Origin of the sequence: Pseudomonas sp. CBS (genome assembly GCF_024734645.1) — a bacterium.
GTDB lineage: Bacteria > Pseudomonadota > Gammaproteobacteria > Pseudomonadales > Pseudomonadaceae > Aquipseudomonas.
Map to the genome: position 1 here is coordinate 6,163,560 of NZ_CP102929.1, position 115,343 is coordinate 6,278,902.

The 115,343-nt window shown below is 61.0% G+C and carries 91 protein-coding genes, 1 other RNA gene and 4 pseudogenes (2 of these 96 cut by a window edge); 45 read left to right on the forward strand and 51 right to left on the reverse strand.

Translation table 11 applies throughout. The annotated features are described in order from the left end of the window. From NVB75_RS28160 to NVB75_RS28190, 7 genes are all read right to left on the reverse strand, one after another. On the reverse strand, window positions 1-599 hold the 5' portion of the coding sequence (locus tag NVB75_RS28160; protein ID WP_087695197.1) for an AAA-associated domain-containing protein. 724 nt of this gene lie to the left of the window's left edge; the window shows 599 of its 1,323 coding nt (coding positions 1-599); the start codon lies at window positions 597-599; its stop codon lies off the left edge, out of view. Window positions 600-613: 14 nt separating this feature from the next. Continuing rightward, complete coding sequence (locus NVB75_RS28165; RefSeq protein WP_258344313.1) at window positions 614-2,359, reverse strand: ABC transporter permease subunit; 1,746 nt, start codon at window positions 2,357-2,359, stop codon at window positions 614-616. Window positions 2,360-2,585: 226 nt separating this feature from the next. Continuing rightward, the gene (locus tag NVB75_RS28170; protein ID WP_076017166.1) at window positions 2,586-3,314 is read right to left on the reverse strand and encodes an alanyl-tRNA editing protein; all 729 of its coding nucleotides are present in this window, start codon (window positions 3,312-3,314) and stop codon (window positions 2,586-2,588) included. Between the two features lie 2 nt (window positions 3,315-3,316). Next, complete coding sequence (locus NVB75_RS28175; protein ID WP_258344314.1) at window positions 3,317-4,309, reverse strand: serine O-acetyltransferase; 993 nt, start codon at window positions 4,307-4,309, stop codon at window positions 3,317-3,319. 22 nt (window positions 4,310-4,331) lie between these two features. Continuing rightward, window positions 4,332-5,246 carry a PLP-dependent cysteine synthase family protein gene (locus NVB75_RS28180; protein ID WP_063034033.1) on the reverse strand — a complete coding sequence of 305 codons (915 nt, stop codon included), beginning with the start codon at window positions 5,244-5,246 and terminating at the stop codon, window positions 4,332-4,334. Between the two features lie 24 nt (window positions 5,247-5,270). Further along, on the reverse strand, window positions 5,271-7,133 hold the full coding sequence (moeB, locus tag NVB75_RS28185) for a molybdopterin-synthase adenylyltransferase MoeB (protein WP_258344315.1): 1,863 nt from the start codon (window positions 7,131-7,133) through the stop codon (window positions 5,271-5,273). A 1-nt stretch (window position 7,134) separates the two neighbouring features. Further along, window positions 7,135-8,028, reverse strand: a complete 894-nt coding sequence (locus NVB75_RS28190) for a DMT family transporter (RefSeq protein WP_177071781.1) — start codon at window positions 8,026-8,028, stop codon at window positions 7,135-7,137. A 150-nt stretch (window positions 8,029-8,178) separates the two neighbouring features. Between NVB75_RS28190 and NVB75_RS28195 the strand changes: the two genes are divergently transcribed. Next, window positions 8,179-9,603, forward strand: a complete 1,425-nt coding sequence (locus NVB75_RS28195) for a PLP-dependent aminotransferase family protein (protein WP_017479080.1) — start codon at window positions 8,179-8,181, stop codon at window positions 9,601-9,603. Between the two features lie 190 nt (window positions 9,604-9,793). Here the strand turns inward: NVB75_RS28195 and NVB75_RS28200 are convergent, their stop codons facing one another. After that, window positions 9,794-10,612, reverse strand: coding sequence for a pyruvate, water dikinase regulatory protein (locus tag NVB75_RS28200; protein WP_003215001.1), 819 nt, complete (start codon window positions 10,610-10,612; stop codon window positions 9,794-9,796). Between the two features lie 178 nt (window positions 10,613-10,790). On the opposite strand from NVB75_RS28200, the gene ppsA reads away from it, so the two are divergent. The 8 genes from ppsA (at window position 10,791) to NVB75_RS28240 (ending at window position 18,926) form a co-directional block, all read left to right on the forward strand. Further along, complete coding sequence (gene ppsA / locus NVB75_RS28205; RefSeq protein ID WP_063032371.1) at window positions 10,791-13,166, forward strand: phosphoenolpyruvate synthase; 2,376 nt, start codon at window positions 10,791-10,793, stop codon at window positions 13,164-13,166. A gap of 107 nt (window positions 13,167-13,273) precedes the next feature. Then, window positions 13,274-14,263, forward strand: a complete 990-nt coding sequence (locus NVB75_RS28210; RefSeq protein ID WP_258344316.1) for an alpha/beta hydrolase — start codon at window positions 13,274-13,276, stop codon at window positions 14,261-14,263. A gap of 222 nt (window positions 14,264-14,485) precedes the next feature. After that, window positions 14,486-14,977, forward strand: coding sequence for a ribonuclease E activity regulator RraA (gene rraA, locus NVB75_RS28215; protein WP_258344318.1), 492 nt, complete (start codon window positions 14,486-14,488; stop codon window positions 14,975-14,977). A gap of 25 nt (window positions 14,978-15,002) precedes the next feature. After that, window positions 15,003-15,998 carry a zinc transporter ZntB gene (locus NVB75_RS28220; RefSeq protein ID WP_258344319.1) on the forward strand — a complete coding sequence of 332 codons (996 nt, stop codon included), beginning with the start codon at window positions 15,003-15,005 and terminating at the stop codon, window positions 15,996-15,998. Window positions 15,999-16,084: 86 nt separating this feature from the next. Then, on the forward strand, window positions 16,085-16,330 hold the full coding sequence (locus NVB75_RS28225) for a hypothetical protein (RefSeq protein WP_003215011.1): 246 nt from the start codon (window positions 16,085-16,087) through the stop codon (window positions 16,328-16,330). A 2-nt stretch (window positions 16,331-16,332) separates the two neighbouring features. Next, on the forward strand, window positions 16,333-17,157 hold the full coding sequence (locus NVB75_RS28230; RefSeq protein WP_008432650.1) for a mechanosensitive ion channel domain-containing protein: 825 nt from the start codon (window positions 16,333-16,335) through the stop codon (window positions 17,155-17,157). 87 nt (window positions 17,158-17,244) lie between these two features. Then, window positions 17,245-17,835, forward strand: a complete 591-nt coding sequence (gene sigX / locus NVB75_RS28235) for an RNA polymerase sigma factor SigX (protein WP_258344320.1) — start codon at window positions 17,245-17,247, stop codon at window positions 17,833-17,835. 107 nt (window positions 17,836-17,942) lie between these two features. Continuing rightward, window positions 17,943-18,926 (forward strand): OmpA family protein, encoded by a 984-nt coding sequence (locus tag NVB75_RS28240; protein WP_258344321.1) that lies wholly within the window; start codon window positions 17,943-17,945, stop codon window positions 18,924-18,926. Between the two features lie 60 nt (window positions 18,927-18,986). On the opposite strand, the gene cobA is transcribed toward NVB75_RS28240, so the two are convergent. From cobA to NVB75_RS28280, 8 genes are all read right to left on the reverse strand, one after another. Further along, window positions 18,987-19,730, reverse strand: a complete 744-nt coding sequence (cobA, locus tag NVB75_RS28245) for a uroporphyrinogen-III C-methyltransferase (protein ID WP_258344322.1) — start codon at window positions 19,728-19,730, stop codon at window positions 18,987-18,989. A 9-nt stretch (window positions 19,731-19,739) separates the two neighbouring features. Then, window positions 19,740-22,448 (reverse strand): nitrate reductase, encoded by a 2,709-nt coding sequence (locus NVB75_RS28250; protein WP_258344323.1) that lies wholly within the window; start codon window positions 22,446-22,448, stop codon window positions 19,740-19,742. Next, a complete protein-coding gene (gene nirD / locus NVB75_RS28255) occupies window positions 22,448-22,765 on the reverse strand; it encodes a nitrite reductase small subunit NirD (protein WP_063032355.1) in 318 nt (105 codons plus the stop codon). The genes NVB75_RS28250 and nirD overlap by 1 nt, the downstream gene beginning before the upstream one ends. Beyond that, complete coding sequence (gene nirB / locus NVB75_RS28260; protein ID WP_258344324.1) at window positions 22,762-25,215, reverse strand: nitrite reductase large subunit NirB; 2,454 nt, start codon at window positions 25,213-25,215, stop codon at window positions 22,762-22,764. The genes nirD and nirB overlap by 4 nt, the downstream gene beginning before the upstream one ends. Before the next feature lie 232 nt (window positions 25,216-25,447). Next, window positions 25,448-27,118, reverse strand: a complete 1,671-nt coding sequence (locus tag NVB75_RS28265; protein WP_258344326.1) for a bifunctional protein-serine/threonine kinase/phosphatase — start codon at window positions 27,116-27,118, stop codon at window positions 25,448-25,450. Continuing rightward, window positions 27,118-28,329 (reverse strand): NarK/NasA family nitrate transporter, encoded by a 1,212-nt coding sequence (locus tag NVB75_RS28270; RefSeq protein WP_258344328.1) that lies wholly within the window; start codon window positions 28,327-28,329, stop codon window positions 27,118-27,120. The genes NVB75_RS28265 and NVB75_RS28270 overlap by 1 nt, the downstream gene beginning before the upstream one ends. A gap of 1,055 nt (window positions 28,330-29,384) precedes the next feature. Further along, entirely contained in the window at window positions 29,385-29,960 is a 576-nt protein-coding gene (locus tag NVB75_RS28275; RefSeq protein WP_258348771.1) for an ANTAR domain-containing response regulator, read from the reverse strand. 12 nt (window positions 29,961-29,972) lie between these two features. Then, window positions 29,973-31,172, reverse strand: coding sequence for a CmpA/NrtA family ABC transporter substrate-binding protein (locus tag NVB75_RS28280; protein ID WP_258344329.1), 1,200 nt, complete (start codon window positions 31,170-31,172; stop codon window positions 29,973-29,975). Between the two features lie 237 nt (window positions 31,173-31,409). Between NVB75_RS28280 and sctC the strand changes: the two genes are divergently transcribed. The 4 genes from sctC (at window position 31,410) to NVB75_RS28300 (ending at window position 34,983) form a co-directional block, all read left to right on the forward strand. Beyond that, window positions 31,410-32,873, forward strand: coding sequence for a type III secretion system outer membrane ring subunit SctC (sctC, locus tag NVB75_RS28285; protein WP_258344330.1), 1,464 nt, complete (start codon window positions 31,410-31,412; stop codon window positions 32,871-32,873). Window positions 32,874-33,047: 174 nt separating this feature from the next. Beyond that, a complete protein-coding gene (locus NVB75_RS28290) occupies window positions 33,048-33,413 on the forward strand; it encodes a winged helix-turn-helix domain-containing protein (protein WP_258344332.1) in 366 nt (121 codons plus the stop codon). After that, the gene (locus NVB75_RS28295; RefSeq protein WP_258344334.1) at window positions 33,410-33,871 is read left to right on the forward strand and encodes a transglycosylase SLT domain-containing protein; all 462 of its coding nucleotides are present in this window, start codon (window positions 33,410-33,412) and stop codon (window positions 33,869-33,871) included. Before NVB75_RS28290 ends, NVB75_RS28295 begins: the two co-directional genes overlap by 4 nt. Before the next feature lie 86 nt (window positions 33,872-33,957). Further along, window positions 33,958-34,983 (forward strand): quinone-dependent dihydroorotate dehydrogenase, encoded by a 1,026-nt coding sequence (locus tag NVB75_RS28300; RefSeq protein WP_258344336.1) that lies wholly within the window; start codon window positions 33,958-33,960, stop codon window positions 34,981-34,983. Between the two features lie 121 nt (window positions 34,984-35,104). On the opposite strand, the gene rmf is transcribed toward NVB75_RS28300, so the two are convergent. Then, window positions 35,105-35,320: a ribosome modulation factor gene (gene rmf / locus NVB75_RS28305; protein ID WP_002553055.1), complete on the reverse strand. Its 216-nt coding sequence runs from the start codon at window positions 35,318-35,320 to the stop codon at window positions 35,105-35,107. Window positions 35,321-35,852: 532 nt separating this feature from the next. On the opposite strand from rmf, the gene rlmKL reads away from it, so the two are divergent. From rlmKL to NVB75_RS28325, 4 genes and pseudogenes are all read left to right on the forward strand, one after another. Next, window positions 35,853-38,117, forward strand: a complete 2,265-nt coding sequence (gene rlmKL, locus NVB75_RS28310) for a bifunctional 23S rRNA (guanine(2069)-N(7))-methyltransferase RlmK/23S rRNA (guanine(2445)-N(2))-methyltransferase RlmL (protein ID WP_063032336.1) — start codon at window positions 35,853-35,855, stop codon at window positions 38,115-38,117. A gap of 140 nt (window positions 38,118-38,257) precedes the next feature. Continuing rightward, a complete protein-coding gene (locus NVB75_RS28315) occupies window positions 38,258-40,657 on the forward strand; it encodes a diguanylate cyclase (protein WP_258344338.1) in 2,400 nt (799 codons plus the stop codon). A gap of 328 nt (window positions 40,658-40,985) precedes the next feature. Then, a pseudogene (locus NVB75_RS28320) lies at window positions 40,986-41,198 on the forward strand (hypothetical protein); the annotation flags it as partial. 287 nt (window positions 41,199-41,485) lie between these two features. Then, window positions 41,486-41,698: pseudogene (locus tag NVB75_RS28325) on the forward strand (hypothetical protein); the annotation flags it as partial. A gap of 177 nt (window positions 41,699-41,875) precedes the next feature. Here NVB75_RS28325 and dacB read toward each other — a convergent pair. Next, entirely contained in the window at window positions 41,876-43,336 is a 1,461-nt protein-coding gene (dacB, locus tag NVB75_RS28330) for a D-alanyl-D-alanine carboxypeptidase/D-alanyl-D-alanine-endopeptidase (protein WP_258344341.1), read from the reverse strand. Between the two features lie 236 nt (window positions 43,337-43,572). Between dacB and NVB75_RS28335 the strand changes: the two genes are divergently transcribed. Beyond that, complete coding sequence (locus tag NVB75_RS28335) at window positions 43,573-43,917, forward strand: YggL family protein (RefSeq protein ID WP_003219101.1); 345 nt, start codon at window positions 43,573-43,575, stop codon at window positions 43,915-43,917. 54 nt (window positions 43,918-43,971) lie between these two features. Here the strand turns inward: NVB75_RS28335 and NVB75_RS28340 are convergent, their stop codons facing one another. Next, window positions 43,972-45,162 carry a benzoate/H(+) symporter BenE family transporter gene (locus NVB75_RS28340; protein ID WP_201142804.1) on the reverse strand — a complete coding sequence of 397 codons (1,191 nt, stop codon included), beginning with the start codon at window positions 45,160-45,162 and terminating at the stop codon, window positions 43,972-43,974. Window positions 45,163-45,491: 329 nt separating this feature from the next. Here NVB75_RS28340 and NVB75_RS28345 point away from each other — a divergent pair, with 329 nt between their 5' ends. Continuing rightward, complete coding sequence (locus tag NVB75_RS28345) at window positions 45,492-46,256, forward strand: GntR family transcriptional regulator (protein ID WP_017477154.1); 765 nt, start codon at window positions 45,492-45,494, stop codon at window positions 46,254-46,256. 138 nt (window positions 46,257-46,394) lie between these two features. On the opposite strand, the gene guaD is transcribed toward NVB75_RS28345, so the two are convergent. The 4 genes and pseudogenes from guaD to xdhA all read right to left on the reverse strand — a co-directional run bounded on the left by guaD (window position 46,395) and on the right by xdhA (window position 52,513). Continuing rightward, window positions 46,395-47,699, reverse strand: a complete 1,305-nt coding sequence (guaD, locus tag NVB75_RS28350) for a guanine deaminase (RefSeq protein WP_258344343.1) — start codon at window positions 47,697-47,699, stop codon at window positions 46,395-46,397. Window positions 47,700-47,706: 7 nt separating this feature from the next. Beyond that, on the reverse strand, window positions 47,707-48,549 hold the full coding sequence (gene xdhC, locus NVB75_RS28355; protein WP_258344344.1) for a xanthine dehydrogenase accessory protein XdhC: 843 nt from the start codon (window positions 48,547-48,549) through the stop codon (window positions 47,707-47,709). Between the two features lie 122 nt (window positions 48,550-48,671). Next, window positions 48,672-51,072: pseudogene (gene xdhB / locus NVB75_RS28360) on the reverse strand (xanthine dehydrogenase molybdopterin binding subunit). Beyond that, window positions 51,065-52,513, reverse strand: coding sequence for a xanthine dehydrogenase small subunit (xdhA, locus tag NVB75_RS28365; RefSeq protein WP_258344346.1), 1,449 nt, complete (start codon window positions 52,511-52,513; stop codon window positions 51,065-51,067). The pseudogene xdhB and the gene xdhA overlap by 8 nt, the downstream one beginning before the upstream one ends. Window positions 52,514-52,793: 280 nt before the next feature. Here xdhA and NVB75_RS28370 point away from each other — a divergent pair, with 280 nt between their 5' ends. The 8 genes from NVB75_RS28370 (at window position 52,794) to NVB75_RS28405 (ending at window position 64,238) form a co-directional block, all read left to right on the forward strand. After that, window positions 52,794-53,453 carry a GntR family transcriptional regulator gene (locus NVB75_RS28370; RefSeq protein WP_258344347.1) on the forward strand — a complete coding sequence of 220 codons (660 nt, stop codon included), beginning with the start codon at window positions 52,794-52,796 and terminating at the stop codon, window positions 53,451-53,453. Between the two features lie 2 nt (window positions 53,454-53,455). Then, window positions 53,456-56,944, forward strand: coding sequence for a chromosome segregation protein SMC (smc, locus tag NVB75_RS28375; RefSeq protein ID WP_258344349.1), 3,489 nt, complete (start codon window positions 53,456-53,458; stop codon window positions 56,942-56,944). Window positions 56,945-57,203: 259 nt separating this feature from the next. Then, window positions 57,204-58,055 carry a cell division protein ZipA gene (gene zipA, locus NVB75_RS28380; protein ID WP_076017196.1) on the forward strand — a complete coding sequence of 284 codons (852 nt, stop codon included), beginning with the start codon at window positions 57,204-57,206 and terminating at the stop codon, window positions 58,053-58,055. Between the two features lie 87 nt (window positions 58,056-58,142). Beyond that, complete coding sequence (ligA, locus tag NVB75_RS28385; RefSeq protein ID WP_258344351.1) at window positions 58,143-60,500, forward strand: NAD-dependent DNA ligase LigA; 2,358 nt, start codon at window positions 58,143-58,145, stop codon at window positions 60,498-60,500. 298 nt (window positions 60,501-60,798) lie between these two features. Then, window positions 60,799-61,962 carry a putative zinc-binding metallopeptidase gene (locus NVB75_RS28390; RefSeq protein ID WP_258344353.1) on the forward strand — a complete coding sequence of 388 codons (1,164 nt, stop codon included), beginning with the start codon at window positions 60,799-60,801 and terminating at the stop codon, window positions 61,960-61,962. A 208-nt stretch (window positions 61,963-62,170) separates the two neighbouring features. Further along, window positions 62,171-62,267: signal recognition particle sRNA small type (gene ffs, locus NVB75_RS28395), an RNA gene on the forward strand. Window positions 62,268-62,578: 311 nt separating this feature from the next. Next, window positions 62,579-63,625 carry an N-acetylmuramidase family protein gene (locus tag NVB75_RS28400; RefSeq protein WP_258344355.1) on the forward strand — a complete coding sequence of 349 codons (1,047 nt, stop codon included), beginning with the start codon at window positions 62,579-62,581 and terminating at the stop codon, window positions 63,623-63,625. A gap of 1 nt (window position 63,626) precedes the next feature. Next, entirely contained in the window at window positions 63,627-64,238 is a 612-nt protein-coding gene (locus NVB75_RS28405) for a hypothetical protein (RefSeq protein ID WP_258344357.1), read from the forward strand. 116 nt (window positions 64,239-64,354) lie between these two features. Here the strand turns inward: NVB75_RS28405 and NVB75_RS28410 are convergent, their stop codons facing one another. Together NVB75_RS28410 and NVB75_RS28415 are read right to left on the reverse strand one after the other, a co-directional pair. Continuing rightward, complete coding sequence (locus NVB75_RS28410; protein ID WP_258344359.1) at window positions 64,355-65,266, reverse strand: DUF2167 domain-containing protein; 912 nt, start codon at window positions 65,264-65,266, stop codon at window positions 64,355-64,357. A gap of 61 nt (window positions 65,267-65,327) precedes the next feature. After that, window positions 65,328-66,191, reverse strand: a complete 864-nt coding sequence (locus tag NVB75_RS28415) for a LysR family transcriptional regulator (RefSeq protein WP_167662639.1) — start codon at window positions 66,189-66,191, stop codon at window positions 65,328-65,330. A 97-nt stretch (window positions 66,192-66,288) separates the two neighbouring features. On the opposite strand from NVB75_RS28415, the gene NVB75_RS28420 reads away from it, so the two are divergent. Continuing rightward, window positions 66,289-67,257 carry a DMT family transporter gene (locus NVB75_RS28420; RefSeq protein ID WP_258344361.1) on the forward strand — a complete coding sequence of 323 codons (969 nt, stop codon included), beginning with the start codon at window positions 66,289-66,291 and terminating at the stop codon, window positions 67,255-67,257. On the opposite strand, the gene NVB75_RS28425 is transcribed toward NVB75_RS28420, so the two are convergent. Further along, a complete protein-coding gene (locus NVB75_RS28425; protein WP_258344362.1) occupies window positions 67,171-67,542 on the reverse strand; it encodes a VOC family protein in 372 nt (123 codons plus the stop codon). The genes NVB75_RS28420 and NVB75_RS28425 overlap by 87 nt on opposite strands. Before the next feature lie 147 nt (window positions 67,543-67,689). After that, window positions 67,690-68,004 carry a helix-turn-helix domain-containing protein gene (locus NVB75_RS28430; protein ID WP_003219061.1) on the reverse strand — a complete coding sequence of 105 codons (315 nt, stop codon included), beginning with the start codon at window positions 68,002-68,004 and terminating at the stop codon, window positions 67,690-67,692. 460 nt (window positions 68,005-68,464) lie between these two features. Here NVB75_RS28430 and NVB75_RS28435 point away from each other — a divergent pair, with 460 nt between their 5' ends. Together NVB75_RS28435 and NVB75_RS28440 are read left to right on the forward strand one after the other, a co-directional pair. Then, window positions 68,465-70,030 carry a PAS domain-containing methyl-accepting chemotaxis protein gene (locus NVB75_RS28435; RefSeq protein WP_258344363.1) on the forward strand — a complete coding sequence of 522 codons (1,566 nt, stop codon included), beginning with the start codon at window positions 68,465-68,467 and terminating at the stop codon, window positions 70,028-70,030. Window positions 70,031-70,048: 18 nt separating this feature from the next. After that, complete coding sequence (locus NVB75_RS28440; RefSeq protein ID WP_258344364.1) at window positions 70,049-71,740, forward strand: bifunctional diguanylate cyclase/phosphodiesterase; 1,692 nt, start codon at window positions 70,049-70,051, stop codon at window positions 71,738-71,740. A 173-nt stretch (window positions 71,741-71,913) separates the two neighbouring features. On the opposite strand, the gene NVB75_RS28445 is transcribed toward NVB75_RS28440, so the two are convergent. Continuing rightward, window positions 71,914-72,663 (reverse strand): ABC transporter substrate-binding protein, encoded by a 750-nt coding sequence (locus NVB75_RS28445; RefSeq protein ID WP_258344365.1) that lies wholly within the window; start codon window positions 72,661-72,663, stop codon window positions 71,914-71,916. Window positions 72,664-72,796: 133 nt separating this feature from the next. On the opposite strand from NVB75_RS28445, the gene dnaX reads away from it, so the two are divergent. The 5 genes from dnaX to NVB75_RS28470 all read left to right on the forward strand — a co-directional run bounded on the left by dnaX (window position 72,797) and on the right by NVB75_RS28470 (window position 78,557). Beyond that, window positions 72,797-74,851, forward strand: coding sequence for a DNA polymerase III subunit gamma/tau (gene dnaX / locus NVB75_RS28450; RefSeq protein WP_258344366.1), 2,055 nt, complete (start codon window positions 72,797-72,799; stop codon window positions 74,849-74,851). Between the two features lie 43 nt (window positions 74,852-74,894). Continuing rightward, window positions 74,895-75,233: a YbaB/EbfC family nucleoid-associated protein gene (locus NVB75_RS28455; RefSeq protein WP_003193199.1), complete on the forward strand. Its 339-nt coding sequence runs from the start codon at window positions 74,895-74,897 to the stop codon at window positions 75,231-75,233. A gap of 272 nt (window positions 75,234-75,505) precedes the next feature. Beyond that, complete coding sequence (locus tag NVB75_RS28460; protein ID WP_258344367.1) at window positions 75,506-76,540, forward strand: NADP-dependent oxidoreductase; 1,035 nt, start codon at window positions 75,506-75,508, stop codon at window positions 76,538-76,540. 65 nt (window positions 76,541-76,605) lie between these two features. Next, the gene (gene recR / locus NVB75_RS28465; protein WP_003219049.1) at window positions 76,606-77,208 is read left to right on the forward strand and encodes a recombination mediator RecR; all 603 of its coding nucleotides are present in this window, start codon (window positions 76,606-76,608) and stop codon (window positions 77,206-77,208) included. Window positions 77,209-77,408: 200 nt separating this feature from the next. Next, complete coding sequence (locus NVB75_RS28470; protein WP_003219047.1) at window positions 77,409-78,557, forward strand: acyl-CoA dehydrogenase family protein; 1,149 nt, start codon at window positions 77,409-77,411, stop codon at window positions 78,555-78,557. Window positions 78,558-78,720: 163 nt separating this feature from the next. Here NVB75_RS28470 and NVB75_RS28475 read toward each other — a convergent pair whose 3' ends face one another. Continuing rightward, window positions 78,721-79,269, reverse strand: coding sequence for an adenine phosphoribosyltransferase (locus NVB75_RS28475; protein ID WP_258344369.1), 549 nt, complete (start codon window positions 79,267-79,269; stop codon window positions 78,721-78,723). Between the two features lie 80 nt (window positions 79,270-79,349). After that, window positions 79,350-80,084, reverse strand: a complete 735-nt coding sequence (gene fnr / locus NVB75_RS28480; protein ID WP_003219044.1) for a fumarate/nitrate reduction transcriptional regulator Fnr — start codon at window positions 80,082-80,084, stop codon at window positions 79,350-79,352. Between the two features lie 153 nt (window positions 80,085-80,237). Between fnr and NVB75_RS28485 the strand changes: the two genes are divergently transcribed. Further along, on the forward strand, window positions 80,238-80,726 hold the full coding sequence (locus NVB75_RS28485; protein WP_258344370.1) for a hypothetical protein: 489 nt from the start codon (window positions 80,238-80,240) through the stop codon (window positions 80,724-80,726). A gap of 7 nt (window positions 80,727-80,733) precedes the next feature. On the opposite strand, the gene hemN is transcribed toward NVB75_RS28485, so the two are convergent. The 14 genes from hemN to ccoN (NVB75_RS28555) all read right to left on the reverse strand — a co-directional run bounded on the left by hemN (window position 80,734) and on the right by ccoN (NVB75_RS28555) (window position 95,013). Continuing rightward, window positions 80,734-82,116 carry an oxygen-independent coproporphyrinogen III oxidase gene (gene hemN / locus NVB75_RS28490; protein WP_258344371.1) on the reverse strand — a complete coding sequence of 461 codons (1,383 nt, stop codon included), beginning with the start codon at window positions 82,114-82,116 and terminating at the stop codon, window positions 80,734-80,736. 103 nt (window positions 82,117-82,219) lie between these two features. Further along, the gene (locus NVB75_RS28495; RefSeq protein WP_258344372.1) at window positions 82,220-82,903 is read right to left on the reverse strand and encodes a sulfite exporter TauE/SafE family protein; all 684 of its coding nucleotides are present in this window, start codon (window positions 82,901-82,903) and stop codon (window positions 82,220-82,222) included. Further along, on the reverse strand, window positions 82,896-83,114 hold the full coding sequence (gene ccoS, locus NVB75_RS28500; protein ID WP_201142793.1) for a cbb3-type cytochrome oxidase assembly protein CcoS: 219 nt from the start codon (window positions 83,112-83,114) through the stop codon (window positions 82,896-82,898). Before ccoS ends, NVB75_RS28495 begins: the two co-directional genes overlap by 8 nt. Before the next feature lie 22 nt (window positions 83,115-83,136). Next, a complete protein-coding gene (locus tag NVB75_RS28505; RefSeq protein ID WP_258344373.1) occupies window positions 83,137-85,587 on the reverse strand; it encodes a heavy metal translocating P-type ATPase in 2,451 nt (816 codons plus the stop codon). Window positions 85,588-85,706: 119 nt separating this feature from the next. Continuing rightward, complete coding sequence (locus tag NVB75_RS28510) at window positions 85,707-86,264, reverse strand: FixH family protein (protein ID WP_258344374.1); 558 nt, start codon at window positions 86,262-86,264, stop codon at window positions 85,707-85,709. A gap of 16 nt (window positions 86,265-86,280) precedes the next feature. Next, on the reverse strand, window positions 86,281-87,696 hold the full coding sequence (gene ccoG, locus NVB75_RS28515) for a cytochrome c oxidase accessory protein CcoG (protein WP_258344375.1): 1,416 nt from the start codon (window positions 87,694-87,696) through the stop codon (window positions 86,281-86,283). A 431-nt stretch (window positions 87,697-88,127) separates the two neighbouring features. Continuing rightward, on the reverse strand, window positions 88,128-89,105 hold the full coding sequence (gene ccoP / locus NVB75_RS28520) for a cytochrome-c oxidase, cbb3-type subunit III (protein ID WP_076017217.1): 978 nt from the start codon (window positions 89,103-89,105) through the stop codon (window positions 88,128-88,130). Next, a complete protein-coding gene (locus NVB75_RS28525) occupies window positions 89,102-89,287 on the reverse strand; it encodes a CcoQ/FixQ family Cbb3-type cytochrome c oxidase assembly chaperone (protein ID WP_008437575.1) in 186 nt (61 codons plus the stop codon). Before NVB75_RS28525 ends, ccoP (NVB75_RS28520) begins: the two co-directional genes overlap by 4 nt. A gap of 5 nt (window positions 89,288-89,292) precedes the next feature. Beyond that, the gene (gene ccoO, locus NVB75_RS28530; protein WP_003193167.1) at window positions 89,293-89,901 is read right to left on the reverse strand and encodes a cytochrome-c oxidase, cbb3-type subunit II; all 609 of its coding nucleotides are present in this window, start codon (window positions 89,899-89,901) and stop codon (window positions 89,293-89,295) included. Beyond that, window positions 89,901-91,343 carry a cytochrome-c oxidase, cbb3-type subunit I gene (ccoN, locus tag NVB75_RS28535; protein ID WP_177026881.1) on the reverse strand — a complete coding sequence of 481 codons (1,443 nt, stop codon included), beginning with the start codon at window positions 91,341-91,343 and terminating at the stop codon, window positions 89,901-89,903. The genes ccoO (NVB75_RS28530) and ccoN (NVB75_RS28535) overlap by 1 nt, the downstream gene beginning before the upstream one ends. A 472-nt stretch (window positions 91,344-91,815) precedes the next feature. Next, window positions 91,816-92,763 (reverse strand): cytochrome-c oxidase, cbb3-type subunit III, encoded by a 948-nt coding sequence (gene ccoP, locus NVB75_RS28540; RefSeq protein ID WP_258344379.1) that lies wholly within the window; start codon window positions 92,761-92,763, stop codon window positions 91,816-91,818. Next, window positions 92,760-92,966: a cbb3-type cytochrome c oxidase subunit 3 gene (locus NVB75_RS28545; RefSeq protein WP_008437576.1), complete on the reverse strand. Its 207-nt coding sequence runs from the start codon at window positions 92,964-92,966 to the stop codon at window positions 92,760-92,762. Before NVB75_RS28545 ends, ccoP (NVB75_RS28540) begins: the two co-directional genes overlap by 4 nt. A gap of 3 nt (window positions 92,967-92,969) precedes the next feature. Then, complete coding sequence (ccoO, locus tag NVB75_RS28550) at window positions 92,970-93,578, reverse strand: cytochrome-c oxidase, cbb3-type subunit II (protein ID WP_076017220.1); 609 nt, start codon at window positions 93,576-93,578, stop codon at window positions 92,970-92,972. Between the two features lie 10 nt (window positions 93,579-93,588). After that, window positions 93,589-95,013, reverse strand: a complete 1,425-nt coding sequence (gene ccoN, locus NVB75_RS28555) for a cytochrome-c oxidase, cbb3-type subunit I (RefSeq protein WP_258344382.1) — start codon at window positions 95,011-95,013, stop codon at window positions 93,589-93,591. 79 nt (window positions 95,014-95,092) lie between these two features. Here ccoN (NVB75_RS28555) and NVB75_RS28560 point away from each other — a divergent pair, with 79 nt between their 5' ends. Beyond that, on the forward strand, window positions 95,093-95,788 hold the full coding sequence (locus NVB75_RS28560; protein ID WP_258344384.1) for an alpha/beta family hydrolase: 696 nt from the start codon (window positions 95,093-95,095) through the stop codon (window positions 95,786-95,788). A 107-nt stretch (window positions 95,789-95,895) separates the two neighbouring features. Here the strand turns inward: NVB75_RS28560 and NVB75_RS28565 are convergent, their stop codons facing one another. From NVB75_RS28565 to acnA, 3 genes are all read right to left on the reverse strand, one after another. Next, window positions 95,896-97,461: a PAS domain-containing methyl-accepting chemotaxis protein gene (locus NVB75_RS28565; RefSeq protein ID WP_258344386.1), complete on the reverse strand. Its 1,566-nt coding sequence runs from the start codon at window positions 97,459-97,461 to the stop codon at window positions 95,896-95,898. 84 nt (window positions 97,462-97,545) lie between these two features. After that, window positions 97,546-98,337 (reverse strand): CPBP family intramembrane glutamic endopeptidase, encoded by a 792-nt coding sequence (locus NVB75_RS28570; protein ID WP_258344388.1) that lies wholly within the window; start codon window positions 98,335-98,337, stop codon window positions 97,546-97,548. 111 nt (window positions 98,338-98,448) lie between these two features. Further along, the gene (gene acnA, locus NVB75_RS28575; protein ID WP_258344390.1) at window positions 98,449-101,190 is read right to left on the reverse strand and encodes an aconitate hydratase AcnA; all 2,742 of its coding nucleotides are present in this window, start codon (window positions 101,188-101,190) and stop codon (window positions 98,449-98,451) included. 191 nt (window positions 101,191-101,381) lie between these two features. Here acnA and rlmM point away from each other — a divergent pair, with 191 nt between their 5' ends. Both rlmM and tusA read left to right on the forward strand, forming a co-directional pair. Further along, complete coding sequence (gene rlmM / locus NVB75_RS28580) at window positions 101,382-102,455, forward strand: 23S rRNA (cytidine(2498)-2'-O)-methyltransferase RlmM (RefSeq protein WP_076017226.1); 1,074 nt, start codon at window positions 101,382-101,384, stop codon at window positions 102,453-102,455. Window positions 102,456-102,561: 106 nt separating this feature from the next. Further along, window positions 102,562-102,813, forward strand: a complete 252-nt coding sequence (gene tusA / locus NVB75_RS28585; protein WP_258344393.1) for a sulfurtransferase TusA — start codon at window positions 102,562-102,564, stop codon at window positions 102,811-102,813. 90 nt (window positions 102,814-102,903) lie between these two features. Here tusA and NVB75_RS28590 read toward each other — a convergent pair whose 3' ends face one another. Then, a complete protein-coding gene (locus NVB75_RS28590) occupies window positions 102,904-104,295 on the reverse strand; it encodes an MATE family efflux transporter (protein ID WP_258344394.1) in 1,392 nt (463 codons plus the stop codon). A gap of 310 nt (window positions 104,296-104,605) precedes the next feature. On the opposite strand from NVB75_RS28590, the gene pdxB reads away from it, so the two are divergent. Next, window positions 104,606-105,748, forward strand: coding sequence for a 4-phosphoerythronate dehydrogenase PdxB (gene pdxB / locus NVB75_RS28595; RefSeq protein ID WP_258344396.1), 1,143 nt, complete (start codon window positions 104,606-104,608; stop codon window positions 105,746-105,748). A 51-nt stretch (window positions 105,749-105,799) separates the two neighbouring features. On the opposite strand, the gene NVB75_RS28600 is transcribed toward pdxB, so the two are convergent. Beyond that, on the reverse strand, window positions 105,800-105,973 hold the full coding sequence (locus NVB75_RS28600; RefSeq protein WP_010176367.1) for a PA1571 family protein: 174 nt from the start codon (window positions 105,971-105,973) through the stop codon (window positions 105,800-105,802). 255 nt (window positions 105,974-106,228) lie between these two features. Here NVB75_RS28600 and NVB75_RS28605 point away from each other — a divergent pair, with 255 nt between their 5' ends. Next, a complete protein-coding gene (locus NVB75_RS28605) occupies window positions 106,229-107,995 on the forward strand; it encodes an ABC transporter transmembrane domain-containing protein (RefSeq protein ID WP_258344397.1) in 1,767 nt (588 codons plus the stop codon). Between the two features lie 71 nt (window positions 107,996-108,066). Beyond that, a pseudogene (locus NVB75_RS28610) lies at window positions 108,067-108,831 on the forward strand (Fic family protein); the annotation flags it as partial. Between the two features lie 88 nt (window positions 108,832-108,919). Here the strand turns inward: NVB75_RS28610 and NVB75_RS28615 are convergent. After that, on the reverse strand, window positions 108,920-110,848 hold the full coding sequence (locus NVB75_RS28615) for a transglycosylase SLT domain-containing protein (RefSeq protein ID WP_258344399.1): 1,929 nt from the start codon (window positions 110,846-110,848) through the stop codon (window positions 108,920-108,922). A 212-nt stretch (window positions 110,849-111,060) separates the two neighbouring features. Between NVB75_RS28615 and NVB75_RS28620 the strand changes: the two genes are divergently transcribed. Further along, on the forward strand, window positions 111,061-112,980 hold the full coding sequence (locus NVB75_RS28620) for an ATP-binding cassette domain-containing protein (protein WP_258344401.1): 1,920 nt from the start codon (window positions 111,061-111,063) through the stop codon (window positions 112,978-112,980). A gap of 198 nt (window positions 112,981-113,178) precedes the next feature. On the opposite strand, the gene NVB75_RS28625 is transcribed toward NVB75_RS28620, so the two are convergent. Beyond that, window positions 113,179-113,616 carry a universal stress protein gene (locus NVB75_RS28625; protein WP_003218985.1) on the reverse strand — a complete coding sequence of 146 codons (438 nt, stop codon included), beginning with the start codon at window positions 113,614-113,616 and terminating at the stop codon, window positions 113,179-113,181. Between the two features lie 104 nt (window positions 113,617-113,720). Between NVB75_RS28625 and NVB75_RS28630 the strand changes: the two genes are divergently transcribed. Both NVB75_RS28630 and fadB read left to right on the forward strand, forming a co-directional pair. Then, on the forward strand, window positions 113,721-114,158 hold the full coding sequence (locus NVB75_RS28630) for a hypothetical protein (RefSeq protein ID WP_258344402.1): 438 nt from the start codon (window positions 113,721-113,723) through the stop codon (window positions 114,156-114,158). Between the two features lie 452 nt (window positions 114,159-114,610). Next, window positions 114,611-115,343, forward strand: the start of a protein-coding gene (gene fadB / locus NVB75_RS28635) for a fatty acid oxidation complex subunit alpha FadB (RefSeq protein ID WP_258344403.1). It continues 1,415 nt past the right edge of the window; only the first 733 of its 2,148 coding nucleotides appear in the window; the start codon lies at window positions 114,611-114,613; its stop codon lies beyond the right edge, outside the window.

Consider the following 115,343-nt stretch of genomic DNA (forward strand, 5'->3'; position numbering starts at 1 on the left):
TTGATCGGCAGTTGCTTGCCGCTCCACAGATCCAGCAGGTCGGTGCGCAGGGTTTCAGCGGTGAGCACGTCCAGCGCCGAGAACGGTTCGTCCATCAGCAGCAGGGTCGGGTTCACCACCAGCCCGCGGGCGAAACCCACGCGTTGGCGCATGCCACCGGACAGTTCGCGCGGGTAGGCGTTTTCAAAACCGTCCAGGCCGATCAGGTCGATGGCCGCCAGGGCGCGCCTGCGGGACTCCTTGCGCTCGACCTGCAAGGCTTGCAGGCCGGCCTCGACGTTTTCCAGCACGGTCAGCCACGGGAACAGGGCAAAGGTCTGGAACACCATGGCCACGCCTTCGGCCGGGCCGTTGAGCGGCGCGCCGTTGTAGCGTACTTCGCCCGACGACGGCTGGATCAGCCCCGCGATGATGCGCAGCAAGGTCGACTTGCCCGAGCCGGAACGGCCGAGCATGCCGACAATCTCGCCTTCGTGCAGGCTCAGGTCCACGCCGCTGAGGACTTGCAGCTCGTCTTTACCTTTGCCGAACACCCGGTTCACGTTTTTCAACGAGTAGATTTCCGGAGTGTCGGCGGCATGCTCGGTATAGGTAGTCATCACTGCGAATCCCATCAATTCAGACGAAGTTTGTTTTCAGCCATGGCGTACATCGGCCGCCATACAGCTCGGTTGAACGCCACCACGAAGATCGACATCACCACCACGCCCAGGGCAATTTTCGGGAAGTCGCCGGCCGCAGTGGTCTGTGCGATGTAGGCGCCGAGCCCGTGGGCGACTACGTTGTCCTGGCCCCAGGACACGTACTCGGACACGATACTGGCGTTCCAGGCACCGCCCGAGGCGGTAATGGCGCCGGTGACGTAGTACGGGAAAATCCCCGGCAGCATCACTTTGCGCCACCACAACCAGCCGCGAATGCGGAAGTTGGCCGCGGCTTCCTTGAAGTCATTCGGGAACGCGCTGGCGCCGGCGATCACGTTGAACAGGATGTACCACTGGGTGCCCAGCACAATCAGCGGGCTCAGCCAGATATCCGGGTTGAGGTTGTAGTGCAGGATCACGATGACGAACACCGGGAACAGCAGGTTCGCCGGGAAGGCCGCGAGGAACTGCGCCAAGGGCTGGATTTTTTCCGCAAGCGCAGGGCGCAAGCCGATCATCACGCCCAACGGCACCCAGATCAGCGAGGCGATCAGGATCAGGCCGACCACCCGCAACAACGTGATCAGCCCCAGCACGAAGACATGGCCGACTTCGGCGAGGGTCACTTCGGTGCCGACGTACTGCACGATGTGGTACAGCGCATAAGCGGCCAGCAGCGCGATGAGCGTGCCCCACACCCAGTCGATCACTTTTGACGCCTTCGGGGTTTCTGCCGGCAACGCTTTGAGTGCGCCGCCCGCCAGGCTGAAGCGCTTGTTGCCAATGCGGCTGATGGTGCGGGTGAGCGGCCGCAGGCTGCGCTGGACGATGCGCGTGCGCTGGATCAGGTTCAGCAGCCAGGATTGCGGCGCGGCGCCCTGGGAGGCGGTGGTTTCCATGCGGAACTTGTCGGCCCAGGCCACCAGCGGGCGGAACAGGAACTGGTCGTACATCAGGATGACCACAATCATCGCCAGGATCACGTAGCCCACGGCGTGCAGGTCTTTCTGGGCAATCGCCAGGGCCAGGTAGGAACCTACGCCCGGCAAGGTGATGGTCTTGTCGCCGACGGTAATGGCCTCGGAGGCGACCACGAAAAACCAGCCGCCGGACATGCTCATCATCATGTTCCACACCAGCCCGGGCATGGCGAAGGGTACGTCGAGCTTCCAGAACCGCTGCCAACCGGAAAGCCGCAGGTTGGTCGACACTTCCACCAGGTCATTGGGCAGCATGCGCAGCGACTGGTAGAAGCTGAACGTCATGTTCCAGGCCTGGCTGGTGAAGATCGCAAAGATGGCCGCGAACTCCGCGCCGAGCACGCGCCCGGGGAACAGCAGCAAAAAGAACGTCACGGTAAACGAGATGTAGCCCAGTACCGGTACCGATTGCAGGATATCCAGCACCGGCACCAGCAGTTTCTCGGCGCGCCGGCTTTTGGCGGCCAGGGTGCCGTACAACAGGGTGAACACCAGCGCTGCAACCATCGCCGCCAGCATGCGCAGGGTGGTGCGCATCGCGTATTCCGGCAGGTTGGCCGGGTCGAGGGAGATGACTTCACTTTGCAAGGTGGCGATGGGCGCCCAGGTTTCTCGCGCCGTGATGGAGAAAAACAGTAAAAAGCCGATCACCAGGGGCAGGGCGACCAAGTCCCAGCGGTTGGGCAACAAACGCAATGTGGACGCAGGGATGTAGTGACGGAGCACTCTTTTCATAGGCAGTCAGTCCTGCAGCGTTCAGGTTCAGGGGCGTGATGGGAGTGAGCTTAGCTGCTGCACGAATGACCCTCCGAGAAGGAAAGCGCTGTTTTCGCGAGTCAGGGGCAACGAGGCGTTGCAGGCGGGATTGTACGTTTCTAAATGTTACAAGCACATAAATTTGCTGTCAGTTTCCTGTACGAACTGCAGCTAGGGCGTAGGCACCCCAGCCGCTTCTTGGCCGCTATTCAAACCGCAGGATCACCCGACGGTTGTGCTTGCTCTTCTTCTCGATTTTTTCGCAGAACACCCGGCCGATTTCCTCGGTATTGGTCACATGGGTGCCGCCACAGGGCTGGATGTCGATACCGGCAATTTCGATCACCCTTACTGAGCCCTGGATCACCGGTGGCGCCACCGCCTGGGTGCGGGTGATCTGTAGCAGGGTCGAATACTCCGAGGCGGGCATCGACAGGGTTTTCACCGCGTGCGCCTGCTCGATCAGGGCATTGAGGTCGCGGGTGATGGTGTCTTTGTCGAGGGTCATTTCCGGCAGGTCGAAATCCAGGCGGCCTTTGTCGGCACCGATGCTGCAACCGGTCACCGGTGCATCGATGATCGAGCACAGCAGGTGCAGGCAGGTGTGCATTTTCATGTGCTGGTAGCGCCGCTCCCAGTCCAGGCTGGCGTCCACCTGCATTCCGGCGGCCAGTTGTTCAGGGCACTGTTCGACTTGGTGCCAGATGATCGAGCGCAGCACCGGATCACGCACGGTGCCGGTGATGTCCACGCGGCTGCCGTCGGGCAGGATGAAGTGCCCGGTGTCGCCCGGCTGCCCGCCGCCAGTGGGGTAGAACAGCGTGTGCTCCAGGGCGATCCCCTGTTCGCTGACGGCAATCACCCGCGCACTGAACGCATTCTGGTAAGGCGCGCTGTCGAACAGCGCGAGGGTTTCCATGGTGTGCACGGACATGTTCAACCTCCGACGATCAGTGGGCTGGCTTGCAGCAGGCGACGAACCATCGCGCTCAAGCCAGGGGGAGATAGCAGGGTGATTTCAAATTCGGGCCCGGTCACTTTCAGGTTCAGCGGCAGGCGCGGCGGGTAGGCTGTTGTCTCGATATAGCGCAGGCGAAACTGCAAATGGTGGCGTTCCTTGACCGTTGGCTCCAGCAGCAGGCCGGGCAAGGGATGGAAGTCGGCGTCGAGGACCATCACCTTATGGCTGGCGTTGACCTCGCCCACCACGTGCAGGCGCTCATCGAGGGCAAACGCACCGAGGTAGTTGCTGTGGTCCGACTCATCGTTTTTCTGCAACTGGATCTGGTTGACCACCTTGACCTTGGTGCCGGCCGGCACGTCCTGGGTGATCACGCAGGAAGGGCTGATAAACACGTTGTCGCCGATCAGCACATAACCCAGCACCCGCGCGCCGGAACCGACTTCCACGTTGTTGCCCAACCGTGGGTGACGCTTGCCGTCCGGGTTGTTGGCGATGCCCCGGGCGCCAAGGGTTACGCCGCAGAGGATGTAGCAGTCGTTGCCGATCTCGCAGGTTTCACCGATGACCGTACCGTAACCGTGGTCCAGCACAAAACGTCGGCCGATCCGCGCGGCGGGGTGAATTTCGGCGCCGGACAGAATCTTGCCCTGGTTGCTCAGCTTCAGGGCGATGGTGGAAAACACACCGTTGTTCGTGTCCGGGAAATTCCACACCAGGTGCGCCAGGCGGTAGTACAGCACGGCCTTGAACGAGGCGTAGGACTCCAGGATCAGCTCACCGCGCCCACGGGATGCCGGGTCGCGCCAGGCATAGGCGATCAGGTCTTCGGCCACCGCTTGGGCCGCCGCCTGGATCAGCGGCGCAAGATGCGCCTCCAGCTGCTTCAACTGCGCAGGCGTAAGCGTGGTGATGAGGTGGGTGAGCAACTCATCGTGCAGCTGTTGCATGTCGATAAAGCCCCCCATGGAGGCACCCCCGCAATAGTTGTTATTCAAAACAGGGCAAATAACTGTCGGCACTGTCGTAGACCATGGTCAGCACAACGGTATCGGTGGGCAGCTCCGGCGCCAGTTTGGCGATAGCCACCATGTTGGCGGCCGACGACAGCCCGAGGCTGATGGCATCGGTGCGCATGATGCGTTTGATCATGTCGAGGCATTCCTGGCGCGACACCTTGAGCATCCCGTCAATGATTGCGACGTTGAGAATGCTCGGGATCAACCCGATGGACAGGCCCTGGATATGGTGCGGCGCGTGGCGGTCGCTGAGCAGGTCGCATTCTTCCGGCTCCACCCCCATCACGCGGATTGCTGGCCAGGTGCTCTTGAGGGTTTCGCCGATGCCGGTGATATGGCCGCCGGTGCCGATGCCGCTGACGAAGTAATCGACCCGCAGCTCGCCGAAGGCCCGGATGATTTCCCGGGCGGTGGTGTCACGGTGGGTCTGCGGGTTGGCGCCGTTGCGCTGCTGGTTGAGCATCACGTAGCTGGGGTTTTCCAGCTGTAGCTCCATGCACTTTTCGCCGTGGGAATTGTTGCCCTGGCGGCTGTCCGACAGCACCACTTTGGCGCCGTACAGGCGCAGCAGTTTCTGCTTTTCCGGGCTGTAGTTGTCGGGGATCACCAGCACCACTTTGTAGCCCAGCACGTTGCCGGCCATCACCAGGCCGATGCCGGTGTTGCCGCCACTGGGTTCGATGATGGTTTGCCCGGAGCCGCGAATCAGAATGCCCCGGCGCTCGGCGTCGAGGATCATGCCCAGGGCGATGCGCGCCTTGTGGCTGCCGCCGGGGTTGAGGGATTCCAGCTTGGCGTAGACCTCGATGCCAAGGTCTTCGGAAAACTGTTCCAGACGCACGATGGGCGTTTGGCCAATGGCGTCGAGTATCGAGTTATGCAACATCAAGTAAGAGCCCATGGCCGCTGATCAGTACAAAGGCATGTCGGGTTCGACGTCGCGAACCCAGTGTTTCATGCCACCTTGCAGTACTTTGGTGTTGGAGAATCCGGCGGCCAGCAACGTGCTGGCGGCTTGCTCCGCGCGGGTTCCGGCGTAGCAGATGAGGTAGTGAGTGTTGTCGCGGCTGAGGTTGGCGAGTTGCCCGTCGAGCTCGGCCAGCGGGATGTGCACCACCCCCGGCAATTTGCATACTTCCAGCTCACTGGCGTCGCGCACGTCCAGCAACACGTCGGCCTTGCTGTGGCGTTCAAGCAGTTGCTTGAGTACCCGCGGCTTGATGTAGCGTTCTTCGGCCAGTGACGGTTGGCTTGGCATCGCATCGGCGCAGACGGCGGGTGCAAGGGTTTGGGTGTGGCGCAGCTCGGAACAGCAGGGGCAGTCGGCGCGGCGCTTGAAGCGGATCTCGCTGAACTTCATCGCCAGCGCATCAAAGCGCATCAGCCGGCCCGAGAGTGGTTCGCCAATGCCGATCAGCAGCTTGATCGCCTCGGTGGCCTGGATCATCCCGACCACCCCGGGCAATACGCCGATCACGCCGCCGGCGCTGCAGTTGGGCGCCAGTTCCGCCGGCGGTGCCTGGGGAAACAGGCAGCGATAGCACGGCCCGCCTTTATAGTTGAGCACGCTGATCTGCCCGTCGAAGCGGTAGATGGCGCCGTACACCAACGGCTTGCCCAACTGCACGCAGGCGTCGTTGACCAGGTAGCGGGTTTCGAAATTGTCGGTGCCGTCGATCACCAGGTCATAGGCGCCCACCAGTTCCAGGGCGTTGTCGGTGTTGAAGGCGGTGTCGTAGGTGTTGATCTGGATGTGGCTGTTGAGGTCCTGCAAGCGCTGCTTGGCGGACTCGACCTTGGGCAGGCCCAAGGTGCTGTTGCCGTGGACGATCTGGCGTTGCAGGTTGCTGCTTTCCACCACGTCGAAATCCACCAGCCCCAGGGTGCCGATGCCGGCCGCCGCCAGGTACAGGCTGATGGGCGAACCGAGGCCGCCGGTGCCGATGATCAGCACCTTGGCTTTCTTCAGGTTCAGTTGGCCTTCGCGGCCGACGCCGGGCAGGGTGATGTGGCGCACGTAGCGCTGCACTTCTTCGTTGCTCAGTTGGTCGACGTCCATGCCGCCGGAGGTGGCCAGCAGCACTTCGATTTTGGCTTCTTCCGGTAACCTGTCATCGGCGTTGATCAGCTCTTCTTCAGCGATAAAGAGGAAGTGTTCCTTGATCTGGTTGTTATTTTCGTGAAACAGGTGCGCACGTAAATTCGGATGGTTATCGCACAGGTTTTCAATGACTTCGCGCAATGTCGATCCGGCACCCTCGAGGGTCGATGCTGGCAGCTTGGCCACGCGGACCAGGATGTCGGGGAAAGAGACAGCGTTCATGCACAACTCCGTTTGCAGGTCGTTGAAGGGTTTTTGGGCGAAGTGTTTGCCATCCCAGGCAAACAGCTTGGAACCTTGGGTCTTGCCCTGGCGAACATCCACCACCAGGTAGCTTACGGGGTAGATCGGCTCGCCCATGAAAAGGGCCTTGTCCTGGTCTTCGTCGCTGAAATACGCGCCGACGTCAGGGTGGGAGTGGTAGATCACCACCACCGGGTTATCACTGCGAAACGCCTTGTTCATCTTCAGCGTGTCGGCCACCGAAAAGGTGTAGCCGTTGGCGGCGCTGCGTGAATACATCTGCGGGTTCTTGCTGTGCAGCTCGTTCTGGATGTTGCTGCCCAGGTACACGCTGCCATCGGCGAAAACGAAACCGCAGCATTCCTCGGGGTAGCTGCGGTCGGCGTGGGCGTAAATCTGCTCCAGGGCGGTTGGGCTCAGGACCTTCATCTCAGTTTTTCTTCGCCAGGAGCTTTTCGATGGGCAGCTTGGTGATGGCAAAACCGGCCAGCAGGATCGCCGAGTACATCATCAGGTCCTTGGAAATCTGCACGCCTTCGTACCAGGCGCCGATGATCACCGCGAACACCGGGAAGATGATGAACACGAAGGACAGAATGATCGGGCTCAGGCGCTTGAGCAGCATGAAATACACGATAAAACCGCCCACCGACGCCACCAGCCCGAGGTAGAACAGCGCACTCCAGGACCGCAGGGTGATGTCTTCAAAGGTCGGGGTTTCAAAGAAAAGCCCGGCGACAAACAGCATCAGCCCGGCAATGCCGATGGGCAGGGTGTTGTAGGTGATTACGCTGATGGCGCTGCCTTGTTTCTTGGTAATCACGTAGCACAAGGCATGCATGATCGCGGCGGCGAGGATCGCCAGCACTCCGAAGAACTCGGCGTGGTCCAGGTGCAGGCCCTGGCTCTTGATGATCATGTACAGGCTGCCGAAACCGATGGCGATACCGACCACTTGTGAGAAGTAGATGCGCTCGCGCAAAAACAACGCAGAGAAAATCAGGATAAACACCGGCATGCAGCTGAACAGCAGCGCGGTGAGGCCGGACGAGACATGCATCTCGCCGTAATTGAGCAGGTAATACGGAACGCTGAAGTAGGACAGCGTCACAAACACGAAGAACCAACGGCTCTCACGGGGAAACAGGATCGGCTCGCGGCGCACCCACGCGAAACACAGGAACAACGGAAACGCGATCAAAAACCGCAGCCCGGCAGAGGTCAGCGGCGGCACGCTTTCCACAGCGATTTTGATGCCCAACCAGGTGGTACCCCAGCTCAGGCATACGATCAGAAACATGACGCTGGTAATCAGCCCAGCCAACCACTGCTTGTGAGTTTTTGTTTTTTCAGCATTTTCGAGAACGGCGGACATTGGCATCGTGACATTGCTTCCATGAGACCGAATTGACCTCTATATTGAGTGCCTTGATTCGGTGATTGAACCCGTAAAAGCACACTATTAGGGCGAAAGATGGCTGTCAAAACAAATATTGACATGGTGTCAATTATGCGAGAAGGACTCTCCAACGGGCAGGGCGTGAAGTACAAACGCCTGTCCGATGTCATGGAGCGGGGCATTCTTGAAGGCTTGATTGAACCGGGAAGAAAGCTGCCGCCCCATCGGGTGCTTTCCGACAATCTGGGGGTTACCATTGGCACCATCAGCCGCGCCTACGGTGAGCTGGAACGCCTGGGGTTGGTGGTGGCGCGGGTCGGTGACGGCACCTTCGTGCGCAAGCGTGGGATGGAACGCCAGCGGGATGAAGGCTTTCGCAACTTCAGCGACGAGCCGCGGCAATACTTTGATATGAGCCGCAATATGCATATCCCGGGGCAGGAGACCACGTTCCTGGCCCAGAGCTTCCAGACGCTGGCCACCAACGCCAAGTTTTTGCAGGACATCAGTGCCTACACCCCGGATGCCGGCCTGCCGCGCTACCGGGCGGCGGGTGCCCAGTGGCTGGTGCAGCGGGATTTCCATCCGATTCCCGAGCAGGTGATCTGCGTGAATGGCGGCCAGCATGGACTGCTGTGTGCACTGATGGCGCTGTTACGGGCCGGCGACACGGTGGTCACCGAACAGTTGACCTACCCGGGGCTGATCACCGCCGCGCGCATGCTGGGGATACGCCTGATCGGCCTGGAAATGGATGAAGAAGGGCTGCTGCCGGGGGCGCTGGATGAAGTCTGCCGCAATCACCGGGTGTCGGCGTTGTACTGCACGCCGACCATCCAGAATCCCACGACAGCGGTGCTGTCGGTCGCGCGCCGTGAGGCGCTGGTCAAGGTGTGCCGTGAACACAACCTGCTGATTCTTGAGGACGAGGCCCACGGGGTGTTGGTGGAAGACCGCCCGCCGCCCCTGAGCCATTTCGCCCCGGAGCGTACGATTCTGATCAGCAGCCTGAGCAAGGCGGTGTCGGCGGGGTTGCGCGTTGGGTACGTGCATGCGCCGCCGGCGCTGGTCAGCCGGATTTCTGCGGCCTTGCGTTCCACCTGCTGGATGGCCACGCCGGTCACCCTGGAACTGGCCACGCAATGGATCGAAAACGGCACGGCAGAACACCTGTTGCACCAGCAGATCCAGGAAATCAGCCGGCGCAAGGCTCTGGTTGAAGGGTTGTTGATCGGGTTGGAGTACCGCACTCACCTGAACAGCCCGCACTTCTGGATCGAAGTCCCGGAACCGTGGCGGGCGTCGGAAATCGAGGCGGAGTTAAAGCAGAACAATTACCTGATCGCGACAGCCGAAGCGTTTGCGGTGGGGCAGACGGCGGTGCCGCAGTTTATTCGGGCGAGTATCTGCAATACGTCGGGGGATGATCAGTTGCTGCTGGATGGGTTTGATGCGCTGGCGACGGCGTTGGGGCAGGGTGGGGGGCGGTTTCACCTCTGAACCCAACAACTGGTTGTGAACATGGCCCCTGTGGCGAGGGAGCTTGCTCCCGCTGGGCTGCGAAGCAGCCCCAAGGCCATTCACTACATACCAGTCGTCTGGTTTGCGACTGCTGCGCAGTCGAGCGGGAGCAAGCTCCCTCGCCACAGAAACTCCCTCGCCACACAAGCACCTTGGCCAGAGAGCGGAGTTATTTAAACCGCCGCTCCACCCCTTTCTCCACCAGAATCTTCGCCGAAATCTCTTCCACCGAAAAATGCGTGGAATTGATGTGCGCAATATTCTCCCGGCGGAACAGATTTTCCACTTCCCGCACTTCAAACTCGCACTGCGCATAGCTGGAGTAACGGCTATTGGGCTTGCGCTCGTTACGGATCGCCGTCAGTCGGTCCGGGTCAATGGTCAGCCCGAACAGCTTGTGCTGGTGCGCGCGCAGGGCGCTCGGCAGCGTCAGGTGCTCCATGTCGTCTTCGGTCAGCGGGTAGTTGGCCGCGCGAATCCCGAATTGCATGGCCATATAAAGGCAGGTCGGCGTCTTGCCGCAGCGGGACACGCCCACCAGGATCAAATCAGCCTTGTCGTAGTAGTGGGTGCGGGCGCCGTCGTCGTTGTCGAGGGCGAAGTTCACCGCCTCGATCCGCTCCATATAGTTGGAGTTGTGGCCAATGGAGTGAGATTTTCCGACGGAGTATGACGAATGTTCACTTAACTCTTGTTCCAGCGGCGCCAGGAAGGTAGAGAAGATGTCGATCATGAAACCATTGGAGGTGGCGAGGATCTCACGAATGTCCTGATTGACGATGGTGTCGAAAATGATCGGACGAAATCCGTCTTTTTCGGCCGCCAGATTGATTTGTTGTACCATGGCTCGCGCTTTATCCACGCTATCGATATAGGGTCGCGTGAATTTGCTGAAGGTAATGTTTTCGAACTGCGCCAGCAGGCTTTGACCCAGGGTTTCGGCTGTAATGCCGGTGCCGTCGGAGATAAAGAAAGCAGATCGTTTCATTTGAGCCTTGGGCCTTAAGCTGATGACGAATCTTGGATATGATAGGCGCGATTTTGCCGTCCCGCAGTGGGCCGCATTCTCACTTATTTTCCAGGTCCAGGCCACAAACGCCGGTAACTGCTCCTACTGAGCCGCCGGCGTCCTGAGCTTTTCCAACACAGAAAGTGGAGAGATCACCTTGGTAGAGTACGTAGTTTCCCTCGATAAGCTCGGCGTCCATGATGTAGAGCACGTAGGGGGCAAGAACGCATCCCTGGGCGAGATGATCAGTAATCTTGCGGGTGCCGGTGTATCGGTGCCAGGTGGTTTTGCCACCACTGCCCAGGCTTACCGTGATTTCCTCGAGCTGAGCGGCCTCAACGATCAGATCCATGCCGCCCTCGATGCGTTGGACGTCGATGACGTCAACGCCCTGGCCAAGACCGGCGCCCAGATCCGTCAATGGATCATGGAAGCTGAATTCCCCGAGAAGCTCAACGCCGAGATCCGCACCGCGTTTGCCACGCTGTCGGCCGGTAACCCGGACATGGCTGTCGCCGTGCGCTCCTCGGCCACCGCCGAAGACCTGCCAGACGCATCCTTCGCCGGCCAGCAGGAAACCTTCCTGAACATCCGCGGCGTGGAAAACGTGATCCGCGCGGCCAAGGAAGTATTTGCCTCCCTCTTTAACGATCGCGCCATTTCCTACCGCGTACACCAGGGTTTCGACCACAAGCTGGTGGCCCTGTCTGCCGGTGTGCAGCGCATGGTGCGTTCGGAAACCGGCACCGCCGGCGTGATGTTCACCCTGGACACTGAATCGGGCTTCCGCGACGTGGTGTTCATCACCGGCGCCTACGGCCTCGGCGAAACCGTGGTACAAGGCGCGGTGAACCCGGACGAATTCTACGTCCACAAACACACCCTTGAAGCCGGCCGCCCGGCCATCCTGCGCCGCAACCTGGGCAGCAAGGCGATCAAGATGATCTACGGCGACGAGGCCAAGGCCGGTCGCTCGGTGAAAACCGTTGATGTCGACAAGGCCGAACGCGCGCGTTTCTGCCTGACCGACGCCGAAGTCAGCGAATTGGCCAAACAAGCGATGATCATCGAGAAGCACTACAAGTGCCCGATGGACATCGAATGGGCCAAAGACGGCGACGACGGCAAGCTGTACATCGTCCAGGCCCGCCCTGAAACCGTGAAGAGCCGCACTTCGGCCAACGTCATGGAACGCTACCTGTTGAAAGAAACCGGCACCGTGCTGGTGGAAGGCCGTGCCATCGGCCAGCGCATCGGCGCCGGCAAAGTGCGGATCATCAAGGACGTGTCCGAGATGGACAAGGTCCAGCCAGGTGACGTGCTGGTCTCCGACATGACCGACCCGGACTGGGAACCGGTGATGAAACGCGCCAGCGCCATCGTCACTAACCGTGGCGGGCGTACCTGCCACGCGGCGATCATCGCCCGTGAGCTGGGGATTCCGGCAGTGGTGGGCTGCGGCAACGCGACCCAACTGTTGAAAGACGGCCAGGGCGTGACCGTATCCTGCGCGGAAGGCGACACCGGCTTTATCTTCGAAGGTGAGCTGGGCTTCGACATCAAGCAAAACTCCATCGACGCCATGCCGGACCTGCCGTTCAAGATCATGATGAACGTTGGCAACCCGGACCGCGCCTTTGATTTCGCGCAGTTGCCGAACGCCGGTGTGGGCCTGGCCCGCCTCGAGTTCATCATCAACCGCATGATCGGCGTGCACCCCAAGGCGCTGTTGAACTACGACGGCCTGCCGCCGGACATCAAGGAAAGCGTCGACAAGCGCATCGCCGGCTACAACGACCCGGTGGGCTTCTACGTCGAGAAGCTGGTGGAAGGCATCAGCACCCTGGCGGCGGCGTTCTATCCGAAAAAGGTCATCGTGCGGCTGTCGGACTTCAAGTCCAACGAATACGCGAACCTGATCGGCGGCAAGCTCTACGAGCCGGAAGAAGAAAACCCGATGCTGGGCTTCCGTGGTGCTTCGCGTTATATCAGCGAAGCCTTCCGCGACTGCTTCGAGCTGGAATGCCGTGCCCTCAAGCGCGTGCGCAACGAGATGGGCCTGACCAACGTCGAAATCATGGTGCCGTTCGTGCGCACCCTGGGTGAGGCGAGCCAGGTGGTGGACCTGCTGGCAGAAAACGGCCTGTCCCGTGGTGAGAACGGCCTGCGCGTCATCATGATGTGCGAGCTGCCGTCCAACGCCATCCTGGCCGAAGAGTTCCTGGAGTTCTTCGACGGCTTCTCCATCGGCTCCAACGACCTGACCCAGCTGACCCTGGGCCTGGACCGCGACTCGGGGATCATCGCTCACCTGTTCGACGAGCGTAACCCTGCGGTCAAGAAGCTGCTGGCCAACGCTATCCAGGCCTGCAACAAGGCTGGTAAGTACATCGGCATCTGCGGCCAAGGCCCCTCCGATCACCCGGACCTGGCCAAGTGGCTGATGGAGCAGGGCATCGAAAGCGTCTCGCTGAACCCCGATTCCGTACTGGAAACCTGGTTCTTCCTGGCTGAAGGTCAAACGCCGGCGTAAAACGCAGCACCCCAAAGTGCCGGTCACCCTTGCGGTTGGCCGGCATTTCTCATTCTGTACAGGGCGGAACTCCTTCCGGACGCCGCCCTTTTTTGTGCAAGAGCATTATGCAAAGCAGCAGCAACCTGTTCCCCGTCGCCTTGATCAGCGCTGAGCGTCGTGGCGACCTGAGTGAAGATGTGTACCGGCTGAAACCTGGCAACAGCCCCGACGGCACTGTCGAGCTGGCCGTGACCCGCCTGGGCCTGGCTGATGTCCCGGAAAACCGGGGCGTGCCGGTGGTTTTGTTGCACGGCAGTTTCTCCAACCGACGCTTCTGGTATTCGCCCAAGGGTATCGGCCTGGGTGCCTACCTGGCGCGCGAGGGGTTCGATGTCTGGATTCCGGAAATGCGCGGCCATGGGCTGTCCCGACGTAACCACGATTACGCCAAGAATCGCGTTGCCGACTATGCGCGCTACGACTTGCCGGCCATTGCCGCCTTTGTGCGTGAGCAAAGCGGGCAGATTCCTCACTGGATCGGGCATTCCCTGGGCGGTACGACCTTGGCTGCGGCCTTGGGTGGGCAGCACCTGGGCGCGCCGGCGGTGGCCTCGGTGGCGCTGTTTGGCTGCCAGGTCAGCCGCACCCATTGGCCGTTGAAACTGCCACCGGTGGAATGGACCGGTCGCCTGCTCTTGAAACGTTTTGGCGAGTTGTCTGGCTCCCGGCTGAAACGCGGCCCAGAGGACGAGCCGGCGGGCGTGTTGATTGAAGCCATGCGCTGGAATGGTCTGTTCGGCCGCTTTGGCGAAGGAAAGCAGGATTGGTGGAAAGGCCTGGCAGGTGTCGACGTGCCGCTCTTGGCGGTGAGCGCTGCCGGCGATCATCAAGACCCGGACTGGGCCTGTCGCAAGCTCTTCGAACAGGTCGGCTCCGAGCATCGTCAGTACCTGTGCCTGGGGCGCCAGCAAGGGTTCAGCGGGGATTTCGGGCACGTCGAGATGCTCGTTAGCAAGGCCGCACAGGTTGAGGTGTGGCCGTTGGTGAGGGGTTGGTTGAAAGATCCGTTCACACCTTTGATGGGGGCGCAGTCTCAGGAGCTGGCAGCAGTTTGAGCGCAAGGCTCTATCAGGGGCGTTTCGCTTGTTTGCCGTAGCGGCTAAGATATGACGCGCTGGGTGGTTCTGGTCATATTCAGTCGCGCAGTAGGTCTTGCGTTGCTGTCCGATGGGCCTGACTATTCGACCCGGATTAAAGAACCTTCATGGCAAAGCGTTTCCAGATGTAAGTAAACAGTGGGATGTTCGACACCTTCTTTCACCTACAGGAGTTTCTCGATGAACCATTACCTTACCCCCGACCTGTGCGATGCCTACCCGGAGCTGGTGCAGGTAGTTGAGCCGATGTTCAGCAATTTCGGCGGCCGAGATTCCTTTGGTGGCGAGATCGTGACCATCAAGTGCTTTGAAGACAATTCCCTGGTCAAGGAACAAGCCGAACTCAACGGCGCCGGCAAGGTGCTGGTGGTCGATGGTGGTGGTTCCCTGCGCCGCGCGTTGCTGGGCGACATGATCGCCGAGAAAGCCGCGAAAAACGGCTGGGAAGGGCTGGTGATCTACGGCTGCATCCGTGATGTCGACGTGATCGCCCAAACCGACCTGGGCGTGCAGGCCCTGGCCAGCCATCCGATGAAGACTGACAAGCGTGGTCTTGGCGATTTGAACGTGGCGGTGACATTCGCCGGCGTGACCTTCCGTCCCGGTGAGTACGTGTACGCCGACAATAACGGCGTGATCGTCTCCCCAAGCCCGCTGAAAATGCCTGAATAAATAGCCGTAGCCGACAGGGGTGAGGATGTTCGAGGAAGAAAACGCGCAGTGGGGGCTGGTGCATGCCCTGGTGCTGGACGGTAAAGGTGGTGCGCGTTCGATTGCCCGGACAGAGCTTGATGAGCTGCAACTGCAGCCTCAGGAAAGCCTGTGGCTGCATTGGGACCGTAGTCACCCCCAGACCCAGACCTGGTTGCGCAAATCCAGCGGCTTGAGCGAGTTCGCCTGTGACCTGCTGTTGGAGGAAAACACCCGCCCACGCCTGTTGCCACTGCCGGACGCTGAACTGCTGCTGTTTTTGCGCGGGGTCAACCTCAATCCCGGCGCCGAACCGGAAGACATGGTCTCGGTGCGGATCTTTGCCTCGGCCGCGCGGGTGATTTCCCTGCGTTTGCGCCCATTGCGCGCCACCGACGAGTTGCTGGTGCAACTGGCGGACGGCAAGGGGCCGAAGACGTCCTCGGAACTGGTCCTGTATATGGCGCAGTACCTGACCAACAAGGTTCAGGATCTGGTCAGCGATCTGTCCGAAATCGTCGATATCGAAGAAGAAAAACTGGATGCCGACGAACGGTATACTCCGGAGCATGGCAGCGTTTTGCAGATCCGTCGGCGTGCTGCCGGGCTGAAGCGTTTCCTGTCGCCGCAGCGGGATATTTTCGCGCAGTTGACCCGGATCAAATTGCCCTGGTTCTGTGACGACGATGCTGACTACTGGAACGAATTGAACAACAGCCTGACCCGTTACCTGGAGGAGCTGGAATTGTCCCGGGAGCGCGTGGGGCTTGTGCTGGAGACCGAAGACCGGCGTTTGAGCCTGCGCATGAACCGCACCATGTACCGCTTCGGGATCATCACCGGGATCTTCCTGCCGATGAGTTTTCTGACCGGTTTGCTGGGGATCAATGTGGGCGGAATTCCGTTCTCTACCAGCCCTTACGGATTCCTGATTGCCTGCCTGATGATGGTCTCGGTGGCGGTCGGGCAGTGGTGGTTGTTTCGACGTTTACGTTGGGTGTGAGCTGAATGTGACCTGAACGTGGAAAGAGGTCATGTGACCCGAAGAATTTTACCCTCGTCTTTTAAATCACTTGCGAGAGGTTTTTTATGCACGATCCGTTCGAACAGTCTTTGCGTGACATGCTGAATGCCTCGCCGTCCAACCGGGACGACGATGCTTGCCTGGGTCGCGTTTTGAAAACCGCCAACCGCCAGGTCGGGGCGGGGGATCTGTTCGGTCTGCTCGGCCGCTGGTTACCGGCGTTGATGATGGCGTTGAACAACGGTTCGGCCCATGTTTCACCGGTTTCCCGTCGTAAACCTCTTGCTCGCACTGCTGATAAGGCTGAATGAATATGGAACTCGATCTCTGGACCCAGAGTCTGGTAACTGCAATGACTGCACTGTGGACCAAGGTGGCGAATTTCATTCCCAACCTGTTTGGTGCATTGGTGGTGGTACTGCTGGGGTTTGTCGTGGCCAAGCTGCTGGACACCCTGCTTTCCAAATTGCTGGCTAAACTGGGTCTTGATCGATTGATGGGTGGTACCGGCCTGACCAAGATTCTGGGGCGTGCCGGGTTGCAGGTACCGATCTCGACATTGATCGGCAAGATCGTTTATTGGTTTGTTTTGCTGATTTTTCTGGTTTCTGCGGCTGAATCCCTTGGACTTGAGCGAGTTTCAGCTACGCTCGACATGCTGGCGCTATATTTGCCGAAAGTATTCGGTGGCGCGCTGGTGTTGCTGGTAGGGGTTTTGCTGGCGCAACTGGCCAACGGGCTGGTGCGCGGTGCGGCTGAAGGCGTAGGTCTGGATTACGCCAGCGGCCTGGGGCGAATTGCCCAGGGCCTGGTGATTATCATCAGTATTTCGGTCGCGATCAGCCAGTTGGAGGTCAAGACTGACCTGCTGAACCACGTGATTGTGATTGTTTTGATTACCGTTGGTCTGGCCGTTGCGCTGGCCATGGGGCTGGGAAGTCGGGAAATTGCAGGGCAGATTCTTGCGGGAATCTATGTGCGTGAGCTATATCAGGTTGGGCAACAAGTGCGTGTGGGCGAGGTCGAAGGGCAGATCGAGGAGATCGGCACGGTCAAGACGACAGTGCTGACGGACGATGGCGAACTGGTGTCGCTTTCGAATCGGATCTTGCTGGAACAGCATGTGACTAGCCGCTAACCCGGCGAATCCTGCTAATGTACGCCGCCGCGAACCTGGGTATCCAGACTCTGGCGGACATTGACCTGACTGTCGGCACGACTTGTTTTGAATAAAGCCCAAACGCTGTCCACGCGCTATGACCCCCGTGAGCTCTCTGATGAGGAGTTGGTCGCGCGCTCGCACACGGAGCTGTTTCACGTAACACGCGCGTATGAAGAATTGATGCGCAGGTATCAACGCACTCTGTTCAACGTTTGTTCAAGGTATTTAGGGAACGATAGAGATGCGGATGATGTCTGTCAGGAAGTGATGCTCAAGGTGCTCTACGGCCTGAAGAACTTCGAGGGCAAATCGAAGTTCAAGACATGGCTCTACAGCATCACGTACAACGAGTGCATCACGCAGTATCGGAAGGAACGGCGAAAGCGTCGCTTGATGGACGCTTTGAGTCTGGACCCCCTTGAGGAAGCGTCTGAAGAAAAGACGCCAACCTCGGAAGAAAAGGGCGGACTCGATCGCTGGTTGGTGCATGTGAATCCGATTGACCGGGAAATTCTGGTGCTACGATTTGTCGCAGAGCTGGAGTTTCAGGAAATCGCAGACATCATGCATATGGGTTTGAGTGCTACAAAAATGCGTTACAAACGCGCTCTTGATAAATTACGTGAGAAATTTGCGGTCAGCACTGAAACTTAGTGCGTGGCAAATATCTCTTACGTGTAGGCAAGTTCTGTTAGACTTGTCGCCGAGTTGTCCCCCGGTATGTGGGACTGCTTTACAATCACCAGATGGGGATTTAACGGATGAAACTGAAAAACACCTTGGGCTTGGCCATTGGTTCTCTTATTGCCGCTACTTCTTTCGGCGTTCTGGCACAAGGCCAAGGCGCAGTTGAAGGCGAGCTGTTCTACAAGAAGCAGTACAACGATAGCGTCAAGCATATCGAAGACGGCTTCAACCCAGGCGCTCGCATTGGTTACTTCCTGACCGACGACCTGTCGTTGAACCTGAGCTACGACAAAACCAACCACACCCGTTCTAACGACGGTACTGGCAACCAGAAGATCAAAGGTGATACCGGCAGCGTTACTGCCCAGTACCACTTCGGTCAAGCTGGTGTTGACTCCCTGCGTCCATACGTAGAGGGCGGTTTCGGCCACCAGAGCCGTACCAACGTACAGGCTGATGGTCACAGCGGTCGCGATCAGTCGACTCTGGCTATCGCTGGCGCTGGCGTGAAGTACTACTTCACCAACAACCTGTACGCTCGTGCCGGTGTTGAAGCTGACTACGCAATCGACAACGGCAAGTGGGATTACTCCGCACTGGTCGGCCTGGGTGTAAACTTCGGCGGTAACGCTGGCGCAGCAGCTCCAGCTCCTACCCCAGCACCAGCTCCAGAGCCAGTTCCAGAGCCAGAAGCTCCGGTTGCTCAGGTTGTTCGTGTTGAGCTGGACGTGAAGTTCGACTTCGACAAGTCGGTTGTTAAGCCTAACAGCTACGGCGACGTGAAAAACCTCGCTGACTTCATGAAACAGTACCCACAAACCACCACCGTTGTTGAAGGTCACACTGACTCCGTCGGTCCTGACGCTTACAACCAGAAGCTGTCCCAGCGTCGTGCTGACGCTGTTAAGCAAGTCCTGGTCAAAGACGGTATTGCTCCTAACCGTGTAAGCTCGGTTGGTTATGGCAAATCCCGCCCAGTTGCTGACAACGCAACTGAAGCTGGCCGTGCTATCAACCGTCGCGTAGAAGCCTCGGTAGAAGCACAAGCAGCTCAGTAATTACTGAGTTGTAGAAAAAAGCCCGGCTTAGGCCGGGCTTTTTTTCGCCTGTAATTTACCTCAGGCGGTGGCGCTGGCCAGGGCCTCAACCGCTTGTGTCGCCTGGGCAACCCGGCCAATCACCAGGATCGCCGGGCTCTTGAGCGCAAATTCGTGCGCATCTTCCTGCATCCGGGAAAGACTGCTGCGGCACTCACGCTGATGTGGCAACGAGGCGTTTTCAATCATCGCCACCGGCATGTCATCGCTCATGCCACCTTCCAGCAACTGCTGGCGAATCTCCCCCAGCTTCGCCACGCCCATATAGATCACCAGCGTCGTGCCGCCCTCGGCCAGTGCCCGCCAATTGAGGCTGCTGTCATCCTGAGTGTGAGCCGTGACGAGCGTGACGCCGCGGCTGATACCGCGCAATGTCAGCGGAATATCACAGTTCGTTGCCCCGGCCAGCCCCGCCGTAATGCCGTTGACCAACTCCACGGTCACCCCTTGCTGCCTGAGCCACGCCGCCTCTTCGCCGCCGCGACCAAAAATGCACGGATCGCCACCCTTGAGCCGCACCACGCATTTGCCTTGCCGGACATAGCGCAACATCAGGCGATGGATAAACGCCTGCGGCGTGGAACGACAGCCGCCGCGCTTACCCACGGTGATCAGCCGTGCAGTGGGGCAATGCTCTAGCAGCGCCGGGTTGACCAGATCATCGATCAGCACCACGTCGGCTTCCCGCAGGGCTCTCACCGCCTTGAGTGTCAGCAGCTCCGGATCGCCGGGACCTGCGCCCACCAGCCAGACTTTTGCGCTCATATGCTTTCCTCACACCGTGATCGCGATTGGCTGCGTGCCGTTCGCCAATAGCCGTTTGATTTCCGGCACACAGGAGCCGCATTGCGTACCGCAACCCAACTCCTGCTTCAGCCCACTCAGGTCCAGGCCCCGGGCAATGCCGGCGCAGACCGCGTTTTCGCTGACGTTCTTGCAGTTGCACAACGTCTTGTTGCTGGTGGAACCACCCCCCGGTGGCGCACTCAATGGCGCCAGCAGCCAACGTCGTAACGTGTCATCGGTGCGGCCTTCCAGCCACAGGCTTTGCAACCAGTGGCGAGCCAGGGTTTCGCCGGCCAGACGGATTGCGGTGATACGGCCCTTTTCAATTTTTACCCGCTTGCCAATGGAGCGCCGCGGGTCGTCGTAGGCCATGACCGGACCGTCATTGAGGCCCAGCAACTGGTCAATCTGCTTGAGCAGCTCAAGTGCAGGCGCCTCGTGATGCGCCGCACGAATCAGCAGGGCAGGCCGCTCGCGCCCGGTCAGGCTCAGGCTGACGTAGGCAAAGTCCTCACACAGCGGTCGCAACGCTTCGAAGTGTTGCTGCACATCGCCCTCGATCAGCGCAAACAAGTGCCAGGGCAGTTGCACCGCCTCCAGGCGCACGCCGCTATGTTTGAGTTCCGGCTGCTTGGACAGCGGATCGAACGCCGGCTGGGTCAGTGCATTTACGCCGCCTTTGAGAAAGCGGTCGCCCCAGTGCATCGGCAGGAACGCCTGGCCGGGACGCACGCTGTCATCATTGCCGACGGCGACAATCACGCTGCCTCGCCGACTTTTCAGGTTGATCAGGTCGCCTTCCTTCAAACGATGCCGGCGCAGCTCGTCCGGGTGCAGGCTGAGCAACGCTTCACTGACATGCCCGAACAGCTGCGCAGCGGTACCAGTGCGGCTCATGCCATGCCATTGGTCTCGCAGGCGCCCGGTGATCAGGGTCAGAGGGAAGCGCGCGTCACGCTGCTCCTTGGCGGCGCGATAAGGGTCGGCGACAAAGTGCGCCCGGCCAGTCTCCGTAGGGAAAATCCCGTCGGTGTACAGCCGTGGTGTTCCGCTCACCGCGTCGGCCGGGAAGGGCCATTGCTGGGGGCCGATCCGGTCCAGCAGGGCGTGACTGATACCCGAGAGGTCCAAGTCGCGACCGCGGGTCAGCAATTTGTATTCTTCAAAGATCTGCGCGGGTTGCTCAAAGGCAAAAAGACCCGGTTTTCCGGAACGAAGACGCCGCTCCAGGCGCTGGGCAAAATCCACGGTGATTGCCCAGTCCGGCCGCGCCTCTCCTGGTGGGACGATGGCCTGCCGGACGTGGGAAATGCGCCGTTCAGAGTTGGTGACCGTCCCTTCTTTCTCGCCCCAGCTCGCTGCGGGCAACAACAGGTCGGCGAAACGCGCTGTCTCGGTTGTACGAAAGGCTTCCTGTAGCACCACGAACGGACATGCCTCCAAGGCCTGGCGTACGGTGTTCTGGTCGGGCAGGGATTGTGCGGGGTTGGTGCAGGCGATCCACAGGGCCTTGATCTTGCCAGCCTGCATCTGTTCAAACAGTTCGATGGCTGTGAGCCCGGTGCTGGCGGGAAGTTGTTCTACACCCCAATACGCAGCCACTTCTGCCCGATGTTCAGGATTGGCAGCCTCGCGATGGCCCGGCAGCAGATTCGACAAGCTTCCTGTTTCCCGTCCACCCATGGCATTCGGCTGACCCGTCAGGGAGAAAGGTCCACAGCCAGGACGGCCGATGGTGCCGGTCGCCAAATGCAGGTTAATCAGCGCACTGTTCTTTGCGCTGCCTGCGGTGGACTGGTTCAGCCCCATGCACCACAACGACAGGAAGCTCGCCGAGGTGCCGACCCATTCTGCGCACAGCCGCAATTGCTCGACACTGATCCCGCACAGCTGCGTAACCATCTGCGGCGTGTAGTCGTGAACCAGGCGTTTGAGCTCCACCAGGCCGTTGGTGTGGGCCTGGATAAAGTCGCGGTCGATCCAGTTTTCCCACAACAACAGGTGCAAGATCCCATGGAACAACGCGACATCCGTACCCGGCAGGATCGCCAGGTGCAGGTCCGCCAGGTCGCAGGTGTCGGTGCGCCGGGGATCAATCACCACCACCTTCATCTGTGGCCGACGAGCCTTGGCTTCCTCCAGGCGTCGGAACAACACCGGATGTGCGTAGGCCATGTTACTGCCGACGATCATCACGCAGTCGCTCGACTCCAGGTCCTCATAACTGCAGGGCGGCGCATCAGCCCCCAGGCTGCGCTTGTAGCCGACCACCGCCGAAGACATGCACAGCCGCGAGTTGCTGTCGATATTGTTGGTGCCCACCAGCGCTCGCGCGAGTTTGTTGAAGCTGTAGTAATCCTCGGTCAGCAACTGCCCGGATATATAGAACGCCACGCTGTCCGGCCCGTGTTCGGCGATGGTTTCGGCGAACACATTGGCCGCGTGTTCTAAGGCGGTGTCCCAGTCAGTGCGGGTGCGGGCCAGGCCTTTGCCCAACCGCAGTTCCGGGTACAACGCACGGGCAGCAAGATCGCCAGTCAGGTGCAGGCTTGCACCCTTGCTGCACAGCTTGCCGAAGTTGGCTGGATGGCTCGGGTCGCCACTGACGCCGAGGATCTGCGAACCATCATGCTCGATCAGCACGCCGCAACCGACCCCGCAGTAGCAGCAGGTGGACGCGGTGGTCTGGCGGTTCATCAACCGGCGTCCCGCAGGGCCAGCATCACCCGGCCGTTTTCCACACGGGCCGGGTGGTGATGGGCGCAGCCGACGTCCGGTGCCTGGGCTTCACCGGATTCCAGGTCGATCTGCCAGTTATGCAGCGGGCAGGCCACGCGCTTGCCGTAGATCAAGCCTTGGGACAACGGGCCACCCTTGTGGGGGCAGCGGTCGTCGAGGGCGAAAACTTCGTCGTCACTGGTACGAAAAATCGCGATGTCACCTTTGGGCCCGGTGATGATGCGCGAGCCCAGGGCGTTGATTTCTTCAAGGGCGCAGATATCCAGCCAGTTCATGCCGGCACCTCCAGCAGTTTGACGGGGATGGTGTCGAATTCCTTTTTCAGCAGCGGCTGTTCCAGGCGTTCTTTCCACGGGTCCTGTTCAAATGACAGGGAGAATTGCAGGCGGTCATTGAGCGCCTGGCGCCGCGCCGGGTCTTCCAGGACGGCCTTCTTGATGTGCTCCATGCCCACCCGTTGCAGGTAGTGCACGGTGCGCTCCAGGTAGAAGGCTTCTTCCCGGTAGAGCTGTAGGAAAGCGCCGTTGTATTCGCGCACCTCTTCGGCGGTTTTCAGCTTGACGAAGAACTCGGCGACTTCAGTCTTGATCCCGCCGTTACCGCCGATGTACATCTCCCAGCCCGAATCGACGCCGATGATTCCCACGTCCTTGATCCCCGCTTCCGAGCAGTTGCGCGGGCAGCCGGACACTGCCAGCTTGACCTTGTGGGGCGACCACATATTGAACAGGTCATGTTCCAGCTCAATCCCCAGCTGTGTGGAATTCTGCGTACCAAAGCGGCAGAACTCGCTGCCCACGCAGGTCTTCACGGTGCGGATGGATTTGCCGTAGGCATGGCCGGACGGCATGTCGAGATCCTTCCATACTCCGGGCAAGTCCTGCTTCTTGATGCCCAGCAAGTCGATACGCTGCCCGCCGGTGACCTTGACCATCGGCACGTTGTACTTGTCGGCCACATCGGCGATGCGCCGCAGCTCTGACGGATTGGTCACACCGCCCCACATCCTCGGGACTACCGAATAGGTGCCGTCTTTCTGAATATTGGCGTGGGCCCGTTCGTTGATCAGGCGCGATTGCGGATCGTCTTTCGCCTCGCCGGGCCAAGTGGAAATCAGGTAATAGTTGAGTGCCGGGCGGCAGGTGGCGCAGCCGTTCGGGGTGCGCCAGTTCAGGTAGCTCATGGTGCCGGCGATGGTCAGCAGGTGCTGGTCGCGGATGGCCTGGCGGATTTGCCCATGGTTGAGGTCGCTGCAGCCGCAGATGGCTTTTTCACTTTTGGGTTTGACGTCGGCCGCGCCGCCTACGGTGTTGATCAGGATCTGTTCCACCAACCCGGCGCAGGAGCCGCAGGAGCTGGCGGCCTTGGTGTGTTTTTTCACGTCGTCGACGCTGAACAGCCCGTGTTCCTGAATCGCCTTGACGATGGTGCCCTTGCACACGCCGTTGCAGCCGCAGACTTCAGCACTGTCGGCCATGCTCATGGCCTTGTCCTGGCCCTGGTGACCTACATCGCCGATGGCGTTTTCGCCGAACATCAGGTGATCACGGATCTCGCCAATGGAATGGTTCTCACGGATCTGCCGGAAATACCAACCACCGTCAGCGGTGTCGCCGTACAGGCAGGCGCCGACGAGGATGTCGTCCTTGATCACCAGCTTCTTGTAGACGCCGCCAATCGGGTCGGAAAGGGTGATGGTTTCGGTGCCTTCGCCACCCATGAAATCCCCGGCGGAGAACAGGTCGATGCCCGTGACTTTCAATTTGGTGGAGGTCACCGAACCCTGGTAACGCGCGAAACCCAGCTGGGCGAGGTGGTTGGCGCAGACCTTGGCCTGTTCGAACAGCGGCGCCACCAGGCCATAGGCGATCCCGCGATGGCTGGCGCATTCGCCGATGGCATAGATGCGCGGGTCGTAGGTTTGCAGGGTGTCGTTGACCAGAATCCCACGGTTGCACGGGATGCCGGATTTTTCCGCGAGCTCGGTATTGGGGCGGATGCCGGCAGCCATCACCACCAGGTCGGCGGGGATCACATCGCCATTCTTGAACTGCACCGAGCCGACGCGGCCGTTGCCGGCTTCATGCAGCGCCTGGGTTTGTTCCTGCAGGCGGAACACCAGGCCACGGCTTTCCAGTTCGGTTTGCAGCAGTTGACCGCTGGTTTTGTCCAGTTGCCGCTCCAATAGCCACTCGCCGATATGCACCACGGTCACGTGCATGCCGCGCAGCATCAGGCCGTTGGCGGCCTCCAGGCCCAGCAGCCCACCACCGATCACCACGGCGTGCTTGTGGGTCCTGGCGGTGTCGATCATGGCCTGGGTGTCGGCGATGTCGCGGTAGCCGATCACACCCTGCAACGTATTGCCGGGGATCGGCAGGATAAACGGCGTGGAACCGGTGGCAATCAGCAGGCGATCGTACTCGGCCTCGCTGCCGTCTTCGGCGATGACTTTGCGTTTGACCCGATCGATCTGCACCACTTTGCGATTGAGCAGCAACTTGATGTTGTTATCGAGGTACCAGCTCAAATCGTTGAGAACGATCTCTTCGAAGGTCTGCTCACCGGCCAGCACCGGCGACAGCAGGATGCGGTTGTAATTGGTGTGGGGCTCGGCGCCGAAGACGGTGATGTCGTACAGGTCGCTGCTCAGCTTGAGCAATTCTTCAAGGGTGCGAACCCCGGCCATGCCGTTGCCGATCATCACCAGTTTGAGTTTCTTCATGTCGTTCTCCGCAGTGGCTCGACAAATCGTGCGCAACAAAAAAAGGCGTCCCCGCTAGGTAAGTAGCGAGGACGCCTTTGTCCTGGTCCCGTTCTCTCGGGAAGCTCGACCTTCGACGTTGAAGGTGCGGCTATATGTGTGTTGATGGAAAAGTTAATGCAGTGGTTGTGCCAAGTGGCGGTTTGGCCGGGTTTGTTCGGTCTGGCGCCGATGGCTCGAGATATTTCGCCTCTTAGTGGTGCAACAGCCAGTACAACAGCACCAGATTGATCAGCAACGACAGCACGGCCAGCGTCTGCCAGACCTTCAGCGGTTCGCGCTCCAGCAGCGGTTTTGGCCGAATGTTCAGCTCGCGGCGGTCCGCCTGCTCTAATACCAGCAACCATTCCTCGGCGGTTTCATAACGTTGCTCGGGTTGCGCGGCGACTGCGCGCTCCAGACTTTGTTGCAGCCAGTCGGGCAGGTCGGGGCGGTAACGGCTGGCGCTGACCGGCGTGGTGAATCTGGGGCGCTGGAAAGCTTCGATTTCGCCGTAGGGATAATGCCCGGTGAGCAGGTAATACAAGGTCACTCCGACGCTATACAAATCCTGTTGCGGGGTAGGGCGTTCGCCGTTGAAGGCTTCCGGGGCGATAAAGCTCGGCGTGCCAGGCAGCAGGTGCGCGCGATCCTCGGAAAGCCCGGGGCAGTAGGCCAGGCCGAAGTCCAGCACGCGCAATTCGCCGTCTTCCCCCAGCAGCAGGTTTTCCGGCTTGATGTCGCGGTGCAGGATCTGCCGGCGGTGCAGCAGCCCGACCGCGCGCAACAGGCGTTCGGCCAGGGACTGCCACTGCGCCAGGGGCAATGGGCCCTGGTGCTTGAACAGCTCAGCCAGGGTTTGCCCGGCGTATTCACGCATCACGTAGTACAAATGCTGACGACCGCTGGCGGGATGGACTTCAGGAAAGGCACGGCCGGCGACGCGGCGCAGGAACCACTCCTCCGACAGCAATGCCTGGGCGGCGAATACGTCATCGTCATGGCTGACCGGCAAGGTTTTCAGCAGCCAGGCCTGTTGCTGGGCATCGCGCACCCGGTAGAGCAGGGATTGGCGGCTTTGCCCCAGCAGCGTTTCCACCTGCCAGCCTTCGAAACGTTGGCCGACTTTCAACGGCGGCGGCAGCGGCCATTGCTGCAACTGCACCAGTGCATCACCCAGGGTGGCAGCGCCGAGCTGGTCGACGCGCACCAGCAGGGCGCTGGCATTGTCCTGACTGCCCGCGAGGTGCGCAGCGCTGACCAAGGTGTTTACCGCCAGGTTCAGGTCCGACTGTTCCCGCAGGATTGCGCTGATGCGGGTGTCATCCAGGGTCGCCCACACACCGTCGCTGAGCAGCAGAAAACACTCGCCGGCCCGCAACTCGCCGTCGAGGAAATCCAGTACCAGATGTTGATCCAGGCCCATGGCGCGCTTGAGCACATGCTGCATGCCCGGTTGCTCCCACACGTGCTCTTCGCTCAGGCGCTGCAACTCGCCATCGAGCCAGCGATACACCCGGCAATCACCCACATGGGCCAGGGTGAAACGCTGGCCGCGAAACACCAGGGCGCTCAGGGTAGTCAGCAACGGCTGGCCGCCGCCGTTGGCTTGCAGCCAGCGGTTCTGTGCTACCAGCAAGCGTTCCAGGGCCTGGGCCACCCCCCAGGTTTGCGGCGTGGCGTAGTAGTCCAGGGCCAGGGCCTGCAAGGTCGAACGAGCAGCCAGTCCGCCATCGGCGCATTGGCTGACGCCGTCGGCGATGGCGCACAGGTAGCCTTTGCTGGCGGCCAGCTCCGGGGCCGGCGTAACCAGGCGCAAGGCGTCCTGGTTTTCCTGCCGAGGGCCGGTGGCGCTGGCTTGGGCGAAGCTCAGTTGCAGGCTCATCAGACCCGGGCAGCCGTCACCGCTGCCGAGCCCCAGGTGGTTCTCCAGCGACGCTTGACGCCGTACAGGCCGAACCACGCCAGCACGCCCAGGCTGGCGAACAACCACAGTGCCAGTTGATAGCTGCCGGTGCTTTGCTTGATCGCGCCCATGCCCGCCGCCAGGGCGAAACCGCCGATGCCGCCGGCCATGCCGATCAGCCCGGTCATCACACCAATCTCCCGATGAAAACGCTGGGGCACCAGCTGGAACACGGCGCCGTTACCCGCACCCAAACCGAGCATGGTGCAGACGAAAAGCGCCAGGGCGGCGTAGGAACTTGGCAGGTTGAAACCCACCGCCGCGATACAGATCGCGGCCACGCCGTACATGCCGAGCAGGGTGCGAATCCCGCCGAAACGGTCGGCCAGGGCGCCGCCCAAAGGCCGCATCAGGCTACCGCCGAACACACAGGCGGCGGTGTAGTAACCGGCTGTGACCGGGCTCAAGCCGTATTGGTCGTTGAAGTAGCCGGGCAGGGCGCTGGCCAGGCCGATAAAACCGCCGAAGGTCACACTGTAGAAGAACATGAACCACCAGCTGTCGCGGTCGCCCAGGGCCTTGAAGTAGTCGGCCATGGACTTGGCTTTGGGCCGTTGTGGGGCATTGCGGGCGAGCCAGGCGAAGATGATCAGGGTCAGGATCAGTGGGATCAGCGCAAAGCCGAACACATTGCTCCAGCCGAACGCGGCGGCCAGTACGGGGGCCAACAAGGCTGCGAACACCGTACCGGAGTTGCCGGCGCCGGCGATGCCCATGGCCTTGCCCTGATGCTCGGCGGGGTACCACTGGGACGCCAGGGGCAGCGCGACGGCGAACGAGGCGCCGGCCATGCCGAGGAACATGCCCAGCAGCAGGGCTTGTTCGTAGCTGTGAATCCCGAGTTTCCAGGCGCCGAAGAGGGCGCAGATGACGATCACCTGACCCATCAGGCCGGCGGTCTTGGGGGAGAGCTTGTCGGCGAGCATGCCCATCAGGAAGCGCAGCACTGCGCCGGCGAGGATCGGCGTGGCGACCACCAGGCCGCGTTGTTGGGTGGTGAGGTGCAGGTCGGCGGCGATTTGCACCGCCAGTGGGCCTAACAGGTACCAGACCATGAAACTCAGGTCGAAATACAGGAACGCGGCGAACAGGGTTGGGGTGTGGCCGGATTTCCAGAAGCTTGATTTCATCACGCACCTCAGCGGTAAAGGGGTCTTATGAGAAGGCCTGGTGATGGAACGGCTGTGGCCGCCCCACCGGCCCCGGGCTATGGGGCCAAAACGAAAAAACGCCGCCACCGGGTTCGCGAGGGCAAACCGGGTGTGCGACGTCTTTGTCGTGGAGGGGGCAACCGCCGTTGGCTACCTGTGGGGATTCTTTAGCAAGAGGTGGGCCAACAGGCATTGGGTTTTGTGTACATATCCGTTGCTGCGGTAACGGCTACTTAGGGTTCCGCTCTTACAGCGGGTCACTTTTGGCAAACGCCCCAAAAGTAACCAAAAGGTCTTTGCCCCACCACTCGGTGCCTCGCTTAGGCTCGGCATGCCCGCACTCCGGCCCGGTTCCGCGGGCCGCCGCGACGGGCCATCCATGGCCCGGCGCGGCTAAATCGGCTTCCCTGCCGATTTACCCGCTCCACCGTGCCTGCTTGCGGCCATCGTGGTTGACGGGGCCCGCAGATCAAAATCAAAAGCAAGAGCACAGCGGCCTCCCGGCCGGCTTGAGTGTTAAAAGCAAAAGCAAAGACCAGAGCGAAAACAGATCTGCTTTTCTGTGGGAGCGGGCTTGCTCGCGAAAAACTTGAGGGCGCCGCGTTCATTCAGGATGCCCGCGTCATCGTTAACGACCTTCGCGAGCAAGCCCGCTCCCACATTTTTTGGACCGTGCCCGCTTTAGATTTTGATTTTGCTCTTCAACACTCAAGCCGGCCGGTAGGCCGCTGTGCTTTTGCTTTTGATCTTGATCTTGATCTTAGGCGCCCCGTTAAACCACGCTGGCCGAACGCAGGCAGTACGGAGCGGGTAAACCGGCAGGACGCCGGTTTAGCCGCGACGGGGCAGGGACGCCCCGTCGCGGCGGCCCGCGGAGTAATGCCGGAGTGCGGGCACACCGAGCATTAGCGAGGTGCCGAGTGGTGGGGCAAGAGCGTTTTGCTTACTTTTGCGCTGTTCAAAAGTGAGCCGCTGTAAGAGCGGAACCATAAGCGGCCGTTACCTAAATAACGGATATACACCCCGACCCCCCCTCACCCCAACAACTCACTCATCGCAATAATCTGCTCCGCCACCTGAATCAGCTTCTGCTGCCGACTCATCGCCTGACGCCGCATCAGCGTGTAGGCCTCGTCCTCATTACACCCCTTCATTTTCATCAGCAGCCCCTTGGCCGTTTCAATCCGCTTACGCTCCGCCAACTGCTGATCCCGCGCCTGCAACTGCGCGCGCAGGGCCTGGTCACTCTCAAACCGTGCCATCGCCACATCCAGAATCGGCTGCAACCGCTGCGCCTGAATCCCCTCCACAATGTAGGCACTGACCCCAGACTTGATCGCCTGACGCATCACCCCAGGATCATGCTCATCGGTAAACATCACAATCGGCCGCGGCTGGTCGCGGCTGACCAGTACCACCTGTTCCATCACATCACGCCCCGGCGATTCGGTATCGATCAAAATCACATCCGGGCGCACCGCCTCAACCCGCGCCGGCAGGTCAATCGTCAGCCCCGACTCATCGATCACTTCAAACCCGGCCTCGGTCAACGCGGCCTTGAGCCGCCCAACCTTGCGCGGCGTGTCGTTGATCAACAGGATTCGCAATATAAGATCCTCCTGTCAGCGCAAGGCCTGGCGACTGGAAACGTCGGCCATGGCGTGCAGGCGAAAGCTGCGGGCATACCCGGCCGGGTCCGAACCGTCCCAGACCTTGCCGTCGATCAGCTGGCTGCTGCGCATGGCCTCGCCTCCGGCAGGCACCCCCACGGCGCTGGCCGCCTGGCGATAGATATCCAGTTGCTGCACGCGGCGGGCAGTACCGAGGTAGTCCGGGTCTTCCCGCAGCAACCCCCAGCGGCGGAACTGGGTCATGAACCACATGCCATCGGACAGGTAGGGCAGGTTGACCTCGCCGTGGCCATAAAAGCGCAGCGCGTGGGGATCCTGCCAGTGGTTGCCGAGGCCGTCGTCGTAGTTGCCCAGCAGCCGCGGTTCGATGCAGTCCAGCGGCGCGTCGAGGTATTGCGGGGCGCTCAGCAGGTGCGCGGTGGAGCGGCGGTTCTCGACACTTTCCTCGATAAATCGGCTGGCTTGCAGAATGGCCATCACCAGTACCCGGGCGGTGTTGGGGTATTGCTCGACAAACGCCTGAGTGCAACCGAGGACCTTCTCCGGATGGTCCGGCCAGATCGCCTGGGTTGTCGCCAGGGTGAAGCCTTGATTTTGCTTCACTGCACTGGCGCACCAGGGCTCGCCAACGCAGAACCCATCGATACGCCCGGCTTGCAGGTGCGCAACCATTTGTGGCGGTGGCACCACCACACTGTCCACGTCCTGCAGCGGATGGATGCCCTGACTCGCCAGCCAGTAATACAGCCACATGGCGTGAGTGCCTGTGGGAAAGGTCTGGGCGAAGGTGAGTTTTGTTCGGCTTTGGTGCACGCGACGATCCAGTGCCTCAGGACTGGTCACCCCCAACTGTTGCAGACCACGGGACAGGTTGATGCTCTGGCCATTCTGGTTCAGGCCCATCAGCACTGCCATGTCGGTGGGCGCCACGCCGCCGATGCCCAGGTGCACGGCGTAGATCAGGCCGTACAGGCTGTGGGCGGCGTCCAGTTCGCCGCTGACCAGGTTGTCCCGCAGGCTGGCCCATGACGACTGACGCTTGAGGTTCAACGTCAGGCCATAGGGCTGCGCGAAGCCCTGGGTGGCGGCGACCACCACCGAGGCGCAATCGCTCAGGGCCATGAATCCCAGGTTGAGGCTGCTCTTTTCCGGGGCATCGCTGCCGTTGACCCAAGCCAGGGGATCACTCATCAATACGTACCTTTCATAAAAAAACGCCGCTCCGTCGGGCCACACACAGGAGGGGCCCGGGGTAACGACGTCTGTGTCCTTGAGCCCGTTCCGCCGTTGGCGCGGGCTGCGATAGACAAGGCAAAGCAAGGCACATGCCACGACGCGCGCAGGATGGGCGGGACGTCAGCTTTCCATCAGGATTGAAACTGGCCTGCCTCGCAGTATGGCCGCTCTTTCAGCCCGGGCCATGCAGGCATGTTCATCCACCTTCCCCGTTTTTCGACGCTGCTTTTCTGCCTCGTGTTGTTGGGCAGCCCCTGCGCGTTCGGGGAGCCGTACCAGGCTCGTGATGAGAGCCTGCACACTTTTTTTACCGCGCTGTCATTGCCGCTGGGGCAACCGATCGTTGTCAGTCAGGCGGCGGCGCGCAAGCGCATCAGCGGAGCGTTCGATTTCGATTCGGCGCAACCGCTGCTGGAGTCCGTCGCCCGGCAGCGGGGCTTGATCTGGTACAGCGACGGCCAGGTGCTTTACCTCTACGACGCCGACGAGGCGAAAAGCTCGGTGGTGACCTTGCGGCACATTTCAGTGGATATCCTGCGCGGGTTCATGCGCCGCTCGGGGCTCGACGAGGCGCGCTACCCACTGCGGGCGAGTGGGGCGCGGATGTTCTATGTGTCCGGGCCGCCGAACTATGTCGACCATGTGTTGCGCCTGGCGCAACTGATGGACCGCCAGCGTGCGGAACTGCGCATGGGGCCGCAGCGGATCGGGGTGGTGCAGGTACTCAACACCCACGTTGCAGACCGCGAGTACGAGATGGGCGACAGAACCATCACGGTGCCGGGCATGGCATCCATGATCGAAAAACTGCTGGCTGTCGAACAGGAGAGTGTCCCCCAGGGGCAATCCGGATTACTGGGCGACACCGATATTTCGGTGCTGGCCTACCCGGACACCAACAGCCTGTTGATCAAGGGCAAGCCTGAGCAGGTGAGTTTTATCGAAAGCCTGGTGGCGGAACTGGATGTGCCGAAGCGCGCAGTGGAGGTTTCATTGTGGTTGGTGGATGTGGACCGCGATGAGCTCAAGAAGCTGGGCGTGGCCATGCATGAAGGCTCCGGCGAGCCTTCCGCAACCCGGGTCATGGCGCCCGTCGATGACGACGCCTTCATGAAGCGGATCACGGCACTGGAGCCGCGTCGGCGCGCAAAGGTCACGGCGTTGCCGGTGATTCTTACCCAGGAGAATGTGCCGGCGGTGTTCAACGATAACCAGACGTTCTATCTGCCCCGGCCAGGTGAGGACAGCGATGAGTGGCAACCCGTGGTTTATGGCACCCAGGTCAGTGTTTTACCGCGCTTTGCCGAGGCGGGCGAAATCGAGATGTTGCTCACCATTGAGGATGGCCGCCAGTTGGGCAGGGCCGGCAATCGCGACAAGCGCTCGGCAGCGGTGGAGCGTGTGGGAATCAGCAGCGTGGTGCGTGTGGCGCCGGGCAGGCGGCTGCTGGTGGGGGATTTTCAGCGTGATGCCGGGTCGGCCTTGTCCGGACGTTACTACGGACCTATGGCTAACAGTGTGCGGCTGTTTGTCATTCAGGCGGCGGCACTTGGGAATGCTGTGCATACCCGTGCAGAGCCGGGGCAGGCACCGCCGCTGACACCCTCCCAGTATGAACAGGTGAAACGTGCATTTACCCGCCGGGGTGCGGGATAAAACCGCCGTTGTTTCTGTGCGGGGTGGTGCCGAAAAGTCCTACGTAGTCTGTCTGGAAAAAAACAGTGCATGGGGGCTTTTGCCTCTCCTATACCGAGGGTGAGCTTTTTATAGTCGCGATTTTTCGGGATAACCAGTGTTGGAAATGAGGGTGAGTTGGGTGCAGAGGTACGAATGGCCGTGGTGAATAACGGGGCACTGGCCGCCCCCATGGTCTTTGATCGCTGGACATTGCATGGCGACGGCAGGCTGACCGGCGAAGATTCGGATATTCAACTACCGCCCAAGGAGGGGCAGGTGCTGCGCGTGCTGCTGGCGTCGGCCGGTGTGTTGGTGACCAAGGATCAGTTGCTGGAACAGGCATGGCCCCATAACGAGGCTACCGAAGAGTCCCTGACCCGTTGCATCTGTTCGCTGCGTAAAATTTTGAAGGACGGTAGGGGGCTGATCAAGACGGTGTACGGCAAAGGGTACCGAGTGACCTGTGCCGTCACGGTTGCGCGCCATGTCTGTTCCACCTGCGGTCGCAGCCAGGCATGAGACGCGCCTGGCGCAAGGGAGTGCTGCTGCTCGCACTCGGCTTCAGTAATGAAGCCCGGGCGTATTGCTGGGCCGAGGCCGCCAGCCGATATGACATCGAACCGGAGCTGCTGCAAGCCATCGCCGCGGTGGAGTCGGGTTATCGCGCCGAGGCCATGAATTACGCCAACAGCAATGGCACCCGTGATATCGGGCTGATGCAGATCAACAGCATTCACCTGCCGCGCCTGCTCAAGCTGGGCATTACCGAGCAACGCTTGCTGGATGAGCCTTGCCTGTCGGTGGAGGTCGGGGCGTCGATCCTTGCCGACTTTGTCAAACAGTTCGGCTACAACTGGACGGCGATCGGTTCCTACAATGTGGGCGGCGGCCCCGGGCCTCAGCGCGAGGCCCTGCGCCTTCGCTATGCGCAAAAAATCTGGGCTCGCTACGAGGAACTGATGGCGTACCGCAACTGACGATTGGACAGCGCGCCTCGCATGCAGCCCTTCACCCCGGCTATAATCGCCGCCACCTTTCGCCGCCATCCGAGTCAATCCCGCCCATGTATACCCTGGCCCGCCAGCTGTTGTTCAAACTCTCTCCGGAAACCTCCCACGATCTGTCCCTGGATTTGATCGGTGCCGGTGGCCGCCTGGGGCTCAATGGTCTGGTGTGCAAGGCCCCGGCGAAAATGCCGGTGTCGGTGATGGGGCTCGATTTCCCCAACCCGGTGGGCCTGGCTGCCGGCCTCGACAAGAACGGCGCGGCCATCGACGGATTTGCGCAGTTGGGTTTTGGCTTTGTCGAAATCGGCACCGTGACCCCACGGCCGCAGCCGGGCAACCCGAAGCCGCGGATCTTCCGCTTGCCGGAAGCCGAGGCGATCATCAATCGCATGGGCTTCAATAACCTGGGTGTGGATAACTTGCTGTCGCGGGTTCAGGCGGCGAAGTACACAGGCATCCTGGGGATCAACATCGGCAAGAACTTCGACACCCCGGTGGAGCGTGCGGTGGATGACTACCTGATTTGCCTGGACAAGGTCTATGCCCACGCCAGCTACGTCACCGTCAACGTCAGCTCGCCGAACACCCCGGGCCTGCGCAGCCTGCAGTTTGGCGACTCCCTCAAGCAACTGCTCGAAGCCTTGCGCCAGCGTCAGGAAGACCTGGCTGTGCGCCATGGCAGGCGTGTGCCGCTGGCGATCAAGATTGCTCCGGACATGAGCGACGACGAGACCGTACTGGTGGCCCAGGCCCTGGTGGACTCCGGAATGGATGCAGTGATCGCCACCAACACCACCCTGAGCCGCGTTGGCGTCGAAGGCCTTGCCTTTGGTGACGAGGCGGGTGGCCTGTCCGGTGCGCCGGTGCGCGACCAGAGCACCCACATCGTCAAGGTGCTGGCGGCTGAGTTGGCAGGGCGCTTGCCTATCATCGCCGTGGGCGGCATCACCGAGGGCAAGCACGCGGCCGAGAAGATCGCCGCTGGCGCGAGCCTGGTGCAGTTGTATTCAGGTTTTATCTACAAGGGCCCGGCGTTGATTCGCCAGTCGGTGGATGCAATCGCGGCGTTGCCAAAAGGTTAATCGAGGCCCATTAAAAAGGGCTCCTCGAAGGAGCCCCTGGGCCGAAGCCCGCCGCCCGGATGGGGCGTGCGTGGTTAAGTGGTTGCGTATTCGTGCTGGTGTCGGAATTAAATGCCCTTGATTAGCCGACGGCGTGAAGTTCGTTGAGTCTGTGGATTCCCGCAGTGCCAGTCATACCGTCCCAGTTGTCGCCGCGTCCTTCTCGCCAGCCGTTGATCCAGGCTTGGCGTACCGACGGTAGAGTAAATGGGCAAAGCTCACGGGATTTGCCATGAACGCCATATTGATATCCGCGTAAAAATGCTCTTTCCAACGGATCACGCTTAAGTCTTCTCATAGGGTGTTTCCCTCACTTGTTGACTGTCTTGATATCCTTCGGCCTCGTCCGAGGCCGGGCAGAGTTTTTCTGCCGTTGGTGGGCTCGCTGCCGGCGTGGCGAGCCAATGTGTCGGCGTCGTTACGGCGCCAACCTGTGTTGAGTTCTAACCAATAGGTCACATGGATTCAATGATCGTTTTGTCATAAGCACGTAACGATAATGATGCTATGGCCATAAGCTGGGATGGCTTTTCGCCCCTTTTCTTGGGCAAACCCAGCTATGATGTGCCCTTCAAAGAGGATGGGTTTAATCCTTTAGTGAGAATGCCCACCCGTTGCAGTCGGTTATTATTCGACGAAGGGTCAGAATATTTCTTTTTGTTGCTTCAAATACTTGAACTGCCCCGTCGATAAAGGCCCAAAAGGCCTGTAGCCGAGGTGGAACGGCACATTCGTGCCACACGAGCGCTCTTCAAGAAAAGCGCTTGATTGAAAACCGAACGCGCGATGCGTCGCCCGTTCACTTATTGCTGAAAAGCCTGGAATGCCCCATGTCGGACCGTTTTGAACTCTTCCTCACTTGCCCCAAGGGCCTCGAAGGCCTGCTGATCGAGGAAGCCGTCGGGCTTGGCCTTGAGGAAGCCCGCGAGCACACCTCGGCCGTGCGCGGCATGGCCGACATGGAGACCGCCTACCGCCTGTGCCTCTGGTCGCGTCTGGCCAACCGTGTATTGCTGGTGCTCAAGCGCTTCCCGATGAAGGACGCCGAAGACCTCTACCACGGCGTGCTGGACATCGAGTGGGAAGACCACATGCTCGCCGACGGCACACTGGCCGTTGAATTCAGCGGCCACGGCTCGGGCATCGACAACACCCACTTCGGCGCGCTGAAGGTCAAGGATGCGATTGTCGACAAACTGCGCACCCCGACCGGCGAACGTCCGTCCATCGACAAGATCAACCCGGACCTGCGCATTCACCTGCGCCTGGACCGTGGCGAAGCGATCCTCTCCCTTGACCTGTCCGGCCACAGCCTGCACCAGCGCGGCTACCGCCTGCAGCAGGGCGCCGCACCGTTGAAAGAGAACCTGGCGGCAGCGATCCTGATTCGCTCCGGCTGGCCGCGCATCGCTGCCGAAGGCGGCGCGCTGACGGACCCGATGTGCGGCGTCGGTACCTTCCTGGTGGAAGGCGCGATGATTGCCGCCGACATGGCCCCCAACCTGAACCGTGAGCTGTGGGGCTTCACCGCCTGGCTCGGTCACGTTCCGGCGCTGTGGAAGAAACTTCATACAGAGGCCAGCGAACGCGCGGCCATCGGCATGGCCAAGCCGCCGCTGTGGGTTCGGGGTTACGAAGCAGATCCACGCCTGATCCAACCCGCGCGTAACAACATCGAACGCGCCGGCCTGAGCCACTGGATCAAGATCTACCAGGGCGAAGTCGGCACCTTCGAGCCGCGGCCGGACCAGAACCAGAAAGGCCTGGTGATCTGCAACCCGCCTTATGGCGAGCGTCTGGGTGATGAAGCCAGCCTGTTGTACCTCTACCAGAACCTCGGCGAGCGTCTGCGCCAGGCCTGCCTGGGCTGGGAAGCGGCGGTGTTCACCGGCGCTCCGGACCTGGGCAAGCGCATGGGTATCCGCAGCCATAAACAGTATTCGTTCTGGAACGGCGCCTTGCCGTGCAAATTGCTGTTGATCAAGGTCACCCCGGACCAGTTCGTCACCGGCGAGCGTCGCACCCCGGAACAGCGCCAGGCCGAGCGCGAGCAAGCGGCCTACGACCAGGCGCCGACCGAGCCGCAAGAGCGTCAGTACAACAAGAACGGTAACCCGATCAAACCCGCCCCGGCCCCAGTGGTCGAGCAGGCGCGCTTGAGCGAAGGCGGGCAGATGTTTGCCAACCGCCTGCAAAAGAACCTGAAGCTGCTGGGCAAGTGGGCCAAGCGCGAGGGCGTCGATTGCTACCGTGTGTACGATGCCGACATGCCGGAATACTCCATGGCCATCGACCTGTACCACGACTGGGTTCACGTCCAGGAATACGTGGCGCCGAAGTCGATCGACCCGGAAAAAGCCTCGGCACGCATGTTCGATGCCCTGGCAGCCATTCCCCAGGCGCTGGGCATCGACAAGAACCGAGTGGTGGTCAAGCGTCGCGAACGCCAGAGCGGCACCAAGCAGTACGAGCGCCAGAGTGCCCAGGGCAAGTTCACCGAGGTCAGCGAGGGCGGCGTCAAGTTGTTGGTCAACCTGACCGATTACCTGGACACCGGCCTGTTCCTCGACCACCGCCCAATGCGCATGCGCATCCAGAAAGAGGCGGCCGGCAAGCGCTTCCTCAACCTGTATTGCTACACCGCCACTGCCAGTGTGCACGCCGCCAAGGGTGGCGCGCGCAGCACCACCAGCGTTGACCTGTCGAAGACCTACCTGGACTGGGCGCGCCGCAACTTCTCCCTCAACGGTTTCTCCGACAAGAACCGCCTGGAGCAGGGCGACGTGATGGCCTGGCTGGAAGCCAGTCGCGATGAGTTCGACATGATCTTCATCGACCCGCCAACCTTCTCCAACTCCAAACGCATGGAAGGCATCTTCGACGTGCAACGTGACCACGTGCAGTTGCTCGACCTGGCCATGGCACGCCTGGCGCCGGGTGGCGTGTTGTACTTCTCGAACAACTTCCGCAAGTTCCAGCTGGAAGACAACCTCGTCGAGCGTTACGCCGTCGAGGAGATCAGTGACAAGACCATCGACCCGGATTTTGCGCGCAACGCCAAGATCCATCGGGCGTGGAAAATCACCGCTCGCTGATCACTGCGTTCTGAAGCCGCAAGCCCGGATCATTCCGGCCTTGCGGTTTTTTTTGCGCTGGTCAAACGCAAGTCCTGTGGCTATAACTTAAGGCCTTGCCAAAGTGGCGCACCTGCACGCTGGCGTTCAGAGTCTTGTCTATGCCGCTGCATGCCGTCCGCCCGAAAATCCTAGGCTTTATCAGTGAGCAGGTATCGGCGTGGCTGGTGGCGGTGGTGGTGTTACTGGCCGGGAGTGCGCTGACGATCATCGTCGCCTGGGCGGCCTCCGATCTCTATCAACAGCAGGTGCGCCAACGCTTCCAGTTGCTGGTCAACGAGCGCTACAGCCGCCTCCAGGAACGCTTTGAGGACCAGGAACAACGCCTGGGCAGCCTGCGGCGGTTCTTCGCCAATTCCAATTCGGTCTCCCGCAAAGAGTTCGACGGTTTTGCGCAGCCTTTGCTGTTGCGTACCCGTGCTTATGCCTGGGCCCCTCGGGTTCTGCGTGACCAGCGCAGTGCGTTTGAACAAGAAATTACCGCTGAGCGTGGCGCGAGTTTTGCCATTCGCGAATTGAACGCGGCGGGCGAACTGGCCCCGGCCGCTCAGCACGATGAATATGTGCCGGTGCTGTACAGCCAGACCCAGAGCCTGCTTGGCTCGCCGCTGGGTTTTGACCTGTTGGCCCAGCCACTGCGGCGCTCGACGGTGGAGCGTGCGCAACAGTCGGGGAAAATGGCAGTGTCCCAGCCCATGCAACTGGTGGGCGTGGAGCCGGCCTACGCCATGGGCGTGCTGTTGGTGGCACCCGTCAGTCGGACACCAACCCCACAAGCACCCGTCAGCGAACCTTACGGCTACGTAATGGCGGTGATCAGCATGCGCCAACTGGTGGCTGACGGTTTGCCCAAGGCGGACCGGGACAACCTGGTGACGCAGATCGTCGATACTTCCGACGCAGAAAAGCGCGTGCTCTACGAATCCAGCAACGCCGTGGCGGACAGCGACCTGATGGCTGTACGCCGGCTGACGCTTGGCGACCACGTCTACGCCTTGAGCCTGCGCCCCAGCCTGGTGTTCCAGCAGGGCAATCATTCTTCGCAGGTCACTATCCTGGTCATGGGCAGCCTGCTGAGCCTGCTGCTCAGTGCGCTGCTCTACGTGTTGGTCAGCCAGCGCCAGCGCGCTTTGAAACTGGTGGAGCAGCGCACGGCCCAATTGCGTCAGCGTGAACAGGAACTGCGAGGCACCCACGGCCAACTGCGCAGCGTGCTGAATGCGGCGACCCAAGTGGCGATCATCGCCACTGACCTGCGCGGTGTGATTACCACCTTCAACGCCGGCGCCGAGCGAATGCTGGGCTTTGAGTCGGACGAGGTGCTGGGCCATCTGACCCTCGAAAGCCTGCACCTGGCGCCCGAGCTGGAAGCCCGTGCCGTACAGTTGAGCGCGGCGCTGGGCAAGCGCATTGCGCCAGGCCAGGCGATGCTGGTGGACGGCGCCGATGCGGTGCACGAGACCCGTGAGTGGACGCTGGTGCGCAAGGACGGCAGCCATCTGACGGTGAACATGCTCGCCACCGTGTTGCTGGATGAGCATGGCCTGTGGGTCGGGCACCTGGCGATCTGCCTGGATGTCACCGAACAAAAGCGTGCCTATGAGGCACTGGCCGCGCGGGACCGCCTGCTGAAGAAACTCAGTGCCCATGTGCCCGGCGGTATTTTCCAGTTCATCCTGGAATCGAATGGCGACTCGCGTTTCATCTATGCCAGCGACGGCATTCGCGATATCTACGAGATCGAGCCGGGGGTGTTGCAGCAGGATGCACGAAAGGTCTTCGAGCGCGTTCATCCGCTGGACGTCGAGCGGGTACGGGATTCCATTCGTCTGTCCACCCTGCAACTGAGCCATTGGCGTGAAGAGTACCGGGTGCAATTGCCCCAGCGTGGGCTGCGCTGGATTCGCGGTGAAGCAACGCCGGAAGAACTCCCCGGCGGCGGTACGTTATGGCATGGCTATGTGTCGGATATTTCCGATCTCAAGCGGGTCGAGGAAGAGCTGCGGGCGCTGTCGATTACCGATTCCCTGACCGGCATTCATAACCGACGCTACTTCCAGGACCGGCTGAAGGCCGAGATGATTCGAGTCAAACGCGCCTCTGGAGCGTTGTCGGTGATCATGTTCGACATCGACCACTTCAAGCGCATCAACGACCAGCACGGCCATGCGGTCGGCGATGAAGTGCTCAAGGAATTGTGCCGGCGCATCAGCCAACGATTGCGGCGTACGGATGTGTTTTGCCGGCTGGGGGGCGAGGAGTTCGTGGTGCTGTGCCCCAATACCGACGGCAGCCAGGCGTTCAGTGTTGCCCTGGAGTTGTGGCAGGCGTTGCGCGGCGAGCCGATGGAGGATGTGGGTATCGTGACTGCCAGTTTCGGGATCGCCAGCTGGCGAGTCGAAGAGGGCGTTGATGGCCTGTTGCTGCGGGCGGATTCAGGGGTGTATGCGGCGAAGCAGGCGGGCAGGGATAGGGTTGAGGCAGAGCGGGTGCTTGCCTGAAGCCAGATTGGAGTGTGAGAGCTGTCGAGCTTGCCTGAAGCCAGATCGGAGCGTGGGAGCTGTCGAGCTTGCCTGAAGCCAGATCGGAGCGTGTGAGCTGTCGAGCTTGCCTGAAGACAGATATCGGAACGTGGGAGCTGTCGAGCTTTAGCGAGGCTGCGATGCAGGCGCCGCGGTGTACCAGGTGCACCGCGGTGATCCTATCGCAGCCTCGCTAAAGCTCGACAGCTCCCACATTTGATCTTTGTTGCCGTTAGAGCACCGGGGCCGCCGCCGCCAGTTTCGGCTGGCGATACAGGTCCAGCAGCACCTGGTCCAGCACCGAAGAGGCAGCCAGGCGTTCAGTGTTGCCCTGGAGTTGTGGCAGGCGTTGCGCAGTGAGCCGATGGAGGATGTGGGTATCGTGACTGCCAGTTTCGGGATCGCCAGCTGGCGAGTCGAAGAGGGCGTCGATGGCCTGTTGCTGCGGGCGGATCCAGGGGTGTATGCGGCAAAGCAGGCGGGCAGGGATAGAGTTGAGGCAGAGCGGGTGCTCGCCTGAAGCCAGATCGGAGCGTGGGAGCTGTCGAGCTTTCCTGAAGCCAGATCGGAGCGTGGGAGCTGTCGTGCTTTCCTGAAGACAGATATCGGAACGTGGGAGCTGTCGAGCTTTAGCGAGGCTGCGATGCAGGCGCCGCGGTGCATCAGGTACACCGTGGTGATCCTATCGCAGCCTCGCTAAAGCTCGACAGCTCCCACATTTGATCTTTGTTGCTGTTAGAGAACCGGGGCCGCCGCCAGTTTCGGCTGGCGGTACAGGTCCAGCAGCACCTGGTCCAGCACCGAAGAGGCAGCCAGGCATTCAGTGTTGCCCTGGAGTTGTGGCAGGCGTTGCGCAGCGAGCCGATGGAGGATGTGGGTATCGTGACTGCCAGTTTCGGGATCGCCAGCTGGCGAGTCGAAGAGGGCGTTGATGGCCTGTTGCTGCGGGCGGATCCAGGGGTGTATGCGGCGAAGCAGGCGGGCAGGGATAGGGTTGAGGCAGAGCGGGTGCTCGCCTGAAGCCAGATCGGAGCGTGGGAGCTGTCGAGCTTTCCTGAAGCCAGATATCGGAACGTGGGAGCTGTCGAGCTTTAGCGAGGCTGCGATGCAGGCGCCGCGGTGCACCAGGTACACCGCGGTGATCCTATCGCAGCCTCGCTAAAGCTCGACAGCTCCCACATTTGATCTTTGTTGCCGTTAGAGCACCGAGGCCGCCGCCGCCAGTTTCGGCTGGCGATACAGGTCCAGCAGCACCTGGTCCAGCACCGAAGAGGCACCCCACGGTTTTGTATCGTTGAGAATCGCCACCACCGCCCAGGTATTGCCATTGTTGTCGCGGCTGAACCCGGCAATTGCGCGCACGGTGTTCAGAGTGCCGGTCTTGACGTGGGCTTCGCCGCGTATGGCCGTGGTCTTCAGGCGTTTACGCATGGTGCCGTCGGTACCGGCAATCGGCAACGAGCTGATAAATTCCGCTGAATACGGGCTTCGCCATGCTGCTTGCAGCATGGTTGCCATTTCGCGGGCGCTGACCCGCTCGGCACGGGACAAACCGGAACCGTTTTCCATCACCAGGTGTGGTGCAGTGATGCCCTTTTTCGCCAGCCACTGGCGCACCACGCGCTGGGCCGCCTTGGCGTCATCGCCGTCGGCATCGGTGCGGTACTGCGCGCCCAGGCTCAGGAACAGCTGCTGGGCCATGGTGTTGTTACTGTATTTGTTGATGTCGCGGATGATTTCCGCCAGGTCCGGTGAGAACGCACGGGCCAGCACTTTGGCGTTCTTCGGTACCGGCGCCTGGATGTCGCGGCCCTGGATACTGCCGCCCAGTTCTTTCCAGATCGCCCGAACGGCGCCGGCGGTGTAGGTAGCGTGGTCCAGCAGTGACAGATACGTCTGCGAGCTGCAGCCATCCGCCAACTGGCCGCTGACGGTCACGGTGACGCTGCCATCGGCGGCGGTCATCGGGCTGTAGCGCACGTCCCCGGTGCACTGCTTGGCGTTGGAGACCTTGACCTGATTTTCGATGCGAATGCTCGCAATCGGCGGCTCTACCGATACCAGCACCTTGCCCGAATCATTGCGGGTGACGAAGCGCAGCGCCTTGAGGTTGACCATCAGGGCGTCGGGCTTGACCAGGAACGGCTTGTTCTCGTCGTTGCCGTCGTCATTGAACTCCGGCAGTTGCGGCGGGATGAAGAAGCCACGGTCCAGTACCAGGTCGCCGGTCACTTGCTGCACGCCATTGGCCCGCAGGTCGCGCATCAGCAGCCAGAGTTTTTCCATGTTCAGCTTGGGGTCGCCGCCGCCCTTGAGGTACAGGTTACCGTTCAGGATGCCGCCGCTGAGGGTGCCGTCGGTGTAGAACTCGGTTTTCCACTGATGGTTGGGGCCGAGCATTTCCAGGGCCGCGTAGGTGGTGACCAGCTTCATGGTGGAGGCCGGGTTGACCGACACGTCGGCGTTGAACACGGTGGGTGTGCCCGGGCCATTGAGTGGAATCATCACCAGGGACAGCGCGTTATTTTGCAGCTTGGCTTTCTGGAGGGCTTCCTGGACCTTGGGTGGCAAGGAAGTGTTGATCGGGGCAGCGGTAACGGAAAAGGCCAGGGGGAGAAGAAAACCGGCCAGTAACAATGGACGCAAAGATTTGATCATAAGAATTAAAACCCTACTGCTGAGGGGTAAAAAAGGTGAGGGGTATGTACGAAAAATCCCTCAATGGTCATGAAAGTGTCGGCATTATGCCCCAAGGCAGTCGCACTTGTGCCTGAACGATAGCTGCAATTGGCGGTTTTTTTTACTGGCACTGTGCCGCCTGTCCCAGAGAATCGGGCAAAGGCCTGCTTAAACTGCTAAAGTGCCGCCCGTTATTACTTAAGAGGATTGTTCCAATGGCGACTAACCGTTCCCGGCGTCTGCGCAAAAAACTGTGCGTTGATGAATTTCAAGAGCTGGGTTTCGAACTGAACCTGGACTTCAAAGAAGGTTTGGACGATGAAGCGGTTGACGCTTTCCTCGAAGCATTCCTGACTGAAGCAATGGACGGCAATGGCCTGGACTACGTCGGCGGTGATGACTTCGGTCTGGTTTGCAAAGCCACCCGTGGTTCGGTCAACGAAGAACAGCGTGCCGCTGTTGAAGCGTGGCTGAAGGCTCGTCCAGAGCTGACCCGCGTTGAAGTCAGCGCCCTGTTGGACGCTTGGCATCCAGAAAAGCCGATCAACCCGGCAGTCTGATGTCATGAAAAAGCGACCCGCCCGGGTCGCTTTTTCGTTACTGGGTCTAAAGAATCAGGCCTTGCGCCAGTTCAGAATCACCAGCGTCAACACCCCCGCGACAATCCCCCAGAACGCCGAACCGATGGAAAACAACGTCAACCCCGACGCTGTGACCATGAAGGTGATCAACGCTGCCTCCCGTTCCTTGGGCTCATTCATGGCGATGCTCAGGCCATTGATGATCGAGCCAAACAACGCCAATGCCGCAATCGACAGCACCAGTTCCTTGGGTAACGCAGCGAACAACGCCGCCAACGTCGCGCCAAACACCCCGGCAATCCCGTAGAAAATCCCGCACCAGACCGCGGCGGTATAGCGCTTGTTGCGATCCTCATGGGCATGGGGCCCGGTGCAGATCGCCGCGCTGATGGCTGCCAGGTTGATGCCATGGGAGCCGAACGGCGCCAGCACCAGCGAGGCCAGGCCGGTGGTGGTGATCAAGGGTGAAGCCGGCACGTTATAGCCGTCGGCCCGCAGCACGGCGACCCCCGGCATGTTTTGCGAGGTCATGGCCACCACGAACAGCGGGATGCCGATGCTGATGGTCGCCGCCAGGGAGAAGTGCGGTGTGGTCCACACCGGGGTTGCCACTTCCAGGTGGAAACCGCTGAAATCCAGCAGCCCCATCAGCCCGGACAGCGCCGTGCCGATCAGCAATGCCGCGAGCACGGCATAACGCGGCGACAGGCGCTTGATGACCAGGTAAGTGAAGAACATCCCCAGCACCAACCCGGTACGGTGCTGTGCGGCGACGAAAATCTCGCTGCCGATCTTGAACAGAATGCCCGCCAGCAAGGCCGCCGCCAGGGACGCCGGGATGCGCCTGACGAGTTTTTCGAAGCTGCCGGTCAACCCGCAGATCGTCACCAGCACCGCACAGGTGATGTAGGCGCCGATGGCTTCGCCGTAACTCACACCGCCCAGGCTGGTGATCAACAGCGCCGCCCCCGGGGTGGACCAGGCGATGGTGATCGGCGTGCGATAGCGCAGGGATAGGCCAATGCTGCACACCGCCATGCCGATGGAAATCGCCCAGATCCACGAGGAAATTTGCGCCGTGGTCAGGCCGGCGGCTTGGCCAGCTTGAAACATCAGTACCAGGGAGCTGGTGTAGCCGGTCATCATGGCGATGAAACCGGCGACGATGGCCGAAGGCGAAGTGTCGGCCAGTGGGCGTAATCGCGCTTGGGGGGCGTCGGACATGGGGCGGTGTTCCTTTTACCGGGCTGTCTGTAGGAGCGAGCTTGCTCGCGAAGGTCGTTAACGATGACGCTGGCATCCTGACTGAATGCGGTGCTTATACGTTTTTCGCGAGCAAGCTCGCTCCTACAAAGGAGAAAGTGCGGAATCAAGCCTAAACTCAAACGTAACGATTCATTGCAATACAGCCGGCGCCGCAAACAGCCGTACAGTGTGTTGGCGCAACGGGTTGTGTACAATGTGCGCTGATTTTACGCGATACTTGCCAGCGACCCTCTGTGCCGTATTACAGTCAACGTCAATTCGCCGCCGTTCTCCCGACCCGAGTGCCCATGAACGAACAGTTGCAGCCCCTCAAGAAACAACCGCGAGCCGGTAAGGCCGGTCGCAGTGGAACCCAGGACGATATCGTCTACGCGCATATCTTCGAGGCGATCCTCGAGCAACGCCTGGCGCCCGGTACCAAATTGAGTGAAGAAGCGCTGGGCGAAATCTTTGGCGTCAGCCGCACCATCATCCGCCGCGCACTGTCGCGCCTGGCCCATGAAGGCGTGGTACTGCTGCGGCCCAATCGCGGCGCGGTAGTGGCCAGCCCGAGTGTCGAGGAAGCCCGCCAGGTGTTCCTCGCCCGGCGTCTGGTGGAGCGTGCGATCACTGAGTTGGCGGTACAGCATGCCACGGCCGAGCAACTGGCCGAGCTGCGGCAGATGGTCAACGACGAGCGCGACAGCTTCTCCCGGGGCGATCGCGGTGCGGGTATCCGGCTTTCCGGCGAGTTCCACCTGAAACTGGCCGAAGCGGCGAAGAACGCCCCGCTGATCAGCTTCCAGCGCAGCCTGGTGTCCCAGACTTCGTTGATCATCGCCCAGTACGAAAGCGGCAACCGCTCGCACTGCTCCTACGATGAGCACACCCAACTGATCGACGCGATCGAAGCGCGGGATGCGGGTCTGGCGGTGAACCTGATGATGCATCACATGGATCACATCGACAGCAAGCTCAACCTCGATGAGGAGAGCGCTTCTGATGATCTGCATGCGGTGTTCTCGCATTTGTTGCAGACCAAGAAGCCGGGGCGCTCTTCGGTCAAACTGTAATTTGCCAGGCTCACCACTCACAAAATGTGGGAGCGGGCTTGCTCGCGAAAGCGGTGGATCAGTCAGCACATCCAGCGACTGACACACCGCCTTCGCGAGCAAGCCCGCTCCCACATTTGTTTTGTGGTGCTTGTTAAATCAGCGTTGGTGCACGAGCTGCCCCGCCGCGTACGTCTGCAACACCGCCCGGTCATCCCCCAGCGTCATCAATACAAACAACGTCTCGGCAATGTTATTGGCCTGCTTCAGGCGATAGCTGAGCAGCGGGGTGGCGTTGTAATCCAGGACCAGGAAGTCGGCATCAGTGCCCGGCTGCAATGTGCCGATCTTGTCTTCCAACCGCAGTGCCCGCGCACCGCCCAGGGTCGCCAGGTACAACGACTTGAACGGACTCAAGCGCGCCCCTTGCAGTTGCATCACCTTGTACGCTTCGTTCAGTGTCTGCAGCAGCGAGAAGCTGGTGCCACCGCCGACATCCGTACCCAGGCCTACATTCAGCTTGTGCTTCTCGGCCATCGGCAGGTTGAACAACCCGCTGCCCAGGAAGAAGTTCGACGTCGGGCAGAACGCGACTGCCGAACCGGCTTCTGCCAACCGCGCGCACTCGTCATCGCACAGGTGCACACCGTGGGCGAACACCGAGCGTTCACCCAGCAGTTTGTAATGGTCGTACACGTCCAGGTAGCCCTTGCGCTCCGGGAACAGTTCTTTCACCCATTCCACTTCCTGCAGGTTTTCACTGATGTGGGTCTGCATGTACAGGTCCGGGTATTCCCCCAGCAACTGGCCGGCGAGGGTCAGTTGTTCAGGCGTACTGGTCGGTGCGAAACGTGGCGTGACCGCGTAGTGCAAACGGCCCTTGCCGTGCCAGCGCTCTATCAGCGCCTTGCTCTCCGCGTAGCCGGATTCAGCGGTGTCGGTCAAATAGTCCGGCGCGTTGCGGTCCATCATCACCTTGCCGGCGATCATCCGCAGGTCGAGTTTCTCGGCCGCTTCAAAAAACGAGTTCACCGACTGCGGGTGCACGCTGCCGAATACCAGGGCGGTGGTGGTGCCGTTGCGCAGCAGTTCCTTGATGAAAATATCCGCGACTTCTTCGGCGTGGGCCTTGTCGGCGAACTGGCTTTCACACGGGAAGGTGTAGGTATTGAGCCAGTCCAGCAACTGCTCGCCGTAGGCACCGACCATGCCGGTTTGCGGCAAGTGAATGTGAGTGTCGATCAGGCCGGGGGTGATCAGCGCGTCCTGGTAATGGGTGACCTCGATGTCGGCGGGCAGGCTGGCGAGCAATTCGCTGGCGTGACCCAGGGCGCTGATCTGGCCGTTGTCGATCACCAGCAGGCCGTCTTCGAAATACTCGTAGGAGGCTTCGATCCCCACTTCGGCAGGGTCGGCGATGCTGTGCAAAATGGCGGCACGGTAGGCTTTGCGTGTCAAAGGCATGGTCGTCTCAGTTAGTCGCTTGGCTGCGGCGGGATACCGGCAGCAGTTTGGCAATGGGTTCGGCGCTCGCAGTGTGCTGGCCGAAATTGGCGTTATAGGTGGCGATGATTTCGCCGGCGATGGAGATGGCAATTTCCACAGGCAGTTTGCCTTTGACCTCAGTCAACCCCATCGGGCAATGCATGCGTTGCAGGTGCGCGGTGTCGAAACCGCGATCCCGCAGGCGGTGTTCAAACTTGACGCGCTTGGTCTTCGAACCGATCAGGCCGAAGTAGGTGAAGTCATTGCGCTTGAGCAGGGCGGCGGTCAGCTCCAGGTCCAGTGCATGGTTGTGGGTCATGACGATGCAGTAACTGCCCACAGGCAAGTGGTCAATTTCATCCACCGGCTCTTCGCTGACGATTTTACGCACGCCTTGGGGGATGTGTTCCGGGAATTCCTGTTCCCGGGAATCGATCCAGCGCACCCGGCATGGCAGGCTGGCCAGCAACGGCACCAGCGCACGGCCCACATGGCCGGCGCCGAACACCGCGATGTGCGCCTGCACCTGGCCCATCGGTTCAAACAACAACACCGTCACGCCGCCACAGCACTGCCCCAGGCTGGCGCCGAGGCTGAAGCGCTCCAGGTGGGTGTTCTGCTGGCCGCGTACAAGCATGTCCCGGGCGATCTGCATCGCCTTGTATTCCAGGTGCCCGCCACCGATGGTGTCGAACGTCTGGGCGGCACTGATGACCATCTTCGAGCCGGCATTGCGCGGCGTGGAGCCGAGCTCTTCGATGATGGTCACCAGCACGCAGGGTTCACCCTGGTTCTGCAGGTCGGCGAGGGCGCTGATCCAGTTGTTCATGTTTACCTCAACATCTCTGTTGTCAGTCCGGCCGCCTTCGCGAGCAAGCCCGCTCCCACATTTTGATTTGTGAACACATTCAAATGTGGGAGCGGGCTTGCTCGCGAAGGCAGCGCCTCGGTCTAGAGCGAAGCCAACTCGGTTTCCGTTTCCACAGCTTTTGCGGCGGTCAACTGACGCATCTGCTCACATCCCCACAACACCCTTTCCGGCGTCGCCGGTGCATCAATCTTCGGCTGATGACGATAGTCACCCAGGCTCGCCACGGCATCCTTGATCGCACACCACGAGGCAATACCGAGCATGAATGGCGGCTCGCCCACGGCCTTGGAATGGAACACCGTGTCTTCCGGGTTCTTGCGGTTTTCCACCAGCTTCACCCGCAGGTCCAGCGGCATGTCGGCGACCGCCGGGATCTTGTAGCTGGCCGGACCGTTGGTCATCAGCTTGCCTTTGTTATTCCAGACCAGCTCTTCCATGGTCAGCCAGCCCATGCCCTGGATGAAGCCGCCTTCCACCTGGCCGATGTCGATGGCCGGGTTCAGCGAGGCGCCCACGTCGTGCAGGATGTCGGTGCGCAGCATTTTGTATTCGCCGGTCAGCGTGTCGACGATCACTTCGCAACAGGCCGCGCCGAACGCGAAGTAGTAGAACGGTCGGCCACGCGCCTGGCTGCGGTCGTAGAAGATTTTCGGGGTCTTGTAGAAACCGGTGCTCGACAGCGACACCTGGGCGAAATACGCCTGCTGGATCAACGCTTCAAACGTCAGGATGTGATCGCGAACCCGCACATGCCCGTTGTGGAATTCAACGTCGGCCTCGCTGACTTCATACTTGCGCGCGGCAAATTCCACCAGGCGCTGCTTGATGGTTTCGGCGGCATTCTGCGCGGCCTTACCGTTCAGGTCGGCACCGCTGGAAGCCGCCGTCGGCGAGGTGTTGGGCACCTTGTCGGTGTTGGTGGCGGTGATCTGTACGCGGTCGATTTCCACCTGGAAGATCTCGGCCACCACCTGCGCAACCTTGATGTTCAACCCCTGGCCCATTTCGGTGCCGCCGTGGTTCAGGTGGATGCTGCCGTCGGTGTAGATGTGGATCAGCGCACCGGCCTGGTTGAGGAAACTGGCGGTGAAGGAAATCCCGAATTTCACCGGCGTCAGCGCCAGGCCTTTTTTCAGGATCGGGCTGTTGGCGTTATAGCGACGGATCGCTTCGCGGCGCTCGAAATACTGGCTGCTGTGTTCCAGTTCGGCGGTCATCTCTTCGAGCATGTTGTGCTCGACGGTCTGGTAGTAGTGGGTGACGTTGCGCTCGGTCTTGCCGTAGTAGTTGGCCTTGCGCACGGCCAGCGGGTCGAGGGCCAGGTGCCGGGCAATCGCGTCCATCACTTCTTCGATGGCGACCATGCCTTGTGGGCCGCCGAAACCACGGTAAGCCGTGTTGGACGCGGTGTTGGTCTTGCAGCGGTGGCCGTTGACGGTGGCGTCGCCCAGGTAATACGAGTTGTCGGAGTGGAACATTGCGCGGTCGACAATCGAGTTCGACAGGTCCGGCGAGCAGCCGCAGTTGCCCGCCAGATCCAGGTTGATACCGTGCAGCCGGCCGCTGTCGTCGAAGCCCACGTCGTATTCGATATAGAACGGGTGGCGCTTGCCGGTCATCAGGATGTCTTCGACCCGTGGCAGGCGCATCTTGGTTGGCTGGCCGGTGAGGCGTGCGACCACGGCGCACAGGCATGCCGGGCTGGCGGCCTGGGTTTCCTTGCCGCCAAAACCACCGCCCATGCGGCGCATGTCGACCACGATTTTGTTCATCGACACGTCGAGTACTTCGGCCACCAGCTTCTGCACTTCGGTGGGGTTTTGCGTGGAGCAATACACAATCATGCCGCCGTCTTCAGTGGGCATCACTGAAGAGATCTGAGTTTCCAGGTAGAAGTGTTCCTGGCCGCCGATGTGCAGGGTGCCCTGGATACGGTTTTTGGCGGTCGCCAGCGCCCCCGCCGAATCACCGCGTTGATGGGTGTGGCTGTCCAGCACGAAGTGTTTTTTGCGAAACGCCTCGACCACGTCCAGCATCGGCTCCAGGTCTTCGTATTCGATCACGGCAGCCATGGCGGCTTTGCGCGCGGTTTCCAGGTCGCGGGCGGCGACGGCCAGCACCACCTGGCCGACGAACTGCACGGTGTCGATGGCCAGTAACGGGTCGCCGGGCATCAGCGGGCCGATGTCTTTCAGGCCCGGCACGTCTTCGTGGGTGATGACGATGCGCACACCCTCAAAGGCGTAGCAGGGCGCGGTGTCGATGCTGAGGATTTTTGCGTGGGCGCGGTCCGACATGCGTGCGTACAGGTGCAACTGGTTCGGAAATTCCAGGCGGTCATCGATGTACTGCGCCTCGCCCGAGACGTGTTTGGCAGCGCTGTCATGCTTGACGCTGCGACCGACGCCGCTGGTCAGGTCCTTGGCAAACAGTTCGGCGAGTTCGGCCTGCGGATTTTTCCACGGCATGATGGTTAGACATAAGCGGTCACCCGAGTCTCGATGTGCGGCGTTTGCAGTTCGATGAAGTATTTGCGCAGCAGGTTTTGTGCGCTGAGCAGGCGGTATTCCTTGCTGGCGCGGAAGTCCGACAGCGGGGTGAAATCTTCGGCCAGCGCGGCGCAGGCTTTTTCCACGGTGGCGGAGTTCCAGGTGGCGCCGTTCAGCACGGCTTCGCAGCTTTTCGCGCGTTTTGGGGTAGCGGCCATGCCACCGAACGCCACGCGGGCATCGGCGATCACGCCGTTATCTATCTTCAGGTTGAAGGCGGCGCAGACGGCGGAAATGTCATCGTCCAGACGTTTGGAAACCTTATAGGCACGGAACAGCGGGACGCCTTTGGGCACGAGGATTTTTTCGATGAATTCGCTGTCCTGGCGGGCAGTGACGCGGTAGTCGATAAAGTAATCTTCCAACGCCAGGGTGCGGCGGGTGTTGCCTTTGCACAGTACGATCTGCGCACCGAGGGCGATCAGCAGTGGCGGCGAATCACCGATGGGCGACGCGTTGCCGATATTGCCGCCCAGGGTCCCCTGGTTGCGGATCTGCAACGAGGCGAAGCGGTGAAGCAATTCGCCGAAGTCCGGGTATTCGTCGTTGAGTGCGCTGTAGCAGTCGGAGAGTGAGGTGGCGGCGCCGATTTCCAGGCGGTCGTCGAAGCTTTCGATGCGCTTCATTTCTTCGATATTGCCGACGTAGATCATCACCGGCAGCGTGCGGTGGAACTGGGTGACTTCCAGCGCCAGGTCGGTGCCACCGGCCAACAGCCGGGCTTGTGGATAAGCGTCGTAAAGGTCCGCCAGGTCGGCGACGGTCAACGGCACCAGGCAGCGTTTGTCGCCGCTGTTCAATTCACCGGTTTGCGTCGGGGCGATGGCTTTCAGGCGGGCGATGGTGTCGGCCTGGCGACTGTCGAACTGGTCCTGGGGCTTGTTGCAGCAGGCCTGTTCGGCGGCGGCGAGAATCGGGCGATAACCGGTGCAGCGACAGAGGTTGCCGGCCAGGGCTTCGTGGGCTTTCTGGCTGTCGGGTGCATCGCTGTTCTTTTGCAGGGCGAACAGCGACATCACAAAGCCCGGGGTGCAGAAGCCGCATTGCGAGCCGTGGCACTCCACCATGGCTTGTTGCACGCTGTGAAGCTGGCCCTGGTGCTTGAGGTCTTCGACGCTGATCAGTTGCTTGCCGTGCAGGGACGAGACAAAGGTCAGGCACGAGTTGAGGCTGCGATAGCGAATCTGCTCGGCGCCCTGATCGTCGGTGTGCAACTCGCCGACCACCACGGTGCAGGCGCCACAGTCGCCGCTGGCGCAGCCTTCCTTGGTGCCGGATTTGCCCAGGTGCTCACGCAAATAGTTGAGCACGGTCAGGTTCGGGTCCAGGGCGTGCTCGCTACGGAGCTCCTGGTTTAGTAAAAACTGGATCACGGAAGGCCTCGCAGACTCATTATTGTTGTTAACCGCTTTGCGCCGAATCTAGTCATGTCTGACTTTTCGGTCAACGATTTTCTGACCTAAGGGTCAAGAAAATGCGATCTCAACATCCTTAATTATGGTCCAGTTCTCTGGAACCGCCGTTTTTGGGGGCTTCTGGACTTTAACGGCTGCTTATTTCATGCCAAATTCGTGCTTGTGGGCCGTACGCCATCAATGGGCAAGTGCGCTACACTGCCGCGCTCGTACCGATAGAAGATTTTGAAGGGAAAACATGACGTTCAAGGCGCCGGATAGTCTTGCCGAGCAAATCGCTCACCACCTCGCCGAACGTATCATTCGCGGCGACCTCAAGCCTGGGGAGCGGATCCAGGAGCAGAAGGTCACACTGGCGCTCAATGTCAGCCGTGGCTCCGTGCGCGAAGCCTTGCTGATCCTTGAGCGCCGGCACTTGATCGCGATCCTGCCGCGCCGTGGCGCCCATGTCACCGAGCTGACGGCCCACAAGGTGCAGAGCCTGTGCACGCTGATGGGCGAGCTGTACATCCTGCTGGGCAATGCGGTCGCCGCCGGCTGGCAGACCCAGGCCGACATGGCGCCGTTCGTGCAAATCCAGCAGCGCCTGATCGCCAGCTTCGAACGCCAGGACATCCGCGCCTTCGTCGAAGAAAGCTTCAATGTGATGCGTGCCGCCTATCCGTTCGCCAACAACCCGTATTTGCAGGAAACCGTCGAGAACCTGCAGCCGGCGATGAACCGTGCCTATTACCTGGCGCTGGATCAACGCAAGGCATCCATGAGCGAGTACCTGGTGCTGTTCGAGCAATTGCTCGCCGCCGTGCTGGCCCGTGACCTGCCACAGATTCGCCAGGTACTCTCGGCCTATGGCGAGCGCAGTTGCTCGCTGGTCATTGCTGCGTTGGCGGAAGCCTAAGCGTGCGGCTCAAGTGCATCAAACTGGCGGGGTTCAAATCCTTCGTCGACCCGACCACGGTGAACTTCCCCAGTAATATGGCGGCAGTGGTCGGGCCCAATGGCTGCGGCAAGTCGAACATCATCGACGCCGTACGCTGGGTGATGGGCGAGAGCTCCGCGAAAAACCTGCGTGGCGAGTCGATGACCGACGTCATCTTCAACGGCTCCACCAGCCGCAAGCCGGTGAGCCAGGCCAGTATCGAGCTGGTGTTCGACAACTCCGACGGCACCCTGGTGGGCGAGTACGCGGCCTACGCGGAAATTTCCATCCGCCGAAAAGTGACCCGCGACAGCCAGAACAGCTATTTCCTCAACGGCACCAAGTGCCGCCGGCGGGACATTACCGACATCTTCCTCGGCACCGGCCTGGGCCCGCGCAGCTACTCGATCATCGAGCAGGGCATGATCTCAAAGCTGATCGAAGCCAAGCCCGAAGACCTGCGTAACTTTATCGAAGAAGCGGCCGGCATCTCCAAGTACAAGGAACGCCGCCGCGAGACCGAAAACCGTATCCGTCGCACCCATGAAAACCTCGCCCGCCTGACTGACCTGCGTGAAGAGCTGGAGCGCCAGTTGGAGCGCCTGCACCGCCAGGCCCAGGCGGCCGAGAAGTATCAGGAATACAAGGGCGAGGAGCGTCAGCTCAAGGCGCAACTGTCGGCCCTGCGCTGGCAGGCGTTGAATGACCAGGTGGGCCAGCGCGAAGCAATCATCGGCACCCAGGAGATCAGCTTCGAAGCGTTAGTGGCTGAACAGCGCAATGCCGACGCCAGCATCGAGCGCCTGCGGGACGGTCACCATGACCTGTCCGAGCGCTTCAATCTGGTGCAGGGGCGCTTCTATTCGGTGGGCGGCGACATCGCCCGGGTCGAGCAGAGCATCCAGCACGGCCAGCAGCGTTTGCGCCAGTTGCAGGACGACTTGAAAGAAGCCGAACGCGCGCGCCTGGAAACCGAATCGCACCTGGGCCACGACCGTACTTTGCTGCTGACCCTCGGGGAGGAGCTGGACATGCTCACCCCCGAGCAGGAAGTCACCAGCGCTGCCGCCGAGGAAGCCGCTGCGGCCCTGGAAGAATCCGAAACCACCATGCACGCCTGGCAGGAGCAGTGGGACACCTTCAACCTGCAATCCGCCGAGCCGCGCCGCCAGGCTGAGGTGCAGCAGTCGCGCATCCAGCAACTGGAAACCAGCATGGAGCGCCTGGCCGAGCGTCAGCGGCGTTTGGTGGAAGAGCGCGTGCTGCTCGCAGCCGACCCGGAAGACGCGGCGATCCTTGAGCTGAGCGAGAAACTCGCCGAAAGCGAAATGACCCTGGAAGAGCTGGAAGCCAGCGAAGAACAACAAGTGGAACGCCTGGAGCAACTGCGTCAGCAACTGCAGCAGGCGACCCAGGCGCAGCAAACTGCCCAGGGGGATTTGCAGCGGCTTAACGGTCGATTGGCCTCCCTGGAAGCCTTGCAGCAAGCGGCTTTGGATCCGGGCACCGGCACGGCCGAATGGCTGCGCGATCAACACCTGGCCGAGCGCCCGCGCCTGGCCGAAGGCTTGAAGGTCGAAGCCGGTTGGGAGCTGGCGGTGGAAACCGTGCTCGGTGCCGACCTGCAAGCCGTGTTGGTGGATGACTTTGGCGGTTTCGACCTGGCGGGTTTCGCCCAGGGCGATCTGCGTTTGCTCAGCCCGGCGGCAGACGGCACACGCGTGCCGGGCAGCTTGCTGGACAAAGTCGAGGCGGCGATTGATCTGTCGCCCTGGCTTGGTCAGGTCAAACCGGTGGACAGTCTTGAGCAGGCCCTGGCCCAGCGCGGCCAATTGGCGGCCGGGCAAAGTCTGATCAGCCGTGACGGTTTTTGGGTGGGTCGGCACTTTTTGCGGGTGCGTCGCGCCAGCGAAGCGGAAAGCGGCGTTCTGGCCCGTGGCCAGGAAATCGTCAACCTGACCGCCGAGCGCGAAGAGCGCGAAGCCACACTCGAATCCCTGGAAAACCAGCTGCAAACCCTGCGCGCCACCCAGCGTCAGCAAGAGACCGGCCGCGAACACCTGCGCCGGCTGTTGCAGGACGAAGCGCGCCAGCAAGGCGAATTGAAAGCCCAGCTCTCGGCGAGCAAGGCCAAGGTCGAGCAACTGACCTTGCGCCGCACCCGGCTCGACGAAGAAGTGGCCGAGATGGGTGAGCAACGCGCCCTTGAACACGAACAAGTCGGCGAAGCACGCCTGCAACTGCAGGAAGCCCTCGACAGCATGGCCCTGGACACCGAGCAGCGCGAGTTGCTGCTGGCCCAGCGCGACAGCTTGCGTGAACGCCTCGACCGAGTGCGTCAGGAAGCCCGCCAGCACAAGGACCACGCCCATCAACTGGCCGTGCGCCTTGGCTCCCTGCGGGCGCAACACGACTCCACACGTCAGGCCCTTGAGCGTCTGGAAATGCAGTCCGAACGCCTGACCGAAAAGCGCGAGCAACTGAGCCTCAACCTGGAGGAGGGCGAAGCCCCGCTGGAAGAGCTGCGCCTGAAGCTTGAAGAGTTGCTCGACAAGCGCATGACCGTCGACGAAGAACTCAAGACCGCACAGATTGCCCTGGAGGACGCCGACCGCGAACTGCGCGACGCGGAAAAACGCCGGACCCAGGCCGAGCAGCAATCGCAACTGATCCGTGGCCAGCTCGAACAGCAGCGCATGGAATGGCAGGCCCTGACGGTTCGCCGCAAAACCCTGCAAGACCAGTTGCTGGAAGACGGCTACGACCTGCACGGCGTGCTTAATACCCTGACCGCCGAGGCCAACGAGAAAGAAGCCGAAGAAGAACTTGAACGGATTGCCGCACGCATTCAACGACTCGGCGCGATCAACCTCGCGGCCATCGACGAGTACCAGCAGCAGTCTGAGCGCAAGCGCTATCTGGACGCGCAGAACGCCGATCTGGTGGAAGCCCTGGACACCCTGGAAAACGTGATCCGCAAGATCGACAAGGAAACCCGTAATCGCTTCAAAGATACCTTTGATCAGATTAATGGCGGTTTACAGGCGTTATTCCCGAAAGTTTTCGGTGGTGGCAGCGCTTACTTGGAACTGACGGGCGAAGATCTACTCGATACAGGGGTAACGATCATGGCGCGGCCTCCGGGCAAGAAGAACAGCACCATCCATTTGCTGTCTGGTGGCGAGAAGGCACTGACGGCATTGGCTCTGGTATTTGCGATCTTCAAGTTGAACCCGGCACCGTTCTGCATGCTCGACGAAGTTGACGCTCCGCTGGATGACGCTAACGTTGGACGGTATGCCCGACTGGTTAAAGAGATGTCCCAGACGGTGCAGTTCATCTATATCACCCACAACAAGATCGCCATGGAAATGGCCGATCAGTTGATGGGCGTGACGATGCATGAGCCGGGCTGTTCGCGATTGGTGGCGGTGGATGTCGAAGAGGCGATGGCGCTGGTGGAATCCTGAGGCGCACTTCGCAGGAGGATTTTCAGCACGACGTAAGGTGATTTACCGGTCTGGGAAAAGTGGCAAATGGACATATTTGTTCAAGGCATTTTGACAGACGGTGTAAAGTTATCTTTGGTCGTGCTAGTTTAATGTCAAATTTTCGTATGCGTGGGCAAAACGTCATTCAGAACATAGAGTTGGCGCCACGTTTTAAAGCGGTTTGCACGGTGCTAAACCCCTTATTTTTCAGCATTTTTTATTAGAGGCACGGGATTACATGGAAATCGGTCTGCGCGAGTGGCTGATCGTCATCGGCATTATTGTCATTGCCGGTATTCTTTTTGATGGCTGGCGCCGGATGCGTGGCGGCAAGGGCAAGTTGAAATTTCGCCTGGACCGCAACCTGTCCAATTTGCCGGACGACGACGGCAGCGCCGAGCTGCTGGGGCCTCCACGTGTCCTGGATAACCATAAAGAGCCGCAACTGGACGAGCATGATCTGCCGTCGATGAGCGCACCGGTGCGCGAAGCCCGCGAGCCCAAGCGCGGCAAGCGCAGCGCGGCCAGCGAGCCATCCCAGGGTGACCTGAACCTGGACCTGGAAGAAGGCCCGAGCTTCAGCAGCCGTGACGATGACTTCCCGGACGAGTCCCCGACCAAGAGCGCCCATAAAGAATCCGTCAAGGATCAACCGGCTGCCGAAGAGGTGCTGGTGATCAGTGTGATCTGCCGCGACGCCGCCGGCTTCAAAGGCCCGGCCCTGCTGCAAAATATTCTGGAAAGCGGCCTGCGTTTCGGTGAGATGGATATTTTCCACCGCCACGAAAGCATGGCCGGTAACGGCGAAGTCCTGTTCTCCATGGCCAATGCGGTCAAGCCGGGCATCTTCGATCTGGACGACATCGACCATTTCAGCACCCCGGCAGTGAGCTTCTTCCTGGGTTTGCCAGGCCCGCGTCACCCGAAACAAGCGTTCGACGTCATGGTGGCCGCAGCCCGCAAGCTGTCCCAGGAGCTCAACGGCGAACTCAAGGACGATCAACGCAGCGTCCTGACCGCCCAGACCATCGAGCACTACCGTCAGCGCATCGTCGAGTTCGAGCGTCGCGCCCTGACACAGAAGCGCTAAGGTCCAAGCTTACGCGTTGCCTGTAGAATCCATGCACTAACATATTGAGCAGCTTCGGCTGCTCTTTTGCTTTATGAGAGAACACCCATGACCGCCGCCCACACCCGCATCCTCGAACTGCGCGCTGAACTGGATCAGCACAATTACCGTTACCACGTCCTCGACGAGCCGAGCATCCCGGACGCCGAGTACGACCGGTTGTTCCACGAGCTCAAGGCGCTTGAGGCCGAGCACCCGGATTTGGTTACCCGTGATTCACCGACGCAGCGGGTCGGCAGTGCGGCATTGTCTGCGTTCACTCAGGTACGCCACGAAATCCCGATGCTCAGCCTCGGCAACGCCTTCGATGAAAGCACCATGCTTGAATTCGATCGCCGGGTCACTGAAGGCCTGGACTTGCCGGTGGGCGACCTGTTTGGCGGCGGCGCGGCGGTGGAGTACAGCTGCGAGCCGAAGCTCGATGGCCTGGCGGTCAGCCTGCTGTATCAGGACGGTGAACTGGTACGTGGCGCCACGCGCGGCGATGGCACCACCGGTGAAGACATCAGCGTCAACGTGCGCACCGTGCGCAATATTCCTTTGAGGCTGCACGGCACGGGCTGGCCGGCGACCCTCGAAGTGCGCGGCGAAGTGTTCATGTCCAAGGCCGGCTTCGAGCGGCTGAATGCCACGCAACTGGAAGTCGGCGGCAAGACCTTCGCCAACCCGCGCAACGCGGCGGCGGGTAGCCTGCGTCAGCTGGATTCGAAGATTACCGCCAGCCGTCCGCTGGAATTCTGCTGCTACGGCGTGACCACGGATATCAGCGACACCCACATTGGCAATCTGCAACAGCTGAAGAAGTGGGGCATGCCCATCAGCCATGAGCTGAAGCTGGCAAAAGGGATTCAGGATTGCCTCGACTACTACCGCGATATCGGTGAGCGACGCAACGCTTTGCCTTATGAAATCGACGGTGTGGTGTTCAAGGTCAATAGCATTGCCTACCAACGTGAACTGGGCTTCCGCGCCCGCGAACCGCGTTGGGCAATCGCCCACAAGTTCCCGGCGATGGAAGAGCTGACCGAACTGCTGGACGTTGAATTCCAGGTGGGTCGCACCGGCGCTGTGACGCCCGTGGCGCGCTTGAAACCCGTCAAGGTCGCGGGTGTGACCGTGTCCAATGCCACCTTGCACAACATGGACGAAGTGGCGCGCCTGGGCCTGATGATCGGCGACACCGTGATCATCCGCCGTGCCGGTGACGTGATTCCCCAGGTGGTGTCGGTAGTCACCGAGCGTCGCCCGGAAAACGCCCGTGCGGTGCAGATCCCCGAGAGCTGCCCGGTGTGCGGCTCCCATGTTGAGCGCACGCAACTGGTCAAGCGCAGCAAGGGCAAGGAAACCGTCAGCGAAGGCGCGGTGTATCGCTGCGTCGGGCGCCTGGCCTGTGGTGCGCAGCTCAAGCAGGCGATCATTCATTTCGTCTCGCGCCGCGCCATGGACATCGATGGCCTGGGCGACAAGACCATCGAGCAACTGGTGGATGAAAAACTCATCGGTTCGCCGGCTGACCTCTACAAGCTCAAGTACGATCAGATCATCGACCTGGAAGGTTTCGCCGATGTCTCCAGCAAGAAGCTGATCACCGCCATCGAAAACAGCAAGACGCCAACCCTCGCACGGTTTATCTACGCCCTCGGCATTCCCGATGTGGGTGAGGAGACCGCCAAGGTGCTGGCGCGCTCGCTGGCCTCCCTGGAGCGCGTGCAGCAGGCGTTGCCGGAAGTGTTGACGTACTTGCCGGATGTCGGCCTGGAAGTGGCCCACGAGATTCACAGTTTCTTTGAAGACAGTCATAACCAGGATGTGATTGGCGCCCTGATCTCGAAGGACGAGTGCGGCCTGGAGTTGCAGGAGCAGGGTGACCTGAGCGCCGAGTTCGCGGCCAGCACCACGTTGGGCGGCTTGCTCGACAAGCTGCACGTACCGTCTGTAGGGCCGGGCGCTGCGCAGAAGCTGGCGGACAAGTTTGGCTCCCTCGAAGGCGTGATCAAGGCCGACTGGCTCGACATGCGCCAGGCGTTGCCGGAGAAGCAGGCCAAGGCCGTCCGGGATTTCTTCGACATCGAAGAAAACGCCAATCGTGCGCTGGCCATCGAGCAACAGCTCAAGGACTTCGGCATGCACTGGCAGAGCGAGAAGAAGGTCGTCGAAGGCTTGCCCGAGGCGGGTCACACCTGGGTGCTCACCGGCTCCCTGGAACTGATGAGCCGCGATGTCGCCAAGGAAAAACTCGAAAGCCTCGGTGCCAAGGTGGCGGGCTCGGTGTCGGCGAAAACCCATTGTGTGGTGGCCGGGCCGGGTGCCGGTTCGAAGTTGGCCAAGGCCACTGAGCTGGGTTTGAAAGTGCTGGATGAAGAGGCGTTCGTGGCGTTTTTGGCCAAGCACAACATCACGGTCTGATGATCGTTCCCACGCTCTGCGTGGGAACGGCGCCCTGGACGCTCTGCGTCCGCTCTAAAGTTGCGACGCGGAGCGTCACTGGATGCATTCCCACGCGGAGCGTGGGAACGATCTCTCAGCACAACATCACGGTCTGATGATCGTTCCCATGCTCTGCGTGGGAACGCTGCCCTGGACGCTCTGCGTCCGCTCTAAAGTTGCAACGCGGAGCGTCACTGAATGCATTCCCACGCAGAGCGTGGGAACGATCTCTCTCGGGCAATGCTCTAGTATTGGCAAGCCTCCCGGAGAGATCGCCATGTACCGCTTCTTCGAGCAACTCAGTTCGCGTATTGCCGCACCGTTCATGGCCGAGACCTCGCGCAACAGCAAGGTCTGGCAGTGTCGCTGTGGGCAATCCCTGTTCTTTCGCAACAGCCAGTGCCTGGCCTGTTCGGCGCTGCTGGGCTATCAGCCGGAGCAGAGTCGCCTGTCATCCCTGCAGCCAGGCCCGTATGCCGATACCTGGCTGCTGGACGCCGACCCTGAAGCCGGTGCCTTTCGCCGCTGCGCCAACCTCGACACGCCAGCCGCCTGCAACTGGTTGCTGCCCGCCGACAATGGCCAGACCTTGTGCGTGGCGTGCAGCCTGAACCGCACTATTCCTGATCTGTCGATCCCTGAAAACCCTGAACGCTGGCGCAAGGTCGAAACCGCCAAGCGCCGCCTGGTGGCTCAACTCATCAGCCTGGGCTTGCAGGTGATTCCCAAGACGGCCGATGAAGACACCGGCCTTGCGTTTGATTTCGTCGGCATCGACCTGGAAGGCAACGCGCCCACCACCGGCCACGCCAATGGCCTGATCACCCTCGATATCAAGGAAGCCGATGACGCTCATCGCGAGCAGATCCGCGTACAGATGCGCGAGCCTTACCGCACCTTGCTCGGTCACTTCCGCCATGAGGTCGGCCACTACTACTGGGACCGCCTGATCGCCAACAGCCACTGGCTGGAACCGTTCCGCACCCTGTTCGGCGACGAGCGCGCCAGCTACGCCGACGCCCTCGAACAGCACTACCAGAACGGCCCGCGCGCGGACTGGCAGCAAACCTGCGTCAGCGCCTACGCCACCATGCACCCGTGGGAAGACTGGGCGGAAACCTGGGCGCATTACCTGCACATGATGGACGCCGTCGACACCGCGCTGGGTTTCGGCATGAGTGCCCGGGAGATGGACCTGGACTATCAACCATTCCCCCTGAGCACCCTCTACGACCCTGAACATCCCGGTGGCACGGCGTTCTTGTCATTCGTCAACGCATGGATCGAACTGGCCGGCATGCTCAACGAACTGTCCCGCAGCATGGGCCAGCCGGATTTCTATCCGTTCGTCCTGCCGCCGGCGGTGATTGCCAAGCTGCACTTCATTCACCTGGTGATCCAGCAAGAGGGCGGCCGGGCAGATGAGGTTGTGCTTTTGTAGGAGCAAGCTTGCTCGCGAAGGTCGTCAACGATAACGCGTCTGTCCTGAATGAACGCAGCTTCTTTGGGCTCTTCGCGGGCACGCTCACTCCAGCAGGCAAGTACTTGAACCATCAGATATTTTTAATCCCGCGCGAACGGTTGTAACTTCCGATGAGATCGGTACAATGGCGCGGCTTGCCGAGAGGCGAGCGTCGTTATGGTGACCCCATCGGTCCCCCCGCAACGATTACCCGTGAACCTGGTCAGAGCCGGAAGGCAGCAGCCACAGCGGGAACATTGTGTGCCGGGGTGTGGCTGGTGGGGTTGCCTCCATAACGCCACCTTCCTTGATTCAAAAAAATACTTTTATGAAGCCCTTCGCTGACAATCGTCATCTGCGAAGCGATTTCTGCTGTTCGTCCTTCAGCTCAGTGCTCACAAGCCCGAAAGTAATCGTTACCGGCGAAAGACTGTGAGGGCTCTCTCACAACTTCAAGCTTCCACTCTGGACAACCCAAAACCACCTTGCTAGTTTGCGCCAGTCACATATTTCAAAATATGTCGACAGTGCATGGATGATATTAAAGTGATGGCGCTTTATTGCTCATTCACCCTAACTAACAAGGATGTCGGTCATGAAAAACCTGCAAGGGTTGCCCACGCTCATCAGCGCTTCCGTCGGTGCTCCCGGCAAAGCCCGCAACTTGCCCGCCGACGTTCAATGCATCCAGTATCTGTTCAACTTGATCATTCCCAAGTTGGGTTTCCCCCTGGCCGAAAATGGCAAGTGCGACGGCCAGTTGGTGCAGTGCATCAGCCAGTATCAGTTTCGCTACCTCAAGTACGCCCATCCCGACGGGGTTATCGACCCCACCGGGCGCACCTTCAATAGCCTGATCGAAGAGGCGGTGAAGGTGCCGGTCAAGCCGAATCCGGCCCTGCGTATTCCGACCTTCCTGAATGTGTTCGGCAACACCAGTTCCGACATGGTCCAGGCCACGGTCAACCATTACCTGGATCGCATGCGGGCGATGATCGAGGCCGAGCGGCGCAACCGGCAGATGATGCTCCAGGCCACGTGCGACGGCGGTACGACGCTGACGGACACCGACTTCCAGAACGCCGCCACGCAGTTGGGTAGCGGGATTTCGGTCAATATCATCAAGGCGTTCGCCACGGTGGAGTCGGGCGGGCGCTCCGGGTTCGGGCCGGCCAAGTTGCCGGTGATCGCTTTTGAAGGGCACCACTTTCGCAAGTACACCCACCATAAATACGATCAGACCCACCCGCTGTTGTCGTACCCCTACGTGAAAAAAGCCGGCCCTCAGTGGAAGGCCAATAACAAGGACCAGACCAAGGCCTGGGAAACCATGGCCACGGCCTTTGCGCTGGATCAGGAAGCGGCTTTGAAGTCGGCCTCCTGGGGTATGTTTCAGATAATGGGGTCCAACTTCACGGCATGTGGTTATAAAACGGTGTTTGAGTTTGTCGTGGCCATGAAGATTAATGCCGGGCATCAACTCAAGGGCTTCCTCGGTTTTTGCAGTCAGAGCCCGGCGCTGGTCAAGGCCATGAAGAACAAGGATTACGCCGCCATGGCGCTGAACTATAACGGCAAGGATTATGGCGACTATGACCATCGAATCAAAAAAGCCTACGAAGCACTTGAAGGGAAAAAATAGAATGCCGTTCAAACGTTGCCTGTCCCGATTGCTGGTTGCCTCTTTCGTTTGTGTTGCTGCGGGAACGCCGGCGTTTGCCGCTGCGCTGCACTCGGGCAAGTACGAAGGACTGATGCTGGCCGTGACGCCTGAGCATCAGGTGGAAGGTTTTTATGCTGAAGCGATGGGCGAGGGCGTGACCCGCACGTGCACGTTCTTCCTGCAGGGCAAGGTCGACGGTGCGAAGGCGTCGGTGTCCACATGGCTGGATGCGGCTTACCCGGGAACCGTTGCGGCTTCCTCGGACGGCGTGACGTTGACGGTGGAGAAGGGCCGCGAACATCCCGGCTGCATCAGCGTGCTGATGCCGGAAATCGCCACCGGCCTGGACCTGACCCAGACCGCTGCCAAGAAGTGGATTGGCCTGGTGACCGTTTCGGCCGACAAGGCCTTCCTGCAGAAGACTCCGGACGCCAAGGCCAGTCACCGTGCCTACGTGGTCAAGGACGACGTGGTTGCGGTGCTGGCCTTCAAGGATGGCTGGGCCCAGGTCGAGTTCATCAATGGCGAAGGCCGCTCTTCCAAGGGCTGGATCAGCCACGACCAGTACGCCAGGCTGGCCCCTAAAGGCTGAAGCTGTTCCCCGCGCCGCGGTGTGCCAGGCACGCCGCGGCTTTTTTGATCGTTCCCTCGCTCTGCGTGGGAATGCAGCCTGGGACGCTCCGCGTCCCGCCTTACCTCTCTCAGTACTCAGGCCTTATTGCGGTTGAACAGCTTGCGGATAACGGCGAACAGCGCCACGACGCCGATCACCAGGAATTTCTTCGCCGCCAGCAGGAAGATGCCGATCTTGGCAAACAGCCCGGCCTTGGCCGCGATCCCGCCGGCAACCAGTGCGGCAAGGCCGTAGGTCGCGAGTTTGTCGGTCTTCGGGTTGAAGTCGGTGTACAGGTTGCCATCGGTGAAGTTGGTAAAGGCCAGGACCTTGGGCAACTCCTGCTTGATGGTGGCCAGGTCGGACATGGCGGCGACGGCGTTGAGTTCCAGCACGCCTTCACGGCCCAGTACGCGGATGCTGTAGTTGAGGGTGGTTTGCTTGGCGTCGTCGGCTTTCAGTTCGCGGGCCCAGTACATCTTGTGGGTGGTGTCGTCGTAGTGCGGCGGCTCGGCCCAGCCCAGCAGGTGCAGGCCTGCGTAGCCTTGTTTCTGGCGTTCTTTGTTATCTTCGACGTCTTCTTCCTGCATTTGCTTGAGCAGTTCGGTGTAGTCGATTTTCGCAGCGTCTTCGTCAGAAATATGCCCGTCGGCCTTGTAGCTGACGATCACGCCCCAGCCGCGCTCCGATAATGGGCTGACGGCTTTTGGCACGATCATGCCCAGGGTCTTGAAGCCCGGCGGATTGCCCCAGCCATCGGTCAGCAGGCGCTCGGTGTCGGTGGGGTCGAGGTAGTAGAACTCGTCGTTGAGCTTGAGGGTTGCGATGCCGCCGGGCAGCGTGACGGTACCGGTCTTCTGCTTCAGGGAACCGAGAAAGTGTTCGGCGGTTTCGGGCGCTTCGGCGGGTGCAGCGGCTTCAACGGGGGCAGGCTTGGCGGCAGCAAAGGCGGGCGCGACGGGCACGCTCAGGGCGGCCGCCGCCAGCAATAGGCGGAAGTAATTCATGGTAGTCCCTTACAATTTGAATTAATTTCGCGCGAGGATAACTGAAACATGCTGTAACGGGTTAGCTGAATGTCTCCCGCAGCAGCCCTGCAAAGGCGTCGCGTGCCAGGTGGCGTTGGGTGTCTTTGTGCCAGAACAGCAGGTTATCCACGGCAGCCAATTCGTCGAAGCGGTAGGACGTCAATTGATTGGCCTGCTCGTAGCGCGCCAGGATGCCTTCCGGCGCCAACGCCACGCCGATCCCCGCGCTGACGCAGCCAATGATCGTGCCCCAACTGGCATAACTTGCGATGGCCGGCTTGATGTCGTGGGGCTTGAGCCAGTTTTCCAGGGCGGCGCGGTAGGGGCAGCCGGGCGGCCAGACCAGCAAGGTACGGCCGGCCAGGTCCCGGGCATCCTCGATAGGCGCGCTGGAGGCGCTGGTGATCAGCACCAGGCGCTCGCTGTAGACCACGCTTTGTTCGAGCTTCGGGCGTTTGCCGCCGGCGGCCACCAGCGCGGCATCGATGCGGTGATGTTGCAGGTCATCCAGCAGTTGCGCCCAGGCGCCGGTCACCAATTCCAATTCCACCTGTGGATAGCGCCGATGGTATTCAGCCAGCAACGGCGGCAGGCGGCCACTGGCACTCGACTCCACCGCGCCGATGCGCAGCTTGCCGCGTGGAATGGCATTGCTGTCGACGGCGCGCTTGGACTCTTCCACCAGCGCCAGGATGCGCTCGCAGTAGTCGAGAAACACTTCGCCGGCCGCACTGATCGCCAACCCGCGCCCGGCACGAATGAACAGCGGGGTGCCCAACTCGCTTTCCAGTTGCTTGATGCGTGTGGTGATGTTGGACGGCACGCAGTGCAGTTGCAGGGCGGCCTGGGCCACGCTGCCGGTTTGCGCCACGGCTTTCACCATTTTCAGTTGGGCCAGTTCCATCGCTCAGTTCCAGTGATTACAGAAGTCAGAAACGGTTAATTGTCCTGCGTCGTGCCGGGGTCAAGACTGACGGCATTCCCACTGCAGGACGCCGTTCATGAATGCCCCGTCACCCGTAAAGCTTACGCTAGTCACTGCCAGCGTCATCCTCTGTTGGGCGTATTCGCCGATTGGCGTGCATATGGCCTTGCACAGTTACAGTCCGGGCCAATTGGCCTTGGGGCGGTTTCTGATTGCTTCGGTGTTGATGGCCGGTGTGGCGCTGATGGCGAAGATCGAGCGGCCGCGGTTGCAGGATCTGCCGTGGCTGCTGGTGCTGGGGTTCTTCGGGATTTTCCTGCACCACCTCACGATCAATTTTGGCCAGCAATTTGTCACGGCTGCCGCTTCCAGTGTGCTGGCGCAGTCGGTTCCACTGTTTACGGTGCTGGTGGCGTTTTTTGGCTTGAAGGAGCGGGTGACCGGCTGGCGCTGGGGGTGCGTGTTGCTGGGTTTGAGCGGGGTACTGGTGGTGATCTGGGGCGAGCATGGCCTGGGGGAGATTGACCCCCGTGGCTTGATGATCCTGGTGGCGGCGCTGTCGTGGAGCCTTTACTTCACCCTCCAGAAACACTATTCCCGGCGCTACAGCCCGCTGACCACGGTGTGCTACACCGTGTGGTCGGGCACCTTGCTGCTGTGTGTGTATTTGCCGGATTTACCGGCAGTGGTGGCGCAGTCATCAGCCCAAGCGAATTGGGCGGTGTTGTTGCTCGGCGTGTTCCCCAGCGCCCTGGCGTACCTGGCCTGGGCTTACGTGTTGCGGCATGTCGAAGTCAGCCGCGCTTCAGTGGCGCTGTACCTGGTGCCGCCGGTGGCGATGGTGATGGCCGCCTCGCTGCTGGGCGAGCAGGTTTCGATGCGCGTAGTGCTGGGTGGCCTGATTGTGCTGGCCAGTGTCGGCGCCATCAGCCTGGAAGGACGCTGGCGCCGCAAGCCGTTACGGGTTCACGGTGAACACCCGCAGGCGGTGACCGTCGGGGTCCTGGGCGACAAAGGTGTAGCCGAAATCCGCCTCGACCGGTGACTGGATGATGCTCAACCCCAGTTGCTCCCAGCGCCCGTGCAGCGCATCGACCGCTGCTATATCTGCGACGCAGAATCCCACCTCGCTGCCGCCGACGGTGGCCTGGGCAGCCGGTTCCACGGTATGGCGCGACCACAGGCCGAGTTTTACCCCGTTGTCGAGGATGAACAGTGCGAAGGTCGGGCCCAGCTCTACAGGTGCATTGTCCAGCAGGCGACTATAGAGGTTGGCGCTGGTGGCTGGGCTGTCGACGTACAACAAAACGTAATGGGCAAGGCTATTCATGATGACTCCCTGATAGTGCGCAGCAATGCCGCGGCTCAGCCCCTAGTCTAAGGGGCTGTCCTGTCAGTTCATGTCAGGAGTCATCAAGCAAAGAGCAGACAGTCTCGCTGTCTGCTCTTTTTATTGCGTGCACTGGTGTTGCGAGCTCTAAGGCTTGGACAAGGCCTGGTCTACCGCTGCGATCAGCTTTCCCAGATCCTTCGGGGTGGCTTTATGAATGACACCGAACAGATAAGCGCGCTGTTCCTCTTCGTCGACCAAGTCTGCGAAAAAGACTTTCAGCTTCACTCCCAGCGCCTCTGCGAACAAGAACAGAGCCTCGACGCTGGGTGTATAGGTGCCGGTTTCGAAGCGGCTGATGGTTTTAGGGTCAAAACCGGTTTTTTCACCTAGTTCAGCCTGAGTAAGCCCTGCGACCTTGCGGTAACGTCTGATGGCCGGACCCAAACTTGAAATGTGCATCGCTCAATTCCCATTTAGAATCAAGAACTTAACGATAAATCTTAAAATTAGACAACCGCATATACCATCACCTTTTCTTGCAAAATGTGATGTAATTCGTAGAATCGGCATCTAGGACAAGTATTTGGTGGTCTCGTTTCAGAAGGCAGGTTTATGAAACAGGAAATCATTGCTTTCTCCTTCCTCTCATAAATGTGCCCATAAAACGGACGCTTGGCAGGGACTGAAACGTCGCTCGTCAGTGCCACGCTTCATTGCGCCTCACGTGCTGGATACCCGAATTCAAGCCTAGTTGATCATCACTCAATGGATGATGAATTGCTGTGCAAAATCGTGGGTTTGCGCCCGTTTGCGGCCAACCAGCCGATCGACGGCGCAGCCCGACTGGAAATACGAATCCGCCTGTCCTGCCTACCCGGTAGTCCAGAGAGCGATCGAATGCTGTCCATGGAGCTTTAACGTGCGTCTCAACTTGCCGGTCACTGCTGTTGAACAGACTTTTGGGGAGCAGCAACGGCTAATTTCCGCGACTGACGTCAACAGCCACATTACCTACTGCAACGCCGAGTTTGCCGCCATGAGCGGTTTTACCCAGGCCGAGCTGATCGGCAGCACCCATAACCTGGTGCGCCACCCGGACATGCCGCCCGCCGTATTCGAACTGATGTGGAGCTACCTCAAGGCCGGGCAGAGCTGGATGGGCGTGGTGAAGAACCGCTGCAAGAACGGCAACTACTATTGGGTCAGCGCCTATGTGACGCCGATTCTCGAAGACGGGCGGCTGACCGGATACGAGTCGGTGCGGGTCAAGCCCACCCGCGAACAGGTACGGCGCGCCGAAGCGCTGTACGCACGTTTGCAGGCCGGTGGTGCGGCGGTCGCGCCAGTGCGGCGCCTGGCATCCATGGCCCAGACCCTGGCTTTGCCATTGGTGGCCGCCGCCGCCAGCGTCGCCGCCTTTCAATGGCTTCCGGGTGTGTGGGGGCAGGCGGTGACCGTTGGCCTGTTTCTCGGTGTAGGTATCTGGGCCCATCAACGCTTGGGACTACAGCTCAAGCGGATTGTGCAGAACACGCCCAATACCTTTTCCGACCCTATCAGCGCTATGACCTACAGCGATGCGCTGGGGCCGACCGCGCAGTTGGAAATGATCCTGATCAGCGAAGAAGCGCGACTTAAGACTGCCCTGACGCGCCTCAGCGACCTGGCCAATCAGATGGCCGAAGCCGCCGCCCATTCCAGCGTGCTGTCGAGCACCACCGAATCGGCACTGCTGGAGCAGCGTGCCGAGACCGACATGACTGCCGCCGCCATGACCGAAATGGCCGCGTCCATCGCCGAAGTGGCAGTGCACGTTCAACAAACCGCCAGTGAAGCCCACACCGCCAACACCCTCGCCGAGCAGGGCAGCCAGGTGGCCGGCACGTCGCGCGAGGCGATCCAGTTGCTGGCCGGCACCGTCACCCAGATCAACCAGGCGGTGGGCAACCTGGCCGGGCAGACCCAGCAAATCCAGGTGGCCGCGAGCATGATTCAGGCGATCGCCGACCAGACCAACCTGCTGGCGCTCAACGCGGCCATTGAAGCGGCCCGCGCCGGTGAACAGGGCCGCGGTTTTGCCGTGGTGGCCGATGAGGTGCGCGCATTGGCGGGCAAGACTCGCGAGTCGACCCAGCAGATCCAGGGCATTATCCAGAACCTGCGGGCCGGCGCCGATGAGGCGGTCGAGATCGCGAGCCTGGGCATTCGCGAAGCCGAGCAGGGCGTGCAGCAGGTACTTGAGGCCCAGCAGGCGTTGCAAGGCATTCGCCACGCAGTGGAACGGATTACCGGCATGAGCCAGCAAATGGCTGCCGCCTCCCAGGAACAATCCCACGTCGCCGAGGAAGTTTCACAACAGATCAATAACGTCGCCGCCACGGTGCAAAAGACAGCGGGCAATGCCAACGCTGCAGTCACCCGTGGCAGGGAACTCGAAAGCATCTCTTCCGGGTTGCGCGCCCTGGTCGAGCGGTTCAACCGCTAGCCACAGTGAGCCTGACTCATGGACGAGAAATACCGCAGGGCCGTGGATGCAGCCGCCATTTTCTCCGAGACAGACCTGGCGGGTTGCATCACTTACGTCAATGACCAGTTCTGCGCTATGTCCGGTTACGGGCGTGACGAGTTACTGGGGCAAAACCATCGGATCCTGAGTTCTGGCCTGCACCCTGCCGCGTTCTTCCAGGGCATGTGGCAGGCCATCAGCGAAGGCCGGGTGTGGCGTGGGGAAATCTGCAACCGGGCCAAGGATGGAACCCTGTATTGGGTGGACAGCACCATGGTGCCACTGGTCGATGAAAAGACCGGGCGGGTGCAGAAGTACGTGTCGATCCGCTTTGATGTGAGCGAAAAACGCCAGTTGTTGCACACCCTGCAATGGCGGGTCGGCCATGACGTGCTGACCGGCTTGCCCAACCGCGCCTATCTGTCCGAGCTGCTCAACCAGTCCCTGGAGTTCTCCCGCAGCGAAAATATTCCGCTGGCGCTGTGCATGCTCGATCTGGATGGCTTCAAGGCGGTCAACGATGGCTATGGGCATGCCTGTGGCGATCTGTTGTTGGTGGAGGTGGCCACGCGCCTGCGGGAGATCATTCGCGGCGAAGATGTGGTCGCCCGGCTGGCGGGTGATGAATTTGTGCTGATCCTGCGTTACGTGCGTGATATCGACGAGCTTAACGCCGCGTTGCTGCGCATCCTCAAGGCGATTTCCGAGCCTTACTCGATCCAGGGGGCCGAGCTGAACGTGTTCGCCAGCATTGGCGTCACCCTGTTCCCCTTGGATGACGAAGACGCCGACACCTTGCTGCGCCATGCCGACCAGGCGATGTATGTGGCCAAGCAGAGCGGACGTAACCGTTACCAGTTGTTTGATGTGTCCCTGGAGCAGGAGGTGAAGGCCAGTCACCAGACCGTGGAGCAGATTCGCCAGGCGTTGGCGGCGGGCCAGTTGTGCCTGCATTACCAGCCCAAGGTCAATCTGCGCTGCGGCACGGTGGTGGGGTTCGAGGCGTTGTTACGCTGGCAGCACCCCGAGCGCGGGTTGGTGACGCCGGGGGATTTCCTGCCGCTGATCGAGCAGACCGACCTGATTGTCGACATCGGCGAATGGGTGATCGACCAGGTGTTGGGGCAGATGCACCGCTGGCAGGCGCATGGGCACTGGTGGTCGGTGAGCGTGAATATCGCAGCGCGGCATTTCCAGCGCGAGGATTTTGTCGAGCGGCTGGAAGAGTTGCTGGAGCAATGGTCCGAGGTGGAGCCGCACCGGCTGGACCTGGAAATTGCCGAGTCGGTGGCCATCGATAATATCCAGCGCGTCACCCACCACCTGCAAGCCTGCCAGGCCCTGGGCGTGCAGTTCTCCCTGGATGATTTTGGCACTGGCTATTCTTCCCTGAGTTACCTCAAACGGCTGCCGACCCAGACCATCAAGATCGACAAGTCGTTTGTGCGCGACATCCTGCACGACAAGGACGACCTGGCGTTGACCAAGGCGGTGATCGGCCTGGCCCGTGCGTTTGGCCGCGAAGTGATTGCCGAAGGCCTTGAAACCCTGGAGCACGGGCAGCTATTGATGCGCATGGGCTGCGAAGTGGCCCAGGGCTATTTCATCGCCCGGCCGATGCCGGCGGGGGAGGTGCCAGGTTGGGTGGAAGGGTTCAGGCCGCCGGCGCAGTGGCAAAAGCTTGAGTGATGTTTACTGTGGCGAGGGAGCTTGCTGTGGTGAGGGAGCTTGCTGTGGCGAGGGAGCTTGCTCCCGCTGGAGTGCGCAGCGCTCCCAAAGATCTTGGGGCCGCTACGCAGCCCAGCGGGAGCAAGCTCCCTCGCCACAGCAAGCTCCCTCGCCACAAGGTAAAGCAGGTGATCTTAAGGGGAGGGTGCGCTGTTCCCGGTATACAGATTGATGATTTCATCAATCTCCCCGGACATCTTCATCCGCAGCAACGTGCGCAAGATCTGCTGCCCCGGCACCTGCGGGTCGTTACGCACATAGCAACCCAGGCTTTGCTCCTCGATCACGGCCACCGTGTGCAGGCGTTCTGTGGGCGGTAACTGCTGATTGAAGCGGTCGAGAATCCATTCGTTGCTCACCGCATACTTGAAGCGTCCGGCCACCAGCTTTTGCAGCACCTGCTCTTCACTGCGGCTGTCTTCTCGGCTGAACTGGCCGCTGGCAAAACGTGCCTCCAGGGTCGGGTAGCTATAGCCGATTACCGTGCCGATATGTTGCGGGGCAAGGCTGTCCAGCACCACCGACAGCGGCGGCACGTGCGCGGTGACCAGCACATTGCGTTGCACCAGCAATGGAATGCTCCAGGTGTAATCACCGGACAGGTTGTTCAGCCACGCCGGCGTCACATAGCAGCGCACATCCACATCTCCGCGCTCCATGGCGGTATCGATGCGTGCACGGGGCAGCACATGGAATTTCGCAGGGCGGCCGACCTGGGTGGCCAGGCTCAACATCAGGTCATACAAAATCCCTTGGGTCGGCTGGCCCTGGTCGAGTTGCACCATGGGCATGGTCCAGCTGTCGGAAATGGAGAAACGCAGAGGTACGGGCGCCGCCACGCTGACCGTGGCAATCATCCACAAGGCGCCCAGGACTGCGCGCATAAACTCTCCGGGTTCAGCCTTTTACAGGCTTGGTTAGACCAGCTTAGTCAGATTAGACGAGCGTGCCGGATGCAATTTCCCCCTTGCTCCGCTAGCATTACCCGCTTCCGCTTCCCAGTTGCGACGGTTTTCGATGAGTTATCAGGTTCTTGCACGTAAATGGCGTCCGCGCTCGTTCCGCGAAATGGTCGGCCAGACCCATGTGCTCAAGGCTCTGATCAATGCCTTGGACAGCCAACGGCTGCACCACGCCTACCTGTTCACCGGTACCCGCGGTGTGGGCAAGACCACCATTGCCCGCATCATCGCCAAGTGCCTGAACTGTGAAACCGGCATCACCTCGACGCCGTGCGGTACCTGCTCGGTGTGCCGGGAAATCGACGAAGGGCGCTTCGTCGACCTGATCGAGATCGACGCCGCGAGCCGCACCAAGGTCGAAGACACCCGCGAGCTGCTCGACAACGTGCAGTACGCGCCGAGCCGTGGCCGCTTCAAGGTCTACCTGATCGACGAAGTGCACATGCTGTCCAGCCACTCCTTCAACGCCCTGTTGAAAACCCTGGAAGAGCCGCCGCCCTACGTCAAATTCATCCTGGCCACCACCGACCCGCAGAAACTTCCTGCAACGATTCTGTCGCGGTGCCTGCAGTTCTCCCTGAAAAACATGACCCCGGAGCGCGTGGTCGAGCATTTGACCCACGTGCTGGGCGTCGAGAACGTACCGTTCGAAGACGACGCCTTGTGGTTGCTGGGCCGCGCCGCCGACGGCTCGATGCGCGACGCCATGAGCCTCACCGACCAGGCCATCGCCTTCGGTGAAGGCAAGGTCATGGCCGCCGACGTGCGGGCGATGCTCGGCACTCTCGACCACGGCCAGGTGTTCGATGTGCTGCACGCGCTGATCGAAGGCGATGCCAAGGCGTTGCTCGAGGCCGTGCGTCACCTGTCCGAGCAAGGCCCGGACTGGAATGGTGTGCTCTCGGAAATCCTTAATGTGCTGCACCGCGTCGCCATCGCCCAGGCGCTGCCTGAAGGTGTCGACAATGGCCACGGCGACCGCGACCGGGTGTTGGCCCTGGCCCAGGCGTTGCCGGCCGAAGACGTGCAGTTCTACTACCAGATGGGCCTGATTGGCCGACGTGACTTGCCGTTGGCCCCCGACCCGCGTGGCGGCTTTGAAATGGTCCTGCTGCGGATGCTGGCCTTCAGGCCCGCCGACACGGCGGATGCACCGAGACAGCCGCTAAAGCCAGTGGGGATCAGCCAGGCCACAGTTGATTCCGCCAAACCAGTGGCTGGCCCGGCTGTTGTCGCGCCAGTGGTTGCGCCGCCTGTGCCTGTTGCTCCCGCGCCGGCCCCGGTTGTCGCCGAGCCGGTGGCGCCTGTGGTCGTGCCTGAGCCGGTGGTCGAGCCTGCGCCCGTGCCTGAAGTCGACCTGCCGTGGAATGACCCGGTAGAAACCGAGGTCGAGCTGCAGCCTGCCGTCGAGCCGGTGCTGGAAACCACCAGCGAGCAGCCTGAACTGACACCCATGCCCGCGCCGACCCCGGACAGCGTAGTGCCGGACGCCCCCGAGTGGGTTTCGGCCCCGGTGCCGGAACCGACTGTCGCGCAAGTGGACGCCGCCACCCCGGGCACCGACCTCGACGACGAACCGCCGCTGGACGAAGACTATATCGAGCCGGACATCGATTCGGCCTACAGCTACCTGGACGACCTGGCCAGCGAACACACCGCCGAGCCTGCCCCGGAGCCTGAACCTGAACCCGCCGCGATGCCGGCCACCGGCCTGGCGTTGCAATGGCTGGAGCTGTTCCCGAAACTGCCGATCTCCGGCATGACCGGCAGCATCGCCGCCAACTGCACACTGATTGCCGTGGATGGCGACCATTGGTTGTTGCACCTGGACCCGGCCCACAGCGCCCTGTTCAACGCGACCCAGCAACGCCGGCTCAACGATGCCCTGAACCAGTTCCACGGCCGCACACTGACCATCAGCATCGAGCTGATCAAGCCCGAGCAGGAAACCCCGGCCCAGGCGGCGTCCCGTCGTCGGGTCAACCGCCAGCGCGAGGCTGAAGAGTCGATCCACGGTGATCCGCTGATCCAGCAGATGATGGAGCAGTTTGGCGCGGTGGTGCGTCACGATACTATTGAACCTGTAGAAGCCCCGGTTCAGGCGTCATAAGCCGGGGCCAATCATTGATCCACGTACTTTTGAGGTGATTCCCATGATGAAAGGTGGCATGGCCGGCCTGATGAAGCAGGCACAGCAGATGCAGGAAAAAATGGCCAAGATGCAGGAAGAACTGGCCAACGCCGAAGTCACCGGTAAAGCCGGTGGCGATATGGTCAGTGTGGTGATGACCGGTCGTCACGACATCAAGCGCGTGAGCATCGACCCAAGCGTATTGCCGGGCGTGGGCGAAGACGACCTGGAAATGCTCGAAGCGCTGTTTGCCGCGGCCGTCAACGACGCCGTGCGCAAGATCGAAGCCAACAGCCAGGACAAAATGTCCGGCGTGACCGCTGGCATGCAACTGCCACCGGGTATGAAGCTGCCGTTCTGATCGGCAAGCGCAGCACCGAAAATGCCAGGCCCCGTGCCTGGCATTTTTTTGGCCAGCTATTTTCCATACCCGTAGCAGCTGTCGAGCGCCAGCGAGGCTGCGTCGGCATCGACTCGGTCCCACGTCTGGCGTGAAGGCAGCAGTGCGGCTAACGTAGCCTCGCTGGCGCTCGACAACGGCTACTGCGAGTAGTTTTGTCGAACCCTGGACCCTGTGTTGGGGTCTGCACCCTATACCGTTGAATTCAATCACCGATAGAAGGAGCCTCGCTGATGTCCGAAGCATTGACCCTCAACCAGCGCATTGTGCTGGTCTCACGCCCCCACGGCGCACCGGTGCCGGAAAACTTTCGCCTGGAGCGCGTCGCGCTGCCGGAACTGGCCGACGGCCAGGTCCTGCTGAAAACCCTTTACCTGTCGCTCGATCCCTACATGCGCGGACGCATGAGTGATGCGCCGTCCTACGCCGCGCCGGTGGAAATCGACGAGGTGATGACCGGTGGCGCTGTCAGCCGTATCGAACAGTCCCGCAACCCCAAGTTCGAAGTGGGTGACCTGGTGGTCGGTTCCACCGGCTGGCAGAGCCACAGCATCTCCGATGGCCGCAACCTGGTGCCGGTGCCCAAGGGCCTGGCCAGTCCGTCCATGGCGTTGGGTGTGCTGGGTATGCCCGGCATGACCGCTTATATGGGCCTTATGGATATCGGCCAACCCAAGTCCGGGGAAACCCTGGTGGTGGCGGCGGCTTCCGGCGCGGTGGGCTCGGTGGTCGGCCAGGTGGCGAAGATCAAGGGCCTGAGGGTAGTCGGCGTGGCGGGTGGCGCCGACAAGTGCCGCTATGTGGTGGACGAGCTGGGCTTTGATGCCTGCGTCGATCACAAGAGCGACAACTTTGCCGAGGAACTTGCCCAGGCGTGTCCCGAGGGCATCGACATCTACTTTGAAAACGTTGGCGGCAAGGTGTTCGACGCGGTGGTGCCGCTGCTGAATGCCAAGGCCCGAATCCCGTTGTGTGGCCTCATCGCCGGCTACAACGCCCACGAAGCCCCCAGCGGCCCCGACCGGCTGCCAGCGCTGCAGCGCACCTTGCTGACCAAGCGCGTGCGCATCCAGGGCTTTATCGTGTTCGACGACTACGGCGACCGTCAGCCGGAATTCCTCAGCGCCATGGCGCCGTGGGTGCGGGATGGCAAGATCAAGTTCCGCGAAGACGTGGTGGAAGGCCTGGAGCAGGCACCAGAAGCCTTTATCGGTTTGCTGGAGGGGCGCAACTTCGGCAAGTTGGTGGTGCACGTCGCGCAAGATTGAGCATTTGACGCTAATCCGGGGCGCGGGTATAAACCGCGTCTCGTTGTTTTGTCGGACCTTTCCCCATGAGCTTCAGCCCCCTGATTCGTCAACTGATCGACGCCCTGCGCACTTTGCCAGGTGTGGGTCAGAAAACCGCCCAGCGCATGGCGCTGCAACTGCTGGAGCGTGATCGCAGCGGCGGCTCCCGACTGGCCCAGGCGTTGAGCCAGGCCATGGAAGGGGTAGGCCACTGCCGCCAGTGCCGCACCCTGACCGAGGAAGAACTCTGTCCGCAATGCGCCGACCCGCGTCGCGACGACACACTGCTGTGCGTGGTTGAAGGGCCGATGGACGTATACGCAGTGGAGCAGACCGGTTACCGCGGGCGCTACTTTGTGCTCAAGGGCCACCTGTCGCCGCTGGATGGCCTGGGGCCGGAAGCGATCGGTATTCCGCAACTGGTGACGCGGATCGAGGAGCAGGGCACCTTCGTCGAGGTGATCCTGGCCACCAACCCGACGGTGGAAGGCGAAGCGACGGCCCATTACATCGCCCAGTTGCTGACCAACAAAGGCCTGATCACCTCGCGCATCGCCCACGGCGTGCCGTTGGGTGGCGAGCTGGAACTGGTGGATGGCGGGACCTTGGCGCATTCGTTTGCCGGACGTAAGCCGATCGCCCTGTAACAAACACCGCAGAACAAAATGTGGGAGCGGGCTTGCTCGCGAATGCGGTGGTTCAGTCAATGCATCTGGCGACTGATACACCGCATTCGCGAGCAAGCCCGCTCCCACATTTGTTTGGTGGCGTTCACGAGTTTTTCCTCTTGCTTGATAACCAAGCAAGCGCTTGGTAAGTTCGCTCCACCGTCCCGTGGAGCTTGCCGATGTCTGCCTATCAGGAATACTTCGACCCCAGCCACCAATTGGTCCGCGACAGCGTGCGCCGTTTCGTCGAACGCGAGATGTTGCCGGGCATCGAGCAGTGGGAGGAAGCCGAGAGCTTCCCCCGGGAGTTGTACCTCAAGGCCGGCGCGGCGGGGATCCTGGGGATCGGTTACCCCGAAGCCCTCGGCGGCAGCCACGAAGGTGATCTGTTCGCCAAGGTCGCGGCCAGCGAGGAGCTGATGCGCTGCGGCTCCGGCGGTGTGGTGGCGGGGTTGGGCTCGCTGGATATCGGCTTGCCACCCATCGTCAAATGGGCCCGGCCTGAAGTGCGTGATCGTGTCGCGCCGCAGGTGTTGTCCGGCGAGAAGATCGCCGCCCTGGCGGTCACCGAGCCCGGAGGCGGCTCCGATGTCGCCAGCCTGCAAACCCGTGCCGTGCGCGACGGTGATCATTATCGGGTCAGCGGCAGCAAAACCTTTATCACCAGCGGCCAGCGCGCCGACTTCTACACCGTCGCGGTACGTACCGGGGGGCCGGGCTTTGCCGGCATCAGCCTGTTGTTGATCGAAAAGGGCACGCCTGGTTTCACCACCGGTACACCGCTGAAGAAAATGGGCTGGTGGGCGTCGGACACTGCCGAATTGTTCTTCGATGATTGCCGCGTACCCGTAGGCAATCTGATCGGCGCCGAGAACATGGGCTTCGCCTGCATCATGGGCAACTTCCAGAGCGAGCGGCTGGCCCTGGCCTTGATGGCCAATATGACTGCGCAGATGGCCCTGGAAGAAAGCCTCAAGTGGGCGGCTCAGCGCGAGGCCTTCGGCAAACCCATTGGCAAGTTCCAGGTGCTCAAGCATCGCTTGGCGGAAATGGCCACGGCGGTGGAAGTCTCCCGGGAGTTCACCTACCGCCAGGCCGCCAAGATGGCCGCGGGCAAGAGTGTGATCAAGGAGATTTCCATGGCCAAGAACCTCGCCACCGATACCGCCGACCGCGTGACCTTTGATGCCGTGCAGATCCTCGGCGGCCAGGGTTACATGCGCGGCAACCTGGTGGAGCGGCTGTATCGCGACAACCGCATCCTGTCCATCGGTGGCGGGACTCGGGAAGTGATGAACGAAATCATCAGCAAGCAGATGGGCTTGTAGAAAGCGCTTTTGTGGCGAGGGAGCTGTGGCGAGGGAGCTTGCTCCCGCTGGGCTGCGTAGCGGCCCCAAGATCTTTGGGAGCGCTGCGCACTCCAGCGGGAGCAAGCTCCCTCGCCACACAAGCTCCCTGCCACACTAGCTCCCTCGCCACACGAGTTCCGGGTTATTGGTCTGTCAGCGCAAACTGCGTCAGGCAGAACGTCGGAATGCCCATGTCTTCCAGGCGCTGGGAACCACCCAGCTCCGGCAGATCGATGATCGCCGCCGCTTCGAAAATCCGTGCGCCCATGCGCCGCACCAGGTTGGCCGCTGCGATCAGCGTGCCGCCGGTGGCGATCAGGTCATCGAACATCAGCACCGAGTCACCTTCGCACAGGCTGTCGGCGTGCACTTCCAGGAAGGCTTCGCCGTACTCGGTCTGGTAACCCTCGGCCAGCACGTCAGCCGGCAATTTGCCTTGCTTGCGGAACAGGATCAGCGGTTTGTTCAACTGATAGGCAATGATCGAGCCGATCAAAAAACCGCGGGCATCCATCGCACCAATGTGGGTGAAGTCGGCTTCGACGTAGCGGTGCACAAAGGTATCGGCCATCAGGCGCAAGGCCTTGGGCGACTGGAACAGCGGCGTAATATCGCGAAAGATCACCCCAGGCTTGGGGAAGTCGATGACTGGGCGAATCAGGGATTTGATGTCGAACGAATCGAAGACCATCGTCGAGGAGTCCTGGGGAGGAAAACGGACTCGAAGTATACCTGCGGCCCAGCCGAATGGCTCGGCCGCAAGCGTCTGGATCAACCGTCGAGCGACCCGCCAGCGAGGGCGCAGAGCTGGATCGGGTCAAGGATATGCACTTCCTTGCCTTCAGCGGCAATCAGCTCGTTCTGCTGGAAGCGGGTGAACACCCGGGACACGGTTTCCACCGCCAGGCCCAGGTAGTTGCCGATTTCGTTGCGCGACATGCTCAGGCGGAACTGATTGGCCGAGAAGCCCCGCGCACGGAACCGCGCGGAGAGGTTGACCAGGAAGGTAGCGATCCGCTCGTCGGCGGTTTTCTTCGACAAGAGCAGCATCATCTGCTGGTCGTCGCGGATTTCCCGGCTCATCACGCGCATCAATTGGCGACGCAATTGCGGCAACTGCAGGGCCAGTTCATCCAGGCGCTCGAACGGAATTTCACACACCGAGGTGGTTTCCAGGGCCTGGGCCGACACCGGATGAATCTCGGTGTCCATGCCCGACAGCCCGACCAGTTCACTCGGCAGGTGGAAACCGGTGATCTGCTCTTCGCCGCCATCGCTCAGGCTGAAGGTTTTCAACGCGCCAGAACGTACTGCATAAACGGAATCAAACTTGTCGCCCTGGCGAAACAGAAACTCGCCTTTTTTCAGTGGGCGACCGCGTTTAACGATTTCGTCCAGCGCTTCCATGTCTTCCAAATTCAACGAAAGTGGCAGGCAGAGGGGAGCCAGGCTGCAATCCTTGCAATGGGCCTGGCTATGAGCGCGCAGTTTAACTGGCTCGGACATTTCTTAAATCCTTGTGGGAAAACACACATAAGACGTAAGGGTACCGCACTGGGGGACGATCCGACCAGCATGTACATAAAAGCAGCAACGGTATAAAGGTTTATGTATCGGCGCCGATACATGGACGTATCTCTATGAGCTGGAGCTCAGATCATGTCAGTCAGCACTGTTCAGAACCCGATTATCAACGTGCCTGCGGTGTCGATTTGGAAGGCTGCCGATGCAGCCAAGGAAAAAGAAGCCGCCGCCAACGCGCCAGCCTCTGATACCAAGCCTGCCGAGCCCAACGCCACTGAAGGCGTGAAGGTCACCATTTCCGGTGCAGGGATGGGCATGGCCTCGGCTGAGAAATCCTCCAATAGCGATATTGATGAGAGCAGCCTGAGCGACAGCGCCAAGCAGCTATTGAAAATGATCCGCGAGCTGAGAAAGCAGCTGGCCGAAAAGATGGCTGAGCTCTCTACCGCCATGGCCGACACGTCCATGAGCCCGGAGGCGCGCCAGGCCAAAGTGGCAGGCTTGCAGGGCGAAGTGGCGGCCATTCAGGCCGGCTTGATGACAGCCCAGACGCAATTGGCCAAAGTCCTGAAAGACGAGCCGCCTCAGGCTCAGATGGAAGCCATGAGCCTGATGGCGAAGTAACACGCGATCAGATGACCCGGGAGAAGCGTTGCCGATTCTGGTGCTCGAGGTAAGCATCGAACACCATGCACACCGAGCGCACCAGCAGGCGCCCAGCCGGCAATACGCGGATGCCCTGGGGGTCAAGTTCGATCAGCCCGTCCTCGGCCATCGCCTCCAGTTGTGGCCACAGCTCATCGAAGTAACCACGAAAATCGATGTTGAAGGCCTGTTCGATCTTCTCGAATGCCAGGCTGAAATTGCAGATCAACTGCTGAATCACTTCCCGCCGTAACCGGTCATCCGTGGTGCACAACAGCCCACGGCTGGTAGCCAGTTGCGATCCGGCCAGCGCGTTCTGGTAGTGGTTCAGGTCACTGCTGTTCTGGCAGTACAGGTCGCCAATCTGGCTGATCGCCGACACCCCAAGCCCGATCAAGTCGCAATGCCCGTGGGTGGTGTAGCCTTGGAAGTTGCGTTGCAGCCTGCCTTCCTCCTGAGCAACGGCCAGTTCGTCGTCCGGCAGGGCAAAGTGGTCCATGCCGATGTAGCGGTAGCCGGCCTGGGTCAATTGTTCGATGGTGGTTTGCAGCATCAGCAGCTTTTCCGCCGGAGTTGGCAGGTCTGCGGTGTTGATCCGCCGCTGAGGCATGAAACGTTCCGGCAGGTGTGCGTAGTTGAACACCGAGAGCCGGTCCGGTTGCAGGCTGATAACTTCTTCCACGGTGCGTGCGAAATTCAGCGGCGTCTGTTTGGGCAAGCCGTAGATCAGGTCGATATTGATCGAACGAAACTGCAGGGTGCGCGCCGCATCGATCACTGCGCGGGTTTCTTCCAGGCTTTGCAAGCGGTTCACCGCACGCTGCACTTCGGGGTCCAGATCCTGCACGCCGATGCTGACGCGGTTGAACCCCAGCTCACGCAGCAGGCCCATGGTCGCCCAGTCGGCCTCCCGTGGGTCGATTTCGATCCCGTAGTCGCCGGAATCATCGTCCAGCAGGTTGAAGTGCTGGCGCAGCCGGCCCATGACCTGGCGCAGCTCGTCATGGCTGAGAAAGGTCGGGGTGCCGCCGCCAAAGTGCAACTGCTCCACCGGCTGTTTGGGGTCGAGGTGGCAGGCCACCAGCTGGATTTCCTGCTCCAGGCGTTGCAGATAGGCGTGGGCCCGGCCGCGGTCCTTGGTGATGACCTTGTTGCAGGCGCAGTAGTAGCAAATGTTGGCGCAAAACGGCACATGCACATACAGCGACAATGGCCGTGTGGCCTTGCGACTGTCACGCAGGGCGTGGAGCAGGTCGAAGGTGCCGACCTGGCTGTCGAATTGTACGGCGGTGGGGTACGAGGTGTAGCGTGGCCCCGCCAAGTCGTAGCGGTGAATCAGATCAGTGTCCCAACGAATGGCGTCGAGCATGCGGGCGTTCCCCCGGATAGGCTAGTGGGCCGAGTCTAGGGGCTGGGTGGGCAGGCCATCTTGATTTGCATCAACGGGGAGCGGCGCTATGCCACATGGCCTTTTAATGGCCCATTAGCCAGTGCTGGTGCGGGCCGGGTAGCGTCCACAGGCCAAATACAATCACCAGCACGCCACCGGTCATGCGCACGCTTCGTTTGCGCAACAGCGTGGTGACACGCTCGGCCGCCAGCCCGGTGGCCAGCAGCACCGGCCAGGTGCCGAGGCCGAAGGCGAGCATCAGCACTGCACTGTCCAGCGCATTGCCCTGGCTGGCCGCCCACAGCAGGGTGCTATAGACCAACCCGCACGGCAGCCAGCCCCAGAGCGCGCCCAGCAGTAACGCCCGGGGCAGGCTGGACACGGGCAGCAAACGGTTGGCAATCGGCTGGATATGGCGCCACAGGCCGCGCCCGAGGCTTTCGATACGGGTCAGGCCGCTCCACCAGCCGGCCAGGTACAAGCCCATGCAGATCAACAACAGCCCGGCGAGGATGCGCATGAACATCGCCGCCGGGCTGTTGGCCACGGCCCAGCCGGCCAGGCCGATCAACAGGCCGGCGGTGGCGTAGCTGAGGATGCGTCCGAGGTTATAGGCCAGCAGCAGGCGAAAGCGCCGACTGCGTTGCTCCTTGGGAATCGCCAGGGTCAGCGCGCCCATCAGGCCGCCGCACATGCCCAGGCAATGGCCGCCGCCCAGCAGGCCGAGGATCACCGCCGAGACCAGCAGGGGCGCCAGTTCAAGCATGGGGCGGGTCTTTGGGCTTGGGCGGTTGCTCAGGGCCGTTGGCTTCGTCGATGGCGGCCAGGTGATTCGGGTCCTGGTCGTCGAACAGCACGCTGTGGGCCGGGCCATCGAGGTCGTCATACTGGCCGCTGTCCACCGCCCAGAAGAAGATGTAAATGGCGATGGCCACGATCAACAGCGCCGCCGGGATCATCACGTAAAGAGCTGGCATCTGCACTCCATGCCCGCGCGGCTCAAGCCGGCAGCGGGCGGGTTACGGGGGCGGCGCTCACGGCTGGCGTGCTCGGCAGGCGAGTCAGGCGCAGGGCGTTGAGCACCACGGTCAACGAACTGAGGGACATGCCAATCGCCGCCCAGATCGGGGTGATCCAGCCGAGGGCGGCAAACGGCAACATCAGGCCATTGTACAGCCCGGCCCACAGCAGGTTTTCAATGATTACCCGACGGGTGCGCCGGGCCAGGGTAAAGGCTTGTACCAGGGCGTCGAGGCGGTTCGACAGCAGTACCGCGTCGGCACTGGTCTTGGCCAGGTCGGTGGCCGAACCCATGGCCACGCTGATATCGGCGGCGGCCAGCACCGGCACGTCGTTGACGCCGTCACCCAGCATCAACACCTTGCGGCCTTCCTTGTGCAACTGTTGCAGCATTTGCAGCTTGTCGTCAGGGCGCAGGCCGCCGTGGGCCTCATCGATGCCCAGCTCAAGGGCGACGCTGGCGACCATTGGCGAGCTGTCGCCCGATAGCAGTAAGGTGCGCCAGCCGCGGGCCTTGCAGGCGGCGAGCAAGGCGGGGGCGTCGCTGCGCAGGCGATCATCCAGGACAAACCAGGCCAGGGCGCCGTCGGTGTCCCCCAGCAGTAACCACTGCCCGGCTTCCGTTGGCGAGGCGGGAAGGGCGCAGCCGCTCAATTCGCAGACAAAACCCGGCTGGCCAATGCGCAACCGGCGTTTACCGACAATGCCTTCCAGCCCCAGTCCCGGTGTGCTGAGCACTTCATCCGCCGCCAGTGGTGCGCGGCCGAATGCGCGGGCAATCGGGTGTTCCGAGCGTTGCTCCAGCGCGGCGGCAAGGCTCAGGCATTCATCGCTGCCCAGCACGCTCAACGGACGGATGGCACGCAAGGCCAGACGGCCTTCGGTGAGGGTGCCGGTCTTGTCGAAAATCACTGTGTCGATCTGGTTCAGCCCTTCCAGAACGTGGCCCCGGGTCAACAGCAGGCCGAGTTTGTGCAGGGTGCCGGTGGCTGCCGTCAGGGCGGTTGGCGTCGCCAGGGACAGGGCACAAGGGCAGGTCGCAACCAGCATCGCCAGGACAATCCAGAACGCCCGTGACGCATCCAGCTCCCACCACACCAGGCCGATCACAGCAGCGGCGATCAACGAACACAACAGAAACCATTGGGCGGCGCGGTCGGCGATTTTCGCCAGCCGGGGTTTTTCCGCCTGGGCCCGCTCCAGCAGGCGCACGATGGCCGACAGGCGCGTGTCGTGGCCCAGGGCGCGGACTTCGACGGTCAGCGCGCCTTCGACGTTGAGGGTGCCGGCGGTCACCGCATCGCCGACCTGGCGCGGCTGCGGCAGGTACTCGCCGGTCAGCAGGGATTCGTCGATGCTCGACTGGCCGTCGAGGATGATGCCATCTGCCGGCAGCACCGCGCCCGGATGCACCAGCACCCGGTCGCCCAAAGCCAGTTCGCTGAGCAGGATCCGTTCACTTTGCCCATCGGCACTCATGCGCAAGCACGAAGCCGGCAACAGGTTCACCAACTGCGCGGTCGCCGCCGCCGTACGTTCCCGGGCGCGGCGCTCCAGGTAGCGTCCGGCCAACAGGAACAGGGCAAACATGCCGACGGCATCGAAATACAGTTCGCCGGTGCCGGTGATGGCGGTCCAGATCCCGGCCAGGTACGCACCGCCGATTGCCAGCGATACCGAGACATCCATGGTCAGGTGGCGGGTACGCAGGTCGCGCATCGCACCTTTGAAGAACGGCGCGCAGCTGTAGAAGACGATGGGCGTTGTAAGAAACATCGCGACCCAGCGCAGGATTACGTGCAGCTCCGGGCTCAGGTCGATATTGAATTCCGGCCAGGTGGCCATCGTCGCCATCATTGCCTGGAACCACAGCAGCCCGGCCACGCCCAATTGACGCAAGGCCAGGCGGTTTTCGCTGGCCAGTTGTTCGGCGGCGCGGTCGGCCTGGTACGGGTGGGCGGCGTAGCCGATATGGCGCAACTCGCCGAGCAGTTGGCTCAGTGGCAGTTGCCCATCCGCCCAACGCACGTGCAGGCGGTGGTTGGACAGGTTCAGCCGCGCTTCGGCCACGGCGGGCAGGTTGCGCAGGTGTTTTTCGATCAGCCAGCCACAGGCGGCGCAACTGATGCCTTCCATCAACAGGGTGGCTTCCGACAGATCACCGTCGTGGCGCACGAAGGGCTTTTGCACATCCGCACGGTCATACAGCGCCAGCTCGTCCACCAGTTGCACCGGCAGCGCCTCGGGGTTGGCCGAGGCTTCGCTGCGGTGCTGGTAATAGCTTTCCAGGCCACCGGCGACAATCGCCTCGGCCACCGCCTGGCAGCCCGGGCAACACAGCTCGCGGGACTCGCCGAGGATCACCGCAGTGAACCGGCTGCCGGGCGGCACGGGCAGGGCGCAGTGGTAGCAGGGGATTGGGGTGGTCATGGCTCAGTTCCGATGATCGTTCCCATGCTCTGCGTGGGAACGCTTCGTTGGACGCTCCGCGTCCGCTCTTGTGACGCGCAGCGTCACGGAATGCATGCCCACGCAGAGCGTGGGAACGATCAAACAGGTGCCGCCTCTATATTTTTCAGGTCTTCAGCACCCTGCAGCGGTTCGTCACCCAGCAGCAAGTCCTTGTCATGGCTGACCTGTTCTTCTTCAAACATGCGCCAGGTCCTGTCGCCTTCCACACCCAGTAATTCGACGAAGCGGCGGCCTTCGACCTTGTCGGTCACCTGGCCGATGTAGCGGCCAGGCTCGCTGTCGCTGCGGGTCAGGATGATCTTGCGATCCTTCTCCGGCTGGGTCGGCGAAATCAGGTTCAGTTCCAGCGTGCCGGGCCCGCTGTTACCGGTCAGGTGCAACTCGACTTCGCCGGTCAGCTCGTCCAAGTGCACCTTGGCGCGCAGTTGCAGGGTCTGGGCCAGTAACTCGCGGTCCAGTGAGCGGTTGATGCCTTTGCCGGCCTCGTAGTAGTTGTCGTTGACCAGGTTGTCGGGGTTGTTCACCGCGATGGTCACCATGGACAAGGTCAACGTCACCGAGCAGGCCAGGATCCCAATGATGATCCAGGGCCAAAGGTGCTTGTACCAGGGGCTTGCGGCAGTTGCTGCGGGCATTGTTCGGCTCTCTTGTTTAGCGAATTTGTGGGCCGATGAATCGGCTCTTGGCTTCAATGTGGACGCTGTCGTCATCGGCATCCTTGAGGATGAATTTCACCTCGTTGGTGCTCGACGGCAGCTGTTCCGGCGCGCTCGACAGCTCCACCGGCATGCTGAAGATTTCCCCGGCAGCCACCTTGATCTCGCGCCGGCCTTGCAGCTTCAGGTCAGGCAGGCCTGCGGCTTCCAGCACGTAAGTGTGGTCGCGCTGGTCCTTGTTCATGATCTTCAGGCTGTAGACGTTTTCGATCCGGCCTTCGGCGTTTTCGCGGTACAGCACACGGTCCTTGCTGACGTCGAAACCCACCAGCGAACGCATGAAGAATGCGCCCGCCAACAGGCCCATCATCGCCAGCAGCACCAGGGCATAACCGATCAGGCGCGGGCGCAGCTTATGGGTTTTCTGCCCCGACAGGTTGTGCTCGGTGGTGTAGCTGATCAGGCCGCGGGGGTATTCCATCTTGTCCATGATGTTGTCGCAGGCGTCGATACAGGCCGCGCAGCCGATGCATTCGATCTGCAGGCCGTCACGGATGTCGATGCCGGTGGGACACACCTGCACGCACATCGTGCAATCGATGCAATCCCCCAGGCCCTCGGCCTTGTAGTCGATACCTTTTTTGCGCGGGCCCCGGGTTTCGCCACGGCGTGGGTCGTAGGACACGATCAGGGTGTCCTTGTCGAACATCACACTCTGGAAACGCGCGTATGGGCACATGTAGATGCACACTTGCTCGCGCAGCCAACCGGCGTTGCCGTAGGTGGCGAGGGTGAAGAAACCTACCCAGAAATACGACCAGCCATCGGCCTGGCCGGTGAAGAAGTCGAACACCAGCTCACGGATCGGCGAGAAGTAGCCGACGAAGGTCATGCCGGTGACGAAGCCGATGATCAGCCACAGGCTGTGCTTGCTGAATTTGCGCAGGAACTTGTTGGCGCTCATCGGCGCCTTGTCCAGCTTGATGCGCTGGTTGCGGTCGCCTTCGGTGACTTTTTCGCACCACATGAAGATCCAGGTCCACACGCTTTGCGGGCAGGTGTAGCCGCACCAGACGCGGCCGGCATACACGGTGATGAAGAACAGGCCAAACGCCGCCACGATCAGGATGCCTGACAGCAGGATGAAATCCTGGGGCCAGAAGGTCGCGCCAAAAATGAAGAATTTACGCTCCGGCAGGTTCCACCACACGGCCTGGTGGCCACCCCAGTTCAGCCACACGGTGCCGAAGTAGAGCAGGAACAAACCGGCGCCACCGAGCATCCGCAAATTGCGGAACAAACCGGTGAAGGCGCGGGTGTAGATTTTCTCCCGTGATGCGTAGAGATCGACAGTGTTGCTTGATTTTTTGGCAGGCGGGGTAACGTCATGTACCGGAATCTGGTTGCTCATCATTGCATCCCACGGCAGTGGAGATTTGCCTCGGCCAGTACGTGCCAACCGGGGTCAAAATAGGGGTGTTGCAGTGGCCTAATGATACGCCCCAGATACCCTTTGACGGGTGCGACCTTTGGTCGCGTTGGGGGAAATCAATTGATGGTGTACGTGATCTGGATCAATTGACTTGTGAAGTATGGACGGTTTTTGCTGTTGCGGTGGGCGGGCAGGTCCTGAATGCAGTCAGCCAAGAGACCCGGATCTTCAAAACAAGGCAGGTCTTATGTGGGAGCGGGCTTGCTCGCGAATGCGCAGTGTCAGTCAACTTATTGGTTGCTGATACACCGCATTCGCGAGCAAGCCCGCTCCCACATTGGATCTTTGGTGGTTTCAAAAACAGCCCTGTCAGCTTCCGCTGGCGGGGCCGTTTTTTATACCGTTTTGCGTTACTCGGCGTCCGCCGGCTTGTCCCCATGGGACAGGCTGTAAACATACGCCGCCAGCAAGTGCACCTTATCGTTCCCCTGCAACTGCTCCTGCGCAGGCATCTGGCCCTGACGGCCATAACGGATGGTCTGCTGCAGTTGCGCGAAGCTCGAGCCGTAGATGAACGCGCCCGGGTGGGTCAGGTCAGGGGCGCCCATGGCGGGGGTACCTTTACCGGCGGGACCGTGGCACGCCACGCAGTTGGCGGCGAAGAGTTTCTCGCCGTTGGCCACGTCCGCCTTGGCGCCTTCCGGCAGTTTGCGGCCGTCAAGGTTGGTGACCACAAAGCCGGCCACGTCGGCCACGCCTTGCTCGCCAATGACTTCGGCCCAGGCCGGCATCACCGCGTGGCGGCCTTTCATGATGGTTTCCTTGATGGTGGCCGGCTCACCGCCCCAGCGCCAGTCGGCGTCGGTCAGGTTGGGGAAGCCATACGCGCCCTTGGCGTCGGAACCGTGACACACCGAGCAGTTGGAGGCGAACAGGCGGCCACCCATCTTCAAGGCTTGCGGGTCCTTGGCCACTTCTTCAATCGGCATGGCAGCGAACTTGGCGAAGATCGGCCCGAACCGGGCGTCCGACTTGGCCATTTCCTTTTCCCATTCGTGCACGCCGGTCCAGCCGGTCTGGCCGTTGGCGAAGGGGGTTTGCTTGTCGTTGTCGAGGTAGTTGTAGCCCGGCAGCAGGCCTTTCCAGTTGCCCAGGCCAGGGTACAGCGCCAGGTAACCGAGGGCGAAGATGATGGTGCCGACAAACAGCATGAACCACCATTTCGGCAGCGGGTTGTCGTACTCCTCGATGCCGTCGAACGAGTGGCCAACGGTTTCATCGGTTTGCTCGGCGCGCTGGCCCTTGCGGGTCGACAGCAGCAGCCAGGTCAGGGCGAAAATGGTACCCAGACTGAGGACTGTGACGTACAGACTCCAGAACGTAGTCATTCTTTGTTACTCCTAGACGCTTCTACGACGTGCTTGATGGCTTCGGGATCATCCGCGAAGGGCAGCAACGTCGCGTCTTCAAACTCCGACTTGCGCTTGGGGCTGAACACCCACAAGGCCAGGCCGATAAAGGCCACCATCACGACAACGGTGCCCAGGCCTCGAATCATCCCGATATCCATCTCGATCACCGTTTGCTTTTGATGATGGTGCCAAGGCCTTGCAAGTAGGCCACCAGTGCGTCCATTTCGGTCTTGCCCTTCACGGCAGCTGCCGCGCCGGCGATGTCTTCGTCGGTGTAGGGCACGCCGAGGGTGCGCAAGACTTCCATCTTCTTGGCGGTGTCCTTGCCGTCGAGTTTGTTTTCGACCAGGAACGGGTACGCCGGCATTTTCGACTCGGGCACGACGTTGCGCGGGTTGTACAAGTGCGCACGTTGCCAGTCATCGGAGTAACGACCGCCGACCCGGGCCAGGTCCGGGCCGGTACGCTTGGAACCCCACAGGAACGGGTGGTCCCACACGCTTTCACCGGCTACCGAGTAGTGGCCGTAGCGTTCGGTTTCGGCGCGGAACGGACGGATCATCTGCGAGTGGCAGCCGACACAGCCGTTGGCGATGTAGACGTCGCGGCCTTCCAGTTCAAGGGCGGTGCGCGGCTTCATGCCTTCCACCGGCTTGTTGGTCACGTCCTGGAAAAACAGCGGAACGATCTGGGTCAGGCCGCCGATACTCACGGCGATGACCATGAAGAAGGCCAGCAGGCCGATATTCTTCTCGACTACTTCATGCTTCATCAGTGAGCTCCCACAACGGCGATCTGGCTGGCGGCTTCGGCTTCTTTAGGGTCGGAGGCACGCACGGTGCGCCAGACGTTGTAGGCCATGAAGAACATGCCGCTGGCAAAGATCGCACCGCCGAGGGCGCGCACGATGTAACCCGGATGGCTGGCTTGCAGCCCTTCGACGAAGGAGTAAGTAAGGGTGCCGTCGTCGTTGATCGCACGCCACATCAGGCCCTGGGTGATGCCGTTGACCCACATCGAGGCGATGTAGAGCACGGTACCGATGGTGGCCAGCCAGAAGTGGGTGTTGATCAGGCTGACGCTGTGCATCTGCGCACGGCCGAACAGTTTCGGGATCATGTGGTACAGCGCACCGATGGAGATCATCGCTACCCAACCGAGAGCGCCGGCGTGTACGTGGCCGATGGTCCAGTCGGTGTAGTGGGACAGCGAGTTGACGGTCTTGATGGCCATCATCGGGCCTTCGAAGGTCGACATGCCGTAGAACGCCAGGGAGACCACGAGGAACCGCAGGATCGGGTCAGTGCGCAATTTATGCCAGGCACCCGACAGGGTCATCATGCCGTTGATCATGCCGCCCCAGCTGGGGGCCAGCAGGATGATCGACATCGCCATGCCCAGGGACTGGGCCCAGTCCGGCAACGCGGTGTAGTGCAGGTGGTGCGGGCCGGCCCAGATGTACAGGGTGATCAGCGCCCAGAAGTGCACGATGGACAGGCGATAGGAGTAGATCGGACGCTCGGCCTGTTTCGGCACGAAGTAGTACATCATCCCCAGGAAACCGGTGGTGAGGAAGAAGCCTACGGCGTTGTGGCCGTACCACCACTGGATCATTGCGTCCGTCGCACCGGCGTAGGCCGAGTAGGACTTGAAGAAGCTCACCGGCAAGGAAGCATGGTTGACGATGTGCAGCATCGCCGTCACCAGGATAAACGCCCCGTAGAACCAGTTGCCGACGTAGATGTGCTTGGTCTTGCGCTTGACGATGGTGCCGAAGAACACCACTGCGTAGGTCACCCAGACAATCGCCAGCAAAATGGCGATCGGCCATTCCAGCTCGGCGTATTCCTTGGTGGTGGTGTAGCCCAGCGGCAGGGTGATGATCGCGCCAACGATGACCGCTTGCCAGCCCCAGAAGGTAAAGGCAGCCAATGCATCGGAAATCAGTCGCGTTTGGCAGGTTCGCTGCACGACGTAGTAAGAAGTGGCAAACAGTGCACATCCACCGAAGGCGAAAATCACCAGGTTGGTGTGCAGCGGGCGCAGGCGTCCAAACGTCGTCCATGGCAGACCAAAATTCAACTCTGGCCAAACCAGTTGCGAGGCGATGAAGACACCGAGCCCCATGCCAAGGATCCCCCAGACCACCGTCATGATGGCGAACTGGCGGACTACCTTATAGTTATAAGCAGTCGGACTGATTGCTGTGCTCATTCTAAGGTTCCACGGTTTAGGTTTTTTTATAGGATAAAAATCGGTCGCAAGTATGGAGAAAGCAAGATTCCATTGCAACGCAAGGTGACCTGCGTCAATGCGTTCCAAACCAGATTCTGCGCCCTTTCCATGTTTGGCGTAAGGACAAAATTCAGGGTTAAAAGTTGACGACTTGGACAGGATTTTAAACGGGTCGAAGGTACTTGTAACTGAGTGTGTGTAAACAGGCAGCTCGGGTGACGAGTGGTCAGTGGCACGACAGCCGGTAAGTACCAGCCTTTGCGCCTGTCATCGAGCAGAAATGTTTCAACCCATCGAGTGCAAGTCGGCCGTCGACCGGCTAATGCCAGTCCACTGTGCAACAAGCGTAGACCCGAATGGCAGGAGGGGAAAGTCGCTGATCGGAAGGGTGCGACAATGGGTCGCAAAAAAGCCGCGCCTGAATCAGGCGCGGCTTTTGGGTAGTGCGCGATTACTCGGGTTGGCTGTCAGGCGTTGCGCCATCGGCGTTATGGGACAGGCTATAGACGTAGGCCGCGAGCAAATGCACCTTGTCATTGCCTTGCAGCACTTCCTGCGCGGGCATCTGGCCTTGGCGACCGTGGCGAATGGTCTGCTGCAACTGCGCCAGGCTGGTGCCGTAGATAAAGCCGCTGGGTTGCGTCAGGTTCGGCGCGCCCATGGCTTCCACACCATGACCTTGCGGACCGTGGCAGGCGACACAGGTGGTGCTGAACGCCGCTTGGCCCGCAGCGACATCAGCGGTGCTGTCCGCCGGCAACGGCAGGCCCGCCAGTTCATGGCGCACGTAGGCTGCGACGTTTTTCACCCCGTCTTCACCCAGCACTTCACCCCAGGCCGGCATCGCGGCATGACGGCCATTCATGATGGTCATCTTGATTGCGTCGGCTGAACCGCCCCAGCGCCAGATGTTGTCCGCCAGGTTCGGGAAACCGTAGGCGCCTTTGGCGTCCGAGCCGTGGCACACCGCGCAGTTGGAGGCAAACAGGCGACCGCCCATTTTCAGCGCCTGCGGGTCCTTGGCCACTTCTTCCACGGGCATGGCTGCGAATTTGGCGAAGATCGGTCCGAACTTGGCGTCGGCCTTGGCCATTTCCTTGTCCCATTCCTTGGTCTGGGTCCAGCCGTCTTCATAGCCCGGCAACACGCCTTTCCAGTTGCCCAGGCCCGGGTAGAGGATCAGGTAGCCGACGGCAAACACCAGGGTGCCGGCGAACAGCATGAACCACCATTGCGGCAGCGGGTTGTCGTACTCCTCGATCCCGTCGAAGGCGTGGCCCATGGTCTGGTCCACGCTGCCCTTGGTCTCGCCCTTGCGGGTGCCGATCAACAGCCAGGTCAGCCCGATCAGGCTGCCGAGGGTCAGTACACAGATCCATGTACTCCAGAAGGTAGTCATGGCCGGTTGCTCCTTGTTGCAGGCTCTTCTTGAGCGTCGGGGGTTGGCGGTAGCGGTTCATCGGCAAACGGCAGCAGGCAGGCTTCGGCGAACTCCGAATTGCGCCGGGAGTTGAACACCCACAGCGACAAGCCGATGAAGGCGATGGCCACGACCAGCGTGCCAAGCCCGCGGATGGTTCCAGCATCGAAATCAAATCCCATGGCTCACCTCTTGCTCTTGATGGCAGTGCCGAGCACTTGCAGGTACGAAACCAGCGCGTCCATCTCGGTCTTGCCCTTGAGAGAGGCCACGGCGCCGGCGATGTCGTCGTCGGTGTACGGCACGCCGAGGGTGCGCATCACTTTGAGCTTGGTCTCGGTGTGGCTGCTGTCCACTGCAGCGGTGACCAGCCATGGGTATGCTGGCATCTTCGATTCCGGCACCACGTTGCGCGGGTTGTACAAGTGCGCGCGGTGCCAGTCGTCCGAGTAGCGCGCGCCGACGCGGGCCAGGTCCGGCCCGGTGCGCTTGGAGCCCCACAGGAACGGGTGATCCCACACACTTTCACCGGCCACCGAGTAGTGGCCGTAGCGCTCGGTTTCGGCGCGGAACGGGCGGATCATTTGCGAGTGGCACTGCACGCAACCTTCGCGGATGTAGATGTCGCGGCCTTCCAGTTGCAGCGCGGTGTAGGGCTTCATGCCTTCCACCGGCTTGTTGGTCACGTCCTGGAAGAACAGCGGCACGATCTGGGTCAGGCCGCCGATGCTCACGGCGAGCACCATCAGCAGCATCAACAGGCCGACGTTCTTTTCAATGGTTTCGTGTTTCATCATCGACTCCTCAGGCCATCTGCGCCGCAGCGGCGACTTCGGCGGGTTGTGCCGAACGCACGGTGCGCCAAGTGTTGTAAGCCATCAGGAACATGCCGCTGAGGAAGATCGCCCCGCCCACCAGACGCACGATGAAGCCTGGGTGGCTGGCCACCAGGGTTTCGACGAAGGAGTAGGTCAAGGTGCCGTCTTCGTTGACCGCACGCCACATCAGGCCCTGGGCAATGCCGTTGACCCACATCGAAGCGATGTAGAGCACGGTGCCGATGGTGGCCAGCCAGAAGTGCGCGTTGATCAGGCCGAGGCTGTACATCTGCTCGCGACCGAAGATTTTCGGGATCATGTGATACAGCGCGCCGATGGAGATCATCGCTACCCAACCGAGGGCGCCGGCATGAACGTGGCCGATGGTCCAGTCGGTGTAGTGGGAGAGGGCGTTGACCGTCTTGATGGCCATCATCGGCCCTTCGAAGGTCGACATGCCGTAGAACGCGAGAGACACGACAAGGAAGCGCAGGATCGGGTCGCTGCGCAACTTATGCCAGGCGCCCGACAAGGTCATCATGCCGTTGATCATCCCGCCCCAGCTTGGCGCCAGCAGCACCAGCGACATCACCATGCCCAGGGACTGTGCCCAGTCCGGCAACGCGGTGTAGTGCAAGTGGTGCGGGCCGGCCCAGATGTACAGGGTGATCAGTGCCCAGAAGTGCACGATGGACAGGCGATAGGAATACACCGGGCGTTCGGCCTGTTTCGGCACGAAGTAGTACATCATCCCCAGGAAGCCGGCGGTGAGGAAAAAGCCTACCGCGTTATGCCCATACCACCACTGCACCATGGCATCCGTCGCACCGCCGTACAGCGAGTAGGACTTGGTCAGGCTGACCGGGATTTCCAGGTTGTTGACGATATGCAGAATGGCCACGGTGATGATGAACGCACCGAAGAACCAGTTACCGACGTAGATGTGCTTGGTGTTGCGCTTCATCACCGTGCCAAAGAACACAACGGCGTAGGCCACCCAGACGATGGTGATCAGGATGTCGATCGGCCATTCCAGCTCGGCGTATTCCTTGGAGCTGGTGTAGCCCAGCGGCAAGGTGATTGCGGCCAGCACGATGACCAGCTGCCAGCCCCAGAAGCAGAACTGCGCGATCCTGGGGGCGAACAGCTGGGTCTGGCAGGTGCGTTGCACCGAGTAGAAAGAGCTGGCAAACAGCGCGCAACCGCCGAAGGCAAAGATCACCGCGTTGGTGTGCAGCGGGCGCAAACGGCCGAAACTGGTCCAGGGCAAATTGAAGTTGAGTTCGGGCCATACCAACTGGGCAGCGAGAAAAACCCCGAGCCCCATGCCGACGATGCCCCACACCACCGTCATAATGGCGAATTGGCGGACCACCTTGTAGTTATAGGCGGTACTTAAAGTAGTGTTCATGGTTCCCCATCCACGGTTCAACCCAAGCAAATGCGGCACTTGGGCTGGAGTTATAGGCAGACTAAAAAGCGAGGCAAGCATGGGCAAAGAGCACAAGGCCAGTATTGACGGGGATCAATGGGCGCAGTGTGTGCGGGAACGCGGCTGGTTGTGGGATGTCGCCACAGGGTCTATCGCGCGTACGCCCACGACGTTGATCCTGGCCCACGGCGCGGGTGCGCCGATGGACTCGGGCTTCATGAACGACATGGCTGCACGCCTTGCCGGGCATGGCGTGAACGTGTTGCGCTTCGAGTTTCCCTACATGGCCCAGCGCCGTGTGGACGGGGGCAAACGCCCACCCAATCCAGCCCCGAAACTGCTGGAATGCTGGCGTGAGGTGTATGCCGAGGTGCGACGTCATGTCGCTGGGAAACTGGCGGTTGGCGGCAAGTCCATGGGCGGGCGGATGGCCAGTTTACTGGCGGATGAATTGGGCGCGGATACGCTGGTGTGCCTGGGTTATCCGTTTTATGCGGTGGGCAAACCGGAGAAACCCCGGACCGAGCATCTGGCCGGGCTGAAGACGCCGACGTTGATTGTGCAGGGCGAGCGGGATGCGCTGGGCAATCGGGCGGCGGTGGAAGGGTATGTGTTGTCGCCGAGTATCGAGGTGATGTGGTTGGTGGCGGGGGATCATGATTTGAAGCCGTTGAAGGCTTCGGGGTTTAGTCATGAGCAGCATCTGGAGGCTGCGGCGGTGGCAGTCTCGGGGTTTCTCGCTGGTCTTGAGTGAAACCTGTGGCGAGGGAGCTTGCTCCCGCTGGGCTGCGTAGCGGCCCCAAAATCAGGGAGCGCTTCGCACTCCAGCGGGAGCAAGCTCCCTCGCCACAGGTGAGTCGATTACCGGTTAAAGCGTTCTACCAGCGAATACTGAGTATTGGCGGTATGCGTCAGCTCTTCACTCAATTGCGCCGAGTTCAACGCCTGTTCCGACGTCTGATCCGCCAACAGCGCAATGGTGCTGATATTACGGCTGATCTCTTCCGCCACCGAGCTCTGCTCCTCGGTCGCCGCCGCAATCTGCGCTGTCATGTCGGTGATATGCGCCACCGCTTCACTGATCCCGATCAGCGCCTGGTCCGCTTCCATCACCCGTGCCACACCTTCCTCGGCCTGGCGATGCCCGGCGTCCATGGTCTGTACGGCGGCATTGGCGGTCTGTTGCAGCTTGGCGATCAGCGCGTGAATCTGCCCGGTGGACTCGCTGGTACGCTGGGCCAATTGCCGCACTTCATCCGCCACCACCGCAAAGCCCCGGCCCATCTCGCCGGCACGGGCCGCTTCGATGGCTGCGTTCAGCGCCAGCAGGTTGGTCTGGTCGGCGATGCCTTTGATCACATCCACCACGCCGCCGATCTCATCGCTGTCCTTGGCCAGTTGGGTCACGGTCACACCGGTTTCCCCGACCGCCACCGACAGGCGCTGAATCGCCTCGCGGGTTTCACCGGCGATATCACGGCCACGCCCGGTCAGGCGATTGGCTTCCTGGGTGGCATCGGCGGTGCGTTGTACATGGCTGGCGACTTCCTGGGTGGTCGCGGCCATCTGGTTGACCGCAGTGGCCACCTGTTCGGTTTCCACGCGTTGGCGTTCAAGACCACTGGAGCTGTTATGCGCCAGGGTATTGGACTGCGCCGCCTGGGCGTTGAGGTGTTCAGCCGTGTCCTGCAAACGGGTAAGACACGTCTTCAGGCGCGCCTCCTGGCTGAGAATCGACATCTCCAGACGCGCCTGGGCGCCCCGGCTGTCAGTGTACATCTGTGCAATCAGCGGGTCGGACGTGGTCTGCTCGGCTAGGCGCAGCAAACGCTTGAGCCCGCGCTGTTGCCAGCTCAGGCCCAACAGGCCCAGCGGCACTGACAGTGCGGCGGCCAGGGCAAAGCCCCAATGGGAGTCGAGCCACACACCGATCAGGAAGCTCAGTTGGCTGACCAGGATAAACGGCAGCCAGTCCTGCAACACCGGCAGCCACTTGTCGCGGCGCGGGATGGCCGGCTTGCCCTGGTTGATGCGCTGGTAAAGCGCTTCGGCACGGCGGATCTGCTCGGCGGTGGGCTTGACCCGCACCGACTCGTAGCCGATCACCTGATTGCCATCGAAGACTGGTGTCACATAGGCGTTGACCCAATAGTGATCACCGCTCTTGCAGCGGTTCTTGACGATGCCCATCCATGGCAAGCCTTGTTTGAGCGTCGACCACATATGTGCGAACACTGCCGCCGGCACATCCGGATGACGAACCAGGTTGTGCGGGGCACGCAACAGTTCGTCATGGGAAAACCCACTGATCTCGACAAAGGCGTCGTTGCAGTAGGTGATCACGCCTTTGGCATCCGTGGTGGAGATCAACCGTTGCTGAGCGGGGAAGGTACGTTCGCGCTGGGTAACGGGTTGGTTATTACGCATGATTGTTCAATCCGCAAGGCTTTGATGGGTTGTCGGCCGCTACGGGGTTTTATTTAACTTATTTTTGCAACAATCGGCTCAGCCTCAGCCCGCCAGCATCGGATAGGTAAACAACCCGAAATGCAGCAGGTTCAAGCCGAAGTGCGTGACGATCGCCGCGCCCAGCCCACCAAAGCGATACGCCAGGCCGTAGCCCAGGCCGGCGATGGTCGCCAGCAGGGTCCACTGCCAGCCTGCGCCCAGGTGGACCAGGCCGAACAACAGCGCGGCCAGCAACAGCGCGAGGTTTTCACCATAGGGCAACTGCTTGAAGCGCCGGCTCAGGCCGCCCTGGATGTAACCGCGAAACAGTGCTTCCTCCACCAGGGTTACCAGCAGCAGGTTGTTCAATACCCATAGCCACGCCTGTTCCGGCCACTTCGGCGCCCAACTGATGACGCCCAGCAACGCAGCACCGCCCAGTGCGGCAATCGCTGTCAGGGTCAATGCCAGCGCCGTGGCATAGATCGACAGGCGCAATGACCGGCGCGCAACGATCCACGGGCAGGCCAGCAGCAGCCAGAAGCCGATCAGTGGTTTGTCCTGGTTCAGGTACATCGAAAAAGGTACGGCGTCGGCGGTAAAGCGCTGCGGGGCGATCCCGCGACCGTTGTAGAAGCCCGGCAGCCAATGCATCGCCAGCCCCAGCGCCAGCACGATAAACAGGCCGTGGCCGAGATAGCGCACCCAAGGATTTCGCTGCTGGCGCACGGCAAACCCGGCCAGCAGCAACATGGCGACGGACAACGCCGCCATCAAGCCCAATTGCCCGTAGCTCAAGGCGAGTACATAGCCGATGGAAAGAAGCGCCAGGTACAGCCATGGCAGAGCAAGCATGGGGAATCCTTGTGACTATCGAAATCTGAGGGCGGCAGTATAACGAGCGTCACCGACGGTAAAAATGAAAACACCGCCTGGGAAGGCGGTGTTTTGTGTAGCGCGTGTCAGTTACGAGGCAATCAGCTGCCGCAACACGTAGTGCAGGATCCCGCCCGCCTTGAAGTACTCGACCTCATTCAGCGTATCGATGCGGCACAGCACCTCGACCTTCTCGCTGCTGCCATCCTCATGGGTGATCACCAGCGTCAGGTTCATGCGCGGCTCGATCTCGGCGTTGGTCAGCCCGAGGATGTCGATCTTCTCTTTGCCGGTCAGCTTGAGTGCCTTGCGGTTCTGGTCCAGCTTGAACTGCAGGGGCAGCACGCCCATGCCTACCAGGTTGGAGCGGTGAATCCGCTCGAAGCTCTCGGCGATCACCGCCTTGACCCCCAACAGGTTGGTGCCCTTGGCGGCCCAGTCGCGGCTTGAGCCGGTGCCGTACTCCTGACCGGCAATCACCACCAGCGGAGTACCCGAGGCCTGGTACTTCATGGCCGCGTCGTAGATCGGCATTTTCTCGCCGGTAGGGATGTAGATCGTGTTGCCGCCTTCCTCACCGCCGAGCATTTCGTTGCGGATACGGATGTTGGCGAAGGTGCCGCGCATCATCACTTCATGGTTGCCGCGACGCGAGCCGTAGGAGTTGAAGTCCCGCGGTTCGACACCTTGCTCGCGCAGGTATTTACCGGCCGGGCTGTCGGTCTTGATGTTACCGGCGGGGGAGATGTGGTCGGTGGTCACCGAATCCCCCAACAGTGCCAGCACGTTGGCGCCCTTGACGTCTTCGATCACCGGCAGCGGGCCGCCGATGTCGTCAAAGAACGGTGGGTGCTGGATGTAGGTGGAGTCCTTTTGCCAGACGTAGGTCGCGGCCTGCGGCACTTCAATCGCCTGCCACTGTTCGTCGCCGGCAAACACTTCGGCGTATTCCTTGTGGAACATCCCGGTGCTGACTTGGGCGACGGCGTCGGCGATTTCCTTGCTGCTGGGCCAGATGTCTCTCAGGTACACCGGTTTTCCGTCGGAGCCGGTGCCCAGTGGTTCGCTGCTGATGTCCATGCGCACGGTGCCCGCGAGGGCGTAGGCCACGACGAGGGGCGGGGAGGCTAGCCAGTTGGTTTTCACCAATGGGTGCACCCGGCCTTCAAAGTTACGGTTGCCTGAAAGCACCGAGGCTACTGCGAGGTCGGCTTTCTGGATGGCTTTTTCGATCGGCTCGGGCAACGGCCCGGAGTTGCCGATGCAGGTGGTGCAGCCATAACCCACCAGGTCGAACCCCAGCTTGTCGAGGTATTGGGTCAGCCCCGCCGCTTTGTAGTAGTCGGTGACCACCTTGGAGCCGGGTGCCAGGGACGTTTTCACCCAGGGTTTGCTCTTCAATCCTTTCTCTACCGCCTTTTTCGCCACCAGGCCCGCCGCCATCATCACGCTGGGGTTGGAGGTGTTGGTGCAGGAGGTAATCGCCGCGATCACCACCGCGCCGTTTTTCAGGCGATAGGTCTGGCCTTCGAAGTCGTAGTCGGCTTCACCAATCAGGTCGGCGTTGCCCACCGCAACGCCACCGCCGCCTTCGCTTTCCAGGCGGCCTTCTTCCTTGTTGGTGGGTTTGAATTGCAGGTCGAGGAAGTCGCTGAAGGCCTGGCCGACGTTCGGCAGGGAAACGCGGTCTTGCGGACGTTTTGGCCCCGCGAGGCTGGCTTCGACGCTGCCCATGTCCAGCGCCAGGCTGTCAGTGAAGATGGGCTCCTGACCGGCGTTGCGCCACAGGCCCTGGGCCTTGGTGTACGCCTCTACGAGTTTGACGGTTTCCGCAGGACGGCCTGACAGGCGCAGGTAGTCCAGAGTCACGTCGTCCACCGGGAAGAAGCCGCAAGTGGCGCCGTATTCCGGGGCCATGTTGGCGATGGTGGCGCGGTCTGCCAGGGGCAGGTCAGCCAGGCCATCACCATAGAATTCGACGAATTTCCCGACCACGCCTTTTTTGCGCAACATCTGGGTGACGGTCAGCACCAGGTCGGTGGCGGTGATGCCTTCTTTCAGCTTGCCGGTGAGCTTGAAGCCGATCACTTCCGGGATCAGCATCGACACCGGCTGCCCGAGCATCGCGGCTTCTGCTTCGATCCCGCCCACGCCCCAGCCCAGTACGCCAAGGCCGTTGATCATGGTGGTGTGGGAGTCGGTGCCTACCAATGTGTCGGGGAAGGCGTAGGTGCGGCCGTCTTCATCCTTGGTCCACACGGTGCGGCCGAGGTATTCCAGGTTGACCTGGTGGCAGATGCCGGTGCCCGGTGGTACTACGCTGAAGTTGTCGAAGGCGCTCTGGCCCCAGCGCAGGAAGGCGTAGCGTTCGCCGTTGCGCTGCATTTCGATGTCGACGTTTTCTTGAAAAGCGCCGGTGGTGGCGAACTTGTCGACCATCACTGAGTGGTCGATCACCAAATCCACCGGTGACAGCGGGTTGATGCGTTGCGGGTCACCGCCGGCCTTGGCCACGGCAGCGCGCATGGCCGCCAGGTCGACCACCGCGGGCACGCCGGTAAAGTCCTGCATCAGCACGCGGGCGGGGCGGTATTGGATCTCGCGGTCGGAGCGGCGCTCCTTGAGCCAGGCGGCAATGGCCTTGAGGTCGGCGCCGGTGACGGTCTTTTCGTCCTCCCAGCGCAGCAGGTTTTCCAGCAGCACCTTGAGGGACATTGGCAGTTTGTCCAGATCACCCAGGCTCTTGGCGGCTTCGGGCAGGCTGAAGTAGTGATAGGTCTTGTCGTCGATCTGTAAGGTTTTAAGGGTTCTCAGACTATCAAGGGATGACATTACATGACTCCTTATGGTCCGCACGGCTACGGACCTGACGGGACGAACAGAGCTTCTAAATTAGCCCTGTTTTAAGTAGCTGGCTAATTACTGGACTCTATCAATAAGTCCAAGGTTCCGAACTCGGCTATCATGCGCGCGTTTTCATGACAGGCATTGCGCTATAGCAAGCCCGTGATCCAGGAGAGTTGATGAACACCCTTTTTATGCACTGCCGCCCGGGTTTTGAAGGCGAAGTCTGTTCCGAGATCGCGGAACACGCCGCTCGCCTGAACGTTTCGGGCTATGCCAAGGCCAAGACCGGCAGCGCCTGCGCCGAATTTGTGTGCACCGAAGAAGACGGCGCCCAGCGCCTGATGCGCGGCCAACGCTTTGCCGAGCTGATCTTCCCAAGGCAGTGGGCGCGCGGGGTGTTCATCGATTTGCCGGAAACCGACCGCATCAGCGTGATCCTCGCGCACCTGCGGGATTTCCCGGTGTGCGGCAGCCTGTGGCTGGAAATGGTCGACACCAACGATGGCAAGGAACTGTCGAACTTCTGCAAGAAATTCGAAGTGCACCTGCGCAAGGCGCTGATGGCTGCCGGCAAGCTGGTGGAAGACGCCAGCAAGCCGCGCCTGTTGCTGACCTTCAAGAGTGGCCGTGAAGTGTTCATGGGCCTGGCCGAGTCGAACAACTCCGCCATGTGGCCGATGGGCATTCCGCGCCTGAAATTCCCGCGGGACGCGCCAAGCCGCTCGACCTTGAAGCTGGAAGAAGCCTGGCACCACTTTATCCCCCGTGATCAGTGGGACGAGCGCCTGCACAGCGACATGACCGGTGTCGACCTCGGCGCAGCGCCTGGTGGCTGGACCTGGCAACTGGTCAACCGTGGCATGCTGGTGACCGCCATCGACAACGGCCCGATGGCTGAAAGCCTGATGGACACCGGCCTGGTGCAGCACTTAATGGCCGACGGCTTCATCTACACGCCTAAGCAGCCGGTGGACTGGATGGTGTGCGACATCGTCGAGAAACCGGCGCGCAATGCGGCTCTGCTGGAAACCTGGATCGGCGAAGGGCATTGCCGCGAAGCGGTGGTCAACCTGAAGTTGCCGATGAAGCAGCGTTATGCCGAAGTGAAGCGCCTGCTTGAACGCATCGCGGAAGGCTTCAAGGAGCGGGGCATTCGGGTGGAGATTGGCTGCAAGCAGCTGTACCACGACCGTGAAGAAGTGACCTGCCATCTACGTCGGCTGGATGTGAAGAAGCCAAAGTCCCGGTAACCCGCCCCCTGTAGGAGCGAGCTCGCTCGCGAAAACCTTGAGGGCGCCGCTGACTACCTGGCGCCCCGCATTACCGCTAAAATGCCGGCCTGTTTAGGAGTAAACCATGAGCCTGACCCCTGATTTACCCATCGACGCCACCCTCGATGCCACCGGCCTCAACTGCCCCGAACCGGTGATGATGCTGCACCAGCACATCCGCGACCTGGCACCCGGCGGCTTGCTCAAGGTGATAGCGACCGATCCGTCGACCCGTCGCGATATCCCCAAGTTCTGCGTGTTTCTCGACCATGAACTGGTGGACCAACAGGAACAGGCTGGCACCTACCTGTACTGGATCCGCAAGAAGTCCCTGTAGGCGCGAGCTTGCTCTCGAAGGTCGTTAACGATAACGCGGGCTGCCAGGCTTAACGCGGCGCTCCAGGGTTTTTCGCGAGCAAGCTCGCTCCTACAGTTTTTTTTCGTGGCGAATCCGCTTGCGTGCACTGCGCATCAGGCGGATCACCAGCATCGCCGCCGCACAGCTCAGGCCCACGATCAGCCCCTGCCACAAGCCGCTCGGGCCGCGCGCCTGGCCCAGCCACTCGGTCAGCCCCAGCGCGTAGCCCACCGGCAAGCCCACACCCCAATACGCAAAGAGCGTCAGCACCATGGTCACCCGTGTGTCCTGGTAACCGCGCAACGCGCCGGCGGCCGTGACCTGGATCGCGTCCGAGAACTGAAACAGCGCCGCAAACACAATCAGCATCGCCGCCACTTGGATCACCAGCGGGTCCTGGGTGTAGATGGTGGCGATCTGTTCGCGAAACAGCAGCATCAGGCTGCAGGACAGGCAGGCATACACCAGCGCCGTGCCCATGCCGACACCTGCCGCGAAGCGCGCCTCACGAGGTTCGCCACGGCCCAGGGCCTGACCGACGCGCACGGTGACGGCCATGCTCAGGGAGTAGGGGATCATGAACACCAGCGAGCTGAAGTTCAGCGCGATCTGGTGCCCGGCTACCACGGTGGCGCCGAGGCTGCCGATCAGCAGCGCGATCACCGCAAAGATGCTCGACTCGGCAAACACCGCGATCCCGATCGGCAAACCAATGCTCAGCACGCGCTTGATCACCGACCATTGCGGCCAGTCAAAACGCTTGAACAGCTCGCTGCTCTGATACACCGGCGCCCAGCGGGTCCAGGCGGCCAGGCCGAGCATCATCACCCACATCACGATCGCCGTGGCCCAGCCACAACCGATGCCGCCCATAGCCGGCACGCCGAAGTGGCCGTAGATAAACACATAGTTCAGCGGAATATTCAGCGCCAGCCCGCACAGGCCCATGACCATGCTCGGCCGCGTTCGGCCCAGGCCGTCGCTGAAGCAGCGCAACACGTAATACAGCGCAATGGCCGGCATGCCCGAGGCGATGCCGTGCAGGTAGCCCATGCACGGCTTGATCAGCTCGGGATCGACCTTCATCACATGCAGGATCGGTTCGGCGCTGATCAGCAACAGCAGCGCGGTAATCCCCACCACCAGGGCCAGCCACATCGACTGGCGCACCAGCGGGCCGATTTCGCCGTGGGTGCCGGCGCCAAAGCGTTGGGCGACTTTCGGCGTGGTGGCCAGCAGCGTGCCGGTCATCAGCAGGTACACCGGGATCCAGATGGAGTTGCCCAGGGCGACCGCCGCCAGGTCCCGGGAACTCACACGCCCAGCCATCACGGCATCGACAAAGCCCATGGCCGTGGTCGCCAGTTGCCCGATCATGATCGGCAAGGCCAGGGCCAGCAGGTTGCGCACTTCAAGGCTGACGCGGGCGGGGCGGGAGAGGGCGGTGGTGGCAGTGTTCACGTACAGATGTCCGATAAGGGGAAGCGCAGGACGGCGCATTCTACGCTTTGACGTGTTGGTCAGGAAAAAACCTGTGTTGTGGATTTGTAAACACATCCCAGCGCAAATGTTGCGTTTGGTGACGAGGGCACTTGCTGTGGCGAGGGAGCTTGCTCCCGCTGGGCTGCGCAGCAGCCCCAGAACGGGCAACCGCTGTGTACCTGAAAAAACACGGCGCTTCATTTGGGAGCGCTGCGCACTCCAGCGGGAGCAAGCTCCCTCGCCACAAGGAAAACCGCTGTACACTGCTGATCCGCGAAAGGAGCCTGCCATGCTGATTGTTGCCGACGAAAATATCCCGCTGCTCGATGCATTCTTCGAAGGATTCGGCGAGATTCGCCGGGTTCCAGGCCGGTCCATCGACCGCGCGACTATCGAACAGGCCGATGTGCTGCTGGTGCGCTCGGTGACCAATGTCACCCGTGCCTTGCTCGAAGGCACGCCGGTGCGATTTGTCGGCACCTGCACCATCGGCACGGATCACCTCGACCTTGATTACTTCCAGCGCGCCGGCATCCAGTGGTCCAGCGCTCCCGGCTGCAACGCCCGTGGCGTGGTCGACTATGTGCTGGGCAGCCTGCTGACCCTGGCCGAGATCGAAGGCGCCGACCTGGCCCAACGCACCTATGGCGTGGTGGGCGCCGGTGAAGTCGGCGGACGCCTGGTCAAGGTGCTCAAGGCGTTGGGCTGGAAGGTGCTGGTGTGCGACCCGCCCCGGCAGATCGCCGAGGATGGTGACTACGTCAGCCTGCAGCAGATTGTCGAGCAGTGTGACGTGATCAGCTTGCATACGCCGCTGAACAAATCCGGCAACGGGTCTACCTGGCACTTGTTCGATCGCGAGCGCCTCAACCAACTCAAGCCCGGCGCCTGGCTGATCAACGCCAGCCGCGGCCCGGTGGTGGACAATGCCGCCCTCAGGGACGTGCTGCTGGAACGCGAAGACCTGCAGGCGGTGCTGGATGTGTGGGAAGGCGAGCCCCAGGTGGACGTCGACCTGGCCGACTTGTGCGTGCTGGCCACCCCGCATATCGCCGGCTACAGCCTGGACGGCAGGCAGCGCGGCACCGCGCAGATCTACCAGGCGCTGTGCCGGTATCTTGGTCAGGAGGCGACGATTCAACTCAACGACTTGCTGCCGGAGCCTTGGTTGGCCGAGATCACCCTCAACGCCAATACCGACCCGGCCTGGGCGCTGGCGGCCCTGTGCCGTGGGGTGTACGACCCGCGCCGTGATGACGCGGATTTTCGCCGTAGCCTTGTAGGTACCGTGGATGAGCAGCGCAAGGCGTTCGACCAACTGCGCAAGCACTACCCGCCGCGGCGCGAAATTGAGGGTTTGAAGGTGCGAATCAGCGGCGACTCTGCGGCCTTGTCTAACATCGTGTCGGCATTGGGCGCGCAGGCAATCTGAAGGCATAAAAAACCCGGTCATCAAGGCCGGGTTTAAAAGAGCGTGGGCGATTCAGCCTCGCTTGGCAGGCTTGACCAATTTCTGTTCCAGTTCGGCGCAGGCGCTCTGGATCATCTCTTCGGTGATTTGCACTTCGCGGCCTTGAGCGTCGATGTACGAGCAAGGCAACTGCTGCGGCTGGCGGATCACTTCAATCTTGGCATTGCTGCTGTTTTGCAAGGACATGGCCCGTCTCCTCATCAGGTTGTGTACCTATTTTAAAATCACCGCGTGACCGCGTTGTTACAACTCCTTTCACGGTCAGCAGATCGAATGCCCAGTCCAGCAGAAACCGATACAAATTTCCAGCCGGGCCTTAGACCGATAGCCTCTAGGGCCTAGGTTCGGTAAGCATAATTAACCTGACTCATTGTGATTCGCTCAAGTTCCCCCCATGTAGCTCTGTAGGTTCCCGTCTCCCACCCTCAGGTGAAACCCGCCATGCTCTCAGCCCGTCAACGCCGCGCGATTCGCCTGGCCAGCCGCTTCGTCGCTCCCTACCGCTGGCAGGCCCTGGGGGCCTTGTTGGCGTTGATCGTCACCGCCGGCATCACCTTGTCCATGGGGCAGGGCATTCGCCTGCTGGTGGACCAGGGCTTCATGACCCAGTCGCCGCACCTGCTCAACCAGTCCATCGGCCTGTTCATGATTCTGGTGCTGGGCCTCGCGGTGGGCACCTTTACGCGGTTTTACCTGGTGTCGTGGATCGGCGAGCGGGTGGTGGCAGACATCCGGCGGCAGGTGTTCAACCATTTGATCTACCTGCACCCGGGCTTCTATGAAAACAACCGCAGTTCGGAAATCCAGTCCCGGTTGACCACCGACACCACCTTGCTGCAATCGGTGATCGGCTCCTCGCTGTCGCTGTTCCTGCGCAACGCCCTGATGGTGATCGGCGGGATTGTGCTGTTGTTTGTCACCAACCCCAAACTCACCAGCATCGTCGTGATCGCGCTGCCGCTGGTGCTGGCGCCGATCTTGATCTTTGGCCGCCGGGTGCGCAGCCTTTCGCGCCAGAGTCAGGACAGGATCGCCGACGTGGGCAGCTATGTGTCCGAGACCCTCGGCCAGATCAAGACGGTGCAGGCCTATAACCACCAGGTGCAGGACGAGCAGCGCTTCGCGGTGACGGTGGAAGAGGCATTCACCACCGCGCGCAAACGCATCCTGCAGCGTTCTTGGCTGATTACCCTGGTGATCATGCTGGTGCTGGGCGCGGTGGGCGTGATGCTCTGGGTCGGCGGCATGGACGTGATCAGCGGGCGGATTTCCGGTGGTGAACTGGCTGCGTTCGTGTTCTACAGCCTGATCGTCGGCAGTGCCGTCGGCACTTTGAGTGAAGTGTTGGGCGAGTTGCAGCGGGCGGCCGGTGCGGCAGAGCGGATTGGGGAATTGCTGCAATCGAGTAATGAGATCAAGGCGCCCGAGGCTAACGTGATCAAGCTGCCGGAGCGGGTCAGCGGCCGCCTGGAAATCCAGGATCTGCGCTTCTCCTATCCGTCGCGCCCGGATCGTTTTGCCATCGACGGCTTGAGCCTGAGCATCAATGCCGGTGAAACCCTGGCCCTGGTCGGCCCGTCGGGCGCGGGAAAATCGACGATCTTCGATCTGCTGCTGCGTTTCTACGATCCTCAGCAAGGCCGCATCCTGCTTGAAGGTCAGCCACTGACCGAACTGGACCCGCTGGACCTGCGCCGCTGTTTCGCCTTGGTGTCCCAGAGCCCGGCGCTGTTCTTTGGCACGGTCGAAGAGAACATCCGCTACGGCAATCCGTCGGCCACTTTTGCCCAGGTCGAAGAAGCGGCGCGCATCGCCCATGCCCATGATTTCATCCTGCAAATGCCCGACGGCTACCAGACCCACCTGGGCGATGGCGGCATGGGCCTTTCCGGCGGCCAGCGTCAACGCCTGGCCATCGCCCGGGCGCTGTTGGTGGACGCACCGATCCTGCTGCTGGACGAAGCCACCAGCGCACTGGATGCCCAGAGCGAACACCTGATCCAGCAAGCGCTGCCCCAGTTGATGGAAGGGCGCACCACCCTGGTGATCGCCCACCGGTTGGCCACGGTGAAGAACGCGGACCGGATTGCCGTGATGGACCAGGGCAAGCTGGTGGCGGTGGGGACGCATCAGCAACTGATCGCCAGCAATCCGCTGTATGCACGGCTGGCGGCGTTGCAGTTCAGTGATGGTACTGAAGTTGATTGAGGCAGTGAGGCTGTGGTGCGACCGTTCCTTAGGGCATTATGTTGGCTTTCGTTACAGACTTGGATGAGGATATGAGCCGTTATCAACCTCCGTTGACCCTGACTGCCAAGATGTTGAGTCTGGTTGCTGATATCAGTGAGCAGATTGGTCAGCTTTCAGCTGGCGACGACAACCGGCAGACCCCGCAATTGAGGCGTGGCAACCGCATTCGTACGATTCAGGCTTCGCTGGCCATCGAGAACAATACCCTGAATGTCGAGCAGGTGACCGCAGTGCTGGAAGGCAAGCGTGTGCTGGGCTTGCCCCGGGAGATTCAGGAAGTACGCAACGCTTTTTCCGCTTACGAGGCTATGCCGCAGTGGGCACCGGGCGAACGTGCGGACCTGCTGCGTGCCCATGAGTTATTGATGTACGGCTTGATCGATGATGCGGGTCGGTTTCGTCAGGCGGGCGTAGGGATCTATCGGGGCGAACAGTTGATGCACATGGCGCCGCCGGCGAGCCGTGTTACGCATTTGGTTGATGATTTGCTGAAGTGGCAGTCCGCCTCTGACTGGCATCCACTGATCGTTAGCTGTGTCTTTCACTACGAATTCGAGTTTATCCATCCTTTTGCCGATGGAAACGGGCGTATGGGCCGCTTTTGGCAAACCCTGATTCTCAGTCAGTGGCGCCCGGTGCTGGCTTACTTGCCGGTAGAGGCGGTGATTCGCGAGCAGCAGGATGCTTATTACGCCGCATTGTCGGCGGCGGACCAGCAGGCAGAGGCAACTCCCTTTGTCGAGTTCATGCTGCAAGCCTTGAACCTTGCGCTGGCAGAAGCGGTGCAAAGCGAGTCCCCGGCAGCGCCATAAAAAATGCCCGCATCTCTCAATGCGGGCACTTTTCTTTCAGCTTCAAGCTTGTTGCTTGCAGCTGCACCCCTTACTGATCATCAAAATACCGCTCATGCCAATCCACCAGCGGCTGTGGCGCGTTGAGCTTCTGCCCGTAGATCACCGAATAAGACAGCACGTTCTGCACGTACTGACGGGTTTCGTCGAACGGGATGCTTTCCACCCATACATCGAAACTCAGGTGATCGGCGCCGCGCAGCCATTGGCGCACACGGCCCGGGCCGGCGTTGTAGGCGGCGGTGGCGAGCACGCGGTTGCCGTTGAACTGGGCATGAACCTGGCTCAGGTACGCCGCGCCGAGCTGGATGTTCTTGTCCGGGTCGAGCACCTGCTGTTGCGAGGCCAGCGGGATGCTGAATTTGCGTGCGGTCTCTTTGGCGGTGCCGGGCATCAGTTGCATCAGGCCGGTGGCGCCGACGCCGGAGCGGGCGTCGTCCATAAAGGCGCTTTCCTGGCGGGTGATCGCAAACACCCAGCTTGAATGTACGCCACGGACCTTGGCTTCACGCACCAGGGTGTCGCGGTGGGCCATCGGGAAGCGGATATCCAGGTCGTCCCAGTACTGGGCCTGGCTGATGGTGCGGATCGCCGGGAAGTACCACTTCATGTCGTAGGCCAGCTTGGCTTGGGCGACCATCTCGTCGCGGTTGAAGTGCCGGCTGACGTGGTACCACTCGCGACGGCCATCAACGATCTGGCCGCGGGCGTAGAACTCCAGGGCGCGACGTACGCCCGGGGTGTTACGCACCTTGTTCATCAGCGCCTGGCTCATCAGCAGCGGCTTGTTGTTCAGCTGGTACGGCGACTGCGAGCGATCCGCTGCCAGGAAGCCGTAGAAGTCACGTTCCTTGGCCAGGCCCTTGTACATCACCAGGGCTTGCGGGTTTTTCGGCTCTGCCAGTTCCAGGCTGCGGGCCTGCCAGTAGCGCCAGCGGTTGGTGGTGGCCAGATCCTGGGGCAGCTTGCGGGTCAACTGGTAGGCGTCTTCCCAGCGGGCCAGTCGCAGCAGCAGGCGCAGACGCCATTCGGAGACGGTGTTGTCCCGCAGTTCCGGGTCGTATTTGGTCATCACGTCGAGGGCGCGGGGGTCGTAGCGGCGTGCGAGGGTCAGGCCGATTTCCCGGGCGATCGACACTTTTTCGTCACGAGAGAAGTGCATGCTGCTGGCATAACCGTCGAGCAGGGCCATGGCCTTGTCCGGGTCCTGGCGCGCCAGGCGGCGAAGGCCCAGGCCGACGGCGTCGGACATGGCCTCGTTGGCCGGCAGGAAGCGCGACGGGTCGCTGAGCATGTCGGGTTTTTGCGCCACGTCCACCATCAGGCGGCCCTGGGCGCCGAGGTTCGGCAGGGTTTTTACCAGGCTGTTGGCCAGCGGGTAGTTGCGGGCTTCGGCGGCGAGTTTGGCGCGGTCCCAGATTTTCTGTTCGGTCAGTTGGCCGTCTGCGGCCCACTGGCCAAAGGTGGCATCACAGGCGGCAGGCTGGGATTTACCGGTCAGCCACAGCTTCTCGGTGGTTTTATAACCTTCGGCTTTTTGGTTATGGGTCAGCTGGAACTGGCCGTGCAGGCAGTCCAGTTCGACGAAATTGAGTTTGGCGTCGTAGTACTTTTCAAAGGTTTGCCAGTCGCCACGGTCGGCCAGCCAGCGCAACCAGCGCAGCTTCATCCAGTTGGCCTGGGGCAGGTCGCCGTTCTTGGCGAGGAATTGTTCGATTTCCTCGTTGCTCGCGGTTTTCAGGCGCGCGGTCAGTTCGTCGTAGGCCAGGTATGGCGTCAACGGGTAGTCGGCCAGGGCCTGGCTGTACTGGAAATACGGGCCGCTGTCGCCTTTGGCGAGGGCTCGTTTGGCTTCATCGTAATATTGACGTTGGGTGGTGAGGTCCACGGCCTGGGCGGATTGAACGGCGGTGGCAGAAAGAAGCAGACAAGATAAAAAGCTGAAAAGGCGACTGCGCATGAGACGTCCGTGCAGAGGAATCTGGACTAGTGCCGACGTCGCCGACACTGATTGCCCCTAGCTTAGCCTTTTGCCCGCAGCCGGTGAAAGCTTTGCCGGTCGCTTCGTTCAAGTTCATCTGAAATGTCCGACAGAACATGTCAACGGCGAAAATGCCGGCCGCCTCGCGCCCTAAGTCAGGTAGAATGCGCGCCCAGTTTTTGGAGAAGCGTATGACCCTGCTCAAATTCAGCGATGTGTCCCTTGCTTTCGGCGCTATGCCGTTGTTGGACAAGGTGTCCTGGCAGATCGCCCGTGGTGAGCGGGTGTGCATCATCGGCCGCAACGGCACCGGCAAGTCCAGCATGATGAAGCTGGTAAAAGGCGATCAGAAGCCCGATGACGGCTCTGTCTGGCGCGCCCCGGGCCTCAAGATTGGCGAATTGCCGCAAGAATTGCCGGTGGCCGACGGACGGACAGTGTTCGACGTGGTTGCCGAAGGCCTCGATGGCGTGGGCGCACTGCTCGCCGAATACCATCACCTGGCACAGAACTGCGTCACCGAAGAAGACCTGGACAAGTTGATGCACGTCCAGCAAGACCTCGAAGCCCGTGACGGCTGGCGCCTGCAGCAATTGGTCGACAGCACCCTGAGCCGCCTGCAACTGCCGGCCGACAAAACCCTCGCCGAATTGTCCGGCGGCTGGCGTCGCCGCGTCCTGCTGGCCCAGGCCCTGGTTTCCGAACCGGATCTGCTGCTGCTCGACGAACCGACCAACCACCTGGACATTGGCGCAATCGCCTGGCTTGAAGAAGCCCTCAAGGATTTCCAGGGCGCCGTGCTGTTCATCACGCACGACCGTTCTTTCCTGCAAAACCTCGCCACACGCATCCTCGAACTGGATCGTGGCGGCCTGATCGACTGGAATGGCGACTACGCCAGCTTCCTGGTGCATAAAGAAGCTGCACTGTCCGCCGAAGAAACCGCCAATGCGCTGTTTGACAAAAAGCTGGCTCAGGAAGAAGTCTGGATCCGCCAGGGTATCAAGGCCCGTCGCACCCGTAACGAAGGCCGCGTACGCGCCCTGAAAGCCTTGCGCGTTGAGCGCAGCGAGCGTCGCGAGCGCACCGGCAAGGCCAACATTCAGCTGGATACCGCCGACAAGTCCGGCAAGCAAGTGATGGTCCTGGAAAACGTCAGCTTCCATCACCCGGACGGCCCATTCCTGATCAAGGACTTTTCCATGGTCCTGCAGCGCGGCGACCGTATCGGCCTACTCGGCGCCAACGGTACCGGCAAGACCACCTTGCTCAAGCTGATGCTCAACGGTTTGCAACCGACCAGCGGCACCGTGGAAGAGGGCACCCGCATCGACGTGGCCTACTTCGACCAGTTGCGCCACCAGTTGGACCTGGAAAAAACCGTGATCGACAACGTCGCCGAAGGTCGCGACTTTATCGACATCGACGGCCAGAGCCGCCACGTGTTGAGCTACCTGGGCGACTTCCTGTTCAGCCCGCAGCGTGCACGTACACCGGTGAAAGCCTTGTCTGGTGGCGAGCGTGCGCGTCTGCTGCTGGCCAAGCTGTTCAGCAAGCCAGCCAACCTGCTGGTGCTCGACGAACCGACCAACGACCTCGACGTTGAAACCCTGGAACTGCTGGAAGAGGTCTTGCTGACCTTCAACGGCACCGTGCTGATGGTCAGTCACGACCGGGCATTCCTCGACAACGTGGTCACCAGCACCCTGGTCTTCGAAGGTGAAGGCAAGGTACGTGAATACGTCGGTGGTTATCAGGACTGGCTGCGTCAGGGCGGCTCGCCGCGCCTGCTGGGTGTGACCGAGAGCAAATCCGGCAAGGCTGACCTGGCGTCGGCCGTGGTAGCTCCGGCTGCTGCCGCTCCTGCTCCAGCGCAAGAAGCACCTGCTGCAAAGAAGAAGCTCAGCTACAAGCTGCAACGTGAGCTGGAAGCACTGCCGGGTGATATCGATGCCAAGGAACAGCAGATCGCTGCCGTTGAAGCTGAAATGGCTGACGCGGGTTTCTATCTGCGTCCTGCTGCCGAAACCGCCAAGGTGATTGCGTCCCTCGAGCAGTTGAACAGCGAGCTGGAAGCCCTGGTTGAGCGCTGGGCCGAGCTGGATGCCTGAGTGATTCAAGCGCAATAAAAAACCCGGCGCTCATTTGTATGAGCACCGGGTTTTTTGTATGAAACGCGGTTCAAATGTGGGAGCGGGCTTGCTCGCGAATGCGGTGTGTCAGTCCATATATTTGTCGACTGATCCACTGCTTTCGCGAGCAAGCCCGCTCCCACACAAGCCTGCTCCCACATTAGATTGCCGTTGGTCTTACGAGCTCTTTACCAGTTTCACTGCCAGCACATCGCAAGGTGCGCCGTGCAGCACGTCATTGGCGGTGGAGCCCAGCAGCAAGGCCAGGCCGTGACGGCCGTGGCTGCCGACCACGATCAGGTCGCAACCCTGTTCCTTGGCCAGGTGGTGGATTTCCTGGCGCGGCTGGCCGTAGGTCAGGTGGCTTTGGTCTTTTTTCAGGGCAGGGTACTTGTTGATCAGTCGATCAAGACGCTCCTTGGCCTGGTCGAACTGCTGCTGTTGCAACTGGGAAAGGTCCATCGGCACGTCGCCACCAAAGGCCATGGCCATCGGTTCGACGATATGCACCAGGGACAGTTTCACCGAGTCACCTGCAAGGCCTACGGCCCGCTTGATCACGGGGTCGCATTCTTCGGTCAGGTCCACGGCGACCAGAATATGTTCGTAGGGCATGAGGGTTTCTCCAAAGGAAAGCGATAAGTTCAGTATGGCTGGTTTCAAGCGGATGGGGTTGCGTCAGGTCAAATCCGCTCTTCAAGAAATTCGGGAGTACACATATGACGGTCTGGATAGTGGTGTCAATCCTTGCGCTGGTTTTAAGCCCCCTGGCGTGGCTGCGTCCTTCGCGCCATTCAAGCGGACGCATGGCGTTACGCATGGAGGCACGGCGCATTGGTTTGACCATGCAACTGACACCTCAGGAATGGCCGCACTGGCTCAAGCACGAGCCGCCCAGCCCGTGTGCGCAGTATCACCGGCCACGACGTGGTAACAAGCGGGTGACCTGGAGTTACTGGCAGTTGGAACCGGGGGTGTGGGTCAATCAGTGGCAGGAAACCTGCGTTGATGAAAAGTTGTTGCCGCATTTTGCGACGCTGCCTGCGAACGTCTACAAAGTCGAAGCCGACAAGCAAATGATCACCCTGTACTGGGGCGAGAAGGGCGAGTTGAGCGTGTTGCAGGACATTGACGCGGTGCTCAAGGCGCTGGCCTGAGATTCCTGCGGGCATTAAAAAGCCCGAAAGTATCATCGGGCTGGAGTTGGCCAGGCAGGCCGGTAATTCGTTTTACGTGCCGCTAGCCTAGCCGCATATTCCGTCCTGTACAGCCCTTTAAATCAAAATTCACATTATTGATTTCGCGAATGATTAAACATTGGCGGGGCGATGCCGGCTGCCCCGGGTTCTGAAATGACTGAAAAGTCGCGTTTTTGCGGCCCTTTCGAGCGATTGACAATTCATCGGATTTGGCTGAAGGTGACGTACCCAAATCAAACGGGCGTATGAATTGAGCGTTTGTCTTTCAGACCGTTCGTACAGAATCCCGACTATCGCGTTGGCGGGTGTGCCTGGCAACTTGGCGTTAGCATCGACGGTAACGTCAGTGTCTACGCTGAATCCTGCGTCCGACGTGTACTGTTCAGCTTCCATATCGTGGAGATCAGTTGATGATTTACGAAGGTAAAGCCATCACGGTTAAGGCTCTTGAAAGTGGCATCGTCGAATTGAAATTCGACCTCAAGGGTGAGTCCGTCAACAAGTTCAACCGTCTAACCCTGAATGAATTGCGTCAGGCCGTAGACACCATCAAAGCAGATGCATCGGTCAAGGGCGTGATCGTCTCCAGCGGCAAGGACGTGTTCATCGTCGGCGCTGACATCACCGAATTCGTCGACAACTTCAAGCTGCCCGATGCCGAGCTTGTGGCTGGCAACCTCGAAGCCAACAAGATTTTCAGCGATTTCGAAGACCTCAACGTGCCGACCGTTGCCGCGATCAATGGCATCGCCTTGGGCGGCGGTCTGGAAATGTGCCTGGCCGCCGACTTCCGTGTGATGTCGGCCACCGCGAAAATCGGCCTGCCGGAAGTGAAGCTGGGCATCTACCCAGGCTTCGGCGGTACCGTGCGCCTGCCGCGCATCATCGGTGCCGACAACGCCATCGAGTGGATTGCCGCCGGCAAGGAAAACCGTGCTGAAGACGCGCTGAAAGTCGGCGCCGTGGATGCCGTGGTGGCTCCCGACAAGCTGGCAGAAGCCGCATTGAACCTGATCAAAGGCGCCATCAGCGGCGAGTTTGACTACAAGGCCAAGCGTCAGCCAAAGCTCGAAAAACTCAAGCTCAACGCCATCGAACAAATGATGTCGTTCGAAACCGCCAAAGGTTTCGTGGCTGGCCAGG

Bases quoted from the DNA above. Each gene is read 5' to 3' on its own strand.
- NVB75_RS28600 (WP_010176367.1), bottom strand. From the start codon at position 105,973: ATGTCCTTGCAAAACAGCAGCAATGCCAAGATTGAAGTGATCCGCCAG.
- NVB75_RS28620 (WP_258344401.1), top strand. From the start codon at position 111,061: ATGACCCTGCTCAAATTCAGCGATGTGTCCCTTGCTTTCGGCGCTATG.
- NVB75_RS28270 (WP_258344328.1), bottom strand. From the start codon at position 28,329: ATGAAATCAAGCTTCTGGAAATCCGGCCACACCCCAACCCTGTTCGCC.
- tusA (WP_258344393.1), top strand. From the start codon at position 102,562: ATGAGCCTGACCCCTGATTTACCCATCGACGCCACCCTCGATGCCACC.
- NVB75_RS28420 (WP_258344361.1), top strand. From the start codon at position 66,289: ATGAATGCCCCGTCACCCGTAAAGCTTACGCTAGTCACTGCCAGCGTC.
- rlmM (WP_076017226.1), top strand. From the start codon at position 101,382: ATGAACACCCTTTTTATGCACTGCCGCCCGGGTTTTGAAGGCGAAGTC.
- NVB75_RS28165 (WP_258344313.1), bottom strand. From the start codon at position 2,359: ATGAAAAGAGTGCTCCGTCACTACATCCCTGCGTCCACATTGCGTTTG.
- NVB75_RS28525 (WP_008437575.1), bottom strand. From the start codon at position 89,287: ATGGATATCGGGATGATTCGAGGCCTGGGCACCGTTGTCGTGATGGTG.
- NVB75_RS28220 (WP_258344319.1), top strand. From the start codon at position 15,003: ATGTTCGAGGAAGAAAACGCGCAGTGGGGGCTGGTGCATGCCCTGGTG.
- NVB75_RS28405 (WP_258344357.1), top strand. From the start codon at position 63,627: ATGCCGTTCAAACGTTGCCTGTCCCGATTGCTGGTTGCCTCTTTCGTT.
- NVB75_RS28505 (WP_258344373.1), bottom strand. From the start codon at position 85,587: ATGACCACCCCAATCCCCTGCTACCACTGCGCCCTGCCCGTGCCGCCC.
- NVB75_RS28565 (WP_258344386.1), bottom strand. From the start codon at position 97,461: ATGCGTAATAACCAACCCGTTACCCAGCGCGAACGTACCTTCCCCGCT.
- NVB75_RS28410 (WP_258344359.1), bottom strand. From the start codon at position 65,266: ATGAATTACTTCCGCCTATTGCTGGCGGCGGCCGCCCTGAGCGTGCCC.
- nirD (WP_063032355.1), bottom strand. From the start codon at position 22,765: ATGAACTGGCTGGATATCTGCGCCCTTGAAGAAATCAACGCCCTGGGC.
- NVB75_RS28345 (WP_017477154.1), top strand. From the start codon at position 45,492: ATGAACGAACAGTTGCAGCCCCTCAAGAAACAACCGCGAGCCGGTAAG.
- NVB75_RS28605 (WP_258344397.1), top strand. From the start codon at position 106,229: ATGCTCTCAGCCCGTCAACGCCGCGCGATTCGCCTGGCCAGCCGCTTC.
- NVB75_RS28470 (WP_003219047.1), top strand. From the start codon at position 77,409: ATGTCTGCCTATCAGGAATACTTCGACCCCAGCCACCAATTGGTCCGC.
- NVB75_RS28510 (WP_258344374.1), bottom strand. From the start codon at position 86,264: ATGCCCGCAGCAACTGCCGCAAGCCCCTGGTACAAGCACCTTTGGCCC.
- NVB75_RS28225 (WP_003215011.1), top strand. From the start codon at position 16,085: ATGCACGATCCGTTCGAACAGTCTTTGCGTGACATGCTGAATGCCTCG.
- NVB75_RS28485 (WP_258344370.1), top strand. From the start codon at position 80,238: ATGTCAGTCAGCACTGTTCAGAACCCGATTATCAACGTGCCTGCGGTG.
- NVB75_RS28440 (WP_258344364.1), top strand. From the start codon at position 70,049: ATGGACGAGAAATACCGCAGGGCCGTGGATGCAGCCGCCATTTTCTCC.
- NVB75_RS28425 (WP_258344362.1), bottom strand. From the start codon at position 67,542: ATGAATAGCCTTGCCCATTACGTTTTGTTGTACGTCGACAGCCCAGCC.
- ligA (WP_258344351.1), top strand. From the start codon at position 58,143: ATGACCGCCGCCCACACCCGCATCCTCGAACTGCGCGCTGAACTGGAT.
- NVB75_RS28630 (WP_258344402.1), top strand. From the start codon at position 113,721: ATGACGGTCTGGATAGTGGTGTCAATCCTTGCGCTGGTTTTAAGCCCC.
- NVB75_RS28460 (WP_258344367.1), top strand. From the start codon at position 75,506: ATGTCCGAAGCATTGACCCTCAACCAGCGCATTGTGCTGGTCTCACGC.
- NVB75_RS28265 (WP_258344326.1), bottom strand. From the start codon at position 27,118: ATGAGCCTGCAACTGAGCTTCGCCCAAGCCAGCGCCACCGGCCCTCGG.
- dacB (WP_258344341.1), bottom strand. From the start codon at position 43,336: ATGATCAAATCTTTGCGTCCATTGTTACTGGCCGGTTTTCTTCTCCCC.
- nirB (WP_258344324.1), bottom strand. From the start codon at position 25,215: ATGAAGAAACTCAAACTGGTGATGATCGGCAACGGCATGGCCGGGGTT.
- NVB75_RS28200 (WP_003215001.1), bottom strand. From the start codon at position 10,612: ATGAAACGATCTGCTTTCTTTATCTCCGACGGCACCGGCATTACAGCC.
- NVB75_RS28300 (WP_258344336.1), top strand. From the start codon at position 33,958: ATGTATACCCTGGCCCGCCAGCTGTTGTTCAAACTCTCTCCGGAAACC.
- guaD (WP_258344343.1), bottom strand. From the start codon at position 47,699: ATGCCTTTGACACGCAAAGCCTACCGTGCCGCCATTTTGCACAGCATC.
- recR (WP_003219049.1), top strand. From the start codon at position 76,606: ATGAGCTTCAGCCCCCTGATTCGTCAACTGATCGACGCCCTGCGCACT.
- NVB75_RS28180 (WP_063034033.1), bottom strand. From the start codon at position 5,246: ATGTTGCATAACTCGATACTCGACGCCATTGGCCAAACGCCCATCGTG.
- NVB75_RS28475 (WP_258344369.1), bottom strand. From the start codon at position 79,269: ATGGTCTTCGATTCGTTCGACATCAAATCCCTGATTCGCCCAGTCATC.
- NVB75_RS28615 (WP_258344399.1), bottom strand. From the start codon at position 110,848: ATGCGCAGTCGCCTTTTCAGCTTTTTATCTTGTCTGCTTCTTTCTGCC.
- NVB75_RS28445 (WP_258344365.1), bottom strand. From the start codon at position 72,663: ATGCGCGCAGTCCTGGGCGCCTTGTGGATGATTGCCACGGTCAGCGTG.
- hemN (WP_258344371.1), bottom strand. From the start codon at position 82,116: ATGCTCGACGCCATTCGTTGGGACACTGATCTGATTCACCGCTACGAC.
- NVB75_RS28315 (WP_258344338.1), top strand. From the start codon at position 38,258: ATGCCGCTGCATGCCGTCCGCCCGAAAATCCTAGGCTTTATCAGTGAG.
- ccoN (WP_258344382.1), bottom strand. From the start codon at position 95,013: ATGAACACTACTTTAAGTACCGCCTATAACTACAAGGTGGTCCGCCAA.
- ccoP (WP_076017217.1), bottom strand. From the start codon at position 89,105: ATGACTACGTTCTGGAGTCTGTACGTCACAGTCCTCAGTCTGGGTACC.
- sctC (WP_258344330.1), top strand. From the start codon at position 31,410: ATGTTCATCCACCTTCCCCGTTTTTCGACGCTGCTTTTCTGCCTCGTG.
- NVB75_RS28295 (WP_258344334.1), top strand. From the start codon at position 33,410: ATGAGACGCGCCTGGCGCAAGGGAGTGCTGCTGCTCGCACTCGGCTTC.
- ccoO (WP_076017220.1), bottom strand. From the start codon at position 93,578: ATGAAACACGAAACCATTGAAAAGAACGTCGGCCTGTTGATGCTGCTG.
- NVB75_RS28175 (WP_258344314.1), bottom strand. From the start codon at position 4,309: ATGGGGGGCTTTATCGACATGCAACAGCTGCACGATGAGTTGCTCACC.
- NVB75_RS28570 (WP_258344388.1), bottom strand. From the start codon at position 98,337: ATGCTTGCTCTGCCATGGCTGTACCTGGCGCTTCTTTCCATCGGCTAT.
- NVB75_RS28195 (WP_017479080.1), top strand. From the start codon at position 8,179: ATGGCTGTCAAAACAAATATTGACATGGTGTCAATTATGCGAGAAGGA.
- NVB75_RS28170 (WP_076017166.1), bottom strand. From the start codon at position 3,314: ATGTCCGTGCACACCATGGAAACCCTCGCGCTGTTCGACAGCGCGCCT.
- ccoP (WP_258344379.1), bottom strand. From the start codon at position 92,763: ATGACTACCTTCTGGAGTACATGGATCTGTGTACTGACCCTCGGCAGC.
- NVB75_RS28495 (WP_258344372.1), bottom strand. From the start codon at position 82,903: ATGCTTGAACTGGCGCCCCTGCTGGTCTCGGCGGTGATCCTCGGCCTG.
- NVB75_RS28230 (WP_008432650.1), top strand. From the start codon at position 16,333: ATGGAACTCGATCTCTGGACCCAGAGTCTGGTAACTGCAATGACTGCA.
- rmf (WP_002553055.1), bottom strand. From the start codon at position 35,320: ATGAGAAGACTTAAGCGTGATCCGTTGGAAAGAGCATTTTTACGCGGA.
- pdxB (WP_258344396.1), top strand. From the start codon at position 104,606: ATGCTGATTGTTGCCGACGAAAATATCCCGCTGCTCGATGCATTCTTC.
- rlmKL (WP_063032336.1), top strand. From the start codon at position 35,853: ATGTCGGACCGTTTTGAACTCTTCCTCACTTGCCCCAAGGGCCTCGAA.
- NVB75_RS28430 (WP_003219061.1), bottom strand. From the start codon at position 68,004: ATGCACATTTCAAGTTTGGGTCCGGCCATCAGACGTTACCGCAAGGTC.
- zipA (WP_076017196.1), top strand. From the start codon at position 57,204: ATGGAAATCGGTCTGCGCGAGTGGCTGATCGTCATCGGCATTATTGTC.
- NVB75_RS28240 (WP_258344321.1), top strand. From the start codon at position 17,943: ATGAAACTGAAAAACACCTTGGGCTTGGCCATTGGTTCTCTTATTGCC.
- cobA (WP_258344322.1), bottom strand. From the start codon at position 19,730: ATGAGCGCAAAAGTCTGGCTGGTGGGCGCAGGTCCCGGCGATCCGGAG.
- NVB75_RS28370 (WP_258344347.1), top strand. From the start codon at position 52,794: ATGACGTTCAAGGCGCCGGATAGTCTTGCCGAGCAAATCGCTCACCAC.
- NVB75_RS28625 (WP_003218985.1), bottom strand. From the start codon at position 113,616: ATGCCCTACGAACATATTCTGGTCGCCGTGGACCTGACCGAAGAATGC.
- ccoS (WP_201142793.1), bottom strand. From the start codon at position 83,114: ATGCCAGCTCTTTACGTGATGATCCCGGCGGCGCTGTTGATCGTGGCC.
- xdhC (WP_258344344.1), bottom strand. From the start codon at position 48,549: ATGAACAACTGGATCAGCGCCCTCGCCGACCTGCAGAACCAGGGTGAA.
- NVB75_RS28280 (WP_258344329.1), bottom strand. From the start codon at position 31,172: ATGAGTGATCCCCTGGCTTGGGTCAACGGCAGCGATGCCCCGGAAAAG.
- NVB75_RS28545 (WP_008437576.1), bottom strand. From the start codon at position 92,966: ATGGGATTTGATTTCGATGCTGGAACCATCCGCGGGCTTGGCACGCTG.
- acnA (WP_258344390.1), bottom strand. From the start codon at position 101,190: ATGTCATCCCTTGATAGTCTGAGAACCCTTAAAACCTTACAGATCGAC.
- NVB75_RS28290 (WP_258344332.1), top strand. From the start codon at position 33,048: ATGGCCGTGGTGAATAACGGGGCACTGGCCGCCCCCATGGTCTTTGAT.
- NVB75_RS28400 (WP_258344355.1), top strand. From the start codon at position 62,579: ATGAAAAACCTGCAAGGGTTGCCCACGCTCATCAGCGCTTCCGTCGGT.
- NVB75_RS28455 (WP_003193199.1), top strand. From the start codon at position 74,895: ATGATGAAAGGTGGCATGGCCGGCCTGATGAAGCAGGCACAGCAGATG.
- dnaX (WP_258344366.1), top strand. From the start codon at position 72,797: ATGAGTTATCAGGTTCTTGCACGTAAATGGCGTCCGCGCTCGTTCCGC.
- rraA (WP_258344318.1), top strand. From the start codon at position 14,486: ATGAACCATTACCTTACCCCCGACCTGTGCGATGCCTACCCGGAGCTG.
- moeB (WP_258344315.1), bottom strand. From the start codon at position 7,133: ATGAAGGTCCTGAGCCCAACCGCCCTGGAGCAGATTTACGCCCACGCC.
- NVB75_RS28210 (WP_258344316.1), top strand. From the start codon at position 13,274: ATGCAAAGCAGCAGCAACCTGTTCCCCGTCGCCTTGATCAGCGCTGAG.
- NVB75_RS28390 (WP_258344353.1), top strand. From the start codon at position 60,799: ATGTACCGCTTCTTCGAGCAACTCAGTTCGCGTATTGCCGCACCGTTC.
- ccoN (WP_177026881.1), bottom strand. From the start codon at position 91,343: ATGAGCACAGCAATCAGTCCGACTGCTTATAACTATAAGGTAGTCCGC.
- NVB75_RS28250 (WP_258344323.1), bottom strand. From the start codon at position 22,448: ATGAACCGCCAGACCACCGCGTCCACCTGCTGCTACTGCGGGGTCGGT.
- fnr (WP_003219044.1), bottom strand. From the start codon at position 80,084: ATGTCCGAGCCAGTTAAACTGCGCGCTCATAGCCAGGCCCATTGCAAG.
- NVB75_RS28340 (WP_201142804.1), bottom strand. From the start codon at position 45,162: ATGTCCGACGCCCCCCAAGCGCGATTACGCCCACTGGCCGACACTTCG.
- ccoG (WP_258344375.1), bottom strand. From the start codon at position 87,696: ATGAGCAACCAGATTCCGGTACATGACGTTACCCCGCCTGCCAAAAAA.
- NVB75_RS28415 (WP_167662639.1), bottom strand. From the start codon at position 66,191: ATGGAACTGGCCCAACTGAAAATGGTGAAAGCCGTGGCGCAAACCGGC.
- ccoO (WP_003193167.1), bottom strand. From the start codon at position 89,901: ATGAAGCATGAAGTAGTCGAGAAGAATATCGGCCTGCTGGCCTTCTTC.
- NVB75_RS28560 (WP_258344384.1), top strand. From the start codon at position 95,093: ATGGGCAAAGAGCACAAGGCCAGTATTGACGGGGATCAATGGGCGCAG.
- NVB75_RS28335 (WP_003219101.1), top strand. From the start codon at position 43,573: ATGGCGACTAACCGTTCCCGGCGTCTGCGCAAAAAACTGTGCGTTGAT.